At 67.1% G+C, this 113,230-nt stretch carries 112 protein-coding genes, 1 other RNA gene and 1 riboswitch (2 of these 114 running past the window's edge); of the genes, 44 read left to right on the forward strand and 69 right to left on the reverse strand.

Features of this window, described 5'->3' with window-relative positions; genetic code table 11:
- Positions 1-672: the 5' portion of a phytoene/squalene synthase family protein gene (locus DQG17_RS08800; protein WP_116132319.1), read on the reverse strand. 351 nt of this gene lie to the left of the window's left edge; the window shows 672 of its 1,023 coding nt (coding positions 1-672); its start codon is at positions 670-672; the stop codon falls past the left edge of the window.
- Positions 669-2,228 (reverse strand): phytoene desaturase, encoded by a 1,560-nt coding sequence (locus tag DQG17_RS08805; protein ID WP_116132320.1) that lies wholly within the window; start codon positions 2,226-2,228, stop codon positions 669-671. The genes DQG17_RS08800 and DQG17_RS08805 overlap by 4 nt, the downstream gene beginning before the upstream one ends.
- A gap of 90 nt (positions 2,229-2,318) precedes the next feature.
- Here DQG17_RS08805 and crtA point away from each other — a divergent pair, with 90 nt between their 5' ends.
- The 6 genes from crtA to DQG17_RS08835 all read left to right on the forward strand — a co-directional run bounded on the left by crtA (position 2,319) and on the right by DQG17_RS08835 (position 7,896).
- Positions 2,319-3,035, forward strand: a complete 717-nt coding sequence (crtA, locus tag DQG17_RS08810) for a spheroidene monooxygenase (RefSeq protein ID WP_116132321.1) — start codon at positions 2,319-2,321, stop codon at positions 3,033-3,035.
- 4 nt (positions 3,036-3,039) lie between these two features.
- A complete protein-coding gene (bchI, locus tag DQG17_RS08815; RefSeq protein ID WP_116132322.1) occupies positions 3,040-4,047 on the forward strand; it encodes a magnesium chelatase ATPase subunit I in 1,008 nt (335 codons plus the stop codon).
- The gene (locus DQG17_RS08820) at positions 4,044-5,768 is read left to right on the forward strand and encodes a magnesium chelatase subunit D (protein ID WP_116132323.1); all 1,725 of its coding nucleotides are present in this window, start codon (positions 4,044-4,046) and stop codon (positions 5,766-5,768) included. Before bchI ends, DQG17_RS08820 begins: the two co-directional genes overlap by 4 nt.
- A complete protein-coding gene (gene bchO / locus DQG17_RS08825; RefSeq protein WP_116132324.1) occupies positions 5,768-6,649 on the forward strand; it encodes an alpha/beta fold hydrolase BchO in 882 nt (293 codons plus the stop codon). Before DQG17_RS08820 ends, bchO begins: the two co-directional genes overlap by 1 nt.
- Before the next feature lie 246 nt (positions 6,650-6,895).
- A complete protein-coding gene (locus DQG17_RS08830) occupies positions 6,896-7,102 on the forward strand; it encodes a cold-shock protein (RefSeq protein WP_116132325.1) in 207 nt (68 codons plus the stop codon).
- A 194-nt stretch (positions 7,103-7,296) separates the two neighbouring features.
- Positions 7,297-7,896 carry a L,D-transpeptidase gene (locus DQG17_RS08835; RefSeq protein ID WP_116132326.1) on the forward strand — a complete coding sequence of 200 codons (600 nt, stop codon included), beginning with the start codon at positions 7,297-7,299 and terminating at the stop codon, positions 7,894-7,896.
- 132 nt (positions 7,897-8,028) lie between these two features.
- On the opposite strand, the gene DQG17_RS08840 is transcribed toward DQG17_RS08835, so the two are convergent.
- Positions 8,029-8,454, reverse strand: coding sequence for an OsmC family protein (locus tag DQG17_RS08840; protein WP_116132327.1), 426 nt, complete (start codon positions 8,452-8,454; stop codon positions 8,029-8,031).
- A 531-nt stretch (positions 8,455-8,985) separates the two neighbouring features.
- Positions 8,986-9,624 carry a ParA family partition ATPase gene (parA, locus tag DQG17_RS08845; RefSeq protein WP_116132328.1) on the reverse strand — a complete coding sequence of 213 codons (639 nt, stop codon included), beginning with the start codon at positions 9,622-9,624 and terminating at the stop codon, positions 8,986-8,988.
- Positions 9,625-9,946: 322 nt separating this feature from the next.
- On the opposite strand from parA, the gene DQG17_RS08850 reads away from it, so the two are divergent.
- Complete coding sequence (locus tag DQG17_RS08850) at positions 9,947-11,752, forward strand: autotransporter assembly complex family protein (protein ID WP_116132329.1); 1,806 nt, start codon at positions 9,947-9,949, stop codon at positions 11,750-11,752.
- Positions 11,752-16,314 (forward strand): translocation/assembly module TamB domain-containing protein, encoded by a 4,563-nt coding sequence (locus DQG17_RS08855; protein ID WP_116132330.1) that lies wholly within the window; start codon positions 11,752-11,754, stop codon positions 16,312-16,314. Before DQG17_RS08850 ends, DQG17_RS08855 begins: the two co-directional genes overlap by 1 nt.
- Positions 16,315-16,388: 74 nt before the next feature.
- On the opposite strand, the gene uraH is transcribed toward DQG17_RS08855, so the two are convergent.
- Positions 16,389-16,742, reverse strand: coding sequence for a hydroxyisourate hydrolase (gene uraH / locus DQG17_RS08860; RefSeq protein WP_116132331.1), 354 nt, complete (start codon positions 16,740-16,742; stop codon positions 16,389-16,391).
- A gap of 77 nt (positions 16,743-16,819) precedes the next feature.
- Between uraH and puuE the strand changes: the two genes are divergently transcribed.
- From puuE to DQG17_RS08885, 5 genes are all read left to right on the forward strand, one after another.
- Positions 16,820-18,235 (forward strand): allantoinase PuuE, encoded by a 1,416-nt coding sequence (gene puuE / locus DQG17_RS08865; protein WP_116132332.1) that lies wholly within the window; start codon positions 16,820-16,822, stop codon positions 18,233-18,235.
- Positions 18,232-18,747, forward strand: coding sequence for an ureidoglycolate lyase (locus tag DQG17_RS08870; protein ID WP_116132333.1), 516 nt, complete (start codon positions 18,232-18,234; stop codon positions 18,745-18,747). The genes puuE and DQG17_RS08870 overlap by 4 nt, the downstream gene beginning before the upstream one ends.
- A 631-nt stretch (positions 18,748-19,378) precedes the next feature.
- Positions 19,379-21,112: a hypothetical protein gene (locus DQG17_RS08875; protein ID WP_157973556.1), complete on the forward strand. Its 1,734-nt coding sequence runs from the start codon at positions 19,379-19,381 to the stop codon at positions 21,110-21,112.
- Entirely contained in the window at positions 21,105-22,127 is a 1,023-nt protein-coding gene (locus DQG17_RS08880) for a phosphatase PAP2 family protein (protein ID WP_116132335.1), read from the forward strand. Before DQG17_RS08875 ends, DQG17_RS08880 begins: the two co-directional genes overlap by 8 nt.
- A gap of 3 nt (positions 22,128-22,130) precedes the next feature.
- The gene (locus DQG17_RS08885) at positions 22,131-23,765 is read left to right on the forward strand and encodes a S8 family serine peptidase (RefSeq protein ID WP_116132336.1); all 1,635 of its coding nucleotides are present in this window, start codon (positions 22,131-22,133) and stop codon (positions 23,763-23,765) included.
- 54 nt (positions 23,766-23,819) lie between these two features.
- On the opposite strand, the gene urtE is transcribed toward DQG17_RS08885, so the two are convergent.
- The 19 genes from urtE to DQG17_RS08980 form a co-directional block, all read right to left on the reverse strand.
- A complete protein-coding gene (gene urtE / locus DQG17_RS08890; RefSeq protein ID WP_116132337.1) occupies positions 23,820-24,515 on the reverse strand; it encodes an urea ABC transporter ATP-binding subunit UrtE in 696 nt (231 codons plus the stop codon).
- Between the two features lie 3 nt (positions 24,516-24,518).
- On the reverse strand, positions 24,519-25,262 hold the full coding sequence (gene urtD, locus DQG17_RS08895; RefSeq protein ID WP_116132338.1) for an urea ABC transporter ATP-binding protein UrtD: 744 nt from the start codon (positions 25,260-25,262) through the stop codon (positions 24,519-24,521).
- Positions 25,259-26,491: an urea ABC transporter permease subunit UrtC gene (gene urtC, locus DQG17_RS08900; protein ID WP_116132339.1), complete on the reverse strand. Its 1,233-nt coding sequence runs from the start codon at positions 26,489-26,491 to the stop codon at positions 25,259-25,261. The genes urtD and urtC overlap by 4 nt, the downstream gene beginning before the upstream one ends.
- 97 nt (positions 26,492-26,588) lie before the next feature.
- Positions 26,589-28,550 carry an urea ABC transporter permease subunit UrtB gene (urtB, locus tag DQG17_RS08905; protein WP_116132340.1) on the reverse strand — a complete coding sequence of 654 codons (1,962 nt, stop codon included), beginning with the start codon at positions 28,548-28,550 and terminating at the stop codon, positions 26,589-26,591.
- A gap of 61 nt (positions 28,551-28,611) precedes the next feature.
- On the reverse strand, positions 28,612-29,880 hold the full coding sequence (urtA, locus tag DQG17_RS08910) for an urea ABC transporter substrate-binding protein (protein WP_369908004.1): 1,269 nt from the start codon (positions 29,878-29,880) through the stop codon (positions 28,612-28,614).
- 422 nt (positions 29,881-30,302) lie between these two features.
- The gene (locus DQG17_RS08915; RefSeq protein WP_116132341.1) at positions 30,303-30,776 is read right to left on the reverse strand and encodes a phage holin family protein; all 474 of its coding nucleotides are present in this window, start codon (positions 30,774-30,776) and stop codon (positions 30,303-30,305) included.
- Positions 30,777-30,786: 10 nt separating this feature from the next.
- Positions 30,787-31,074: a hypothetical protein gene (locus DQG17_RS08920; RefSeq protein WP_116132342.1), complete on the reverse strand. Its 288-nt coding sequence runs from the start codon at positions 31,072-31,074 to the stop codon at positions 30,787-30,789.
- A gap of 3 nt (positions 31,075-31,077) precedes the next feature.
- A complete protein-coding gene (locus DQG17_RS08925; RefSeq protein ID WP_116132343.1) occupies positions 31,078-32,217 on the reverse strand; it encodes an AI-2E family transporter in 1,140 nt (379 codons plus the stop codon).
- A 602-nt stretch (positions 32,218-32,819) separates the two neighbouring features.
- Positions 32,820-33,557, reverse strand: coding sequence for an ABC transporter permease (locus DQG17_RS08930; protein ID WP_116132344.1), 738 nt, complete (start codon positions 33,555-33,557; stop codon positions 32,820-32,822).
- A complete protein-coding gene (locus tag DQG17_RS08935; RefSeq protein WP_116132345.1) occupies positions 33,557-34,282 on the reverse strand; it encodes an ABC transporter ATP-binding protein in 726 nt (241 codons plus the stop codon). Before DQG17_RS08935 ends, DQG17_RS08930 begins: the two co-directional genes overlap by 1 nt.
- 3 nt (positions 34,283-34,285) lie before the next feature.
- Positions 34,286-34,972: a thiaminase II gene (gene tenA / locus DQG17_RS08940; protein WP_116132346.1), complete on the reverse strand. Its 687-nt coding sequence runs from the start codon at positions 34,970-34,972 to the stop codon at positions 34,286-34,288.
- Between the two features lie 8 nt (positions 34,973-34,980).
- Entirely contained in the window at positions 34,981-35,916 is a 936-nt protein-coding gene (locus tag DQG17_RS08945) for an ABC transporter substrate-binding protein (RefSeq protein WP_116132347.1), read from the reverse strand.
- Positions 35,917-35,943: 27 nt separating this feature from the next.
- Positions 35,944-36,750, reverse strand: coding sequence for a bifunctional hydroxymethylpyrimidine kinase/phosphomethylpyrimidine kinase (gene thiD, locus DQG17_RS08950; protein ID WP_116132348.1), 807 nt, complete (start codon positions 36,748-36,750; stop codon positions 35,944-35,946).
- Positions 36,747-37,412 carry a thiamine phosphate synthase gene (gene thiE / locus DQG17_RS08955; RefSeq protein ID WP_116132349.1) on the reverse strand — a complete coding sequence of 222 codons (666 nt, stop codon included), beginning with the start codon at positions 37,410-37,412 and terminating at the stop codon, positions 36,747-36,749. The genes thiD and thiE overlap by 4 nt, the downstream gene beginning before the upstream one ends.
- On the reverse strand, positions 37,409-38,218 hold the full coding sequence (thiM, locus tag DQG17_RS08960; protein WP_116132350.1) for a hydroxyethylthiazole kinase: 810 nt from the start codon (positions 38,216-38,218) through the stop codon (positions 37,409-37,411). Before thiM ends, thiE begins: the two co-directional genes overlap by 4 nt.
- A 41-nt stretch (positions 38,219-38,259) precedes the next feature.
- Positions 38,260-38,354: riboswitch (TPP riboswitch) on the reverse strand.
- Positions 38,355-38,503: 149 nt separating this feature from the next.
- Positions 38,504-39,157, reverse strand: a complete 654-nt coding sequence (locus DQG17_RS08965; protein ID WP_116132351.1) for a 3-oxoacid CoA-transferase subunit B — start codon at positions 39,155-39,157, stop codon at positions 38,504-38,506.
- Between the two features lies 1 nt (position 39,158).
- Entirely contained in the window at positions 39,159-39,812 is a 654-nt protein-coding gene (locus DQG17_RS08970) for a CoA transferase subunit A (RefSeq protein ID WP_116132352.1), read from the reverse strand.
- 229 nt (positions 39,813-40,041) lie between these two features.
- Positions 40,042-41,358 (reverse strand): hypothetical protein, encoded by a 1,317-nt coding sequence (locus tag DQG17_RS08975; protein ID WP_157973557.1) that lies wholly within the window; start codon positions 41,356-41,358, stop codon positions 40,042-40,044.
- Positions 41,359-41,431: 73 nt separating this feature from the next.
- The gene (locus DQG17_RS08980) at positions 41,432-42,946 is read right to left on the reverse strand and encodes a malonyl-CoA synthase (protein ID WP_116132354.1); all 1,515 of its coding nucleotides are present in this window, start codon (positions 42,944-42,946) and stop codon (positions 41,432-41,434) included.
- Between the two features lie 702 nt (positions 42,947-43,648).
- Here DQG17_RS08980 and DQG17_RS08985 point away from each other — a divergent pair.
- From DQG17_RS08985 to DQG17_RS08995, 3 genes are all read left to right on the forward strand, one after another.
- Positions 43,649-44,545, forward strand: a complete 897-nt coding sequence (locus tag DQG17_RS08985; protein WP_116132355.1) for a 2-dehydro-3-deoxygalactonokinase — start codon at positions 43,649-43,651, stop codon at positions 44,543-44,545.
- A 114-nt stretch (positions 44,546-44,659) separates the two neighbouring features.
- The gene (locus tag DQG17_RS08990; protein WP_116132356.1) at positions 44,660-45,658 is read left to right on the forward strand and encodes an aldose epimerase family protein; all 999 of its coding nucleotides are present in this window, start codon (positions 44,660-44,662) and stop codon (positions 45,656-45,658) included.
- Between the two features lie 246 nt (positions 45,659-45,904).
- On the forward strand, positions 45,905-46,714 hold the full coding sequence (locus tag DQG17_RS08995) for an alpha/beta hydrolase (protein ID WP_116132357.1): 810 nt from the start codon (positions 45,905-45,907) through the stop codon (positions 46,712-46,714).
- 9 nt (positions 46,715-46,723) lie between these two features.
- Here the strand turns inward: DQG17_RS08995 and DQG17_RS09000 are convergent, their stop codons facing one another.
- Genes DQG17_RS09000 through DQG17_RS09010 form a run of 3 tightly spaced genes read right to left on the reverse strand, consistent with a single transcriptional unit; the run spans position 46,724 to position 49,105 of the window.
- Positions 46,724-47,287: a hypothetical protein gene (locus DQG17_RS09000; protein ID WP_116132358.1), complete on the reverse strand. Its 564-nt coding sequence runs from the start codon at positions 47,285-47,287 to the stop codon at positions 46,724-46,726.
- A gap of 59 nt (positions 47,288-47,346) precedes the next feature.
- Positions 47,347-48,348, reverse strand: coding sequence for a P1 family peptidase (locus DQG17_RS09005; protein WP_116132359.1), 1,002 nt, complete (start codon positions 48,346-48,348; stop codon positions 47,347-47,349).
- A gap of 16 nt (positions 48,349-48,364) precedes the next feature.
- A complete protein-coding gene (locus DQG17_RS09010; protein ID WP_116132360.1) occupies positions 48,365-49,105 on the reverse strand; it encodes an SDR family oxidoreductase in 741 nt (246 codons plus the stop codon).
- Positions 49,106-49,166: 61 nt separating this feature from the next.
- On the opposite strand from DQG17_RS09010, the gene DQG17_RS09015 reads away from it, so the two are divergent.
- The gene (locus DQG17_RS09015) at positions 49,167-50,153 is read left to right on the forward strand and encodes an aldo/keto reductase (protein WP_116132361.1); all 987 of its coding nucleotides are present in this window, start codon (positions 49,167-49,169) and stop codon (positions 50,151-50,153) included.
- An 87-nt stretch (positions 50,154-50,240) separates the two neighbouring features.
- On the opposite strand, the gene DQG17_RS09020 is transcribed toward DQG17_RS09015, so the two are convergent.
- From DQG17_RS09020 to DQG17_RS09040, 5 genes are all read right to left on the reverse strand, one after another.
- On the reverse strand, positions 50,241-50,717 hold the full coding sequence (locus tag DQG17_RS09020; protein ID WP_116132362.1) for an Hsp20 family protein: 477 nt from the start codon (positions 50,715-50,717) through the stop codon (positions 50,241-50,243).
- A 139-nt stretch (positions 50,718-50,856) separates the two neighbouring features.
- Positions 50,857-51,594 (reverse strand): serine protease, encoded by a 738-nt coding sequence (locus DQG17_RS09025; RefSeq protein WP_116132363.1) that lies wholly within the window; start codon positions 51,592-51,594, stop codon positions 50,857-50,859.
- A gap of 43 nt (positions 51,595-51,637) precedes the next feature.
- Positions 51,638-52,939 (reverse strand): glycolate oxidase subunit GlcF, encoded by a 1,302-nt coding sequence (glcF, locus tag DQG17_RS09030; RefSeq protein WP_116132364.1) that lies wholly within the window; start codon positions 52,937-52,939, stop codon positions 51,638-51,640.
- 1 nt (position 52,940) lies between these two features.
- Positions 52,941-54,065, reverse strand: coding sequence for an FAD-binding protein (locus DQG17_RS09035; protein ID WP_116132661.1), 1,125 nt, complete (start codon positions 54,063-54,065; stop codon positions 52,941-52,943).
- Positions 54,066-54,150: 85 nt separating this feature from the next.
- Entirely contained in the window at positions 54,151-55,587 is a 1,437-nt protein-coding gene (locus DQG17_RS09040) for an FAD-linked oxidase C-terminal domain-containing protein (RefSeq protein WP_116132365.1), read from the reverse strand.
- Between the two features lie 82 nt (positions 55,588-55,669).
- Here DQG17_RS09040 and DQG17_RS09045 point away from each other — a divergent pair, with 82 nt between their 5' ends.
- On the forward strand, positions 55,670-56,368 hold the full coding sequence (locus DQG17_RS09045; protein ID WP_116132366.1) for a DUF599 domain-containing protein: 699 nt from the start codon (positions 55,670-55,672) through the stop codon (positions 56,366-56,368).
- Between the two features lie 136 nt (positions 56,369-56,504).
- Here DQG17_RS09045 and DQG17_RS09050 read toward each other — a convergent pair whose 3' ends face one another.
- From DQG17_RS09050 to DQG17_RS09070, 5 genes are all read right to left on the reverse strand, one after another.
- The gene (locus tag DQG17_RS09050) at positions 56,505-57,095 is read right to left on the reverse strand and encodes a lectin-like protein (RefSeq protein ID WP_116132367.1); all 591 of its coding nucleotides are present in this window, start codon (positions 57,093-57,095) and stop codon (positions 56,505-56,507) included.
- A 129-nt stretch (positions 57,096-57,224) separates the two neighbouring features.
- A complete protein-coding gene (locus DQG17_RS09055; protein WP_116132368.1) occupies positions 57,225-59,306 on the reverse strand; it encodes a hypothetical protein in 2,082 nt (693 codons plus the stop codon).
- Positions 59,303-62,077: a DUF4159 domain-containing protein gene (locus DQG17_RS09060; RefSeq protein ID WP_116132369.1), complete on the reverse strand. Its 2,775-nt coding sequence runs from the start codon at positions 62,075-62,077 to the stop codon at positions 59,303-59,305. Before DQG17_RS09060 ends, DQG17_RS09055 begins: the two co-directional genes overlap by 4 nt.
- Positions 62,077-62,955, reverse strand: a complete 879-nt coding sequence (locus DQG17_RS09065) for a DUF58 domain-containing protein (protein WP_116132370.1) — start codon at positions 62,953-62,955, stop codon at positions 62,077-62,079. The genes DQG17_RS09060 and DQG17_RS09065 overlap by 1 nt, the downstream gene beginning before the upstream one ends.
- Positions 62,952-63,959, reverse strand: coding sequence for a MoxR family ATPase (locus DQG17_RS09070; protein ID WP_116132371.1), 1,008 nt, complete (start codon positions 63,957-63,959; stop codon positions 62,952-62,954). Before DQG17_RS09070 ends, DQG17_RS09065 begins: the two co-directional genes overlap by 4 nt.
- An 82-nt stretch (positions 63,960-64,041) precedes the next feature.
- Between DQG17_RS09070 and DQG17_RS09075 the strand changes: the two genes are divergently transcribed.
- Positions 64,042-64,620, forward strand: a complete 579-nt coding sequence (locus DQG17_RS09075) for a DUF1285 domain-containing protein (RefSeq protein ID WP_369908006.1) — start codon at positions 64,042-64,044, stop codon at positions 64,618-64,620.
- Between the two features lie 21 nt (positions 64,621-64,641).
- On the opposite strand, the gene DQG17_RS09080 is transcribed toward DQG17_RS09075, so the two are convergent.
- The 4 genes from DQG17_RS09080 to DQG17_RS09095 all read right to left on the reverse strand — a co-directional run bounded on the left by DQG17_RS09080 (position 64,642) and on the right by DQG17_RS09095 (position 69,883).
- The gene (locus DQG17_RS09080; RefSeq protein WP_116132373.1) at positions 64,642-65,445 is read right to left on the reverse strand and encodes a crotonase/enoyl-CoA hydratase family protein; all 804 of its coding nucleotides are present in this window, start codon (positions 65,443-65,445) and stop codon (positions 64,642-64,644) included.
- A gap of 101 nt (positions 65,446-65,546) precedes the next feature.
- Positions 65,547-66,515, reverse strand: coding sequence for a cation diffusion facilitator family transporter (locus DQG17_RS09085; protein WP_116132374.1), 969 nt, complete (start codon positions 66,513-66,515; stop codon positions 65,547-65,549).
- Positions 66,516-66,659: 144 nt separating this feature from the next.
- Positions 66,660-69,455 carry a DNA polymerase I gene (gene polA / locus DQG17_RS09090; protein ID WP_116132375.1) on the reverse strand — a complete coding sequence of 932 codons (2,796 nt, stop codon included), beginning with the start codon at positions 69,453-69,455 and terminating at the stop codon, positions 66,660-66,662.
- A 227-nt stretch (positions 69,456-69,682) separates the two neighbouring features.
- Positions 69,683-69,883: a zinc-finger domain-containing protein gene (locus DQG17_RS09095; protein WP_116132376.1), complete on the reverse strand. Its 201-nt coding sequence runs from the start codon at positions 69,881-69,883 to the stop codon at positions 69,683-69,685.
- A 122-nt stretch (positions 69,884-70,005) separates the two neighbouring features.
- On the opposite strand from DQG17_RS09095, the gene DQG17_RS09100 reads away from it, so the two are divergent.
- Entirely contained in the window at positions 70,006-70,959 is a 954-nt protein-coding gene (locus tag DQG17_RS09100; protein ID WP_116132377.1) for an ABC transporter ATP-binding protein, read from the forward strand.
- A complete protein-coding gene (locus DQG17_RS09105; RefSeq protein ID WP_116132378.1) occupies positions 70,960-72,009 on the forward strand; it encodes a hypothetical protein in 1,050 nt (349 codons plus the stop codon).
- 111 nt (positions 72,010-72,120) lie between these two features.
- On the opposite strand, the gene DQG17_RS09110 is transcribed toward DQG17_RS09105, so the two are convergent.
- The 4 genes from DQG17_RS09110 to nth all read right to left on the reverse strand — a co-directional run bounded on the left by DQG17_RS09110 (position 72,121) and on the right by nth (position 74,728).
- Positions 72,121-72,504: an HIT domain-containing protein gene (locus DQG17_RS09110; protein ID WP_116132379.1), complete on the reverse strand. Its 384-nt coding sequence runs from the start codon at positions 72,502-72,504 to the stop codon at positions 72,121-72,123.
- A gap of 171 nt (positions 72,505-72,675) precedes the next feature.
- Positions 72,676-73,005 (reverse strand): helix-turn-helix domain-containing protein, encoded by a 330-nt coding sequence (locus DQG17_RS09115; protein ID WP_116132380.1) that lies wholly within the window; start codon positions 73,003-73,005, stop codon positions 72,676-72,678.
- Positions 73,006-73,097: 92 nt separating this feature from the next.
- On the reverse strand, positions 73,098-74,090 hold the full coding sequence (locus tag DQG17_RS09120; protein WP_116132381.1) for an adenosine kinase: 993 nt from the start codon (positions 74,088-74,090) through the stop codon (positions 73,098-73,100).
- Positions 74,087-74,728, reverse strand: coding sequence for an endonuclease III (gene nth, locus DQG17_RS09125; RefSeq protein ID WP_116132382.1), 642 nt, complete (start codon positions 74,726-74,728; stop codon positions 74,087-74,089). The genes DQG17_RS09120 and nth overlap by 4 nt, the downstream gene beginning before the upstream one ends.
- 217 nt (positions 74,729-74,945) lie before the next feature.
- Between nth and DQG17_RS09130 the strand changes: the two genes are divergently transcribed.
- The 3 genes from DQG17_RS09130 to DQG17_RS09140 all read left to right on the forward strand — a co-directional run bounded on the left by DQG17_RS09130 (position 74,946) and on the right by DQG17_RS09140 (position 77,408).
- Positions 74,946-75,794 carry a bifunctional helix-turn-helix domain-containing protein/methylated-DNA--[protein]-cysteine S-methyltransferase gene (locus DQG17_RS09130; RefSeq protein WP_116132383.1) on the forward strand — a complete coding sequence of 283 codons (849 nt, stop codon included), beginning with the start codon at positions 74,946-74,948 and terminating at the stop codon, positions 75,792-75,794.
- 99 nt (positions 75,795-75,893) lie between these two features.
- Positions 75,894-76,544, forward strand: coding sequence for an OmpA family protein (locus tag DQG17_RS09135; protein WP_116132384.1), 651 nt, complete (start codon positions 75,894-75,896; stop codon positions 76,542-76,544).
- A gap of 96 nt (positions 76,545-76,640) precedes the next feature.
- Positions 76,641-77,408, forward strand: coding sequence for an FCD domain-containing protein (locus DQG17_RS09140; RefSeq protein WP_116132385.1), 768 nt, complete (start codon positions 76,641-76,643; stop codon positions 77,406-77,408).
- Between the two features lie 127 nt (positions 77,409-77,535).
- On the opposite strand, the gene DQG17_RS09145 is transcribed toward DQG17_RS09140, so the two are convergent.
- From DQG17_RS09145 to DQG17_RS09170, 6 genes are all read right to left on the reverse strand, one after another.
- Complete coding sequence (locus DQG17_RS09145; RefSeq protein WP_116132662.1) at positions 77,536-78,096, reverse strand: F0F1 ATP synthase subunit B; 561 nt, start codon at positions 78,094-78,096, stop codon at positions 77,536-77,538.
- Positions 78,096-78,653: a F0F1 ATP synthase subunit B' gene (locus tag DQG17_RS09150; protein WP_116132386.1), complete on the reverse strand. Its 558-nt coding sequence runs from the start codon at positions 78,651-78,653 to the stop codon at positions 78,096-78,098. The genes DQG17_RS09145 and DQG17_RS09150 overlap by 1 nt, the downstream gene beginning before the upstream one ends.
- 86 nt (positions 78,654-78,739) lie before the next feature.
- Entirely contained in the window at positions 78,740-78,976 is a 237-nt protein-coding gene (locus DQG17_RS09155; RefSeq protein ID WP_089230816.1) for a F0F1 ATP synthase subunit C, read from the reverse strand.
- 71 nt (positions 78,977-79,047) lie between these two features.
- Positions 79,048-79,803, reverse strand: coding sequence for a F0F1 ATP synthase subunit A (locus DQG17_RS09160; protein ID WP_232829367.1), 756 nt, complete (start codon positions 79,801-79,803; stop codon positions 79,048-79,050).
- A 96-nt stretch (positions 79,804-79,899) separates the two neighbouring features.
- A complete protein-coding gene (locus DQG17_RS09165; protein WP_232829368.1) occupies positions 79,900-80,241 on the reverse strand; it encodes an AtpZ/AtpI family protein in 342 nt (113 codons plus the stop codon).
- A gap of 159 nt (positions 80,242-80,400) precedes the next feature.
- Positions 80,401-81,324 carry a DMT family transporter gene (locus DQG17_RS09170; protein ID WP_116132388.1) on the reverse strand — a complete coding sequence of 308 codons (924 nt, stop codon included), beginning with the start codon at positions 81,322-81,324 and terminating at the stop codon, positions 80,401-80,403.
- Positions 81,325-81,729: 405 nt separating this feature from the next.
- Here DQG17_RS09170 and DQG17_RS09175 point away from each other — a divergent pair, with 405 nt between their 5' ends.
- The gene (locus DQG17_RS09175; protein WP_157973558.1) at positions 81,730-82,821 is read left to right on the forward strand and encodes a collagen-binding domain-containing protein; all 1,092 of its coding nucleotides are present in this window, start codon (positions 81,730-81,732) and stop codon (positions 82,819-82,821) included.
- On the forward strand, positions 82,785-83,135 hold the full coding sequence (locus tag DQG17_RS09180; RefSeq protein ID WP_116132390.1) for a metalloregulator ArsR/SmtB family transcription factor: 351 nt from the start codon (positions 82,785-82,787) through the stop codon (positions 83,133-83,135). The genes DQG17_RS09175 and DQG17_RS09180 overlap by 37 nt, the downstream gene beginning before the upstream one ends.
- 6 nt (positions 83,136-83,141) lie before the next feature.
- Here DQG17_RS09180 and DQG17_RS09185 read toward each other — a convergent pair whose 3' ends face one another.
- A complete protein-coding gene (locus DQG17_RS09185; RefSeq protein WP_116132391.1) occupies positions 83,142-84,038 on the reverse strand; it encodes a LysR family transcriptional regulator in 897 nt (298 codons plus the stop codon).
- A gap of 227 nt (positions 84,039-84,265) precedes the next feature.
- On the opposite strand from DQG17_RS09185, the gene DQG17_RS09190 reads away from it, so the two are divergent.
- The 12 genes from DQG17_RS09190 to trmD all read left to right on the forward strand — a co-directional run bounded on the left by DQG17_RS09190 (position 84,266) and on the right by trmD (position 93,460).
- On the forward strand, positions 84,266-85,321 hold the full coding sequence (locus DQG17_RS09190) for an EF-hand domain-containing protein (RefSeq protein WP_157973559.1): 1,056 nt from the start codon (positions 84,266-84,268) through the stop codon (positions 85,319-85,321).
- Between the two features lie 394 nt (positions 85,322-85,715).
- A complete protein-coding gene (locus DQG17_RS09195) occupies positions 85,716-86,306 on the forward strand; it encodes an FMN-dependent NADH-azoreductase (protein WP_116132393.1) in 591 nt (196 codons plus the stop codon).
- A 537-nt stretch (positions 86,307-86,843) separates the two neighbouring features.
- Complete coding sequence (gene ffh, locus DQG17_RS09200) at positions 86,844-88,361, forward strand: signal recognition particle protein (RefSeq protein ID WP_116132394.1); 1,518 nt, start codon at positions 86,844-86,846, stop codon at positions 88,359-88,361.
- Position 88,362: 1 nt separating this feature from the next.
- Positions 88,363-88,902, forward strand: coding sequence for a GNAT family N-acetyltransferase (locus DQG17_RS09205; protein WP_116132395.1), 540 nt, complete (start codon positions 88,363-88,365; stop codon positions 88,900-88,902).
- Between the two features lie 17 nt (positions 88,903-88,919).
- Complete coding sequence (locus DQG17_RS09210) at positions 88,920-89,495, forward strand: GNAT family N-acetyltransferase (protein WP_232829369.1); 576 nt, start codon at positions 88,920-88,922, stop codon at positions 89,493-89,495.
- The gene (locus tag DQG17_RS09215; RefSeq protein ID WP_116132396.1) at positions 89,492-90,043 is read left to right on the forward strand and encodes a GNAT family N-acetyltransferase; all 552 of its coding nucleotides are present in this window, start codon (positions 89,492-89,494) and stop codon (positions 90,041-90,043) included. Before DQG17_RS09210 ends, DQG17_RS09215 begins: the two co-directional genes overlap by 4 nt.
- Complete coding sequence (locus tag DQG17_RS09220; RefSeq protein ID WP_157973560.1) at positions 90,040-90,276, forward strand: hypothetical protein; 237 nt, start codon at positions 90,040-90,042, stop codon at positions 90,274-90,276. Before DQG17_RS09215 ends, DQG17_RS09220 begins: the two co-directional genes overlap by 4 nt.
- A gap of 44 nt (positions 90,277-90,320) precedes the next feature.
- The gene (locus tag DQG17_RS09225) at positions 90,321-90,644 is read left to right on the forward strand and encodes a chorismate mutase (protein ID WP_116132665.1); all 324 of its coding nucleotides are present in this window, start codon (positions 90,321-90,323) and stop codon (positions 90,642-90,644) included.
- A gap of 46 nt (positions 90,645-90,690) precedes the next feature.
- Complete coding sequence (gene rpsP, locus DQG17_RS09230; RefSeq protein ID WP_116132398.1) at positions 90,691-91,101, forward strand: 30S ribosomal protein S16; 411 nt, start codon at positions 90,691-90,693, stop codon at positions 91,099-91,101.
- 73 nt (positions 91,102-91,174) lie between these two features.
- Entirely contained in the window at positions 91,175-91,684 is a 510-nt protein-coding gene (gene rimM, locus DQG17_RS09235; RefSeq protein ID WP_116132399.1) for a ribosome maturation factor RimM, read from the forward strand.
- The gene (locus DQG17_RS09240; RefSeq protein ID WP_116132400.1) at positions 91,681-92,613 is read left to right on the forward strand and encodes a hypothetical protein; all 933 of its coding nucleotides are present in this window, start codon (positions 91,681-91,683) and stop codon (positions 92,611-92,613) included. Before rimM ends, DQG17_RS09240 begins: the two co-directional genes overlap by 4 nt.
- Positions 92,606-93,460: a tRNA (guanosine(37)-N1)-methyltransferase TrmD gene (gene trmD, locus DQG17_RS09245; RefSeq protein ID WP_116132401.1), complete on the forward strand. Its 855-nt coding sequence runs from the start codon at positions 92,606-92,608 to the stop codon at positions 93,458-93,460. The genes DQG17_RS09240 and trmD overlap by 8 nt, the downstream gene beginning before the upstream one ends.
- Positions 93,461-93,512: 52 nt before the next feature.
- On the opposite strand, the gene DQG17_RS09250 is transcribed toward trmD, so the two are convergent.
- Entirely contained in the window at positions 93,513-93,947 is a 435-nt protein-coding gene (locus DQG17_RS09250; RefSeq protein ID WP_116132402.1) for an ArsC/Spx/MgsR family protein, read from the reverse strand.
- Between the two features lie 187 nt (positions 93,948-94,134).
- On the opposite strand from DQG17_RS09250, the gene pdeM reads away from it, so the two are divergent.
- Positions 94,135-94,812, forward strand: coding sequence for a ligase-associated DNA damage response endonuclease PdeM (gene pdeM, locus DQG17_RS09255; protein WP_116132403.1), 678 nt, complete (start codon positions 94,135-94,137; stop codon positions 94,810-94,812).
- 75 nt (positions 94,813-94,887) lie between these two features.
- On the forward strand, positions 94,888-95,310 hold the full coding sequence (locus DQG17_RS09260) for a PaaI family thioesterase (protein WP_116132404.1): 423 nt from the start codon (positions 94,888-94,890) through the stop codon (positions 95,308-95,310).
- Positions 95,311-95,346: 36 nt separating this feature from the next.
- On the opposite strand, the gene DQG17_RS09265 is transcribed toward DQG17_RS09260, so the two are convergent.
- The 16 genes from DQG17_RS09265 to ruvC form a co-directional block, all read right to left on the reverse strand.
- Positions 95,347-96,249: a bifunctional methylenetetrahydrofolate dehydrogenase/methenyltetrahydrofolate cyclohydrolase gene (locus DQG17_RS09265; protein ID WP_116132405.1), complete on the reverse strand. Its 903-nt coding sequence runs from the start codon at positions 96,247-96,249 to the stop codon at positions 95,347-95,349.
- A gap of 31 nt (positions 96,250-96,280) precedes the next feature.
- The gene (locus tag DQG17_RS09270; RefSeq protein ID WP_116132406.1) at positions 96,281-96,613 is read right to left on the reverse strand and encodes a chorismate mutase; all 333 of its coding nucleotides are present in this window, start codon (positions 96,611-96,613) and stop codon (positions 96,281-96,283) included.
- A gap of 330 nt (positions 96,614-96,943) precedes the next feature.
- Positions 96,944-98,875, reverse strand: a complete 1,932-nt coding sequence (ftsH, locus tag DQG17_RS09280) for an ATP-dependent zinc metalloprotease FtsH (RefSeq protein ID WP_116132407.1) — start codon at positions 98,873-98,875, stop codon at positions 96,944-96,946.
- Between the two features lie 77 nt (positions 98,876-98,952).
- Complete coding sequence (tilS, locus tag DQG17_RS09285; RefSeq protein WP_232829371.1) at positions 98,953-100,275, reverse strand: tRNA lysidine(34) synthetase TilS; 1,323 nt, start codon at positions 100,273-100,275, stop codon at positions 98,953-98,955.
- Positions 100,276-100,288: 13 nt separating this feature from the next.
- Complete coding sequence (gene ybgF / locus DQG17_RS09290) at positions 100,289-101,146, reverse strand: tol-pal system protein YbgF (RefSeq protein ID WP_116132408.1); 858 nt, start codon at positions 101,144-101,146, stop codon at positions 100,289-100,291.
- A 10-nt stretch (positions 101,147-101,156) separates the two neighbouring features.
- Entirely contained in the window at positions 101,157-101,663 is a 507-nt protein-coding gene (pal, locus tag DQG17_RS09295; protein ID WP_116132409.1) for a peptidoglycan-associated lipoprotein Pal, read from the reverse strand.
- An 81-nt stretch (positions 101,664-101,744) separates the two neighbouring features.
- Positions 101,745-103,082: a Tol-Pal system beta propeller repeat protein TolB gene (tolB, locus tag DQG17_RS09300; RefSeq protein ID WP_116132410.1), complete on the reverse strand. Its 1,338-nt coding sequence runs from the start codon at positions 103,080-103,082 to the stop codon at positions 101,745-101,747.
- Complete coding sequence (locus tag DQG17_RS09305) at positions 103,079-104,293, reverse strand: hypothetical protein (RefSeq protein WP_157973561.1); 1,215 nt, start codon at positions 104,291-104,293, stop codon at positions 103,079-103,081. Before DQG17_RS09305 ends, tolB begins: the two co-directional genes overlap by 4 nt.
- A complete protein-coding gene (tolR, locus tag DQG17_RS09310; protein WP_116132412.1) occupies positions 104,286-104,759 on the reverse strand; it encodes a protein TolR in 474 nt (157 codons plus the stop codon). Before tolR ends, DQG17_RS09305 begins: the two co-directional genes overlap by 8 nt.
- Positions 104,760-104,762: 3 nt before the next feature.
- Positions 104,763-105,458, reverse strand: coding sequence for a protein TolQ (gene tolQ / locus DQG17_RS09315; RefSeq protein WP_116132413.1), 696 nt, complete (start codon positions 105,456-105,458; stop codon positions 104,763-104,765).
- A 230-nt stretch (positions 105,459-105,688) separates the two neighbouring features.
- Positions 105,689-106,081 (reverse strand): tol-pal system-associated acyl-CoA thioesterase, encoded by a 393-nt coding sequence (gene ybgC, locus DQG17_RS09320; RefSeq protein WP_116132414.1) that lies wholly within the window; start codon positions 106,079-106,081, stop codon positions 105,689-105,691.
- Between the two features lie 55 nt (positions 106,082-106,136).
- Positions 106,137-107,888 carry a hypothetical protein gene (locus DQG17_RS09325; RefSeq protein WP_116132415.1) on the reverse strand — a complete coding sequence of 584 codons (1,752 nt, stop codon included), beginning with the start codon at positions 107,886-107,888 and terminating at the stop codon, positions 106,137-106,139.
- A 55-nt stretch (positions 107,889-107,943) separates the two neighbouring features.
- Positions 107,944-108,564, reverse strand: a complete 621-nt coding sequence (locus tag DQG17_RS09330; protein WP_116132416.1) for a hypothetical protein — start codon at positions 108,562-108,564, stop codon at positions 107,944-107,946.
- A 146-nt stretch (positions 108,565-108,710) separates the two neighbouring features.
- On the reverse strand, positions 108,711-109,742 hold the full coding sequence (gene ruvB, locus DQG17_RS09335; RefSeq protein WP_116132417.1) for a Holliday junction branch migration DNA helicase RuvB: 1,032 nt from the start codon (positions 109,740-109,742) through the stop codon (positions 108,711-108,713).
- Between the two features lie 115 nt (positions 109,743-109,857).
- A complete protein-coding gene (gene ruvA, locus DQG17_RS09340; RefSeq protein WP_116132418.1) occupies positions 109,858-110,529 on the reverse strand; it encodes a Holliday junction branch migration protein RuvA in 672 nt (223 codons plus the stop codon).
- Positions 110,526-111,029, reverse strand: a complete 504-nt coding sequence (gene ruvC / locus DQG17_RS09345; protein ID WP_116132419.1) for a crossover junction endodeoxyribonuclease RuvC — start codon at positions 111,027-111,029, stop codon at positions 110,526-110,528. Before ruvC ends, ruvA begins: the two co-directional genes overlap by 4 nt.
- 341 nt (positions 111,030-111,370) lie before the next feature.
- Between ruvC and DQG17_RS09350 the strand changes: the two genes are divergently transcribed.
- The 4 genes from DQG17_RS09350 to DQG17_RS09365 all read left to right on the forward strand — a co-directional run.
- On the forward strand, positions 111,371-111,574 hold the full coding sequence (locus DQG17_RS09350) for a DUF1127 domain-containing protein (RefSeq protein WP_157973562.1): 204 nt from the start codon (positions 111,371-111,373) through the stop codon (positions 111,572-111,574).
- A gap of 108 nt (positions 111,575-111,682) precedes the next feature.
- Positions 111,683-111,781: signal recognition particle sRNA small type (gene ffs, locus DQG17_RS09355), an RNA gene on the forward strand.
- 155 nt (positions 111,782-111,936) lie between these two features.
- Positions 111,937-112,971: a ribosome small subunit-dependent GTPase A gene (gene rsgA / locus DQG17_RS09360; protein WP_116132421.1), complete on the forward strand. Its 1,035-nt coding sequence runs from the start codon at positions 111,937-111,939 to the stop codon at positions 112,969-112,971.
- Between the two features lie 153 nt (positions 112,972-113,124).
- Positions 113,125-113,230 carry the 5' end (the start) of a DNA polymerase III subunit gamma/tau gene (locus DQG17_RS09365; RefSeq protein ID WP_116132422.1) on the forward strand. 1,685 nt of this gene lie beyond the right edge of the window, so only the first 106 of its 1,791 coding nucleotides appear in the window; its start codon is at positions 113,125-113,127; the stop codon falls past the right edge of the window.

The raw sequence follows: 113,230 nt of genomic DNA on the forward strand, positions 1-113,230 counted from the left end.
AACCCCGGCTTCCGAGCGGAGATAGAGGCGCTGCGCCTCGTTCAGCAGACGTTTCACGCAGCGACGGAGCCCCGGCGACGGCGCGGGCGCGGTCAGAAACGCTGCCACATCGATCCCCTCTTCGGCCAGCCAGTCGCAGGGCAGGTAGAGCCGCCCGGCCTCGGCGTCCTCACCGATGTCGCGAGCGATGTTGGTCAGCTGCATCGCAACGCCAAGATCGCAGGCGCGCGCCAGCACATCCCTGTCTCGCACCCCCATCGCCACGCACATCATCGCCCCGACCGTCGAGGCAACGCGGACACAATAGCCGTGCAGCTCATCGAGGGTCTGATAGCGACGCTCCAGCGCGTCCCAGGCAAACCCCTCCAGCAGCGCCTCGGGCAATGCGCGCGGCATGTCGACCTCGGCCACAAGCGCGGCAAAGGCGCGATCGGCCGGGCCATCCTTCGGGGTGCCGGCATAGGCCAGATCCAGACGGTCGTGCAGCGACAGCACGGCCGCGGACTTGGCATCGCTCAGGTCGACCGCGTCATCGGCAAGCCGGCAAAAGGCATAGAGCACCAGCGCACGATCCCGCACATCCCGCGGCAAGAGCTTCGAGGCCGCGTGGAACGAAAGCGACCCGGTCCGGATCGCCTCGCGACAATGGTCCAGATCGCCCGGGTCGATCATGCGGCGGCCCTCGATGCCCGAACGTCCGGCACCAGTTTGCCCAGCACCTCGGCCGAGGAAACCACTCCCGGCAGACCGGCGCCGGGATGCGTGCCCGCCCCGACAAGATAGAGGCCCGGGACCTCCTCGACCACATTGTGCGGCCGGAACCACGCACTTTGCAGGATGCGCGGCTCGATCGAGAAACCGGATCCCAGCGGGCTGAGATAGCGATTCCGGAAATGCACCGGCGTCATCATGTGGCTGGCACTCAGGTGCTGACCCAGACCGGGAAGCAAATGTTCTTCCAGAACTGCCTGAACACGCTGGCGGTACGGTTCTGCCATCTCGGCCCAGTCCACGGGATTTTCATGGCCAAGGTGCGGCACCGGCGAAAGCGCATAGAAGGTGTCGTCGCCCTCGGGCGCGACGGTCGGATCGATCACACTGGGACGGTGGACATAAAGGCTCATGTCCTCTGCCAGCTTGCCATTGGTGAAGATGTCCCGCACCAGCCCTTCATAGCGCGGGCCACTTACAATCGTGTGCTGCCCGGCCTTGGGCCACATGGCCCTGGTTCCCCTGGTGCCAAAGTACCAGACGAACAGCCCCATCGACCAGCGCGCGCGCTTGAGGCGCGCCGGCGTCCAGCGGCGCGACGGCACGTTGCGCAGCAGCCGCTCATAGGTATGCCCGGCATCGGCATTCGATACCACCAGCCCGGCCTTCAGCACCTCGCCGTCGCCAAGCCTGACACCGGCCACCTTGCCATTCTCTGTCAGGATCTCGTCCACGTCGGTGTGATAGCGCATCTCGCCGCCCTGCGCGGTCACGACATCGGCCATCGCCTGCGCCAGCGCGGCGCAACCGCCCATCGCATAATGCATGCCATAGGCCGACTCGAGATAGCTGACGAGCGCATAGATCGAGGTGACGTGGAACGGATCGCCGCCGATGAACAGCGGGTGGAACGACAGCGCCATGCGCAGGCGTTCATCGCGCACCCGCATCGCCACATGGGCCGCGACGGACCGGTCGGCGCGGTATCGCGCGAAGGTCGGCAGCGCCTTGACGGTCTGCCACAACTGGCTCATCGACCGGCGCCCGAGATCCTCGAACCCGAACTGATAGCGATTGCGGGCATCTTCCATGTACCGCTCATAGCCGTCGAGATCCGCCGGGGCGAACCGCTTGACCTCGGCGCGCATGGCTTCCTTGTCGGGACCGACCGAGAAATGCGAGCCATCGGGGAAACGGAAGGTATAGAACGGATCGAGCGCACGAAGGTCCACATCGTCGTGGAAATTCCGCCCGGTCGCCGCCCACAGCTCCTCAAGCGCCTGAGGCACCGTCACGATGGTCGGGCCGAGATCGAATCTGTGCCCGTTCTTGTGGATTGCCGTCGCGCGGCCGCCCGGGGTCTCGAGGCGATCCACCACGATACAGCGATAGCCCTTGGCCCCGAGCCGCATCGCAGCGGCGAGACCACCGAAGCCGGCGCCGATGACGATGGCAACCGGCTGACTTTGCGTGTCTTCGAGGGGAATCGACCCGTCGGAATGTGCGTTCGTAATCATGATGCGACACTAGCAGTGTAAACCTAGGTTGACAATCGCCGTAACGCCGCATTTACTTGCGCCACACACTGCCGATGAGGCCTGCAAACAATGGGCGAGACACAGCAGACCGTCAGCCTGAGCCTGTTTCGTTTCGACAAGCCCTCTGCGCGGATCTGGCCCTTTTTCCAAATGGCGCTTGCAAGGCGCCCGCTGTCCCGCCTTCGCGGGCTGAGGTTTGTCAAGCTGTGCGGCACCGGCAGCGGCGAGGGGTTCACGCCGGTGCCCAACACCGCGGTCTACACGATCCTCTGCGTCTGGGACTCGGCCAACATCGCTCACGAGACAGTGGCCACCGCCCCGGTCTTCGTCAATTACCGCGCCCATGCAGATGCAAGCTGCACCCTGTTCCTGCAGGTCGCCTCGGCGCGCGGGCAATGGTCGCACCAAGCGCCCTTCACCCCGGTGGTGGATCTGCCCGACGGCCCGATTGCCGCGCTGACCCGCGCCACGGTGCGCCCGCACGCGATGCTGCAGTTCTGGAAACGGGCGGGGCCGATCAGCGACGTGGTCGGCGACAACCAGGACGTCGTGTTCAAGATCGGCATGGGCGAGGTGCCCTGGGTGCAACAGGTCACCTTTTCGATCTGGCCCGACACGACGACCATGGCCGCCTTTGCCCGGGCAGACGGCCCCCACGCCCGCGCCATCAAGGCGGTACGCGACGGCAAATGGTTCCGCGAAGAACTCTATGCGCGGTTCCGCATTCTGGACCGGCTCGGCGACTGGCCCGGGCTTTCGACCTTCCCCGAGACAGCCGAGAGGTAACCACATGCAGCCCTATCCCTTCTCTGCCATCGTCGGACAAGCCGAGATGAAGGAGGCTCTGGTTCTGACCGCCATCGACCCGTCCATTGGCGGCGTGCTGGTGTTTGGCGACCGGGGCACCGGCAAATCCACCGCCGTGCGCGCGCTTGCGGCGCTGTTGCCGGCGATCTCGGCCGTTGTTGGATGCCCCTACAACCGCACCGCGGACGACCATCACGGTTGTACCTGCGAGACGGAAACCCCTAAAAAGGAAGAGATGCGCCCGACCCCCGTCGTCGATCTGCCGCTCGGGGCCACCGAGGACCGGCTGGTCGGCGCGCTCGATATCGAACGCGCCCTGACCCGCGGCGAGAAAGCCTTTGAACCCGGGCTTCTGGCACGCGCCAACCGCGGCTATCTCTATATCGACGAGGTCAACCTGCTGGAGGACCATCTGGTCGACTTGCTGCTCGACGTCGCCGCATCGGGTGAAAACATCGTCGAACGCGAGGGGTTGTCGTTCCGGCACCCGGCGAAGTTCGTGATCGTGGGTTCCGGCAACCCGGAAGAGGGAGAATTGCGCCCGCAGCTTCTGGACCGCTTCGGCCTGTCGGTCGAGGTGACCTCGCCGCGCGAGATCTCGGAACGGGTCGAGGTGATCCGGCGCCGCAACGCCTATGAGATGGACACCAGGGCCTTCCTGAAGCGCTGGCGCGCGACCGACACACGCCTTCGCAACACCATTCTCGACGCCCGCAGCCGGCTGGCCGACACCGCCGCAGCAGACGAGGTGCTGGAAGATTGCGCGCGGCTTTGCATCGCGCTCGGCTCGGACGGGTTGCGCGGCGAACTGACCCTGCTGCGCGCCGCGCGCGCGCTTGCCGCCTATGACGGTGCGCCGGCAGTCGGTCGCGAGCATATCATCCGGGTCGCGCCAATGGCCCTGCGTCACCGCCTGCGGCGCGATCCGCTGGACGAGGCCGGATCGACCCTGCGCGTGCGCAGGATCCTCGACGAGGCCTTTGCTGCATGACAAAGACCGGCGTCGACCCATTCGATCTGGCCAACCCCTGGCATCGGGCGGTCGCCGCGCGGGATATTCTGGCCGTCGATTCGCTGGCCCTCGGTGGCCTGCTGCTGCGCGCCCGGCACGGACCGGTGCGCACCCGGTGGCTTGACGGGCTTGGCGACGCGCTGCTGCCCCTGCCCCTGCGCCGGCTGCATCCGCAGACCCCGGACGAGGCGCTTTACGGGGCGATCGACGTCGCCGCGACCCTGCAGGCCGGGCAGACGGTGCGCTGTTCCGGGGTACTGACCGGGCCGCCAACGGCGGTGGTCGTTCCAATGGCCGACACGGCCGAACATGGCTTTGCCGCCCGTCTCAGCCAGTGGCTCGATGCCCGCGGCGGGGTCGCCATCGCGCTTGACGAAGGCAACGACCCGGACGAACGCGCCCCGGCCTCCCTGATGGAACGGCTGGCCTTCCACATCAGCCTCGACAACATCGCGCTGCGCGACATCGGTTTCACCGGCGCCACGCCCGACCAGATCGCGGCAGCCCGCGCGGCGCTCGCCAAGGTTCAGGATCTGGACCGCGTCTGCGAGCAATTCGTCAATATCGCGGCAGCGCTCGGCATCAACAGCCTGCGCCCCCCCGCCATGGCCGGACGCGCGGCAGTGGCCGCCGCCGCACTGGCGGGCCTGCCGGCACCGGAAGAACCCGAAATCGCGCTGGCGACCGCGCTGGTGCTTGCGCCGCGCCTGCAACGGTTGCCCGAGGCACCGCCCGATGCGGACAGCGAGGCGCCGGACGAACCGCCAGCGCCGAAGGAAGACAGCGGAACCAGCGATCCCGGGGCCTTCGATCCCAAGGACGCCCCGGACGAGGTCAGCGTCGAGGCCGCAATGGCGCAGCTTCCACCCGGCCTTCTGGAGGAAATCGCGCGTGCGCTGTCCTCCGGCAAGAAGGGTGGCCGCAGCCGGGTGGTCGCCACCAAGGCCGCCGCCCGCGGGCGCTTTGCCCCTTCCCGTCCCGGACAGATCACCGCCGGGGCGCGGATCGACCTGCTGGCCACGATGCGCCGCGCCGCGCCATGGCAACCGATCCGCCGCCGCACGAGCCCGGACTCGACGGCACCGATCCTGATCCGCCCGGAAGACATCGCCATTTCGCGCCGCCGTGGCCGCGCCGAACGCGTGGCGATCTTTGCCGTCGATGCCTCTGGCTCGACCGCGATGGGCCGGTTGGCCGAATGCAAGGGCGCGATCGAACTTCTGCTGGCCGAGGCCTATCAGCGGCGCGATCATGTGGCGATGATCATCTTTCGCGGTCTGAAGGCCGAGGTCCTGCTGCCCCCGACGCGGTCCCTCGTACAGACCAAGCGGCGGCTGGCTTCGGTCCCGGGCGGCGGCCCGACGCCGCTCGCCTCCGGCCTGGAACAGGCCCTGCTGCTGGCCGAGGCAAGCCGCCACCGCGGCATGGACCCTTCGATTGTCCTGATGACCGACGGACGGGGCAACATTGCGCTCGACGGTTCGGCCGACCGGGAGGCCGCACTGGCCGACCTGCAGGATATCGCCGACGCGGTCCGCCGCCGCGGCGTGCCTGCGATGCTGATCGACATCGCCCGCCTGCCGCGCCCGGCGGCCTCGGCGCTGGCCGAACGACTGGCGGCCAGCTACCTGCCGCTGCCGGTGGTCAATGCAAGATCCTTGTCGGAGGCCGTGCAGAGCCAATGGGATACCACGCATTGATGCCCGACGGGGTTCCGCCAGACTGGCCGCATGTGGAGCTGAGCCGGATCGTTATCAGTCCGCCGCATTGCTGGCATCTGCAGATGACCGGCAGCGGCCCGGATCTGTTGCTGATCCACGGTGCCGGAGGCTCCGCGCATTCCTGGCGCGACCTGATCGCGCCGCTTTCCCGGAGCCACCGTGTGCTGGCAATCGACCTGCCGGGGCAGGGTTTCACCCGCCTCGGCGCCCGCACCCGCTGCGGGCTCAACCCGATGAGCGCCGATATTGCCCGCCTTCTGGACACGCTGAACCTGCACCCCCGGGCCATCGTCGGGCATTCTGCCGGCGCCGCCATCGCCCTGCGCCTTGCCCAGATTCTCGATCCGGCGCCTGCGACCATCATCGGGATCAATGCCGCGCTTGAGAACTTTCCCGGCGTCGCGGGGATGGTGTTTCCGCTTATCGCCAAGGCGCTGGCGCTCAATCCGCTGACCGGGCGGGTGGTTGCGGCCACGATCACCTACCGCGCGACCGAACGGCTGATTTCCGGCACCGGCAGCCATCTGACGCCGGAAGGAATCGAACTTTACCACCGGCTGCTGCGCAACAAGTCCCACGTCGCCGGAACCCTGAGCATGATGGAGCAGTGGTCCCTGGACGATCTGTTGAAAGACCTGCCCGAGATCCGTCAACGGGTCTGCTTCATGACCGGCGCAGAGGATCTGGCCGTGTCGCCACGCACCTCGGAGAAGGCCGCAGAGAGGATGCCGAATGCCGTCTTCCGCAAATTCCCGGATGGCGGCCACCTGCTGCACGAGGAATGGCCGGATCTCGTTTCGGCAGAAATCCTGAAAATTCTCGACCCGACCGACCCGCCTTCGGCATTGCCAGGCGTCTGATCGGGCGCCTGGTCGGCGGGCCGGAAGGACCGCGTTATCGTCGGCAACACCCAGACCCACAGCACGCGCGGCGCAGGAAACGAATTTCTCTTGCGCGACTCACGGACCGCTATCATACAATTTGCCTGCGATCATTACTGCATTTCGACCGACTGTCTCCGTTTCCGGCGCTGTCTCGACTGCCAAGACTGACGCCGACGTTGCCGCAATTCAGCGGGCATCGAACCCAGTACAGGAGACTTGCGGATGGCAACTGGCACCGTGAAATGGTTCAACACTACCAAAGGCTACGGCTTCATTGCGCCCGAAGGCGGCAGCCGTGACGTGTTCGTGCACATCTCGGCCGTGGAACGTTCGGGCCTGACCGGCCTGCAGGACGGCCAAAAGGTTTCGTTCGACATCACCCCGGGCCGCGACGGCCGGGAATCGGCGACCAACCTCGAAACGCTCTGAGGCGCTTCACGGCGGCGGGATGGCCCGGCCACGGGCCTTCCAATTAAACCTGCGGCCCCGATCTGTGACGGAATTTCCGTTCGTTCGCGGCACATCGGTGCACTATTTCGTGTTGACGAACCGCAGAGCGTTGATTCTGGCGGCCAGTTTTGGTTCTTCTTGGAACAAACGACGCATAGGCCGGTTGAAATTAAATGTTGAACAGACGCTCTTTCCTCGCCGCGGCGCTTGCCTCGGCCGCAGCAGCCCCCGCCATCGCCCAAACGACCGCCCCCGCCACCTCGCAGGCGCCTGCGAGCAATCAGGGGTTTCAGCTCGACCCGCGGTTCCAGCCGCAGATCGTCGGCATCAAGGCCAATTTTCTGCCCGGCCAGTTGCTGATCCTGCCGCGCAGCCATTACCTTTATTACGTGGTCGAGCCCGGCAAGGCGATCCGCTACGGGGTCGGCGTCGGCAAGGCGGGGCTGGAGTTCACCGGCACCGCGACCATCGACGTCAAGAAGGAATGGCCGACCTGGCGTCCGACCGACGAGATGATTCAGCGCAACCCCTCCGCCTATTCGAAATTCGCCGGCTCGGATTATGTCATGCCGGGCGGGCCGGGCAATCCCCTGGGCGCGCGCGCGCTCTATCTGTTCCAGGATGGGCATGACACCTATTTCCGGATCCATGGCACGACCGAGCCAGAGTCGATCGGCAAGTCGGTGTCGAACGGCTGCATCCGGATGCTGAACAGCCATGTCATCGATCTGTACAACCGGGTGCCGATCGGGACGGTCGTCACGGTGCTCTGACCGCCGAGACGCGCCGGGCCATTGCATGGCTGGCGGCCCGGATCTGCCGAAGTGTTCCACCTGAAAACAATCGGGGCGCCACAGGGCGCCCCTTGTCGTTTCGCAGGCTCGTGCCACCGGCCGGTGGCGTATTCAGACCTCGACGGTCAGGTCGAGCGTGACCTCGACATTCAGAACTTTCGACACCGGACAGCCGGCCTTGGCGATCTCGGCGATTTCCTCGACCTTGGCGGCGCTGGCGCCGGGCACTTTTGCCGTTGTGGTCAGAAGGCTTTTGGTCATCTCGAACCCGCCGCCGACCATCTCGAGCGTGATCGTGCATTTCGTCGCGACTTCCTCGGGCGTCATCCCGGCCTTGGCGAGTTCGTTCGAGAAGGCCATCGAGAAGCAGCCGGCATGGGCCGCGGCGATCAGTTCTTCCGGGTTGGTTCCCGCCTCGTCGCCGAAGCGGGTGTTGAAGGAAAATCGCAGATCCCGGAAGGCCCCCGAGTCGCTGCTCATACGTCCCTTGCCCTCGCGCAGGTCACCGTTCCAGACGGCGGATGCGTGGCGTTTCATGGCGTTTCCTCTCCCTGTCGGCCTGTCCTGGCCATTTCGTGTTCGCTCGCCGGGGCGTCGTCGCTCGGCGCGCCGGCGGGTTCATCCTAACGCGCCCGACGGCACCGACAAGGGTCGAGATCGCGGCGTCCCTGGCCACGGCAGCCTCATGCAGGCCCGCGAACGGACCTGCGCATATTGGATAGACGGCACCGGAGCCGCAGGTATCCTTGGCCACACCGAAAGACCCGAGACTTTCCTTTTCCCTTTGGTCCGTGCGGGCGGTCCGCCGGTGATTGATCGGCGGGCCGTTTTGCAGATCCGGCATCGCCAGTTCCGGCCACCAATCGACACCACAAGGCGCCGCTGGCCACTTCCAACCACCACCCCAGAGCGTGAACGGCCACCACCGGCCGATCACGGCATCGCTCAGGGGGCCAAAGGCTCTGGATCACGACGGCAGATATTTGGGTTTCGATGCGTGGGATGGATCCGGACCACGAGACCTGGCGCTGCCGCGACGGCGCCGACCACCCCGGCCGTGCAGGAAGTTCAGCAGCCGAGGATCTTGCAGATCTCGTCGCCAAGCGCCGCAATTTCCTTCGCCGCGGCACCCGAGCGCTCCCATTCGGTGACGCCGAAACCCTCGCCCAGAGCCTCGGCAAAGACCACCCGATTGCCAAGGACGGCCTCGGCCACCGGCGCCTGAAGCTCGCGCATCTGGCGGGTCACCTCGGCGCCAAGTCGGGTATGGGCGCGCGCCCGGTTCAGCACCGTCAGCGCCGGCTTGCGGGTACGATCGACAAGTTCCAGCACCGCCTCGGTCGCCCAGAGATCGAGTTGCGAGGCCGCAACCGGCACCACCACAAGATCGGCCTCGCGCAGTGCCGGGCGCAGATCGCCGTCGGCCTTGGGCGGCGTGTCGATGATGACAAATGTCGCCGACTTGCGCAATTTGCCGGCCTCATAGCCGACGCCCCAGGCCGAAGCGGTCGAGAACTCCATCCCGGGCTGGCCTTCGGTCGCGTCATTCCGGGTCATGAACCAGCGCCCGAGCGACCCCTGCGGGTCGGTGTCGAGCACCGCAACGGTATGACCCTGCGACAGCAGATAGACGGCCAGATTGGCCGCAACGGTGGTCTTGCCGGACCCGCCCTTCTGTTGCGCTATGGTGATCGTATATGCCGCCATCTGCCACCCCCCGAACCCTCTGCCCGTTCACAAGGTATCGTGTACGAACCGGCGTATCTCCACAACAATAAGTGACGTGGCCGCTGTGGTTTCGCCCGCCTCAGGCGCCCGGCCGCGCACACGGACGGTCCGGACCCGGCCCGTTGCCACCTGTACCTCGCCATCGCAGCGGATGAGGAACGCCGGAACCGTCCGGGCGCTCCGACGTCCCGGGTTCGCCCCTGTTGTAGTCGTGTAACAAGACCGCACAAGCCTTGGGCAGGCTGTTGCGGCCGGTAGCGATTCGATTCGGTTGCCGCTACGCATGGGAGCAATGCGAATTATGGCTCATCCCTTGTTGCGCGCTGGCGTGACCGCTCTGTTTGCTGCAGCCACGTTTCCGGCAGCGGCGCTCGACAGCATTGTCGTCCTGGCCCCCGGAGCCGACGCGGGACTGACCCGCTCGCTCGAGGGCGCCTCGCTGCTGAAGCGCGCCAAGCAGGAGGAGCGGACAGACCCGGCTGAACTGCTGGCCACTGCGCGCGCCGAATACCGGCGGATGATCTCGGTGCTTTATGGCGCGGGCTATTACAGCGGCACGATCAGCGTGCGGATCGACGGGCGCGAGGCGGCGGATATTCCGCCGCTGAACCCGCCTGCCAGAATCCGGCAGATCGAGGTCATCGTGACCCCCGGACCCCAGTTCACCTTTTCGCAGGCGACGGTGAAGCCGCTGGCGCCCGGAACCGAACTGCCCGACGGCTATGCCGTGGGCCAGATTGCCCGCTCGGGTGCGATCGGCCAGGCAGCGAAGTCCGCCGCCAGCGCCTGGCGCGACGTGGGTCACGCCAAGGTCGATCTGGTAAACGAGGACATCGCGGCCAATCACGCCACCAACAAACTCGCCTCGAACCTGACGCTTGACCCGGGGCCAAGGCTGCGGTTCGGGCCGCTGGTGGTGCAAGGCAACAAAAGGGTGCGGACAGACCGGATCAAGGCGATTGCCGGACTGCCGACCGGCGAGGTCTATAACCCGCAGGACGTGACGGACGCAGCCGAGCGGCTGCGCCGGTCGGGCGCCTTCCGCTCGGTCGCCTTGCGCGAGGCCGACACCATCGGCCCGGGCGACGAGCTTGCCATCAACGCCGATCTGGTCGAGGAGCGGCGGCGCAGGCTCGGGTTCGGTGTCGAGTTCACCAGCCAGGAGGGGACCAGTTTCAACGCCTACTGGATGCACCGCAACCTGCTTGGCGGCGCCGAGAACCTGCGGTTCGACCTGACGATCGATAACATCGGCACGACCGAGCCCGACAATGGCACCGATTACTACCTGACCGGGGTGTTCACCCGTCCGGCAACGTTTACCCCCGACACCGACCTCTTTTTCAACGCCGGGATCTCCCATCAGCACGATCCGGGCTATACCTCGGACTCGATCCAGTTCGGCACCGGGCTGAACTGGCGGATCTCCAAGCGCCTGACCGCCTCGGGCGGCATCGGCTTTCGCGCGAGCGACGTCGATGACGCCTTCGGCAGCCGCACGTACAAGTTGATCAACTTCCCGCTCAACCTGACCTGGGACACACGCGACAACGAATTCGATCCGACCAAAGGGGTTTATCTCTCGACGGGTCTCATCCCCTTTGTCGGCATCTCCGACATGCCGAACGGCGCGCAGACGCTCATCGATGCCCGCAGCTATCTCGGGTTTGGCGAAAGGCGGAACACGGTGCTGGCAGGGCGGGTCCAACTGGGCAGCCTCTACGGCCCGTCGATCCCCGAAGCGCCCGAGGATTACCTGTTCTTCGCCGGCGGCGGCGGGTCTGTCCGCGGCCAGCCCTACCAATCGCTCGGGGCGGGCACATTCAACGGCCAGATCTTTGGCGGGCGGTCCTATGTGGCGCTGTCGGGCGAGGTTCGCAGCTATGTGCGCGGCAACATCGGCCTCGTCGGGTTCTATGACATGGGATATGTCGGCGCCGAAGAATTCTATAACGGCTCGGGCAATTGGATGAGCGGCGCCGGGATTGGCGTTCGCTACAAGACAGGCTTCGGCCCGATCCGGGCCGACATCGCCACGCCGGTTTCCGGTGGACCGTCGGACGCCGACTCGGTGCAGCTATATATCGGTATCGGACAGGCGTTCTGATGATCCCTGCACGCACCCTTTCCCGACCCCTCGCCCGTACCGCCCTTGTTCTGGTGATCGTGCTGCCCATCGCCTCGGCCCAGGCCCAGAACGACGATGGCAGCTTTCTGCAACGGTTCCTGCAGAGCCGGCTGTCGAGTGCCGGTCGCGAGGTCCGGATCAGCGGCTTCCAGGGGCTGCTCGCTGGCAAGGCACAACTGGCCGAGATGACCATCGCCGACGACGAGGGCGTCTGGCTGACGCTGCGCAACGCGACGCTCGACTGGAACCGGGCGGCATTGCTGCGCGGGCGGCTGACGGTCAATGAACTGACAGCGGGCGAGTTGATCGTGGTGCGCCGACCGGTTCCCGCGCCGACCGATACGACCGAGGTCAAACCGCCCAAGGCCGAGGCCTCGGGCTTTTCGTTGCCGGAACTGCCGGTGGCCGTCCGGATCGACAAGCTCGGGATCGCCCGGGTGGAACTCGGCGAGGCGGTGATCGGTCAGGCGGCGGCGCTGACCCTCGATGGAACGCTGGCGCTTGCCGGCGGCGACGGCAATGTCGACATCCGCGCGGCACGAGTCGACGGGCGCGACGATCACCTGACGCTTCAGGGCAGTTTTTCAAACGATACCCGGGTGCTGGCGATGAACGTCGCGCTGCAGGAAGCGCCGGGCGGGCTTGCCTCGATTGCGCTGAAACTGCCGGGCGCACCCTCGATCGACCTGTCGCTGACGGGTCAGGGACCGCTTGACAATTTCGCAGCCGACCTGGGGCTTGCCACCGATGGGCAGGACCGGGTCACGGGTCAGGTCGCGCTGATCGGCGACGGCAGCGGTGGCACCGACTTTACCGCCGATCTCGGCGGCGATGTCACGCCGCTGATCCCGGCCGACCTGCACGAATTCTTCGGAACCGACGTGCAGTTTGCCACCCGCGGCAATCTTGGCGGCGACGGAGCCTTGGTTCTGCAGGAAGTTTCGATGCGCTCGCAAAGCCTCGATCTGCACGGATCCGCGCAGATCGACGCCGACGGCTTGCCGACCGCCTTCAACCTGCAGGGCAATATTTCCGACAGAGATGGCGGCGGGGTGCTGCTGCCAATCTCGGGGACGCCGACGACCATCGATCAGGCGCAGATCGAGGCCGATTTCAACGCCGCCGAAGATGACCGCTGGGACATGTCGATGCTGGTCGATGGCGTCGACCGCGAAGGAACCCGGATCGATCTGGCCTCGCTGACGGGCTTCGGGACCATCCGGCCCAGCGATCCGCGCTCGGTCACAGCGGAAATCTCGTATCTGATCGACGGCATCACGCTGGCCGAGCCCGCGCTGGCGCAGGCGGTTGGAACCTCGATCAAGGGCGCTCTGACCGGCGAATGGGCCGATGGCAAGCCGCTGACGCTGAGCGCGTTCCGGCTCGACGGGGCCGATTACGGGCTGACCGCCTCGGGCGACTTGGGCTTCGCCAACCGCAGTGTGCAGATCGCGGGGCAGACCGCGGTCAGGGCCGACGAGCTGTCGCGGTTCTCGGGCCTTGCAGGGCGCCCGCTGACGGGGGCCGTGACCGCCAATCTGTCGGGCAACGGCGATCCGCTGGGCGGGCTGTTCGATCTGACCCTCGATCTGCAAGGCCAGGGTCTGTCGATCGGACAGGAAGCGGTCGACAATCTGCTGACCGAACCCGTGACGCTGTCGATGGCGGCGCGGCGCGACACCGAAGGCACCGAACTCGACCGCTTTGAATTGCGCAGCCGGGCCGTGACGGCCGATGCCTCGGGCAAGGTCGGCGGCGGCGCCTCGGACATGACATTCAAGGTGGCGTTGAGCGACGTCGGGCTGGTTCTGCCCGGCCGCGAAGGCGCGCTGGCACTCGCGGGAACCGGGCGCGAGTCCGCGCCGGGCGACTGGCAGGTCGGGCTCGACCTCGAAGGGCCCTATGAGTTGACCGGGCGCGTCGACGGAAGGGTAAATCCGGGCAAGAGCGATATCACGCTCGACCTCTCGCTGCCCGACATCGCGCCGCTGGTGCCGGGCCACAGCGGACCCGTGAAGATCGCCGGCACCGCAGCCGAGGCCGGCGCGGCCGGTCGCTGGCAGGTCGATCTGAACGCCGATGGCCCCTATGACCTGACCGCCGCGATCGACGGGATCGCCTCCACCAACGGCAACAGCGATCTGGCGCTGAAACTTCGGCTTCCCGATGTGGCGCCGCTGGCACCGGGCTTCACCGGCGCGGTCGACCTCGATGCCACCGCGGCGCAAACCGCGACCGGCGGATGGGAGTTCCGCGCCGATGGCAGCGGGCCCTACCAGGCCGCGCTGGCGCTCGACGGCAATGTCGGCGACGGGCCGAGTGCTGTCCATCTGACGGCTGGCCTGCCCGATCTGGCACCGCTCGTGCCGGGCTTCGGTGGCCCGGTGCAAGCGGAGGGCACGGCAAACGACAATGGCGACGGCCGCTGGAACATAGATTTCGGCGTGACCGGACCACAGCAGAGTCGCGCCAAGGTCGATGGCGTTGTTGGAGGCGGGACCAGCGCGCTTGCGCTCGATGTCGCCCTCGCCGACCTTTCGGTCTTCGTGCCGCAGCTTCCGGGGCCGCTGACGGCACGCGGCACCGCGGCCGAAAACGGCGACGGCCGCTGGAAGGTCGATCTGACCGCCGACGGCCCGTTCCGCAGCAGCGCCAGCGCGCGCGGTCTGGTGGGCGCCGCGGGCAGCGATCTGACCGCGGCACTGGCGGTGCCCGATGTCTCGCCGCTTGCCCCCAGTCTGCGCGGTGCGGTGAATGCCAACATGACCGCGGCGCAGACCGACGCCGGCGCCTGGCAGATCGGGGTCGATGCCACCGGCCCCTATCGCAGCACCCTGCGCGCCAATGGCCAGGTCGGCGGCGGTCCGATCCGGGTGACATTCGACGCCGGACTGCCCGATGTCGGCCCGCTCGCCCCCAGCATCTCGGGTCCGGTCACGATGAACGGCTCGGCCGACCAGACGACCAACGGCGCCTGGGCCGTCAATTTCGACGCAGGCGGCCCCTATCGCAGCACCGCCCGCGTGAACGGCACATTCGGCGCGGCCGGAAGCTCGGCCGATATCACGGTATCCATCCCCACGATCTCGCCCTTCGCCCCGGGCATTGCCGGCGGACTGGATGCGCGCGGCAACGTCTCGCAGGATACCAGCGGCATCAGGGTCAACCTGACAAGCACGGGACCGCAGGGCGCATCGACTGCCATCGCGGGCACCCTCGCCCCCGATTTCTCGACCATGGCGATGACGGCGCGCGGGTCGGCGCCGCTGGGGCTGGCCAACGGGTTCATTGACCCGACCGCGATAGACGGCACGGTGCAGTTCGATCTGGCCGTGAACGGCGCGCCGGCACTGCAGTCGGTGTCGGGAACAATCGGCGTCAACGGGGCGCGGGTGACCATACCCACGGCCGAGATGAGCTTTACCGACATCGGCTTCAACGCGCGGATTGCCAATTCGGCGGTGCAGATCGACGCCAGTGCGCGCAACCCCGAGGGCGGCTCTGTCTCGGCACGTGGGTCGGTTGGGCTGACCGGCGCGATGATCGCGGACCTTCAGGCCAACCTGAACAATCTGGTCCTATCGGACCCCAATCTTTTCAAGACGTCGCTTGGCGGACGGGTGACGATGGCTGGGCCAATCCTTGGCAATGCCTCGATCAGCGGCCGGATCGACGTCGGCCGGACCGAGATCCGGGTGCCCGATGGCGGGCTCGGATTTGGCGGCTCGATCCCCGAGATTTCCCACCTGAACGAACCGGCGGCGGTGTTCCAGACCCGCAAGCGCGCCGGGCTGGTCGTGGTCGAGGATACCGGCAACGGCCGCAACCGTTCCGGCAGTGGCACGGTCTACAACCTCGACGTGCGGATCAACGTGCCCGATCAGGTCTTCATCCGCGGTCGCGGGCTCGACACCGAAATGGGCGGCAGCGTCCGGATCACCGGCACCACCGCAAATGTGCTTCCTGTGGGCGAAATCAGTGTGATCCGCGGCCGGCTCGACATTCTCGGGCGGCGGCTGACAGTGGATCAGGGCACGATTTCGCTCGCCGGAGGGCTGCAGCCCTATATCGACCTGAGCGCGACGTCCAAGCGGGATGATTTCGAGTTCACGGTGCGGATCTACGGGCCGGTGGACGACCCCCAGTTTGAGCTCTCCTCGACGCCAAGCCTGCCCGAGGACGAGGTTCTGGCGCGGTTCCTGTTCGGCAAGGGGATCGACGATCTGTCGCCCTTGCAGGCGGTGCAACTGGCAAACGCGCTGGCACAGCTGACCGGGCGCGGCGGGATCGACCTGTTCGGCGGGCTGCGCGAGGGCCTCGGGCTCGACGATCTCGACCTGCAGACCACGGAAAACGGCGACACCGAACTGCGCGCCGGCATGTACCTGAGCGACAACGTCTATACCGAGTTCGTCGCAGACAGTCAGGGCGAGACCGAGATCGACGTGAACATCGACATCAGCCACAACCTGACGCTCCGCGGCAGGGCAGCGTCGGACGGCGACAGCGCGATCGGACTTTTCTGGGAGCGGGATTACTAGGAGGCTCTGGCCCCGCGCCCGGCGCGCCGCCAGATCACTCCGCCCGATCCTTGATCGGTCCCGCCGGCGTCAGGTCAGCTTCCGCGATAGGTGGCGTAGCCATAGGGCGAGAGCAGCAGCGGCACGTGATAGTGATCGGCCGCAGCCATACCGAACCGCAGTGGCACCTGATCGAGAAACAGCGGCTCTGCGCCCGCCTGACCGGTCCGTCGCAGATAATCGCCGGTGGAAAACACCAGTTCGTAGGTGCCGGGTTCGAACCTGTCCTCGGGCAGGATCGGTTGATCGGTCCGCCCGTCGGCATTGGTCACCGCCTCGGCAATCTTGCGATGCGAATTGCCGGTGACGCGGTAAAGCGCGATGGAAATACCCTCGGCCGGGCAGCCCCTTGCCGTGTCCAGAACATGGGTTGTCAGATATCCCGCCATGAAACGCTCCGTCTTGCCTATCCCGCATCAAGGCCCGAAACTGCCCCGACCGCAAGCCTCAGCCGACAGGAGCAGACATGGATCGCTACCCGCGCGACATGCATGGACATGGCCCGAACCCGCCCTCCGCCAACTGGCCCGGTGACGCAAAGATCGCCGTCCAGTTCGTTCTGAACTACGAGGAAGGCGGCGAGAATTCGATCCTGCACGGCGACGCCGCTTCCGAGGCCTTCCTGTCCGATATCGCCGGCGCCGCCCAATGGCCGGGCCAGCGCCACTGGAACATGGAATCGATCTATGACTACGGGGCGCGCGCCGGATTCTGGCGCCTGCACCGGCTGTTCACCGGCGCCGCCATCCCGGTCACGATCTATGGCGTCGCGACCGCCCTCGCCCGCAGCCCGGGCCAGGTCCGCGCGATGCAGGACGCCGGGTGGGAGATCGCCAGCCACGGGCTGAAATGGGTCGAACACAAGGACATGCCCGAGGACGAGGAACGCGCGGCAATCGCCGAGGCGATCCGGCTGCACACCGAGGTCACGGGCGCCCCGCCACGCGGCTGGTACACCGGGCGCTGCAGCGCCAATACCGTGCGGCTGGTCGCCGAAACCGGCCAGTTCGACTATGTCTCGGACACCTATGACGACGACCTGCCCTATTGGCTCGAACTCGAAGGGCGCGACCAGCTGATCATCCCCTACACGCTCGAGGCCAACGACATGCGCTTTGCCACGGCGCCGGGATATATCACCGGGGTGCAGTTCTTCGAATACCTGCGCGACGCCTTCGACGTGCTCTATGCCGAGGGCGCGGCTGGCTCGCCCAAGATGATGAGCATCGGGCTGCATTGCCGGCTGATCGGCCGGCCCGGCAAGATCGCGGGGCTGCAACGCTTCATCGACCATATCAGGGGCAAGGAAGGCGTCTGGTGCCCGCGCCGAATCGACATTGCCGAACACTGGGCCAAGACCCACCCCCACAGCCGGCACGAACGGCCAAGCCGGATGGACCGCGCGACGTTCGTCGCCCGCTATGGCGGGATCTTCGAGCATTCGGACTGGATCGCGCAGCGCGCCTTCGAGCTGGAGCTCGGCCCGGCACATGACACGGCCGTGGGCCTGCATTCCGCACTCGCCCGGATGTTTCGCAGCGCCAGTGCCGAGAAACGTCTGGGTGTGCTGACAGCCCACCCCGACCTTGCCGGCAAGCTTGCCGCAGCAAAGCGGCTGACGCCCGACAGCACCGCCGAACAGGCGGGCGCGGGGCTCGATGCGCTGACCGATGCCGAACGCAAGCAGTTCAGCGACCTCAATGCCGCCTATGTCGCAAAGAACGGCTTCCCCTTCATCATCGCGGTACGCGACCACGACAAGGCCAGCATTCTTGCAGCCTTCCTGCGGCGGCTGGAGAACGACCGCGATACCGAATTCGCCGAGGCCTGCCGTCAGGTCGAACGGATCGCCGAATTGCGGCTGCAGGCGTTGCTGCCATGAATGCGCCTGAGCGCGAGCTGATCCCGGCGCCCCTGACGGCCGCATCCTTTGCACCCTACGGCGATGTGCTCGAGGCCAGCGGCGTACCCGACCGCCTGATCAACGCAGGCTTTTGCGGCAGGTTTCACGACCGCGCCCGGCTGGAGTTCAGCGGCGGTCAGGCCGGGATCAGCCTGTTTCAGGCCGTGCCGCGGACGCTGCCGCATAGCTTCGATCTGGTCGAACGCCATCCCGACGGCAGCCAGGCCTTCATACCGATGTCGATGGACCCTTTTCTGGTGATCGTCGCGCCCGATCGGGGCGACCGGCCGGGCGATCCGCTGGCTTTTGTCACCGCCCCCGGGCAGGGGCTGAATTTTCATCGCGGCACCTGGCACGGGGTGCTGACCCCGCTGTATCCCCCGGGGCTCTTTGCCGTGGTCGACCGAATCGGTCCGGGCGCCAACCTGCAGGAATTCGTCTATCCGGCGGAATGGCGCGTCTTGCCGCCGCCGGACTGGCCTGCCGCGTGACCCCACACCCGGGACACTGCCGCGACGGGCGCCGCGGCAGATCACAGACTCTCAGCGCCCGGATTTTCCGAACAGCCGCCCCAGCCAGCCTTTGCGCGCCGTGCTTGCAAACATGACCGGTGGCAAACCTCGGCGTTGTCCGATCAACAGATGATATCCAACGGTGGGGTGCATGCTATTCCTCCTGAAAAAATTTGAACGATGCCCGAGAATACATCTGTACGCTCAGAAATGATACTTAAAATATAACTTTCGTTCCATAATGATCGTTCGTTGCGTTTGAAATGATACAGCTGAACAGACCCGATCTCGTCACGGCGGCATCGGCCGTGCGGCCACCGATCTGACCGAACTGCGCAGCGGCTCGCGCCGGACGCCCATAATTTGCGGCGACGGGCCCAACATATTTGCCGTTTCGCCCGAATTTTACCCGACCTGCGCCGCCGGCGACTTGGCACAAAGGATTACGGAATCCTGTGGCGAATTCTGTGCTATATACGGTCACGCCGCGGGGAGAGGTCGCACCGAACCCCGGACCGGGAGGACGGCACGGCAAGGTGGGAAAACCGACACCGCGACGGGGGTCAGCGATGGAGCGCCAAATCGACAGGGATGCGGCCGGAGGCGCCGTGTGAGCGACGCGCCGAGGTTTCGTTTGCAATTGATGGGCACGCTCGGGCTGATCGCACCGTCCGGGCGCGACGTCACGCCGAAAATGGCAAAAACCCGCGGAATTCTGGCCTATCTGGCGCTGTCAGAGGAAAAACCGATCTCGCGTGCGACGCTGCAGGATCTGTTCTGGAGCGACCGGATGCCGAGGCAAGGCCGCGACAGCCTGAAGAAGGCGCTCAGCGAGTTGCGGCGCTGCTTCGACGAGGCCGCGGCCCCGCCGCTGGAAAGCACCGGCGGCCCGGTGGTCCTGCGCCAGGGCGAGCTTGAGATCGACCTGTTCGATGGCAGCTGGCAAGCCGCCGCCGCGGCGCTGCACCGGCCATTGTTCCTCGATGGGCTCAACATCGTCGATCCCGCTTTCGTCTGCTGGCGTGACGAGGTGCGCCAACGGCTCGATGCGCAGCGCAAGACGACCATGCCGCCCGTCGTCGCCGGACCCTTGCCGCCGGCGACCCAGCCGCCTGCCCGCGAACTCGCTCCCACTGAACTTCCCGCATCCGGGCCGCCCGAACAGCGGCGACGGGCGCCATTTTCGGTCGGGGTGCTGCCGCCGGCGTGCCTTGCCAACGACCTCGCGGCAGTCCACTTCTCGAATGCGATGCTCGATGCCCTGCAGCGGGCGCTGATCCACAGCGGCATGTTCGAGGTACAGGATTTCCGCCCGATCCCGCTGAACGGCGCGCTTGGAAACCGCTCGGCCGACTTGCTGCTGACGTGCCGGGGAACCACGGATGGCGACGTGGTGTCGATCTCGATGCAGCTCGGCAGCCTGGCCGGAAACCACGTGGTCTGGACCCGTGAGGTCAGCCTTGCCGCGCGGTTGACCAACGGAGCCGAACTGGCCATGCACGCCAGCGCAGCGGTGGACCAGATCAGCGAGAAAGTGGGGCGGTTCGACGGGCTGTCACGGCCCGAACATGTCGCCGCGCGCAATGTGCTGACCGCGATCGATCACATCTATCGGTTGACCGAGTCGGATCTGGAGGCCGCCGACGCCGCCCTTGGCGAGGCGATCAGCCATGTCCAGACCTCGCCCTTCTATGCCTGGCGGGCCTTTCTGGCGGCCTTCCAGGTCGAGAAATTCGGCCGCACCGGCTCGGGCGAGATCCTCGACCGGGCGGAGTTCTATTCCGAGCGTGCGCTGGAGCTTGACCGCCACAATCCGCTGGCGCTGGCGCTGGTCGCACATGTTCAAAGCTTTGTTTTCCGCGACACCGACCGCGCGCAGGAACTGGTATCATCGGTGCGCGACCTCGCCTCGCAGAACGTGATGCTGGCCGACACGTTTTCGATGCTGCATTTCTATACCGGCGACTACGATAGCGCCCGCCGCCACGCCGAAACCGCCTGCCGGCTCGCGCGCAGCAACCCGTTTCGCTATACCTTCACAACCTCGCTGGCGATGTCGCAGCTTATGCTCGGAAATCATCGCGACGCTGCAACAAGCGCGCGTCAGGCGCTGGCCCAGCATCCGGTGCGCAACGGATTCAAATATGAGCCGACCCTGCGGACGCTGGCCGCCGCCTGCAGCTGGTCGGGCGATCTTGACGCGGGGCGCGCGGCGCTACTGCAACTCGACGGGCAGAGTGGGCGTCGCACCCTCGACCGGCTTGCCAATGCCGAGGACGCCCCCTTCCCCAATTCCGAAGTTCTGGGACTGGTACGACGCGGACTGGAGGTACTGAATGGATAGGGCGATCACATTGCCGGAATACCGGATCACGCGATACGGCGAGATCTTTCTGGGCCAAACGCTGTCCGATCTGGGCGGGATCGCTGCGGCAGCGCTGCGCCGGGATCTGGGGGAATCGGGCGACACCGGCCTGACCGAGGCTCAGATCGACGCGACGACGAAGGCTGCCGAACAGGCATTCGCGGCGGCGGCCGAGGCGACCGGGATCGCCGCAGGGATGCGCAACGCCTCGATCCGGGCCAGCGTCGGGGGCGCCGGCGCCTTCTCGAAATCGAAATCCAAGTCGAAATCCAAGTCGAAGTCGAAATCGAAGAGCAAGTCGATCGTCCGCCCGCTTGGCAGCAGCGACGCGACCGTGGTGTCGAATGCGGTCTGGGCCGAGCTGCGCGAACTGACCCTGATCCGGTTCCCCTTTGCCCGCCGCACAGCCCTGCCATGGGAGAACCTGCCGGTCCCTGCCCCGCCCGGCCCCGATCACACCGAAGCCGAGCTGAGCGATCTGCTGGCCAAGGAGATCGAGTTGCACGGCAACGCGCCGCGCCGGGCCGAGATCCTCGATCAGGTCTCCTCGGCCGAGATTACCGAGGTGCTGCGACCACTGGCGATCTCGGACCCCAGCGAGGCGCCCGCGACCGTGGCGCTGATCGAGACCGTGCTCGATGTCGTCGAGCGTGTCGGCTATGTCTACAAGTCCAAGTTCAACCGCGCCCGGCCGAACCAGGTGGCCCATCACCTGCGCCCCTTCCTCGACAACCCCGCGCACCAGTCCTATCCCTCGAACCACAGCTTTCAGATGTTCTCGGTGGCCGAGGTGCTGACCCGGCTGATGCCCGAGAACCCCGCCACCAGCGAGCTGTTCTTCGTCGCCCAGCGGGTCGCCGAGAACCGCGAATATGCCGGCATCCACTATGCCTCGGACAGCTTTGCCGGGCGGGAACTGGCCCGGATGTTCGCCCCCTATCTTGTCATCGCCTGTCGCCACACGATGCGCGACGCCCTGCAGGAGTGGAATTGAGCCATGTCCGATCCGCAAACCCCCGGCGCCGAAAAGGACCTGTTCTACCTCTGGCATCTGCAGCACATCGGCCTGATTGACCGCGACGGCCCGCATTGGCGCGCGCCGCTGTGGTACGAGGCCCGAAACAAGGCCGCGGTGACCGTGGCCATCATCGACACCGGCATCGACACCGGCCACCCGAACCTCTGCGGCGCGCTCGACGGCGTGCGGCAGATCGATTTCGGCCCCCGGGCAACCGGCGTCGTCTATGACCCGCCCCGTGCCGCGGTCGAGGCATTGGGACGCGCCCTGCGCGACGACACGGCGACGCCCGCGCAGCTTCAGGCGCTTTTGCTGAGCGCGCTCGACGACGGCAAGCTCTGGGCCGGGTCCGTTGGCCCCGACATCGAGGATTTGCGGGCGTTGATCGAGACCGCGCTTGCCCCCGGCAGCGACGTGGCGACGATCCGCGCCGTGGTGGCCGAAGTGCTCTCCCTTGTCGGGCCGGTCGCGCCCGCGCCCGAGGTCCTGCCGCCTTTCGACAAGGCTGCAGCGCTTGCCATGGTTGCGACGCTGGGGCTGGCGTCAGCCGATCTCGATGCAACACGGGCGCTGGTCGAAGGCATGGCCGATGCGGGGCTCGAACGGTTGCGGATCGAAGATCCCTCGCGCTATTTCGGCGCCCACGGGACCGCCTGCGCCGGCCTGATCGCCGGCCGGCCCGTCGACCCCGACGCCACGGCGCAAGACTTCCACGCCGCGATCCCGTACTATGGCGCCAATCCCTATGCCCGCATCCTGCCGATCGCGACCCCCTACAGCCACGAGATCCTGCCGACCCTCAACGCCCTGATCCATGCCTTTGTCGCGGGCGCCGAGGTCATCCTGATCCCGCGCGGCCTGCCCGACCATGCCGAGCGTGCACGGATCCCCGCCAGCCCGCTGCGCACGACCCGGATCGAGTCCGATGGCGACGAGACGCTGGTCGAGGCGGATCAGGCACGGCGCAGCACCCTGATCGCCCACGCCGATCTGTTCGAGGCGGTGCTGAAGGCGATCTCGAAACAGCGCTATGTGGTGCTGTCCGCCGGCAACGACGCCCGCGCCAGCACCGTTTCCTATCCTGCCGCGGCGGTGCTGCGCGAACCCGGGCACGACCGCTCGGGCGGCGCAGTGGTGGTGGGCGCGGTCAACCGCAATGGCGCCCCCTCGGCCTATACCAATGGCCGGGCGCTGGCGTCAGAGCTGCTGTTCATGGTGTCTGACGATAGCACGGCCTTCGATCTGGAACGGTTCAGCCGCGATCCGGGAAGTCGGGCCGCGGGCGATTTCGACCCCGCTCCGCATTTGCCCGCCGGCACCGAAAGCAGCTTTTCGCCCTGGGCGCCGCTGACGCTCGATGTGCGCGGCAGCTTCGGCTATGCCGCCTCGATGGAGGCCGATCCACCGGAAGAGGACGATGGCATCGACAGGGCCTCGATCTATACCCTGTTCAGCGGCACCTCGGCCGCCTCGTCGCTGGCCGCGGGCGTGATCGCGTTGCTGGTTCAGGCGGGTCGGCTGGCCAAGACGCCACCCGCGACGCTGGAGGCGGTAAAGCGGGCGATGAAGGAGGCAGGGCTCGACTGGCCGGGCAGCGGGTTCGATCCGGGCTGAGGTAGGCAGTCGCCCCCCCCACGGAGGACCGCGGCGCCAGGGCTGCGATGGCCCTCAGACAGACACCGATTTCTTGACGTCCTCATAGGACAATTCGGCTTTGCTGCCCGCCATCGACACTGCCCCGCGCTTCATCACCACAAAGCGGTCGGCAAGGCCGTAGGCGAATTCGAAATATTGTTCGACCAGCACGATTGCCATCGTGCCCTGATCGCGCAGGTATTCGATCACCCGGCCGATCTGCTGGATGATATTGGGCTGGATACCCTCGGTCGGCTCGTCGAGCAGCAGCAACTTCGGCTTGGTCAGCATCGCGCGCGCGATGGCAAGCTGCTGCTGCTGGCCGCCCGACAGATCGCCGCCGCGCCGGCCCAGGAATTCCTTCAGGATCGGGAACAGCTCATAGATCTCGTCGGGCACCACATGTTCGGACTTCGGCAGGCAGGCATAGGCGGTTTCGAGGTTCTCCTGCACCGTCAGCAGCGGAAAGATCATCCGCCCCTGTGGCACATAGCCGACGCCCTTGTGGGCCAGAACATGCGCCGGCAGTTTGCCAAGGCTCTCGCCGTCGAGCGTCACCGACCCGCCGGCGCGCGGATGGGTGCCCGAGATTGCCTTCAGGAGGCTGGTCTTGCCGACCCCGTTGGTGCCCATGACGCAGGTCACCTCGCCGGCGGCGGCCTCCAGATCGACCCCGTGCAGGATTTGCGACCCGCCGTAATAGAGTGTCAGCCCCTCGACTTTCAGCATGGTTCAGCGCCCCAGATAGACGTCGATGACGTCCTGATTTTTCGTGACGTGATCGAGGCTGCCCTCGGCCAGCACGGACCCCTCGTGCAGCACCGTCACCTTGCAATCGAGCCGGCGCACGAATTCCATGTCGTGTTCGACCACGACGACGGCGCGGGTCCTGGCCGCCTGCTTCAGCAGGTCTGTCGTGTGTTCGCGTTCCGCAAGCGTCATGCCGGCCGCCGGTTCATCGACCAGAAGGAGTTTCGGCTCCTGCGCCAGCAACATGCCGATCTCGAGCCATTGCTTCTGGCCGTGGCTCAACTCGCCCGACTTGCGGTGAAGCTGATCGGACAGGCCGATCTCGGCCGCCAGTTCCTCGATCCGCTGCCGGTCCGCGGCGACCGGCCGGAACGCCAGCACCTTCCAGGGGCTGCGGTCCTTCTTCAGCGCCATCATCAGGTTGTCATAGACGCTCTGATCCTCGAACACGGTCGGGCGCTGGAACTTGCGGCCGACGCCCGCCTGGGCGATCCGGCTTTCGCTCATCTTCAGCAGCGACTGGCTGAGATCGCCCCAGATCACCCGGCCCTCGTCAGGCCGGGTCTTGCCGGTGACGATATCCATGAAGGTGGTCTTGCCGGCCCCGTTCGGCCCGATGATCGCCCGCAGTTCGGCCGGGCCGATCGAGAAGCTGAGGTTGTTGATCGCCCGGAACCCGTCGAAGGTGACCGAGACGCCCGAGACTTCCAGAAGCGTGCCACTCATTCCTCGGCCTCCTTCTCGCGGAAGCTGCCCTTGTCGGGACCAAGGTCGGCGCCGTGGCGATCCGGGCTGCGGCGTCCGCCGATCAGATCGAACAGCCCGCCGATGCCCTTGGGGGCAAACAGGGTGACCAGCACGAAGCTGAGCCCCAGCAGCACCTGCCACCAGTCGACCCAGTCGATGGTGTAGAAGCCGAGCGGGATGCTCGGCACCTGCCCGCCGGTGAACATGGTCGAGAGCAGCGAGACGACGGCGGCCCCGATCACGGCACCGTAAAGCCGCCCGCGGCCGCCGATGGCAACCCAGACCGCGAGGTAGACCGAGGCGATCGGCGCCATCTCGGCCGGGTTGATGATGCCGGCCTGGGGATAGTAGAGCGCCCCCGCGATGCCCGCGATCACCGCGGTCAGGGTGAAGACGAACAGCTTGTAGCCCTCGACCGAGTAGCCGAGGAAACGGACCCGCGCCTCGTCGTCGCGGATGCCGCGAATGACCGAGCCGAACTTGCCCGACACCACCCAGGCGCAGAGCAGATAGCCAAGCGCCAGCGCCGCCGCTGAGCCCCAGAAGAACCACAGCGACAGATCGGCCTGCGGCACGCCCGAAAGGCCGGGGATGTTCTGCAGCCCCGAAAGCCCGTTGTTGCCGCGCAGCCCGCTGTCGTTCTGGAACAGGTAAAGCGACAGCGCCAGCGTCATCGCCTGGGTCAGGATCGAGAGATAGACCCCGGCGACCCGGCTGCGGAACGCAAGCCAGCCGAAGACCAGCGCCAGAACGCCCGGGACCAGCACAACGAGGACAAGCTGCGCCGGCAGGCTGTGGGCAAAGCTCCAGACCGGGGGAAACTGGCTTGACCCCACCACGCCGAAGATCTGGTTGCCGATCGCATCGACCACCTCCTGCGGGGTCGGCGGGATCGGAGCATTGGCAAGCGAGGCGACGACGATCATCTCGGTGCGGGCATACATCAGCCACATGCCGATCATGTAGCCGCCGAGCCCGAAGAACGCCATGTGGCCAAGGCTGAGGATGCCGGTGTAGCCCCAGACCAGATCCATCGCGAGCGCCACGAGGCAGAGGCAGAGCGTCTTGCCGAGCGTCTTGACAAAGGAGGTCGAGAGCACGCCCGAGCCCGCGCTTTCGCTCATGAAGGTCACGGCGAGGGTGAAGAGCGCAAGGGCTGCGAGGAAGTAGAGCACCGAGGGGTTGCGGGTCAGGAAGGAACGGCTCATGCGCGGCCTCCGTCGACGTCGCGGGGGGCCAGCCCCCCGCACCCCCCGGGATATTTGCAAACAGAAGAAGACGCAGGTCTTTGCACCGGGGTCATGGTCAGTCTCCCGCGGCCCGGCCCTTGAGGGCGATGATGCCTCTGGGGCGGAACTGGATGAAGATGATGATGAAGATGATCATGTAGGTCTGGGCGGCGAGCGTGTTGCTGGGGTTGAACCATTCGATGCCCTTCTGCAGGAAGCCGATCATCGCGGCGCCGAGAAGCGTGCCCCAGATGTTGCCGACGCCGCCCACGACCACGGTCATGAAGCTTTGCACGATATAGTCCTGGCCGAGTTCCGAGGTGACCTTGGCATAGAGCCCGATGGCCACGCCCGCGATGCCGGCGATCCCCGAGCCGAGCCCGAAGGTCAGCATGTTGATGCGGTCCGGGTTGATGCCCATCGAACCGGCCATCTTCGGGTTCTGGGTCACGGCACGCACCTCGAGCCCGAGCCGGGTGCGTTTCATGATGAACAGGAACAGCGCGAGGAAGATCATCGCCAGCACGAAGATGGCGATGCGGATGTAGGAGATCGAGACCACATCGTTCAGGGTAAGCGCACCATCGAGCCAGGAGGGCGAGGTCAGCGGCCGGGCCTGGGTGCCGAAGATGTTCTTGGCGAGCTGCTGGAGCGCGATCGAGATCCCGAAGGTCGCGAGCAGGGTTTCGAGCGGACGGTTGTAGAGCCAGCGGATCACCAGCCGTTCCATCGCGACGCCTGCCGCGAAAGTGACGGCAAAGGCAAGCGGCAGGGCTATGAGGATCGAGACCGTGTAGTTCGGCACGATCTGCTGGACGACATAGCCGGTATAGGCGCCCATCATGATGAACTCGCCATGGGCCATGTTGATCACCCCCATCACCCCGAAGGTGATGGCAAGTCCGATGGCGGCAAGGAAATAGATCGAGGCCAGCGACAGCGCGTCGAGCGACAGGTCGATCGCCTGCATCAGCCCGACCCGTGTGTTGACGCTGTGCAGCGTCGCCGTGGCCGCATCGGTCAGCGCCACCGAGGTCTCGTTGTAGCGGTCGTAGAAGGCGTGCGAGGCGATGGCCTGCTCGACCTCGGCCGCAGTTGCGGTCGGCGGGACCAGTGCTGCCTCGGCCAGCGTGGCATAGGCGCGGTCGCGGGCATTGTCGTCGTTCAGCTCGCTCACCGGCACGCCGCCGACACGGCCGTCGACGATATGGGATTGCAGGGCTGCCAGGATATCGCCGCGGGTCAGCCTGGCCTCGGCCAGCCCCTGGGCGACCAGCAGCCGATAGGCGTCGTCTTCCGAGAAACCGTCCTGGCCCGGGGTCAGCGTGTTGCGGATGTTCAGACCTGCGGGCGGAGTCGTTCCCGGGGCCGCCTCGCGCGTCGTTTCGAGAAGCGGGTTCAGCGCGCCGCGCACATCGACACCGAGATCGCCCTTGAAGCTTGCGATTGCATCGACCCGTTCGGCCTCGTCGGCGCCATAGGAGATCGACAGCAATCGCTCCAGCCGCACCTTGCGGGTCTTGATCTCAGGATCGGTCTCGTCCTCGATCGCGGCACGCAGCGCCACCAGGTGTTCGGGGGCGGGGTCGCGCTGGATCGCGTCGAGTGCCGCACTGCGCCGCTCTGCGTTTTCGTCCATGAGCTGGAACTGCACCAGCGCCGCGCCGATCATCGCGCGCACGCCGCTGTTGGGCTTCAGCTGGTCGATGTCGCGCTTGCCGGCCTCGCCCGCGGGCTGGCCTGTCGCGATGTCGGTCAGCTGGTAGCCGTCACCCGCCTTCTTGGCATAGAAGAACAACCCGTCGGACTTGCGCTGCCACAATTCCTTGCCCTGCCAGGCTTCGAGCACCGCCTGCGCCTCGGGCAGACCGCTGTCGCGCAGCGCGTCGATGGCCGGGGCGATGGTCTGGCGCGAGCTTTGTTCGATCAGCGCGCGGTTCTGCTGCAACAGCGTCTGGATGGCACTGTCGTCCTGTGCAGAGGCCACGCCGACGCACAGCATCAGGCCGGTCAGAAGTGCCAATAGTCGTGGTATCATTGCCTGCCTGCGCCCAATGGGGTCGGGAGGGCGCGGAACGCCCTCCCTTTTTCAATTCGGATCAGTAGTTCGACTTGATCTGCACGCAGGTCTTGGTCTCGGTGTTGTACATGCCGCAGCCGAGGTCGGCCCAGTCGGACACAAGCACCGCCGATTCCGGAAGGAAGTCGGTCCAGGCGTCGCCCGGCACCGGCTCGGTCTGGCTGATGATGTCGAACTGGCCGTCATCCTCGATCTCGCCGATCAGCACCGGCTTGGTCAGATGGTGGTTCGGCAGCATGGTCGCGGTCGAGCCGGTCAGGTTCGGGAATTCCTGGCCGATCATCTCGGCAGAGACCGCATCGACATCGGTGGTGCCCGCCGCCTCGACCGCGTTCACCCACATGTTGAAGCCGATATAGGTGGCTTCCATCGGGTCGTTGGTCACGCGGCTGTCGTCGCCGATGAACTTGTGCCAGCCTTCGATGAAGGCGGCGTTCTCGGGCGTGTCTGCGGACATGAAATAGTTCCAGGCCGCCAGGTGTCCGACGAGGTTGGTGGTGTCGAGGCCCGACAGTTCCTCTTCGCCGACCGAGAAGGCGACGACGGGGATGTCATCGGCCGACACGCCCTGGGCTGCCAGTTCCTTGTAAAAGCCGATGTTGGCGTCGCCGTTGATCGTCGAGATCACGCCGACCTTCTTGCCATCGGCCCCGAGCGCCACCACGTCCGAGACGATCTTGGACCAGTCGGAATGGCCGAACGGTGTATAGTTGACGAAGATGTCGGACTCGGGGATGCCCTTCGATTTCAGATAGGCCGCGAGGATATTGTTCGTGGTCCGCGGATAGACATAGTCGGTGCCGAGCAGCGCGAACTTCTCGATCCCGAGTTCGTCAAGAAAGTAGTCCGTCGCCGGGATCGCCTGCTGGTTCGGGGCGGCACCGGTATAGAACACGTTCTTCGAGCTTTCCTCGCCCTCGTACTGGACCGGATAGAACAGCAGGCCGTTCAGTTCCTCGATCACCGGCAGAACCGATTTCCGGCTGACCGAGGTCCAGCAGCCGAAGATCACGTCGACATCCTCGACGGTCAGCAACTCGCGCGCCTTTTCGGCGAACAGCGGCCAGTCCGAAGCCGGGTCGACCACCACCGCCTCAAGCTGCTTGCCGAGCACCCCGCCCTTGGCGTTCTGCTCGTCGATCAGCATCAGGACGGTATCCTTCAGCGTGGTTTCGGAAATCGCCATGGTGCCCGACAACGAGTGCAGAACGCCGATCTTGATCGTGTCGTCGGCGGCAAGCCCGGTCGTTGCATAGACCGCAAGCGCTCCGACCAGAGCGGAAGTCATCCGAATGTTCATCTGTCGCAAATATCCCTGTTGAAAGGCACCCCTGGGAACTGGCCGCTCCTCCGATCGCCCCGCATTTCCCCGGGGCGCCATCCGACCGTTCCGGCCCATGGGTACCGGTTTTTATCGATTTGCGGCGGGCTCGGTCCTGTTCGTCTTCGGCCGCCGCGCCGAGGGCCGGATCTCGACCCTCTCGCGCTGCATCAAAGGAAAAGCGCGCCAAGCGGGCAAATGCTGGGCAACGAACGGACGATTGCGCATACAGATTTGTGAACGGCGCACGAAAGCTATGCGAAATTAGTGCAATTCGCTGATATTCACGGCTGTTGTTGAAGATTGCGGCAGGGCGCATCGGCAAGGATTCGCGCGCCTGAGACGGCAACGGCCCGGGCAAGCCTGCGCATGCCCGGGCCGTCTGCTGGTTACTGCTTGTCGCTGCGCAGAACCTGCAGCACGATCGCGACCAGCGGCCCGATCACACTCATGCTGATTGCGCCCAAGGGATCCCGCGCGATCCGGCGCAGGCCGAGGACAATGTCGTTCACTTCTTCGACGGCGCTCTCGGCGTCGCCTTGCAGATCGGCGATGGCCATGTCGCGCATCTGGGTAATCTCGGCCAGGTCGGCCTCGGCCGAAAGCCCGCCGGCCCAGACCAGCAGCAACCCGGTCAGAACCAGATTAACCGCAGCAACGATCAGCGCCGCCAGCGCCGGGCCAAGCGAACTCCAGAGCGAGTAGAACGCCGCGATGTTGAGCATCACAAGACCGACCGCGCCGAGGATCAACGCGGCCCCCGCGATGATGGTCTGACGTCGCACCACGGCCATGTGGCGTCGCGCGATCATGCGTTCGGATTTGACGATGACGGCGATGTTGCGCCCGATGCGGCTGCTCATCTGTGTTCTCCTAGCGTGTGCGACCGAGGATGTAGCCCACCACGAGGGCCCCGAAAGCGGTGGTCAAAAGCGGGTTTCGCTGGTGCATGTCCTTGGCCTCGGAAACGAAACGTCGGAACAGGGCCTCGAGTTCGGTTCGGTCGATCTGCCCGAGAGCCCAGTCGAGCCGCCCGCCCTCGGCCGCGGCATCGCCGTCGTCCGGGGCATCCGCCGCGTCCGTACGGACCGCGGCCTGCGCCTCGGCCAGCAGCCGTTTGAGTTCTTCAAGCTCGGCCTCGAGTTCTGCCTTGGTCGCCATCGTTCAGTCTCCCTGTACCACTTCCGTCGAAATCGGCATCCCGCCAGTCTCCTCGGGACCATCGGAGGGCAAGGCGCTGCCGCCGTCCTCTGCCCCCAACGCGCCGTCGCCCGACATCAGTACGGCCAACCACCGGGTCTGCGGAATGTTCCCCAGCACGATCATCAGGCAGGCGGTGATCGGCACGCTCAGCAACGTTCCGACGATGCCCCAGACCGCCCCCCAGAAGGTCAGACCAAGGATGATGACCAGTGGCGACATGTTCAGCGAGCGCCCGGCAATCGCCGGTTCCAGCACATTTCCGATCACGAACTGCACCGCCCCGCAGCCGAGCGCAATGACAAGGAACGGCGACATCGAGTCGAATTGGATCAGCGCCACGATGGAGGGGAAGACCACGCCGAGGATCGAACCGACCGAGGGGATGTAGTTCAGCGCAAATGCCAGCAGCGCCCAGGTCTCGGCGAATTGCAGTCCCATGGGCTTCATCACCGCATAGCTGAAGACGCCGGTCAACAGGCTGGCGAAGGTCTTGACCTTGACATAGGTCTGCAGCCCGACAGTGATCGAATGCACGAGGTGGCGCACCTTGCGCCCCGACGCCTCGTCTGGGGCGGCAATCGCGATCTTGCTGGTCATCGGCCCGCGTTCGAGCAGCATGAACGGCAGATAAAGCCCGACGACGAAGACAAAGGTCATGAAACTGCTCGCAGGCCCGATTGCCTGCCGTGCCAGCCGCGGCATGCTGATCTTGTCGAGCGACTCGCGCATCGACTGCGCACTCTCATCGCCCAGCACGGCCGCGACGCGGGTCACCATATCCTCGATCTGATCGCGGTATTCGGGGATCGCCGAGGCAACCGAACTGGCCTGACTGACCAGGATCAACACCATCAGGGCCAGTCCCGACAACACCAGCGCGAGTCCCAGCACATGGGCCAGCCAGCCCGGAACCCGACGCCCCATCACCTGAAACCCTGCGATCTGGTCGATCACCGCGGTCAGCAGCACAAAGACAAGGATCGCGAATGTCAGCGGCAGCAGGAAGCCCGCGCCATAGACCAGCCCGATCACCCCGAGCGTCAGGATCAGCAGCAGGTCGCGCCAGAAGGACAAGGTCCCAAGGGAATTGGTGCCGTTCATGCCGTGGCCCCCTTTTGGATCGGTCCCGGCACCGACGCCCCGACCGCCGGACCGTGGCGCCCGGTGGTGGGATCGTTGTGTCTAGAACACCGGCTCATGGGAAATTCCGACCCCGCATGCGGCCTGCCTGTCTGGTTGCCGAAAAAAAGAGGCTACCCTTCAAGAGCTACCATGCAGGCACGGGATTCCAAGTGGAAAGCGGCGCGGAAGCGGTGCGCCGCGGAGGTGGCCGGCCCCATAACGGCCCTTGTCCACCGTCGCGCCGCGCCTGTGCAGAACTTTCCCTCCGCCCCGGGCTGCGACGCCCGGTCGCGCTGCCATCGCTGTATCAACCGCCGGGCGGCGTGACACCGGTGCGACAGTATCGTGACAGGATGGTGACGGCTTTGTCCCGCTGGCGTCGTGCAATCGCTTCTTTCTGCAGCAAAATTCAGCATGTCGGGGATGGTATGGCGCGTGCCACCAGATCTCGGCGCCTCCTGCAATCAGGCCACCCCACCGCCGGGCACTGGCGCAGAGACGCCGCGCCCGGCTGAAACAACCCTTTGCCATGTGCAGCCTGTGGAAAACCCGGTGGATGAACCCGGGAAATCGCCGCGACCTCAGTCGAGCCGTGCCTCCAACCGGTCACAGAGCCAGCCGACCCCCCGGTGCAGCGCCAGCGTCAGCAAGGCCAGTACCAGCAGGGCCGCGAACATCAGGTCGATTTTCACGCGCCCGTTGGCAAGAAGCATGAGATAGCCAAGCCCCCCGGCCGCGCCGACCCATTCGCCGACGACCGCCCCGATCGGGGCATAGACCGCCGCCAGCCGCAGACCCGAGGCAAGGGCCGGGATCGCCGCCGGCACCCGGATCCGCCACAGCAGCCGCGTCGGGCTCGCCCCCATGGTCCGCCCCAGATCGAGCCAGCCGGGCGGCGTGCGCATCAGCCCGTCGAAAAAGGCCGAGGCGACCGGGAAATAGATGATCAGCACCGCCATCAGGACCTTGGACCAGATGCCATAGCCGAGCCACAGCGTCAGCAGCGGTGCCAGCGCAAAGACCGGCAGCGCCTGGGTCGCAACCAGCGCCGGGCGGATCAGATAGCGCGCCGCGGACGACACCGCCAGCAACAGCGCCGTCGCGACCCCCAGAGCGGCCCCCAGCACCATCCCGATCAGGACCTCGGTCAGGGTGATCCCGGCGTGGTGTGCGATCAGCCGCCAGTTCGCGACCAGCGCCTCGGCGACGCGCAAGGGTCCGGGCAGGATATAGGGCGGCAGATGGCCGAAACTGACCAGCGCCTGCCAGAGGCCCAGAAACAGCGCCGTCACCAGCGCTCCGCGCAGCAATCCCGCCATCAGCCCGCCTCCCGCAGCGCGGTCAGCAGGCGGGCCTGAAATGCCAGCATCGCCGCATCGTCCACCGCCCGCACCGGCAATGTCGCGGGCGGCGGCGATTCGACCAGCCCATTGCGGTCGAGCAGACAGACCCGATGGCCGAGCCGCGCCGCCTCGCCCGGATCGTGGGTGACCAGCAGCACGGTGCGCCCGGCCAGCGTCTCGGCCGCGAGTTCCTGCATGTCGGCGCGGGTGCGGGCATCGAGCGCCGAGAACGGCTCGTCGAGCAGCACCACAGGCCGGTCCTCCATCAGCGTGCGGGCCAGCGCCACCCGCTGTCTTTGCCCGCCCGACAGTTGCGCGGGGCGCTTGTGGGCGTGTTCGGACAGCCCCAGCCGGTCGACCAGCGCCATTGCGGCGGCAAGGTCGGGCGTCTCGGCCCTCAGCCGGGCCCCCAGCGTGACATTGCCGAGGACATCGAGCCAGGGCAGCAGCAGATCGGTCTGCGCCATATAGGCGACGCGCGGCGCCACCGGCCGGCCATCGCTTGCCGTGATCGTGCCGTCGAAATCGACCCCGGTCTCAAGCCCCGCGATCAGCCGCAGGATCGTCGACTTGCCGCTGCCCGATGGTCCCAGGAGGCAGGACCAGGCGCCTGCGTCGATCCGCAACGTCAGCGGCGCAAACAGCGGCACCGCGCCAAAGCGCGCCGTCCCCTGCAGCTCTATCCCCGGCGCCTCTGCCATCGCTCAGCCCTGCTCCAGTCCCATCTGCCAGAACCCGACCTCAAGCCGGGTCGCCATCGCGAACCGCCCGCTCAGCCGGTCCCAGCGCGGCGACGCGGCAAAATCGGCCCCGATCCGCCGTTCCAGCGCGCCGTCGATCAGCGCCCCGACATCGCGGCAGAGCTGCTGGTAGCCTTCATCCGCGTAGCTGTCGATCCATGGACGATAGGCCGTGTCGGCCGCCGCCGTCTCAGCCAGCCGCGCGCCGATCTCGCCATAGCCCATGACGCAGGGCGCCAGCGCTGCCACCAGATCGGCGAAATCCCCCGAATGCCCGGCATCGAGCACATAACGGGTATAGGCGAGGTTCGCCGGGCTCTCGACCGCCGAAAACAGCGCTGCCTCGGGGATCCCGGCCTCGGCGCAGACCGTGACATGCAGCGCCATCTCGTGGTTGATCAGCCCGTCCACCGTGGCGGCGGCAGCGCGCATTTCCTCCGCCGTCTCTGCCTTGACGACGCCAAGCGCCCAGGCGCGGGCGAAATGGACGAGGAAGACATAGTCCTGCACCAGATAATGCAGGAATGCCGCGCGCGGCAGGCTTCCGTCGCCCATCCCCTCGACAAAGGGATGGGTGACATAGGCGGTCCAGTCCGCCTCGGCCGCCGCGCGCCACATCGCAAAGGCCCGGCCATAGTCGGGGTGGGTCATTGCCACATTCATTGCGCGCCGAGATCTATCGCCAGATTACTCACCGGCTGCGCCGTCTCGATCAGCCCGACCTCGGCCAGAAACGCCTCGAAATCGGCATAGCGCCCGGCGTCGAGCCCCGCGGGGCTGAGCGCGAACCGCGGCCAGGTATCGTCCCACGCCTTCGCGTTCAACTCGTCCTGCAACTCGGGCGCGGTGGCGGAAAAGATCTGCCATGCCTCGGCCGGATGGTTGACGATGTATTCCGTCGCCTTCTCGGTCGCCTTCAGGAAACGCCGCAGTTTGGGCGCATCCATCAGCTCGGGGTTGGCGACATAGATCAGTTCGTCATAGGTCGGCAGGCCTTCTTCCTCGACATAAAAGCAATGCCCCGGCACGCCGTCGATCTGCATCTGGTTCAGCTCGATGTTGCGATAGGCGCCGATCACCGCATCGACCTGCCCCGCCATCAGCGCCGGCGACAGCGACCAGTTGACGTTGACCAGCGTCACGTCTTCGAGGCTCAGCCCGGCATTGGCAAGGATCCGGCCGAGCAGCGCCTCTTCGACGCCCGCCACCGAATAGCCGACCTTGCGGCCCTTCAGATCCGCGATCTGCTTGACCGGGCCATCCTCCAGCACCATCAGGCAGTTGAGCGGCGTGGCGATCAGCGTGCCCACCCGTTTCAGCGGCAGCCCCTCGGCCACCTGCAGGTGCAGTTGCGGCTGATAGCTGACCGCGATGTCGGCCTTTCCCACCGCCGCCAGCTTCGGCGGATCCGACGGGTCCGAGGGCGCGATGATCTCGACCTCCAGATCCGCGTCGGCGAAATAGCCCATTTCCTGTGCCACGATGATCGGCCCGTGGTCGGGGTTCACGTACCAGTCCAGAACCACGGTCATCTTGTCGGCGGCAAGGGCCGGGGTGGCGGCGGCGAGTGCCAGAAGGATTGCCGGAATGCGCATGTCGCGTCTCCTGTCGTTGAGGGGTGCTCAGGCCTCGGGCCAGAGCGAATGAAAATGATGCACCGGGCCGTGGCCCTGGCCGATATCCAGACCGTCGGCCGCGGCGATGGCATCGTTCAGCCAGGCCCGCGCGGCCGCGACCGCGTCGGGCAGTGCCGCCCCCTTGGCGAGTTCGGCGGCAACCGCCGAGGACAGGGTGCAGCCGGTGCCATGGGTGTTGCGCGTCGCGATCCGCGGGCCGTCGATCCAGCTCGCCCCGCCCTCCCAGACCAGCAGATCGGGGCTGTCGGGCCCGTCGAGATGCCCACCTTTCAGCAGCACCGCGGCGGGACCCAGCGCCAGCAGGGCCGTCGCCTGCCGCTCCATCGCCGGTCGGGTTTCGGCTGTCGGCACGCCCAGGAGTGCGGCCGCCTCGGGCAGGTTCGGGGTCAGCAGCGTGGCACGCGGCAACAGCCGGGCACGCAATTCGGCAACCGCGTCCTCGGGCAACAGCGGGTGCCCGCCCTTTGCAACCATCACCGGGTCGAGCACCACGGGGCCGTCATAACCCGCCAGCGCCGCCGCAACCGCCGCGGCGATCTCGGCGCTGGCGATCATGCCGATCTTGACCGCGTCGACGCGGATATCGTCCAGCACCATGGCAATCTGGTCTGACACGAACGCCGGCGGCACCCTGTGCACGCCGCTGACACCGCGGGTATTCTGCGCCGTCAGCGCGGTCAGCGCCGCCATGCCATAGACCCCGAGCGCCGAAAACGTCTTCAGATCCGCCTGGATACCCGCCCCGCCCGATGGGTCCGACCCCGCGATGGACAGCGCCGTTGCGACGCTCATGTCCGCTGCTCCAGCGCCCGCTGTGCCCGCGCCCGCCGCACCGCCCAGACCAGATCGCGCGCGGCCTCTGCCGGATCGGGCGTGCCGCAGATCGCCGAGACGACGGCAAGCCCCACGGCGCCGGCGCCAATCGCGGCCTCGGCCTCGGCGGGACCGACCCCGCCGATTGCGACTGCGGGCACCTTGCAGACCGCCAGCATCCGCCGCAGCCCGTCGATCCCGACCGGCGGGGCATGGCCGGGCTTGGTGGCGGTGGCGAAGACCGGGCCGGCCCCGACATGATCGACAACCGCCGGGTCGACACCCCGCGCCTGCGCCTCGGTCTCGACCGACAGACCCAGCACCATGTCAGGCCCGATCGCCGCACGTGCCGCGGGCGCCGCCATATCGCCCTGCCCGATGTGCAGCCCGTCGGCCTCCAGTTCCACGGCGGCCGCCACATCGTCGTTGATCACGAGTTTTGCCGCCGTCCCCGCCAGCGCCACCTGCAGCTCCCGGCCAATCGCCACCATCTCGACGGTCGTCGCGGTCTTGTGGCGCAGTTGCACGACACGGACGCCGCCCAGGACAGCCGCCCGCGCGGTCTCGACCATCCCGGCCGGGCCGCCACAAAGCCCGGGGTCGAGCACCAGATAGGCCGACAGGTCCCAGCCCGGTTTCATGCCGCGACCACGCGCATGGCATCGATGCTGGCAGGGCTGACGGATGCCAGCGCATCGAGGAAAGCCATGGCAAAGCTGCCCGGACCCTGCGCCGACAGTTCCGCCGCCTCGCCCGCGGCGGCGAAATGGCTGAGCGCGCCGACGGTCGCGGCGAACGGGTCGGGGACCGCGGCGGCATAGGCGCCGACGAGGCAGGTCAACGCACAGCCCGTCGCCGTCACCTGCGGCATCAAGGCCGAGCCACCGGCAATCCGCACCCCCCGCGTCCCGTCGGTCACGAAATCGACCGCGCCGGTCACCGCAACGACGCCACCGGTCTGCGCCGCAAGGGCCCGCGCCGCCTGTTCCGCCGCCGCCACGCTGTCACCGGCGTCGACGCCCTTTCCGGCACTGGCCTGCCCGGCAAGCGCCAGGATCTCGGAGGCATTGCCGCGCACCACATCGGGGCAGAGCGCGATCAGCCGGGCGACGGTCTCGCGCCGGAAACGTGTCGCGAAACAGGCCACCGGATCCAGCACCCAGGGCACGCCCGCTTCGCGCGCCGCATTGGCCGCCGCCATCATGCCCTCGACCCAGCGCGGGCCGATGGTGCCGATGTTCACCGTCACCGCCCCGGCAATCCCCGCGAATTCGCCCGATTCCTCGGGGTCATGCACCATTGCCGGAGCAGCCCCCGCCGCCAGCAGAACGTTGGCGGCAAAGTTCATCGCGACATAATTGGTGATGCACTGAACGAGTGGCGTTGCCGCCCGCATTGCAGACAGCGCTTCGGCCGGGGTTCGGGACAGGGTGTCGGGACGGGTCATTGCGTGCCTCCTTGGCAGAGGCCGGTCGGAAACGGGATGGTCTGCCCCGGTTCCCGACTCCCTCCGCCAGCATGATCTGGTTCAGGTTCAAAGGGTGCTTCTCAGCCCGGATAAACGGACGCCCCTGTCGATGACGCTCAGACAAACAGATCGCCCCGGCAATGTCACGGGGCAATCGCAAAGAAATCGGGCCGCCCCGTGCACGGGACGACCCTTAAGTCAGCTTCGGTCAAATTGCTCCGGCTCAGGGCGCGCCGCGCGGGCGGCGCCCCCCGGCAGATAGTGTCAGACCAGTTCCATGGCCGGGATCTGTTCGGGGATGATCAGACTTGCCGAGGTCGCGGCACGCACATCCTCGACACTTGCTCCCGGCCCGAGTTCGCGCAGAACCAGACCTGCCTCGGTCGGCTCGATCACCGCAAGCTCGGTCACGATCAGACTGACCCGCCGCGCCGCGGTCAGGGGCAGCGTGCACTCGGGCACGATCTTGGGCTTGCCCTTGGCGCTGTGCACCATGGCAACGATCACCCGCTTGGCGCCGGCCACCAGATCCATCGCGCCGCCCATGCCCGGCACCATCTTGCCCGGCACCATCCAGTTGGCGAGAAATCCGCGCTCGTCGACCTGCAGCCCGCCGAGAACGGTCATGTCCAGATGCCCGCCGCGGATCAGTCCGAAGGACATCGCCGAATCGATCGAGGCAGCCCCCGGCACCGCCGTCACAAAGCTGCCGCCCGCGTCGGTCAGATCGGGATCTTCCATACCCTCGGGCGGTCGCGAGCCAAGGCCGATCACCCCGTTCTCGGCCTGGAAGAACACATCCACATCGGCCGGCAGAAAATTGGCGACGAGGCTCGGCAACCCGATCCCGAGGTTGACCAGCATGTCGGTCTTGACCTCGCGCGCGACACGGCGGGCAATGATTTCCTTTGCGTCCATCTCAGTGCTCCCGTTCCAGAAGGTGATCGACCAGAACGCCCGGCGTCTTCACGGCATCGGGCGGGATCGCGCCGACCGGCAGGATCGAATGCGGCTCGGCAATCACCGTGTCGGCGGCCATCGCCATGATCGGGTTGAAGTTGTGGGCGGTCAGCGAATATTCCAGATTGCCCTTGTAGTCGGCCGACTTCGCCGCGATCAGCGCGAAATCGCCCCGGATCGGCTTTTCCAGCAAGAACCGCTTGCCGTCGATCTCCATCACCTGCTTGCCGTCCTCGACCGGCGTGCCAAGACCCGTGGCCGTCAGAACGCCCCCGAGTCCCACACCGCCCGCGCGGATCCGCTCGACCAGCGTGCCTTGGGGCACCAGTTCGACCTCGATCTCGCCCGCGATCAACTTGGCCTGGGTCTCGGGGTTCAGCCCGATGTGGCTGGCAATCAGTTTCGTCACCAGCCCGGCCGTCACCAGCTTGCCGATGCCGCACCCCGGCATCGCGGTATCATTTGCGACCACCGTGAACCCGCCGACCCCGCGCGCCACCAGCGCGTCGATCAGACGATGGGGCGATCCGACCCCCATGAACCCGCCGATCAGCAGCACGGACCCTTCCGGGATCAATGCCGCCGCCTCGTCCGCTTTCTTGGCTGTCTTCATCTGTCGCACCTCTACTGGACTGACGCGTTCCATCGCCCATGGTCGGGGATAATCTGCCGATACGACAGGGAAGTGTCGGGGGCAGCATGTCGCAGGGCGCTACTCGCAACCGCGCCATGACGGCAGGACCGAAAACGTCATCCCGCCCCTCGGGTCGCACGTCGGGGAGACCGCGCGACGACCCGGTTCCGGCGTTCGGCTGCGGACCGTCATGGCTCGGCGCGAAATGTCAGCCCCGGCGCAAGCGCCGCCGCAGGCGCCGCCGCGATACCGCGAGCATCAGGAAACCCGACGACAACAACGGCAGACCGGCCGGCACCGGGACCGCCAATGGCGTCAGGAGAAATGCGTGGTTCGCGCCCGAGGCGGTCTTTCCGATGGCGAGGATCTGTCCCTTGTCGTTGACGTCATAGGCATTGACCAAGCTCACGCCCAGCAGTGCGTCGATCTCGCCGTTCAGGTCCACCATCTTGCCGTTCTTCCAGACGAAGGCATGGACCCCGGCCTCGGAACCGCTGCGGCCCACGATCTGACCCGATGCGTTGATCGCCATGGCCTGGCTGTAGTTCAATCCCCCCGGAAGATCGCCGAGGTTTGTCAGCACCCCGTCCTCCCACAGGAATGCACGGGGCCCGGTGCTGGAGGAGGTATAGCCGACAACCGCCCCGCTGTCGTTGACGCCATAGGCAAAGGCGCTGCCATGGCCACCCGGCAGATTGCCGATCTCAATCATCTCGCCGTCTTTCCACAATGCGGCGCTGTTCACAGTGCCGTCATTGAAGTAGCCGACGATCGCGCTTCCGTCATCGCTGATCCCGAGCGCGAAGGTGTCATCGGTTCCGCCATAGGCTGCGCCGATATCCGTCATCACGCCATCGCTCCACACGAAGCCACGGGAACTGTCATCGGCCGAGCTGAACCCCACGATCTGGCCGGCGTTATTGATGGCCGTCGCATAGCTGCCGACGGTGCCCCCCGGCAGATTGCCGAGGTCGCTGATCGCGCCGCTTTCCCACAGAATGGCGTGATTGACGCCGTCGCGGGTGCTGTAGCCCACGATCTGACCGGCGTCGTTGATGCCAAGAGCATAGCTTTCGCTGCCCCCCGCCACGACACCGAGGTCGGTCAGAACACCACTGTCCCAAAGAAATGCGTGATACCCGGTCGCGGTCGCGCCATATCCCACGACCTGCCCCAGTTCGTTGAGGCCCCGGGCATAGGTTGCGTCCGCTCCGCCGGGCAGGTCGCCGATATCGACCATGCTATAGCTGAGCGCCGATACCGCCGAAGCGCCGCTCAGGATGCAAAATGAGACAATGGCACTCAAAGGGAGTACGCTGGTCGGAAAAGCTAGGCGCATGGCCATCCTCATGTAATTTCGTATTGTCATGCCCGCATCCGGTTTCCCGCGCAGCACCAGTTCAGGCAGAAGATGTCTTCTTTGCCACAACCCCTCTTTTGAGCAATACAACCATAAGGGCAAATATGACGCTGCGTAAATACAACCATAACGCGATGCCGCGCTGCGGAGACGCAACAGCGACACACCCCATCTGACGTCAAAACTCGTATTGTTACAATATTTTCAATTACTTAAGAAAATATGGATTGACTTGGGCTCAGGTTTCAAAAATGCCTCGATATTGCTCTCGCAGCAGCTTTTTCTGGACCTTGCCCATGGAGTTTCGCGGCAGTTCCTCAAGGATCACATAGTGCCGCGGCTGTTTGAACCGGGCCAGCCTTGTGCCGATCTCGGCCTCGATCGTCGCAATGTCGAGCATCGCGCCCGGCTCGGGCACCAGCACCGCAACCACGCTTTCGCCGAAATCGGGATGGGGCGCGCCGATCACCGCGCTTTCCAGCACGCCCGACTCGGCATCGAGAACCTCCTCGACTTCCTTGGGATAGATGTTGAACCCGCCCGAGATGATCAGGTCCTTGCCACGGCCGACGATGGTCACATAGCCATCCTCGGCCAGCGTCCCGAGATCGCCGGTGATGAAGAACCCGTCGGGCCGGAGCTCCTCGGCGGTCTTCTCGGGCATCCGCCAATAGCCCCTGAAGACGTTGGGGCCGCGCACCTCGATCATCCCCACCTCGCCCACGGGCACCTCGTGGCCGCTGTCGGGGTCGGTAACGCGGATCTCCACCCCCGGCAGGGCGGGTCCCACGGTGCCGGCCCGGCGGTCGCCGTCATAGGGGTTCGAGGTGTTCATGTTGGTCTCGGTCATGCCATAGCGTTCCAGGATCCGACTGCCGGTCCGCGCCTCGAAGGCGCGGTGGGTTTCGGCCAGCAGCGGTGCCGAGCCGGAGATGAACAGGCGCATGCCGGTAACCAGTTCGCGCGTGAAGCCGGGTTCGTCGAGCAGCCGCGTGTAGAATGTCGGCACCCCCATCATCGCGGTCGCGTGCGGCAGTGCCTCCATCACGCTGTTCAATTCGAACCGCGGCAGGAACACCATCGACCCGCCGGCCAGCAGCATCACGTTGCAGGCCACGAACAACCCGTGGGAGTGAAAGATCGGCAGCGCGTGGATCAACACGTCGCGGTCGGTGAAACGCCAAGTCTCGGTCAGCACACGGGCGTTCGACAACAGGTTGCGATGGCTCAGCATCGCTCCCTTCGACAGCCCCGTCGTGCCCGAGGTGTAGAGCAGCGCCGCCAGGTCATCCTCGCCCCGGTCGACCGGGACAAAGCTCTCCGGAAGCTCGGCGGCAAGATCCGGAAAGCTGCCGGTGCCATCGGCTTCGAGCGTCTCGAACCTCGCGTCAAGCGCGGTGCAGGTCGGCTGAAGGGCCGCGCGGGCCTGCGGCCGTCCCAGCACCAGACGGGCACCCGAGTTCGAGATGAAGTATTCGACCTCGTGCGGGGTATAGCCCGTGTTCAGCGGCAGAAAGACCACCCCCGACATGACGCAGGCGGCATAGACCGCCAGCGCCTCGGGCGACTTGTCGACCTGCACCGCCAACCGGTCACCGCGCTGCAGGCCAAGCTCTGTCAGAAGGTTGGCAAAGCGCGCGGCCAGGCGCAGGAACTCGTCATGGCTCCAGGTTCTTTCGCCGGGGCAGACGAGAAACGGCGTGTCAGCCCCCAGATGGCGGGCGAAAAGGGCGTCAAAAAGAGGATTTGGCATCGGGTGGCCTCGCTGCTGTCCGTCCGTTCCTACCCCCGGGTCCGCAGAGAGGGCAAGATACCCTGCTGCCGCTGCCGGGGACGTGCCGCGGCTTGTCGCGTGTTGCCGTTGGGTCAGTATCCGAGCTTGCGTTCACCCGTTCGTATCAAGTGATATTTTCTGCTTGCGCAAAGCTTCCTGTGGATAACATTTCATCCCCATCAACCTTTGATTAACCATCCCTGACGCCATTTCTGACCTTTCGTAACGCGATGGGCGACGGCGACGGCGTCCGCTTCAAGATGTAAAAATAATGCATTGTTATTGCTTCATAAATCGGAAAACAGACTGCCAGTGCCGTGACCCGACAATGGAAAATTCCTGCCGCCCGCGGGACAGAGTCGCAGGAAAACACCGGCAAATCTGTGGATAAGTCAGTGGAGAGATCGTCAACGACCGCGGGAAAACCCTAACAGCCGCACCGCGTTGCAGCATTCTCAAGCTGGAGGTCTCTGGCCCTCGCCAAAGGGCTCGGCGCGGCTTGCCTCGGGGCTCCTGCAAGGCGAAATTGGGACGGCAATCGCAACGTCCGGAATCCGGGCGCCCCCGCCTGACGGAGCCTCAGATGACCCAACCGATGTGCCCTCCCAACGAAAATCGCGGCCATTTCCGACAAATCGCGCCCCGGCACGCCATCGCCGCCAGCCATCGTCAGCCGGCGCCATGACCGATCCGTCCCGCATTGCGGCCTGGCAACAGGAAGACCGCATTACCGCCTGGGGGATCGACGGAGATGGCCGCGTGCTGTGGCAGCAAAGCCTGCCGCTTGCCGAAAGCGCCTCCGCCGAAGCCGCCATCGTCGCGCTGGGGCAGATCGCCACTGCCCGGGGACAGACGGACGCCGAGGCGGTTGTCTGCGGGCTGATCCCGCCGGGACCTCGCGCCGCCGACTGGCTGCGTGCGGTGCCCTGCCCGCCGCTGCCGGGCAGCCTGCCTGCGCCGAACGAACGTGCCATGGGGCTGCGGGTGGTGGCGGTTCCGGGGCTGAGCCAGACCAACCCGCCCGATCTGCTCTGCGGCGGCGAAACAGCGGTCGCGGGCTATCTGGCGCTGCACTCGGATTTCGATGGCGTGCTTTGCCTGACCGGCGCGAACAGCGCCTGGATCCACGTCAGCGCCGGCGAGGTCGTCAGTTTCCGCAGCTTTCTGACCGGAGACTTGCTGCGGGCTCTGGCAGATTCAGTGGACGCGGCCGCCAAGGTCGAACCCGGCAGCCCCGAAGCCCAGGCGCTGCGGCAGGCCGCCGGGGACAGCCTCGCCCACCCCGAGCGGCTGGCAGCGCGGCTGGCGCAGATCCGGGCCGAGCTGCGCGTGACCGGGCTCCACCCTGACATCGCCGCTGCGCGCCGCGCCGGGCTGCTGATCGGGGCAGAGCTTGCCGCAGCCCGGCCCTGGTGGCTGGGACAGGCGGTGACGGTGATCGGCACCGATCCCTCGCGCGGCCAGTATCTCGAGGCGCTGGCAGGGCTTGGTGTCACAGCGACATTGGCCGAACTTCCTGCGATGATCGTTGCCGGTCTGGGCGTTGCCCGGGCGCGAACCGCAACCGACGCTGCATGACACCGGCGCCGCGCAGGTTCGCGGATCGGACAGAAGCCCTGTCGACAGAGCAGTCCTGCATGAAGATGCCCGCACGCGCCGCCGATGCCACACCCGAAACCAACGAGGTCACTCATGCGCAAGGAAAGCTTCGGAACCACCCGGGATGCCCGGACGGTGGAGCGTATCACACTCGACAACGGCACCCTGAGCATCGGCCTGCTGACCCTTGGCGCCACCTTGCAGGAGCTGCGGCTGGCCGGCTGCGACCGCTCGCTGACGCTCGGCAGCGCGGATGTGGCCGAATATGATACCGATGGCGGATTGTACTATTTCGGCGCAATCGTCGGGCCGGTCGCCAACCGCATCCTCAATGCAACAACGTCGCTCGACGGTCGCACGCTGACGCTTCAGGCCAACGGCCCCGGCGGGCATTGCCTGCATGGCGGTCTGAACGGCCTGCACCAGAAGGTATGGGAGATCGTGGACGCGACAGACACTGAGGTGACGCTCGCCACGACGGCCGCCGATGGCGAGGGTGGCTTCCCCGGCAACCGGCGGTTCGAGGCGCGATTCACGCTCGACGGCGCCAGTCTGGTCCTGACCCTGCGGGCCGAGACCGACGCCCCGACCCTGGTGAACCTTGCCAACCACAGCTACTGGAACCTCGGGCCGGGGCCGGATTTCCACGACCACAGCCTGCAGGTCTCGGCCGACAGAATGCTGGTCGTCGATGACGTCGCCATGGTGACGGGCGAGATCCTGCCCGTCGCGGGCACGGCGTTCGACTTCCGCGAGCCGCGGCAATTGACGCCTGAGGACGACATCGACAACAACTTCTGTCTCGCCGAGGCGCGGGGGCCACTGCGGCCGGGTTGCGTGCTGACCGGCCCCGACGGTCTGCGCATGGAGGTTGCGACCACCGAACCGGGGCTGCAGATCTATGACGCGCGCCACATGCCGGCCGCGGGGGTCCCCGGACACGACGGCCACCGCTATGGCCCGCGCTCCGGCGTGGCGATCGAGGCGCAGTTCTGGCCCGACTCCCCGAACCACCCCGAATTCCCCTCGATCCGGCTCGATCCGGGCCAGCCCTGGGAACAGGTGACACGGTTCACCTTCAGCCGCGGCTGAGCGCGATCCGCGGGGTCCGGTTCGGCCAGCCGCCGCGGGCGGGAGCGATCCTCGCCCGCCGCCATCTTGTCCGGCGTCGCGAACGCCCGGAATCGCCTGACGGTATCATGCCTGTTTGGTGAAATCCCGGGTCCCGACGCCGTGCAGGCCGCCTTGCCGCGCCGGGCGGGGGCCGCGAGCCGGGTTGGATTCGCGCGCCGTCCGTGGTCTTGTAGCTGCACGTCCAGCACCAGCATCGGCTCTGACATGATCGACCCGACCGCCTATGACAACGCCGATTTCATCCCCGAGGGGCATGGGTATTTCGACCGCTGGGTGAAGCAGGCAGCGGCCTTTCGCGCCGCCCACCCGGCGACGTTGCAACGACTCGATCTTGCCTATGGCCCGCATCCGCGCGAGGCATACGACCTGTTTCTGCCCCAGTCCGGGGCGCCCGTCGGGCTTGTGATCTTCGTTCATGGCGGGTTCTGGCAACTCGGCGGGCGCAAGGACTGGTCGCACCTGGCCGCTGGTGCGCTTGGCCATGGCTGGGCGGTAGCGCTGCCGTCCTATCCGCTCGCCCCCGAGGCGCGCATCGCCAAGATCTCGCGCGCGGTCGTGCGGGCCGTCGAGGCGGCGGCCGAGACCACGCAAGGCCCCATCCTTCTGTCCGGCCATTCGGCTGGCGGGCATCTGGCGCTGCGCACTGTCTGCCCCGGTGCGGCGCTTTCGGCAGATGTGCGGGCGCGGATCGCTGGCGTGCTCGCAATCTCGCCGATTGTCGATCTGAACCCCTTGCTGCTGCTGCCGATGAACGAATTCTTGCTGATCGACGCCGACGAGGCCGAAAGCGAAAGCCCGATGCTCTATCCCCAGCCCGACTGCCCGGTGCAGATCGAGATCGGCGCGATGGAGCGGCCGGCCTTTATCGATCAGGCGCTGCGACTTGCCGATGCCTGGCCTGCGGCCGAGCTGACAGTGACCGAAGGCCGGCACCATTTCGACGTTCCTGCGCCGCTGTCCGACCCAGAAAGCCGTCTGGTCACGGCAATGCTGTCAATGGCGGAAGATCGCTGAACCCTCCGCTCAGCGGCCGAACTGCGCCAGCCCGGCAAAGTCGATCCGCTCCAGCACCGGCCGCATCGCCTCGACCGAGGCTCCGACCGCCTGCACGATGATCCGGCCGTCGACCAGCCCGGTCAACTCGCCGCTCTGTTCCAGAAACGGCTGCGTGCCGATCATGATCTTGTCGCCGACGGACACCGAGTCGATATCGCCAAGCAGGCCGGCCAGTGCCTGTACCACCGCATTGTCGGCCATCAGCGTCACCCCGAACTGGGCATCGCCGCTGGAATAGACCGCGCTTGCCCCGACGCCACCGCCAAAGATCGAGCGGCCGGTCATCGATTCGTTCGACAGCGCGCGGGTCCAGCCCGACGGCGGCCCGGGCAGAAACGCCGACAGCCCGGCGGTATTCATCTCGCGCACCAGTTGCTGGGCATTGCTGAGTTCTTCCAGCGTCTGCTGCATGTCGCCGCCCTGATACGCGCTGCGGGCCGCGTCGATTGCATCGAGAACCCCGTCGGCCATGGCGGCGGGCGCAGTGCCCGCCAGCAGAAGGACAATCGACACGCGGCAGAAAAAAGCCATGGGGGACCTCGGGCCTGGGGATCGGACAGACGCCATGCTAACGGCGCGAACCACAAGGCTCAATCGTCAACGGCGGGTTGGCCAAACCTGTCGCGCCAGCAGGGCACCGGGTCGCCGGGCGCTGCGGTCGCGTGGAACACGCCGCGGGCAATGGCACGGGCAAGGCAGCACGCCGCGGCATGTCCCAGCGCCATCGCGTCCAGCACCGGATCGGCCAGCACCCGCGCCCCGGTCGCCGCAGCAAAGACCAGATCGCCGTCAAAGGGCGTGTGCGAGGGGACGATGGCGCGGGCCATGCCGTCATGGGCCGCGGTCGCCGTCCGCTGTGCCTGCGCTTGGGTCAGTGCCGCATCTGTCGCGACGATGGCGATGGTTGTCGCCTGACCCTGCTTCAACCCCGGCTCGGCGCCGGGATCATGGGCGGCGACAGTCCCGAGCCCGCCGAACTCCTCCCCGAATTCCCAAGGCGCTGCCCAGAACTGCGGCCCCGCCCTGCCCGTCACATCGCCAAGCGCATTCACGGCAACGAGCGCGCCCACGGTCACGCCACAGTCAAGCACGAGCGAGGCCGAGCCGAGCCCGCCCTTGAGGCTGCGGGTGGTCGCACCGGTGCCCGCACCGACGCTGCCAAGGGCAAAATCGCGGCCCGCAGCGGCCAATGCTGCACGCCCCAGCGCCTTGTAGGGGTTTTCGTCCCAGCCCTTGTCGCCGCCATTCAGCAGATCGAACAGGATTGCGCCCGGCACGATCGGCACCCGCTGATCGCCGACCAGAAACCCGCGGCCCATGGCCCTGAGACCGTCGGCAACCCCCGAGGCCGCATCGAGCCCGAAGGCAGATCCACCCGACAGCACCAGCGCATCGACCTCCTGCACCAGCTTGTCGGGCGCCAGAAGGTCGGTTTCGCGGGTGCCGGGGGCGCCGCCCATCACATGGACGGCGGCGGTGAACGGCACATCGCCCAGCACCACACTGACCCCGGACTTGAGGCCCGGGAAGCTTGCATTGCCAACCCGGAGTCCCGGGACATCGGTGATCAGGTTCGTTGCCCCGGGGTGCATCGGTTTCTCCCTTGGTTCAGATACAGCGGCCGCCATCGACCTCGAGCGCGGCGCCGGTGATCATCGCCGCCTCGTCCGAGCACAGGAACACCGCCGCATTACCGATATCCTCGGGCGTCGAAAACCGGCCGATCGGGATCGTGGCCAGAAACTTCGCCCGCATCTCGGGCGTGTCCTCGCCCATGAAGCTTTTCAACAGCGGCGTGTCGCCGGCCACCGGGCAGATCGCGTTGACCCGGACCCCGGCTGGCGCCAGTTCCACGGCCATCGCCTTGGTCGCGGTGATCATCCAGCCCTTCGAGGCGTTGTACCAGTTCAGCAGCGGCCGCGGTGAAAGCCCGGCGGTCGAGGCCATGTTCAGGATCGCGCCCCCGCCCTTCGCCTTCATGTGCGGCACCAGATGCACCGCGGTGTGATAGACCGACTTGGCGTTGACCGCGAAGACCCTGTCGAAATCGTGCTCGGTCACCTCCTCCATCGGCTGCGGCTTGTGGGTGATGCCGGCGTTGTTGATCAGGATGTCGACCTTGCCGAAGGCCTTGATCGCCGCCTCGGCCATTTCCTTTACGCTGCCGGTAAAGGCGACATCGGTGAACTGCGCGATGCCGTCCACCTCGCTTGCCACCTTGCGCGCCGATTCGATGTTGATGTCGGCGATCATCACCCTCGCCCCCTCGGCGGTGAACTTGCGCGCGATGCCTGCGCCAAAACCTGACCCTCCGCCGGTGATGATGGCGGATTTCCCTTCCAGTCGCATGGTGCTCCTCCCTATGCTCGCCCCGACGCAAACGCCAACGGGCAAGCTCAGGAGACAGCGCATGACCCTAGATCTCAACACAAATCCGCGTTTGGGCATGGGATGCTGGGCGATTGGCGGGCCGTTCTGGGCCGGCGAGACGCCGCTTGGCTGGGGTGAGGTCGACGATGCCGAATCGATCCGCGCGATCAAGGCCGCGCTCGACGGCGGGATCCGCTATTTCGACACGGCGAACGTCTATGGCGCGGGTCATTCCGAACGGATCCTCGGCGCGGCGCTCGACGGGCGGCACGATGTGGCGATCTCGACCAAGATCGGCAATGTCTTTGACGAGAAGACGGCGCAGATGATCGGAGAGATCAGCAGCCGCGAGCAGGCCCGCGAGCAGATCGAGGCGAGCCTCAAACGGCTGGGGCGCGAGCGGATCGACCTTGTGTTCCTGCATCTGAACGACATGCCGCCCGACGAGGCAGCCCCGATCTTCGACGCGATGGAAGAGGCCCGCAAGGAGGGCAGGATCGGCGGCTATGGCTGGAGCACCGATTTCCCCGAATCGGTGGCGTCATTGCAGGAATGGCCGGGCTTCGTGGCGGTCCAGCACACGATGAACCTGTGGTTTCCGGCCAGCCGGATGATCGAAACGGTCGAACGCCACCAGTTTCTGTCGGTCAACCGGATGCCTCTGGGCATGGGGGTCTTCAGCGGAAAATACGATGCCGGCGCCCGCCTGCCAAAGGGCGATGTGCGCACGAACAGTTTCGGCTGGATGGATTATTTCCGCGACGGTGAGGCAACGCCCGAGGTGCTGGCAGCGCTCGACGCCGTGCGCGAGTTGCTGCAAAGCGGTGGGCGTACGCTGGCCCAGGGCGCCCTGGGCTGGATACTGGCGCGCAGCGGTGCGACCTGCCCGATCCCGGGCATCCGGACCGAGGCGCAGGCGGTCGAGAACGCGGCGGCGCTCGACTTCGGCCCCCTACCTCAGACAGTGATGGACGAGATCGAGGCGATCATCCCACGGCCCGACGAGGGCGAACCGCGCGCGCGATAGCCCGCAGCAACCCGACGCAGGGGCCAGACACGAAAAAGGGCGCGCAGCCCAGTGACTGCGCGCCCCCTGTTTCGGCAAGATCCGGGATCAGGCGTTCAGCGGCTCGGCCTCGGTCGCCGGAGCGGTCAATGCCGCCTCGCCCGTGCCGGCGATCTCGATCCGGCGCGGCTTCAGCGCTTCGGGGATCTCGCGCACCAGGTCGATGTGCAGCATGCCGTCGGCGTGGCTCGCGCCCGTCACACGTACGTGGTCGGCAAGCTGAAAGCGCCGTTCAAAGGCACGGGTGGCAATGCCGCGATGCAGGAAGACCTTGTCCTTCGGATCCTCGGCCTTGCGCGCAGACACGATCAGCGCGCCGTCCCTGACCTCGACGTTCAGGTCGGATTCGGCAAAACCCGCCACCGCGATCGAGATCCGATAGGCGTTTTCGGCGGTCTTTTCGATGTTGTAGGGCGGATAGCTCGGCTGCGAGACTTCGGCAGCGAGCACGCGGTCCATCAGGTCGGCAACGCGGTCGAAGCCGACGGTGGCGCGATAGAGCGGGGCAAAATCAAGTGTACGCATTGTGATCATCCTCTCCAGAGCGATGTGCTGTGCGGCGCCTTCCCTTGGGGACAGGCGCCCGTTTCACTGCCCGGGTCCAATTCTGGCCCCCGGACGCCCTTGATTTAGGCGCGGCCCGGCGGCTTTCAAGAGATGGCGATCAGGGAAATACGGCGGGCTGCGCCAGCGCCTGTTGCAGCCGCGCCAGCTCGTCCCCCAGTTCGCGGGCAAGAACCACAGGGCGTCCCTCCGCCTCGGCCATCGCCGAGATTACCGCCGCGACCCGCGGCACCCCGCCGTCGAGCCGGAAAGCCGGCGCCCCCGAGGATCCGAAATCGACGTCGCAGGCGAGGATCGCCACGCCGTCCTTGCGTTCGAGAACCTCGCAAAGCTGGCGCAGCGGCGCCACCTCGGCCCTGCCCTCGGCAAAAGACACGACGCCCGCCTGTCCGGCCTCGGGCAGTTCGGGCGCCGTGCCCATCGGCGCGATCTGCTGCTCGGGGATTGGCCGCGACAGCTCCAGCAATGCCAGATCCGCCGCCACCCGTCCGCGCCCCGGGGCAATGCCTGCAACCCGGTCGGGATGGGTGACAGCCCGGCGTACCAGCCGCGCGACCGCGGCGTGACCGTCATGCCATCCGGCCAGAAACAGTATTCGTTCGGGCGGGATCGGTCGCCCCGTCATAAGGTCGACCAGGCAATGCGCCGCGGTCAGCACCTGAGCCGGCGAAACCAGCGTCCCGGTGCAGAATTCGTCGCCGCCAAGGTCAAGCCGCCCGACCGCTGCCCAGCCGCCGGTCGGATCGCGCGTGCCCTCGGCCGCCGCGTCCCCGGCAAGGCAAGGAACGGCAAAAAACAATGCACTACAGCCGATCAGCAGGAAAAGGTCTCGGGGCATGGGACGGCACCAGCTGTTGCCCGGTCGCGGCCCTGCGCCCGGATCAATCGACCAGACCCGCCTGGACCAGCCGCCGCGGGGCTGGCCCGCCCGTGGCCCAGTCGAGCAGTTCCACGGTATGCACAACAGGCACCCTTGTGCCAGAGCCGATCTGCATCAGACAGCCGATGTTGCCGCCCGCAATCACATCGGGGGTCCGCGCCTGCAACGTCGCCACCTTGCGCGCCTTCAACTCGGCCGAAATCGCGGGCTGCAGCAGGTTGTAGGTGCCGGCAGACCCGCAGCACAGATGCGGGTCTGCCGGCTCCACCACCTCGAATCCTGCGCCCGTCAGCAGCGCCTTCGGGGCGATTTTGATCTTCTGGCCATGCTGCAACGAACAGGCGGCGTGATAGGCAACCCGCAGCGGACGGGGCGCGGTGGCCTTGGGGGCGAGGTCGGTCAGCACCTCGGTCACGTCGCGGGCGATTGCCGCAACCGCCGCCGCCTCGACAGCAAGCTCGGTGCCCGCGAACATGTGGCCATAATCCTTGACCGTGGTGCCGCAACCCGAGGCGTTGATGACAATGGCGTCAAGCCCCGCGCCCGCCATCTCCGCCGACCAGGCGCGGATGGTCCGGGCCGCCGTGGCATGGGCCGCCTCGGTCTTGCCCATGTGATGGGTCACCGCCCCGCAGCAGCCCTGCCCCCGCGCCACCGCCACCTCGCAGCCAAGCCGCGTCAGCAGCCGGATCGTGGCATCGTTGATGTCGGTATCGAGCGCGCGTTGCGCACACCCGGTCAGCAGTGCCACCCGCATCCGCCGCGGCCCGCGCGCCGCGAACACCTGCGGGTCGTCATTGCGGCTGACCGGCGGGATCTGCTTTGGCGCCATGTCGAGCATCGCGCGCAACCGTGCATCGGGGATCAGCCCCCGGAACGGACGGCCCAGCTTTGCCGCCGCCAGCGCCCAGCGGAACCGCATCGGATAGGGCAGGATCTGCGCCAGCAGCCAGCGCAGGGCACGGTCGCCAAAGGGCCGGCGATAGGTCGCCTCGACATGCGCCCGCGCCGTATCGAGCAGATGCATGTAATCGACGCCCGATGGACAGGTGGTCATGCAGGCAAGGCAGCCGAGACAGCGATCGAGGTGGCGCACGGTCTTTTCATCCGCCGGCCTCCCGGCCTCGAGCATGTCCTTGATCAGATAGATCCGGCCCCGCGGACTGTCGAGCTCGTCGCCCAGAACCTGATAGGACGGGCAGGTCGCGGTGCAGAACCCGCAATGGACGCAGGCCCGAAGAATTGCGTTTGCCTCGGCCAGGGCCGGATCGCGAAGCTGATCGGGGGAAAAACTGGTCTGCATCCTATCCGTCCATCAGCCCGGGGTTCAGGATCCCTCGCGGATCGAACCGTGCCCTCAACCCGGCCGACAGCGCCGCAACCGGCGCCGGTTCCGGCGGAACGGCCCGCAGCCGCGCCGCAGTGTCAGGCGCCGCCCGCACGAGGCTCGCATGTCCCGAAATCCCCGCCAGCGCCGCGCGCAGATCGCTGCCCGCCTCCGCCAGCACCCAGACCAGCCCGCCGCCCCAGTCATAGATCACCTCGGCCCCCTGCACCGCGGCCCCGACCCGCGGCCCGTCGGAGGGCCGGACCGAAACCCGCCAGACATCCCCCGGCCTGCCGGCAAAGGCCGCCACGTCGCGAAGCCCCGACCAGATCGCAGCCACCCTGCCCGGCTCGGTCTCGACCGCGATCTCGCCCCGATCCGCCAACAGCGCGCACAACCGTTCGCTGCGATAGGCAACCGACTCCGCAAAGCCCTCGACCCGGATCAGCGTCTCGGGCGTGCCCTCGGTCCCGCGCGGAGAATGCGCCGCACCGGTCACCTCGAAGGGCGAGCCAAGCGCGGCTGCCAGCGCAGCGACCGCCTCCACGTCCGACAGCCCTTGTATCCGCAGGCTCGCCGCCGCCTCGGGCCGCGGCAACACCTTCAGGCTCACCTCGCTCAGAACGCCCAGCGTCCCACGGCTGCCGGCAAGCAACCGAACGAGGTCATAGCCCGTCACGTTCTTCATCACCCGGCCGCCGGATTTCAGCACCTGCCCCATCCCGTCGACAAAGCGCAGCCCCAGCAGCGCGTCGCGGCAGGCCCCGGCCTGGATCCGGCGCGGCCCCGAGACATTGCCCGCAACCACCCCGCCAATCGTCGGCACCCCTTCGGTCCCCAGAAGCATCCGATGATCCATCGGCTCGAAGGCAAGCCGCTGCCCCTCGGCATCGAGCAGGGCCTCGATCTCGGCCATCGGCGTGCCTGCGCGCGCGACCAGCGTCAGCGCCTCGGGCTCATACAGCACGACACCCGAAATCCCGGCAACGCTCAGATCCTCGCCCGCCGCCACCCGCCCACGCGTACCGCCGCCACGCACCGCGAGCGGCCCCGCGGCTCCGGCGATGGCCTCCGCCAGTTCCGCCTCACTCCCCGGTGCGATCATCGGTCCCCCCCGGCTTCTTCTGTTCCAAAATATCCTCGGGGGGTGAATTGGCCGTCAGGCCAAGAGGGGGCGGAAGGCCCCCTCACGCCACTTCCCGCCGCCCGCGCGACGCCTCCAGCGGAAACACCTTGGCCGGGTTCAGCAGCCAGCCCGGGTCGAACACGTCTTTGACCGCCATCTGAATCTCCAGATCGGCGGCGGAAAACTGCACCCCCATCAGCTCGCGCTTTTCGACCCCGACACCGTGTTCGCCGGTCAGGCAGCCGCCCACCTCGACACAAAGCTTGAGGATCTCGGCCCCCACCGCCTCGCATTTCTCCAGATCCCCGGGCTTGTTGGCGTCGAACAGGATCAGCGGATGCATGTTGCCATCACCGGCGTGGAACACATTGCCGACGGCCAGCCCGGCGGCGGCGCTGATCTCTGCGATCCGGGTCAGCACATGCGGCAGCTGCGACACCGGGATCGTGCCGTCGAGACAGATGTAGTCGCCGATCCGCCCCATGGCGCCAAAGGCCGACTTGCGCCCCAGCCAGATCCGCGCCGATTCCTCGGCCGACGCGCTCTCCCGCAAAACGACCGGATCGTGGCGCCGCGCGATCTGGCAAATCAGCCCGAGCTGCGCGTCGATCTCCTCGGGTGCGCCCTCGACCTCGACGATCAGCAGCGCGGCACAATCGGGATAGCCGGCATGGGCGAAATCCTCGGTGGCGCGGATGCAGATCCGGTCCATGAACTCGATCGCGACCGGCAGCACACCGGCGCGGATGATGTCGGCGACACAGCGCCCGGCGGTCTCGACCGCGTCGAACCCCATCAGAACGGGGCGCGCGCCCTCGGGCTTGCGCAGGATGCGCAGCGTCGCCTCGGTCACCACGCCCAGCTGGCCTTCGGAGCCACAGACCAGCCCCAGCAGGTCATATCCCGCCGCATCGAGATGGCCGCCGCCAAGCTCGACCACCGTGCCGTCCATCAGCACCATGGTCACGCCCAGCAGGTTATTGGTGGTGACCCCGTATTTCAGGCAATGCGCGCCGCCCGAGTTCATCGCCACATTGCCGGCAATGGCGCAGGCAAGCTGGCTGGAGGGATCGGGCGCATAGAAGAAATCGCGCTCGGCCACGGCATCCGAGACAGACAGGTTGGTGCGCCCCGCCTCAACCCGGATGATCCGGTCCTCATAGTCGATCTCGAGCACGCGGGTCATCCGCGCGATCCCCAGCACCACGCAATCCGCCGTCGGCATCGCGCCCCCGGCGAGCGAAGTGCCGGCACCGCGCGGCACCACCGGCACGCCTTCCTCGTGGCAGACCTTCAGCACTGCGGCGACCTCGGCGGTCGATCCCGGCAGAACGACAGCCAGCGGCGGACAGCGATAGGCGGTCAGGGCATCGCATTCATAGGCGCGGGTCTCGGCCGGGTCGTGGATCACCGCCCGTCCGGGCAGGACCGACCCCAGCCGTTCCAGAATCCGCGCCTTTCGCGCAAGCACATCGGCCCGCGGCTCTGGCATCTGCATGAAAACCCCTCCCAAGATTGGTAAGAAAATATAACCAATTTTGCCAGATGGCAAGCCACGAAATCGCGGCTAGGGTCGCGCCATGAACATCGTCACCCAATTCGACCTGCTGTCACCGCTCGATCTGGCCGCGCTCGCGCTCCTGCTGATCTGCATCTTCGGCCTTGACCGCCTTGTCGAACATTCCCCGGCCCGCTTCCGGTCGGTATCCTACGTGATGCGCGGCTATCGCGCCGAATGGATGCGCCATATGGTGACGCGCCAGCCGCGGATCTTCGACAGCGCGATCCTCGGCACGCTGCGCCAGGGCACGACCTTCTTTGCCTCGAGTTCCATCATCGCGATCGGCGGCGCGCTGGCGCTGATGTCCAATCCGCAGACGTTGAACGACCTTGCCGGCGATCTGACCAAGAGCCAGGCGCCGGCGGTTCTGTGGGAGATCAAGATGCTGCTGATCGTGCTTTTGCTGATCAGCGCCTTCCTGCGCTTTGTCTGGGCGCATCGGCTGTTCGGCTATGCCGCTGTGCTAATGGCGGCGGTGCCGAACGACCCCGAGGATCCGCTTGCCTTTCCGCGGGCGGCGAAGGCCGGGGACCTCAGCTCGCTTGCCGGCCGCAGCTTCAACCGCGGCATGCGGTCGGTCTATTTCTCTCTCGGGGCAACGGGTTGGCTGATCGGGGCAGCGCCGCTGATGCTGACCACGCTTGCCATCACCGCAATGATCCTGCGGCGCGAATTCGGCTCGAACACCCGGGTCGTGCTGATGCGCCCGGAAGACTAGGACAGCGAAAGGGCGCCGCGGCTGTGGCCAGAAAACGCTGGCGCCGCCGATTGGCTGATCCGGAACTAACAAGGCGCCACCCGAGGGCAGCGCCTTTGCAACGATCACGTCATGGATGGTGCCAGCAGCGCCCTGCTCAGGCGGCGCGGCGACGGCGGCGCATCAGGCGTTCGGCCACAAAGGCCACACCGAGCCCGCCGAACATCAGCATCCCCGTGGCAGGCAGCGGAACCGCCGGCATATCGTTTGTACTGTATTCGATGACATAGGTCGCGCCATAGGTGCTGTCTCCGGAAAACCACCCCGATGACCTGTCCATCAGTGCGTAGTTTGCCCCCGGCCAGGACGCAAGGCCCCGCCTGCTCCAGTTGGTATAGCTCAGGTTTTCACCTTCCTCGGGACCGGCCTGCCAGGACCAGTTGCCTTCGGAGGCACTGTCGCTTGCGGCAATATAGACCGTCGGGGAACTTCCATAAAACTTGGCAATGCCTCGCACGAAGGCGTTTTCTTCTGCCGAGGTTATCGTGACCAGATACCCGGACATTCCATCGTATTCCGAAGCTGCAGCAGCATTCAGCGCAGTGGAATAGGATCCCCAACTGGGCACGAAGTCGTACCAGTGGCCATTTCCACCCTCTTCAACCGTCCACTGCACAGGAATCGCCGAAACTGAGGATCCCGCCAACACAGCTGCTGCGAGGATCGAGCCAACAAGCGCAATCTTCATTTCTTAACCCACCAAATTATTCGTTGCATCTGCCACATAATACTATCGTTGCAGAAATCAAGGATTCCTTGCCCGCAAAAACAACAAAATACGAAAAAATCTCTTAAATACCCCGGTAAGGGAGGGACCTCATTTCCGGCCTTCGCTCAGCCATGCCCCAAGGCTGAGCCCAAGCGCCAGAAGGACGAACAGAAGCGGAGCCACCAGGGGGGTAATGGTGACGTCGGTCGTGACATAGGCCTGTCGCGGCGTGATCCCGATCCAGCCGCGCCCGGCGGCGGCCCGGCCCTCGCGCACCTGACGAATCGTCGGCAGGCCCTCTTCGATCCGCGCGATGCCGCCCCGGCCGCGATCGACAGCGGGCGCCAGCGCCGCGCCGTCCGCGACAGTTTCCTCGAATTCCTTCGGCGCCGCCGGTCCCAGCGCCACGACGCCCGAAAGATCGCCTTCGACCAGACGGTACAGCCCGGCCTCGGCGCCCTGAAAGCGGCCGGAAAAGCGGCCGGGGGCTGCCTCGGTCAGCGGCACGAGGGTCACGGTCCCGTCGGGCGCGGTAACCTCGACTTGTTCGGGATCGTCGCCAAGCGTGCGGCGGGTGATCGTTACGTCAAGCCCATCGGCCGTCGCGGTCAGCGCCTCTTCCTCCAGATCGGGTTCCTTCATGGTCCAGTGCGCCAGCCGGCGCAGCAGTTCCAGCTGCGGCCCGCCGCCCTCGAACCCGCGCGACCAGAGCCAGGCGTGATCGGACGCCAGCAGCGCGACGCGTCCCTCGCCGACCCGGTCGAGCACCAGAAGCGGCCGGTCGCCCGGCCCGCCCATCACCACCTCGCCCCTGTCGGGCTCAAGCTCGATCAACCGGAACCAGCGGCCCCAGCCCGGCCCTTCGCGCCCCTCGGGGGCCGGCGGCGCCATGGCGTCGAGTCCTTCGGTGACGGGATGTTTCTGGCCCAGATCGGTGATCTTCGGAACAAAGCCTTCCTCGATCACCCGGGCGGTCGGGGCGGCCGGCAGGATCTCGGACAAAGGCGAGCGATAGAGACTGTCGGCACTGGCAAATTCCGGCCCCGCCGCCATCAGCACCGCGCCACCACGTTCGACATAGTCGCGAACGTTGTCGAGGTAGGCCATCGGCAGGATGCCCCGGCGCCGATACCGGTCGAAGACGATCAGATCGAACTCGTCGATCTTGTCCATGAACAGCTCGCGGGTCGGAAAGGCGATCAGCGACAGCTCGCTGACCGGCACGCCGTCCTGCTTTTCCGGCGGCCGCAGGATCGTGAAATGCACAAGATCGACCGAGCTGTCGGATTTCAACAGGTTGCGCCAGGTGCGTTCACCGGCATGCGGCTCGCCCGACACCAGCAGCACCCGCAGACGGTCGCGGACACCGTTGATCTGCACCACGGCGGCATTGTTGCGGTCCGTCAGCTCGCCATCGGCAACCGCGACCTGAAACCGGATCACGTTCATGCCGCCGTGCGGCAGGGTCAGCGGCAGGGTCAGGTCCTGCCCGACCGGCACCCGGACCGAGATCGGGTCCTCGGCGTCGATTGCCACGTCAAGCAGCACAGGCCCTGCGGCGTCCGCGGGCACCGCGCCGGTCTCGTCGATCCGCAGGGTCAGCGTGATTTCTTCGCCGACGATGGCAAAGGCCGGCGCATTGCGGATCACCAGCCGGCGGTCCCAGTCGGTTTCATGCCCGGTCAGCAGCAGGTGCAGCGGCGCCGGCAGATCGGGCATCCGGACGAGGTCGTGGAGGCGCCCGTCGCTGACAAGGATCGCACCGGCGACGCGCGCCCGCGGTTCCTCGGCCATCAGCTCGGCGAGGGCCGTCGCGGCAAGCGTGCCCTGATTGTCGGGGGCATCGCGGACGGTGGCCACGCGCAGCTCGGTGCCCGGCATCGCCTCGACCGCGCGGGTGACCCGTTCGACCGCCGCCTCGGTCTGGGCATCGCGATCCGACAGCTCCTGACTGGCGCTGCGATCGACCACCATCAGCACGATGTCCGAAAGCGGCGCCTGATCCTCGACCTGGTACGAGGGATTGGCAATTGCGGTCAGCAAGGCGGCCGCCGCCAGACCGCGCAGCCACCAGCCCCTGAGCCCGCGCCAGAGCGCGTAGCCGACAAGGACGACAGCCAGCGCCGCAACCACCCAGATCAGCGTCCAGGGCAGCAGCGGGTCGAACAGGATGTTGGCCGCCGCGCTCATTGGCCGAGCCTGTCGAGCAGCGCAGGCACATGGACCTGGTCGGATTTGTAGTTGCCGGTCAGCACATGCATGATCAGGTTGACGCCAAACCGCATCGCAAGCTCGCGCTGCCGATCACCGCCAAAACCGCGGCCGACCGGGAACATCGGGTTGCCACGGTCATCCACGGCCCAGGCCGCGGCCCAGTCGTTGCCGCCGATCACCACCGGGGTCACGCCGTCGTTGAGGTTGCGAAACGGCATGCCCTCGACCTGTTCGGCGTCGGGGGGGGCGGCCTCGACCCAGATGTCGTGGCTGGCATAGCGGCCGGGAAAATCCTGCAGCAGATAAAAGGTGCGGGTCAGCACGTGGTCGGGGGGAAGCTGCTCCAGGGGAGGAATATCGAGCGGGGCGGCCAGTTGCTGCAGCTTGCGGCCCTCGGGGGTGCTGGCGCCCGAAACCCCCAGATCGGCATCCCTGGTGTCGAACAGGATCATCCCGCCCGACCGCAGATAGGCATTGAGCCGGCTATAGGCCTCGTCCGACGGGATCGGCTGATCGAGCGTCACCGGCCAGTAGAGAAAGGGATAGAACGCGAGTTCATCGGTTTCGAGATCGACCCCGATCGGCGCCCCCGGTTCGACCGAGGTACGGTCCGTCAACGCCTGACTGAGGCCGCGCATCCCGGCCGCGGCGATCTGATCCTCGCGACTGTCGCCGGTGACCACGTGGGCCAGCACGACCTCGCTGGTCGCGGCGATGGCCAGCGGATCGTTCGGCGGCAGCGGTTCGGCCCCGGCGGGCGGCGGAGCCAGCACGACCCCCGCCAGCAGCACCGCGGCGGCGGCGCTGCGCATCCCGCGCAGCCGGCCCGAAAGCCAGAGCGAGGCGAGAAGATCGACCAGCAGCAACAGCAGACCGAAGGCCAGTGCATGCCCCGTCAAAGGGGTTTCGGCGGCGGTCTCGATCCCCTCGACGGCCACTCCGGCGGGCCAGCGCATCGCAACCAGCTGTGCCTCGGCATCGAGGACGTTGAGCGCAATCTGGCGTTCGTCCGAACCATAGAGGCCCGGCGGCATCGCGGCGCCAAAGTCGCGGGCGGCGATCTGCTCGCCCGGCACACCCGGCAGGGTGCCCGCATCCTGCAACCGGCCAAAGCCGTCCAGAACCTGATCGGCGCTCCATGTCGTGCCGGCAAGATCCTTGGCATCCGGTGCCGCGGGCCGGGTCGAAACCGCCAGCCGTTCGAGCATCTGCACGAACAGGCCCGACAGCGGCAGCGTCGACCATTCGGCATTTGCGGTGACGTGGAACAGCACGACCTGCCCGGCCCCGATCCGCTTACGGGTGACCAGCGGGGTTCCGTCCGACAGGGCGGCAATCGAGCGTGCGGCAAGCTCGGGATCGGGCTGGGCCATGACCTGCGAGCTGACAGTCACGTCACCCGGGATCTCGAGTCCGAAGAAAGGCGAGCCTTCGGCGAAGGGGCGAAGGGTCTTCGGCTCGCCCCAGCTCATTGCGCCACCGAGGTTGCGCCCGCCCTCGCGCAGGCGGACCGGCATCAGCGGGTCTTCCTCGGCCCGGCTGACATCCGACGCGGCCAGCCGCGGTCCGGCAAAGCGCACCAGCAGCCCGCCCTCGTCCACCCAAGCCTCGAGCGCCGCGGACTCGGCCGGAGCAAGGCGGGCGACGTCGGCAAGGATCACCACATCGGGGTTTGCCGCAATCAGGTCCGCAGGTTCGCCCTCGATCAGATCGGCGGTCGGTTCCAGTGCCTGGCGCAGAAAATGCAGCGGCGACAGCAGCGACAGCCCCTCGCGCTCGTCGCGCCCGGCGACCAGCGCCACCTCGCGCCGCTTCAGGCTGTCGTCGGTCAGGCTGACCGCGGCGGCCGAATGGCGCGACGGGATCTCGAACCGGCGGATGCGGTTGCGCAATTCGGCAGGCAGCGACAGCTCGACGCTCGCCTCGCGCGCGCCCGCGGCAAAATCGGCAGTGGCCGAGGCCAGCATGCGTTCCGAGCCGACGGGATCGAGCCCGATGGACGCGATCTCGACCGCTTGTTCGGGGCCGGTGTCACGGCGGATCGCGGTCAGCCGGATCAGCCCGTCGGCATAATCCGCGGGCTTCAGGCCCAGAACCGGAGCCGGGCTTTCGACGATGCGCACCGCACCGTGGGACTGCAGCGCGGCCAGCAGATCGGTGCGCCCGTCGCGCGCCATCCCGTCCGAAAGCCAGACCGTGTCGAAGGACTGATCCCCAAGCCCGTCGGCCCAGGCCGCAACCGCCGCCGGATCCGGTTGCCAGGGTCTGGGCGACAGCCCGGCAAGCCGCGAGGCCCAACGGTCGGCCGACAGAAACTCGGGCGGCCCCGACGACAGGTCGGTCAGTTGCACCACAGCGACCGGCCGCCCCGACCGGCCGGCATCGTCGATCAGCGTCGCCAGCTTGTCGGACCGCGCCGTCCAGTCGCCGGCATCGGCCCAGGTGCCGTCGATCAGCACCATCAACGGCCCCGATCCGCCGTCGCGGACCTGCGGGTTCAGCACCGGACCGGCAAAGCCCACGATCACCGCGGCCGCCGCCAGCATCCGCAGCAGCAGCAGCCACCAGGGCGTGCGATCGGCCTGATTTTCATCGTCGCTCAGCCCCAGAAGCAGGGCGACGCCGGGAAACCGCCGCCGGATCGGCGCCGGCGGCACCGCCCGCAGGATCAGCCACAGGATCGGCAGCACCGCCAGACCGAGCAGGATCAGCGGCGCCGTGAACCCCAGAGGACCGATCATCCACATCAGCGGGTACGCTCCAGCGCCGCATAGAGCCACAGCAGCGCCGACTGGGCGGTCAGATCCGTATGGTGACAGTCATAGAGCCACCCCGAAACCCGCGAAAGATGATCGAGCCTGTCCTTTCGCTCGGCCAGCCGCTCAAGGTAGCGGCCGCGCAGATCGCCCGCCTTCAGCGTCTCGTGGCGCAGGCTGCCGCCCATGCTTTCAAAGATTGTCCGCCCTTCGAAGGGAAAGCTCTCCTCGACCGGATCGAGGATCTGCAACAGCACGCCGCGCACGCCGCGGTCGCTGGCCTTGGCAAGTGCTGCCTCGACCCCTGCCATCGGCCCCAGAAAATCCGACACGAACAGCGCCCGCGCGTGGGCCGGAAGCCCCGGGGTCTCGGGAATGCCATAGTCGGCATCCGAAAGCTCGCCCGTCAGCGCATCGGCCAGCCGCACCAGTTGCAACTGCCCCGCCCGCGCCGCGGTGCCGAGATTCGACAGCCCCACACGTTCGCCGGCACGGATCAGCAACACCGACAGCGCCAGCGCCAGCAGCCGCGCCCGGTCGGACTTGGCCGGCCGCTCGCGGTCGCCGGTGAACTCCATCGACTGCGAACCATCGACCCAGATCACCACGCTTTGCGCCGCCTGCCATTCCTTCTGGCGCACGAAATGCGCGTCCGACCGGGCCGAGCGGCGCCAGTCGATCTCGCGTGCCTCGTCGCCGTGGGTGGCGGGGCGGTATTGCCAGAATTCGTCCCCCATGCCCGCCCTGCGCCGCCCGTGCGCGCCAAGCAGCACGGTTGCCGCCAGATGCTCGGCCTGAGCCAGCAGCGGCGGCAGGGCTGCCGCCAGCCCCTCGGCCCGGGTGCGAAGGTGCGGGCCGGCCTGGCTCACGCCGCGGCCTCGATCCGGCTTACCTCTGCGCTCACGTCACGGATCAGATCGCCAAGGCTTTCCCCCCGCGCCCGCGCGGCAAAACTCAGCGCCATGCGATGCAACAGCACCGGTTCGGCCATCGTCAGCACATCTTCGGGCGAAGGCGCCAGTCGGCCGTCGAGCAATGCCCGCGCCCGCACCGTCAGCATCAGCGCCTGCGCCGCCCGCGGCCCCGGTCCCCAGCTGACGTTGCGCCGCACCGCGTCGGGCGCATCGGGTTCGCCGGGGCGGAAGGTGCGCACCAGATCGAGGATCAGTTCCACCACCTTCTCGCCCACGGGCATCCGGCGCAGGACCTTCTGCGCGGCCAGCAACGCCTCGGGCGTGAAAACCTCGTGCGCCTCGTCCTCCTCGGTGCCGGTGGTTGCCAGCAGGATATCGCGCTCGGTCGCACGGTCGGGATAGGGCACCTCGATCTGCACGAGAAAGCGGTCGAGTTGCGCCTCGGGCAAGGGATAGGTGCCTTCCTGTTCGATCGGGTTCTGGGTCGCCAGCACATGGAACGGCGCGCCAAGCCGCCGGTGGGCGCCCGCGATCGTCACTTCCTTTTCCTGCATCGCCTGCAACAGCGCCGACTGGGTCCGCGGGCTGGCGCGGTTGATCTCGTCGGCCATCAGAAGCTGGCAGAAGACCGGCCCCTCGACAAAGCGGAAATCGCGCCGTCCGCCTTCGCCGGTATCGAGCACTTCGGAGCCGAGGATGTCGGCCGGCATCAGGTCGGGGGTGAACTGGATACGGTTCGTGTGCAGCCCCATCACCGTCCCGAGGGTCTCGACCAGCCGGGTCTTGCCCAGGCCCGGCAGGCCGATCAGCAGCCCGTGGCCGCCGCACAGCAACGCCGAGAGAACCAGATCGACCACCCGTTCCTGACCGATGAACCGGCGGGTGATGGAGCCGCGCGCCTCGGCAAGCATCTCACCCAGCGCTTCGATTTCGGCGACAAGTTCGGTAGGCTGAGACATGACGGGGTTCCTCGCAGGATGATCGTTGCAAGTAAGGCAGAACTGCGACTGCGAACAAATGACAAATACGGGAAGGACGCAAATGAGCGGCACGACGAATGCCGAAAGCCTCGCCACCGCCGCGCGGAGTGCCCAGAAAAGCGGCGGCCCGCCGCCGGTGCATCTGTGGAATCCGCCGTTCTGTGGAGATATCGACATGGAGATCCGGCGCGACGGAACCTGGTTCTATCAGGGCACGCCGATCGGTCGGGCGCCGCTGGTGCGGCTGTTTTCCACCATCCTGCGCAAGGACGGCGACGAGTACTTTCTGGTCACCCCGGTCGAGAAGGTGCGGATCCGGGTCGAGGATGCCCCCTTCATCGCCGTCGATGCCGAGGTCACCGGGGTCGGAGAAAACCAGGTTCTGGAATTCGCGACCCAGGTCGAGGACCGGGTTGTGGCGGGGCCGGATCACCCGATCCGGGTACGCTTCGATCCCGAGACCGGCGAACCCTCGCCCTATGTTCACATCCGTGCGAATCTCGAGGCTCTGATCGACCGTAAAACCTTCTATCGGCTCGTCGATCTCGGCAAACGCCATCGCCACGAGGGGGCCGAATGGTTCGGCATCTGGTCGGGAGGCATGTTCTTTCCGCTGATCCGGGCCGAGGACCTGGGCTGAGCGCCCAGACAGCGCCGTCGCTCAGCAATAGCGCGGCATCCGGCCCTCGGCCGCCGCCGACACCGCCTCGATCTGGTTCGGGGTGCCGATCAGGGCTGCCTGCAATTCCGCCTCGAGCCGCAGTTCGGTGATGGCATTGCCGGAATAGATCGTCTCGACCAGCCGTTTGCCGGCGCGGATCGCCTCGGGCGAACGCCCGGCCAGAGCCTCTGCAAAGCGCAACGCTTCCTCGACCGGCGCATCCGACAGCCTTGTGATCAGACCCAGTTGCTGCGCCTCGGTGCTGCGCAGGACCCGCGCGGTCAGGATCAGTTCCATCGCCCGATCCGCCGACAAAAGCCGCGGCAGGCTTTGCGAGATCCCCATGTCGGGGATCAGGCCCCACTTGCCTTCCATGATCGAGATCAGGGCATCGGGATGCGCGATGCGAAAGTCGGCGCCAAGCGCGATCTGCGCCCCGCCGCCAAAGCAGACGCCCTCGAGCGCCGCGATCACCGGCACCGGCAAGGTTTGCCAGATCGTCGCCGGCAACTGGAAGCGGTTGGCGCCGCTCGGATCCGCCGGCGTCAGCATGTCCCCTTTTACCCGGTCGAGGTCGCCGGCAAGGCTTTCCAGCACGCCGGTGTCGAGCCCGGAACAGAAATCGCCGCCTTCGCCGGCCAGCACGATCGCCCGCAATCCGGGCTGCTTCGCCAGCGCCCGGCCGGCCGCCACAAGGTCGTCCAGCATTTCCAGTGTCAGGGCGTTCTTCTTGTCAGGCCGGTTCAACCAGACCTGCGCGACCGGCCCCTCGGGCGATACCACCCGCACCAGTGCTGCACTCATGTAAGCCTCCCTGAAGCGTCCGGAATTTCAACTGCACTCAAACGGGACTATTTGCAAGGTGTCAATCTTGACCAAGGGTCCGCCAGAGACTGCAGAAACAATCAGCAGGTCAAGGCATTACCATGTCCAACGCGCGGGGCATCCCGGCATTGATCCCGCGGCCCCTCGAATTCCAGACTGGTGTGGGACAAATCGAACCGCGCGCCCAGCAGCGCCTTCAACGCCGATTTCACCGCCACGGGATCGGCCGACTGGGCCAGCACCACATGCGCCTCGAGCGAATTCTCGTACTCGCCCATCTGCCAAAGGTGCAGATGATGCACGTCGGCGACACCAGGCACCGCCTCCATCGCCTCCAGCACCTCCTCGACCGCCAGACCATCGGGGCGCGCCAGCATCAGGATCCGGATCACCGGGCGCAACTCGCGCAGCGTGTGCCACAGGATATAGACCGAGATACCGAGCGTCACGATCGGGTCCACCAGCCGCCAGTCGTAGATCAGGATCAGCACGCCCGCGACGATCACCGCGACCGAGCCCATCGCATCGGCAATATTGTGCAGGAAGGCGGCGCGCATGTTGACGCTGTTCTTCGACATGCGAAAGATCAGCACCGCAGTCACGGTATCGACGACCAGCGCCACGCCCGCGACGACAACGACGGTCCAGCCCTCCACGTCCTGCGGATCGAACAGACGGTTGATGCCTTCGGCGAACAGATAGAACGCGATCACGACCAGCGTGGTATAATTGACCAGCGCCGCCACAACCTCGGCGCGGCCATAGCCGAAGGTCATGTCGGCATCGGCCGGCCGGCGGGCAATCCGCCGGGCAACAATCGCCACGACCAGCGACAGCGCATCGCTGAGATTGTGGATCGCATCGGCAATCAGCGCCAGCGAGCCTGACAGCACCCCCGCCACGATCTGAACGACCGTCAGTCCCAGATTGACGGCAACCGCCCCCAGCACCCGCCTGTCGCCACTGGCAGGGTCGATATGGTGATGGTGGTGGTGGTGGTCGTGATGACTGCGGCTGTCGCCATTGTCAGGATCGTGATCGTGGGGCATCGCCCGGCTCCTCGCCGCTATCCGTCCCTTGGAGCAAATCGCCGCCGCGAAGGCAAGCCGGTCGCCCCCCATGGCACGCCGCCCGGCTTCTTCTGTTCGAAAATATCCCCGCCGGAGGCATGCCCGGCCCTGCCGGCAATCGGGTCAATGCGCCTCGGCCCAGTTCGCCCCCTGCCCGGCATCGACCACCAGCGGCACGTCAAGCTTCACCGCAGGCTCGGCCGCGCCTTCCATGACCGCGCGAACCCGGGCGATGGTGTCCTCGACCGCCCCCTCGTCGACCTCGAAAATCAACTCGTCATGGACCTGCAACAGCATCCGGGCCGGCAGCCCGGCAATCGCGTCCTCCATCCGGATCATCGCCCGTCGGATGATGTCGGCGGCAGCGCCCTGGATCGGGGCATTGATGGCGGCCCGCTTTGCGAACCCCGCATGTGGCCCCTTGGCGTTGATCTCGGGGGTGTGGATCCGGCGGCCGAACAGGGTCTCGACCCGCTCGTGTTGCTTTGCAAACGCGATGGTCGCGTCCATATAGTCCCGGATGCCCGGGAAGCGTTCGAAGTACCGGTCGATAAAGGCCTGGGCCTCGCCCCGCGGTATCCGCAGGTTGCGCGCGAGGCCAAAGCCCGAGATGCCATAGATCACCCCGAAATTGATCGCCTTGGCGCGGCGCCGGATCTCGGGCGTCATCTGGTCCATGGGCACGTCGAACATCTCGGAGGCGGTCATGGCATGGATGTCCTGCCCGTCGCGGAACGCCTGCTTCAGCGCGTCGATATTGGCGACATGGGCGAGGATCCGAAGTTCGATCTGGGAATAATCGAGGCTGACCAGAACCTTGCCCTGCTCGGCCACGAAGGCCTCGCGGATGCGGCGGCCTTCCTCGGTGCGGACCGGGATGTTCTGCAGGTTCGGGTCGGTCGAGGCGAGCCGGCCGGTACTGGCCCCGGTCTGCAGGTACGAGGTATGCACCCGGCCGGTCTCGGGGTTGATATGGTCCTGCAGCGCATCGGTATAGGTCGATTTCAGCTTGGACAGCTGGCGCCAGTCCAGCACCCGCGCCGGCAGGTCGTGTTCGGTCGCCAGATCCTCCAGCACGTCGGCGGGGGTGGACCAGGCGCCGGTCTTGCCCTTCTTGCCGCCCGGCAGGCTCATCTTGTCGAACAGGATCTCGCCCAGCTGCTTGGGGCTGCCGACGTTGAAGCTTTCGCCGGCCAGCTCCTGGATCTCGGCCTCGAGCCCGGCCATCTTCTGGGCAAAGGCATTCGACATCCGGCTCAGCGTGTCGCGGTCGACCTTGATGCCCGCCATTTCCATCCGCGCCAGCACCGGTGCCAGCGGGCGTTCCAGTGTCTCGTAGACCGTCGTCACCTTGTTGCGGTGCAGTTGCGGCTTGAACGCCTGCCAGAGGCGGAAGGTCACGTCGGCATCTTCGGCGGCGTATTTCGCCGCCGTGTCGATCGGTACCCGGTCAAAGGTGATCTGGCTCTTGCCCGAGCCGATCAGCTCCTTGATCGGGATCGGCTGATGGCCGAGATAACGCTCCGACAGCGCATCCATGCCGTGGTTGTGCAGCCCCGAATAGAGCGCATAGGACATCAGCATCGTGTCATCGAACGGCGCAACCTCGATGCCGTGGCGGGCGAGGATCTTGGCGTCGTATTTCATGTTCTGGCCGATCTTGAGGACGGCCGGGTCCTCCAGCACCGGCTTCAACAGCGCCAGCGCCTCGTCCATCGGCATCTGCCCCTCGGCCAGCGCGCCGGTGTCGAACAACCCCTCGCCGCCCTCGGCGCGGTGCGCCAGCGGCACATAGCAGGCCTGCCCGGGGCCGACCGCCAGACAGATGCCGACAAGCCCGGCCACCATCTCGTCGAGCCCCGTCGTTTCGGTATCGAGTGCCACGATGCCGGTCGCATTGATCCGCTCGATCCAGCCGCGCAGCGCGTCGGCATCGCGCAGGGTCTCATAGGCGTCGCGATCGATCGGCGGTGCCGCGGGGTCGCCATCCGTCTCGGCCGCTGCGGGCGGAGCGACGATTGTCGGCGCCTCGAGCCCGAGCTGGTCGGCGATCCGCTTGCCAAGGGTGCGGAACTCCATCTCGCTCAGGAAATCGAGCAGCACTGTCGGGTCGGGTTCCCTGACCTCGAGATCGTCGAGGCCGAAATCGAGCGGCGTCGCGCAGTCGAGTTCCACCAGCCGCCGCGACAGCCGGATCTGGTCGGCCTTGTCGGTCAGAACCTCGCGACGTTTGGGTTGCTTGATCCGGTCGGTCGACGCGAGCAGGGTCTCGAGATCGCCGAATTCGTTGATCAGCTGCGCCGCAGTCTTGATGCCGATGCCCGGCGCGCCCGGCACATTGTCGACCGCATCGCCTGCCAGCGCCTGCACATCGACCACCCGGTCGGGGCCGACACCGAATTTCTCCGCCACCTCGTCGGGCCCGATGCGCTTGTTCTTCATCGCGTCGAGCATCTCGACCCCGTCGCCGACCAGCTGCATCAGGTCCTTGTCCGAACTGATGATGGTCACCCGCCCCCCGGCGTCGCGCGCCTGGCAGGACAGCGTGGCGATGATGTCGTCGGCCTCATAGCCCTCGATCTCGTGGCAGGCGACGTTGAAGGCGCGCGTTGCCAGGCGGGTCAGCGGGAACTGCGGCACCAGATCCTCGGGCGCAGGCGGGCGGTTGGCCTTGTAGTCGGGATAGATCTCGTTGCGGAAGGTCTTGCCGGAATAGTCGAAGATCACGGCGGCATGGGTCGGGGCGTCGGGACCGGTGTTGGCCTCGATATACTTGTGCAGCATGTTGCAGAACCCGGCGACCGCGCCGATCGGCAGTCCGTCGGACTTGCGCGTCAGCGGCGGCAGGGCGTGATAGGCGCGGAAGATGAACGCCGACCCGTCGATCAGGTGCAGATGGCAGCCCTTGCCGAATGTCATGTTCGTCCTCCCGCGCGGTTCCGCGCCCAGAGGTAGCCTGCAGCGCGGCCGGGGTCCATGGGCTGCGGACCGGCTGCGGGCTATTCGCGGACGCCGGCCGTGACGCCTGGGTCGTTGCCGTGGGGGCGCTGCCCCCGTCGCGGCAGGCCGCGACTCCCCCGAGGTATTTCGGCCAAGAAGACGCCGGGGGTGAGGTCAACCGCCGGAGCGTGGGGTCTTCGGGCGGCTCAGCCCGCCTTTTTCAGCGCCTCGGCGGCGGCCCTTTCGGGCGTGACGAAGCGTTTGTCGCAATAGGGGCATTCGACCGCGCCATCCTCGCCGAGGGTCAGCCAGACGCGGGGGTGCCCCAGCGCGCTGCCGCCGCCGTCGCAGGCAACGCGCGAGGCAGTCACCACCTGGGTCTCGGGAGGTTCGGGAATCAAGGTCATCAACTGGCTCCAGCGTGCTGTCGGGTCGCCGTTCGGGTCACCTTGTGGTGGTGCCCGGCTCGGCTTAGGTTCCCGGCATCATAGGAAACCGCCCGCCGCGGGCAAGTGCCGGAGCGCCGCATATGACCCAAGTTGCGATCGAGATCGAGGGTCTCGCCAAGACCTATGCCTCTCGCCGGGGCGAAACCGGGATGCAGGCCCTGAAGGGGATCGACCTGAAGGTGCCTGCCGGCAGCATCTTCGGTCTGCTCGGGCCCAATGGTGCGGGAAAGTCGACGCTGATCAATATCCTTGCCGGTCTGGTGCGGAAAAGCGCCGGCAGCGTGCGGATCTGGGGATTCGATCAGGACGTGAACCCGCGCCAGTCCCGCGCCGCCATCGGGGTCATGCCGCAGGAGCTGAACATCGACCCGTTCTTCACCCCGCGTGCCGCGCTCGACGTGCAGGCGGGGCTTTACGGGGTGCCGCGGTCGCGGCGGCAGACCGACGAGATCCTTGCCATGATCGGGCTGACCGACAAGGCCGATTCCTATTCGCGCACGCTGAGCGGCGGGATGCGGCGGCGGCTGCTTCTGGGCAAGGCGCTGGTGCATGCGCCGCATGTGCTGGTGCTGGACGAGCCGACGGCGGGCGTCGACATCGAACTGCGCCAGATGCTGTGGACCAATGTGCGGCGGCTGAATGTCGAGCGCGGGATGACCATCATCCTGACCACCCATTATCTGGAGGAAGCCGAGGAGATGTGCGACGAGATCGCCATCATCCATCGCGGCGAGAAGATCGCCCATGACCGAACCGGGGCGCTGATCGGCAGGCTCGATGCCAAGACGCTGGTGATCCGGCCCGAGGCGCCGGTGACCGCGCCCTTTGCCCTGCCCGAGGGGGTGGCGCTGAGCTTCCGGCGCGACGGCGCGCTGGCGCTGTCCTATCGCCGCAGCGTGACCCCGGCCGAAGCGGTGTTCGACGCGGTCCGCGCCGCGGGCATCCGCATCCGCGATGTCGCGGTCGAGGAGCCGACGCTCGAGGATGTGTTCCTGTCGCTGACGTCGTCGGCCCCGGCACCGCAGGCGGCCTGAGTGGGGCTTGTGCTCTGCCCGCCCTCGCCCGACCTGCTGGCGCGATCTGCGCCAGGCCTGCGCTTGCTGGCCGAGGCCGCAGCCGCGCTTGGCGGACAGCTGGAGCTTGAGGCCGAACACGGGCGGGTCGGCCGTTATACCGCGCCCGACGGCCGGGTGCGCATGCTCATGGGCAAGGCGCTGGGGCTCAATTCGGACGCTGCGGCGGCACTTGCCGCGGACAAGGACTATACCGCGCGGCTGCTTGCGGCCGAAGGGCTGCCGACCCCGCCCGGGGTGATCGTGGTCTCGCCGGGGTTTCGGGCCAAGATGCGGCTGTCGAACCGGGCGGTGGCCGAGGGGCTGCCGGGCCCCGAGGTGGCGCAGGATTTTGCCGCAGGCGCAGGGTTTCCGGTGATCGTGAAGCCGAACTTCGGCAACATGGGACGCGGGGTTCGGCGCGCAGGCTCGGCCGCCGAGCTGGCCTGCGATCTCGAGGACGGGTTTCGCGCCGATGACCGGCTGCGGGTCGAGGCGCTGATACCGGGGCGCGATTATCGTCTGATGGTCCTGCGGGATGAGGTCGTTGTCGCCTATGAGCGTCGGCCCTTGGCGGTCACGGGCGACGGGCGCCAAAGCGTCGGTGCGTTGCTGGAGGCGCGGCTGCGGCGGCTGACCGAACGCTATCACGGGCCGAAACTGGCGCTCGACGATCCCCGTCTTGCCCGCGCCATTGCCGGAGCCGGGCTGACGGCGGCGACGGTTCTGCCCGCGGGGCGGCGGGTGGTGCTTCTGGCCAATGCCAACCTTTCGACCGGGGGCGAGCTTGTCGACCTTACGGGGAAGGTGCCCGCCGCGGCCGAGGCGCTGGCGATCCGCGCAGCCGCGGCGATCGGGCTGCAGGTGGCGGGCATCGACATCCTGGCGCCGGACCTTGCCGCGGGCACGGAGGGCGCCTGCATCCTCGAGGTCAACGCGGCACCGGGGATGGATTACTACGCGAGCGAAGGCCCCGTGCAATGGGCACGGGCGGTGGCGTTTCACGCGCGCGCGCTGTCGGACGCGGACTGAGTCCGATCGGGCAGTACGGCGCCGGCACGCTGCGGAGTTCATGCCTCCGGCGGAGGTATTTTTGCCAAGAAGACGCCGGGTGTGGGGAAGAGGCCGGGACCGGCGCGGCGGTCAAACGGCCGGTTCGAGCATCCGGCCGAGCCCCCGGCCGCCCAGCACGTGGACATGCAGATGCGGCACTTCCTGCACGCCGTGCGGCCCGGCGTTCGAGATCAGCCGGAAGCCATCGCCGCTGCCGTCGATCTGCACACCGCTCATCCGGCAGACCTCGCCCACGGTACGGGTGAAATCGAGGATCTCGGCGTCGCTGGCCGCCTGGGCGAAGTGGTCATAGCTGACATAGGGCCCCTTCGGGATCACCAGCACATGGACCGGGGCCTGGGGGCGGATGTCGCGAAAGGCAAGGCTGTGCGGCGTCTCGAGGACGGTGTCGTTCGGGATCTCGCCCCGCAGGATCTTTGCGAATATGTTCTGGTCGTCATAGGCATAGGCCATGGGCTTGGTCCCCTCGATAGGCTCACGGGCAGATCACGGGCGCGACGGATCGCGCCACCGCATGCGATATAGTCGGAATTCGCCCTGGAACGACAGGATTCTGCAGGGACGAGGCGCTTTGCCCTAGCCCACGCCTTCGCGGTGGCCAAAGGGTGCGCAGATCGGGGCGGCTCAGGCCCGCTCTGCAGCGTCCTCGGGAGGCTCGGGATCCGTGGCAAGATCCGCCGCGCCGCTGTCCTTGCCGGGCTTGGCCGCCTTGACACCTTTCGGGTCCCTGACCCGCAACAGGACCGTCAGGCAATAGCCGCCCTCGACCTCCTGCCAGCTGGCGCCGGCCTTGCCGAGCGCGCGTTCAAGGGCGCGCACTGTGGAATAACCGGCCCCTGCCCCGCCTTCGAGCCGCTTCAGGGTCTGCACATGGACGCCGGCCGCCTCGGCCAGTTCCTTCTGCTTCAGCCCTGCCGCCCGTCGTGCACGGGATATGACCTCGCCGATATTCATGGCTGCGGAATGGCACCCGGCAACGCAGAAATCAATCCCGGAGTCGTCGAATGGCACCCTGATGTAGCATTGCCGTCCGCCCTGCGGCCGGATCAGAGCAGCCCGGCCTGACGGAACAGATCCCTGGTATCGGTCTGTGGCCGCGGACCCAAGTGCGAAATGACCTCGCCGGCGCAGACCACGCCCATCCGCCCGCAGGTTGCAAGATCCCGCCCGGTGGCAAGGCCATAGAGGAACCCGGCCGCAAACTGATCGCCCGCACCCGTGGCATCGACCGGTGTCACCCGGTGCACCGGCACCTCGACCCGCTCGCCCTCGGCGATCAGCACGACATCCTCGCCCGAGCGGGTGCAGACCACGACCCGGCATTCCTGCGTTGCGCGTGCCAGTGCCGCCTCGGTGTCGGTGGTCTGATAGAGCGCCTCCCACTCGTGGGTGTTGCCGATGACGAAATCCATCTCCTCGGCCACGAGCTTGCGGAAATCCTCCCGGTGGCGGTCGACGCAGAAGGGATCGGACAGCGCGATGCCGGCGCGGCCGCCAGCGGCGGTGCAAAGCCGCGCTGCCTTCAGGAAGGCCTGCTTGCCGGCGGGCTTGTCGAACAGATAGCCTTCGAGAAACAGCAGATCGGTGCCGGAAACGGCCGCGTCATCGACATCGCCCGGCCCGAGATCGGCCGAGATCCCGAGGTAGGTGTTCATCGACCGTTCGCCATCGGGCGAGACGAAGATCATCGACCGCGAGGTCGGCAGGCCGCCGTCGGGCGCCGGCGGATTGACATAGCGTGTGCCGCCGGTCTCCATCGCCTCGACATAATAGCGCCCCAGCGCATCGTCGCGCACCCGGCCCAGAAACGCGGTCTTCAGCCCCAGATGGCCGAGCCCCGAGAGCGTGTTCGCCACCGACCCGCCCGGCGCCTGGCGGCGGTCGTCCATCGCGGCATAAAGCAGTTCGGCCCGCTCGCGCTCGACCAGTTGCATGATCCCTTTCGAGATCCCCATGATGTCGAGGAAGCTGTCGTCGGAATGGGACAACACGTCGACAATGGCATTGCCGATACCGACGACCTGAAACTGCGAACTCATTCAACACCCTCCTTCGGGCAAAGATCCTCGATGATGCAGCGGGCGCAGGCGGGTTTGCGCGCAGTGCAGATATAGCGGCCGTGCAGGATCAGCCAGTGATGGGCGTGACGCTGGAATTCGGCCGGCACGTTGTCTTCGATGGCGCGTTCGACGGCCACCACATCCTTGCCGGGCGCGATCCCGGTGCGGTTTGCAACGCGGAAAATATGCGTGTCGACCGCCTGCGCCGGCAACCCCCACCACATGTTCAGCACCACATTGGCGGTCTTTCGTCCGACGCCCGGCAGGGCCTGCAGCGCGGCGCGCGAGCTTGGCACCTCGCCGTCGTAGTCCTCGACCAGGATCCGGGACAGCTTCATGACGTTCTTCGCCTTGTTGCGATAGAGCCCGATGGTCCTGATATGCTCGACGAGGGCCTCTTCGCCGAGATCGAGCATGTCCTGCGGGGTCGAGACCCTTTCGAACAGCGCCCGCGTCGCCCGGTTCACGCCCCTGTCGGTCGCCTGCGCCGACAGCGCCACCGCGACCAGCAGGGTAAAGGCATTGGTATGCTCAAGCTCGCCCTTCGGCTCGGGCTCGGACGCACGAAAGCGCGTGAAGATCTCGCGCATCGCGCGATAGGGCTGCTGGCGAACCATTCCCGCGCCTCCTGTTGCGACCATGTCCGCGAGATGGCTTAAAGCGGTCGCGGCCGGAAGGGAACACTTGTCGCGACCCGGGGCAGCACCCGCGCTGGCCGCGGACGTGCCAAAGGAGCTCAAGGCGCAACTGACAGCCCCGCGCGCTTGCGCAGGAACCGGGTCGCGGGCGGGCAGCGGCTCGGCTAGATTTGGCAAAAATCAGGACCCGCCCAGAATGACCGCAGAAAGCCAGAGCTATCATTTCCACGTCATGCGCCGCGCGCTGGACGAGATCGACGCCGCCGCCCTTGCCGGCACGCCCCTGACGCTCGACGATCTTGCCCGGCGGATGCAGATGAGCCCGGCGCATTTCCAGCGGCTGTTCAGCCAGTGGGTCGGGGTCTCGCCCAAGCGGTATCAGCAGTATCTGGCGCTGGAACAAGCCAAGGTGCTGCTGCGCGAGCGGTTCACGACGCTGGCGGCCGCCGATGCCGTCGGGCTGTCGGGGTCGAGCCGGCTGCACGACATGTTCCTGACCTGGGAGGCGATGACCCCAGGCAGCTATGCCAGGGGCGGCGCGGGGATGGAGATCTTCTGGGGCTGGTTCGAAAGCCCGTTTGGACCGGCGCTGGTGATGGCGACCGAAAAGGGCATCTGCGGCATCGGATTCGCCGCCGAGGCCGGGGCCGAGGCGACAATGGCCGACCTGCTGGCGCGCTGGCCAAAGGCACAGTTCACCGAAGATCCGACAGCGCTGCGCCCCTGGGTGCAGGCCGCGCTTGGCGAGGCGCCGGGCGAGACGCGGCTCTACCTGATCGGCGCGCCGTTCCAGATCAAGGTCTGGGAGGCGTTGCTGACGATCCCGACAGGCCATGTCACCACCTATTCCGAGATTGCCGGGGCGGTCGGCCATCCCCGCGCCATGCGGGCCGTCGGCACCGCGGTCGGGCGCAACCCGATCAGCTGGCTGATCCCCTGCCATCGGGCGATCCGCAAATCGGGCGGGCTTGGCGGCTATCACTGGGGCTTGCCGGTGAAACGCGCGCTCCTTGCCTGGGAATCGGCCCGCGCCGAGGCGGGCTGATCGGCGCGAATGCGATCATCACGGCAAATTTGCCTGCCATCGTGGCACGACGCAGCCTAAAAGGGTCGGTAAACTAAATCACCAACCGAGGTATCGCGCATGTTCCTGCGTCCGTCCGTTGCTATCGCCCTTTGCGGGGCCATCGGCCTAACCGCCTGCACGTCCCCCAACAACCTTGGCTCGAACAACAGGAATACCGCCAGCGGAGCCGTCATCGGCGGACTGACCGGCGCGGTCGCAGGGCTTGCGGCCACCGGGGGCGAGGCCCGCGGGGCGGCACTTGGCGCCACGCTCGGGGCCGGGGTCGGCGGGATCATCGGCAGCCAGATGGATCGCCAGGCGGCGGCACTGCGCCAGTCGGTCGGCGACAGCCGCATCACCATCGAGCGGCAGGGCGACGTGCTGCTGGTGCGGATGCCGCAGGACATCCTGTTCAGTTCCAGCAGCTACAGCGTCAACCCGGCAATCCAGGCCGATCTGGCAGCCCTTGCCGCAAACCTCAACCAATACCCCAACACCACCGCCGTGGTTACAGGCCACACCGACAACACCGGCTCGGCCACCTCCAACCAGCAGCTTTCGTTGCGGCGCGCCCAATCTGTGGTGGAAATCCTCGTCAGCAACGGCGTGGCACGCAGCCGTCTGACCGCCACCGGCCGCGGCGAGGATGCGCCGATCGCCTCGAATCTGACCCCTGAAGGCCGGGCACTAAACCGCCGCGTCGATATCGTGATCCGGCCGAACGGCTGATCCCTCAGCCCTTGCAGGGGCGCACCCACCGTGGCGCGCCCTTGATCTGTGCCCCGCTTGGTGGTCAGGTGTTCTGACCAATTTCGCAGGTCCCGGATGCCCTTCACCCCCGTCGATGCCGAAAGGCTCAGCCGCGCCGTCGTCAACCAGATCGAGTTGCTGATCCTGCGTGGCGTGCTGGCCCCCGGCGAACGGCTGCCGGCCGAACGCGACCTGGCCGAGCGGCTTGGGGTATCGCGGCCGTCGCTGCGCGAGGCGCTGGTCGAGCTTGAAGCCCGCGGCCTGATCCAGCGCCGCGCCGGGGCGGGGATCTTTGTTGCCGACCTGCTTGGCCCCGCCTTCTCGGACCCACTGATCCGGTTGTTCGCAACCCACGACGAAGCGGTGCTCGATTATGTCGCCTTCCGGCGCGATATCGAGGGGCTGGCGGCCGAACGCGCCGCCCGGCTCGGCTCGGACACCGACCAGGCGGTGATCGCCGAGATCTTCGGCCGGATGGAGGCCGCCCACGAGGCGCGCAGCGGCGAGGCCGAGGCGCGGCTCGACGCCGAATTCCACATGGCCATCCTCGAGGCGAGCCACAACCTGATCCTGCTGCACATGATGCGCTCGATGTACCAGTTGCTGCGCGAGGGTGTGTTCCTGAACCGCCGGGCGCTGTTTCGCCAGCGCACCACCCGCGCCGCCCTGCTGGCCCAGCACCGCGCCATCCTGACCGCGATCCTCGCCCGCGATCCGGCAGCGGCACGCACCGCGGCCGAGGCCCATCTCGACTATGTCGAACAGACAATCCTCGACCTGCGCCGCGCCGAGCACAACGAGACTGTGGCGCGCCAGCGGCTGGAGCACGCAAGGGGGAACTAGCCGCAACGATCAAGGCGGAAACGACCCGCAACAACCGCATCAATCGCGACACGACAAGGCCCGGAAACGCGAAAGGCCCCCGACATGCGGGGGCCTTCGAACCTGTCGGTGTGCGTGACCCAACGGGTCAGTGCATCTTGGCCTCAACGACCTTGATGCTGTCTTCGATCAGGGCCGCGGCATCGGCTTCGCTCAGCCCCTTGCGCACCACTTCGGCGGCAGCCGCGATCGCAACGCTGATTGCCCTGTCGCGCACGTCGCGGACGGCAGCGGCCTCGGCCGAGGCGATCTGGTCTTCGGCCGCCTGCAGCCGGCGGGCGATGGATTTCTCCAGCTCCACCTTGGCCAGCTTGGCGGCGTCCTCGGCGTCGGTCCGGGCCTGAGTCACGATCAGTTCGGCCTGCTCGGCGACGTCCTTCTGCTTGCGCTCGAATTCGGCCAGAATGGTCTGGGCCTCTTCGCGCAGCGCCCGCGCCTCGTCCAGTTCCCGGCGGATGGTATGGGCGCGTTCGTCCAGCATCTTGCCCAGCAAGCCCGGAACCTTGAAGTAGACCAGGATCCCGATGAAAACGAGGAAGGCGAGGAGCACCACGAAGTTGGTGTTGTGAAGGCTGAAGAACGGACCCGATGCGGCAAAGGCCGGGCCGGCGGCGCCGGCAAGGACGGCGCCGAGGATTAGCTTGCGCATCATGCCTCTCCCCTCATCTGTGTTTCGACCGCGGCGGCGACGTCACCGTCATCGACCGGACGGCCAAGCGCACGCACGATCTCGCCCGCGGCATCCTTGGCCACCGCCTCGACCGAAATCAGCGCGTTGTCGCGGATTTCGCCGATATGGGCGGCGGATTCGGCGCTCTTTTCAGCGATCTGGGTATCGGCACGGGCAATCGCCGCGTCGAGTTCTTCCTTGATCTCCGCCCGGGTCTCGGCCGCGATCTTCTGGGCCTGGGCACGAGCCTCGGCCAGCGCCTTCTGATAGGCCTGTTCGGCCTCGACCGCCTTGAGCTTCAGCTCTTCGGCGGTGGCGATATCATTGGTGATGGTGCCGTTACGTTCGGCCAGCACGCTGGCGATACGCGGCAGCGCGATCTTGGTCAGGATGTAATAGATCGCGAGGATCGCCAGGACCAGCCAGAAGATCTGGTTCGGAAAGGTCGCGAAATCCAGCTGCGGCATGCCGACGGCTTCAGCCGCATGCGCGGCATCCGGCGCGTGTTCGATAGGTGCGGTAGTCTCGCCCGCCATGCTCGTCCCCTCTGATCTGAAAATTCACCGCGGGGGCCGGGCACATCGGCCCGTCCCCCCCGGCGGCAAGGATCGAAGGTCGTCGCTTAGACGGCGAACATCAGCAGAAGCGCGACGAGGAACGAGAAGATCCCCAGCGCTTCGGCGAATGCGATACCGATGAAGAGAGTGGCGGTCTGACCGGCAGCGGCGGTCGGATTGCGCAGCGCACCGGCCAGGAAGTTGCCGGCAACGTGGCCCACACCGATGGCTGCCGCGCCCGAGCCAATGCCCGCGAGGCCAGCGCCGATGAATTGACCCATGCTTGCGATATCGCCTTCCATTGTCGTATCTCCTTGCGATTGGAAGTGAATGTTTCAGGTATTTCCGGGGGTACCCGGCAGCCGAGCCAGGCTCAGTGCCCCGGGTGCAGCGCGTCCTTGAGGTAGACGCACGTCAGAATTGTAAAGACATAGGCCTGCACGAAGGCCACCAGCAGCTCGAGCCCGTACATCGCGGTGATGGCAAGGATCGAGAACGGGGCGACAGCGGCAATGGCGGCAAAGCCCGCAAAGACCTTGATCACGGCGTGGCCGGCCATCAGGTTGCCAGCAAGACGAATGGAGTGGCTGACCGGCCGCACGAAGTACGAGATCAGCTCGATAATCGCCAGAACCGGCCGCAGTGGCAGCGGCGCCGAGTTGACCCAGAACAGGCCAAGGAACTTGGTGCCGTTCTTGACGAAGCCGACGATGGTGACGGTCAGGAACACCGCAAGCGCCAGAACCGCCGTCACCGCGACATGCGAGGTGGTGGTGAAGGACATCGGCACGAGGCCGAGCATGTTGGCGAAGACGATGAACATGAACAGCGTCATGATGTAGGGGAAGAACTGCAGCGCGTCCTTGCCGGCCACATCCTCGACCATCTTGTAGACGAAACCATAGGCAAGCTCGGCAATCGACTGCAGCCGCGAGGGGATGATCGCCCGGCCGCGGGTGCCGACGACCAGCAGCAGGACCACGCAGAGAACCGCGATCGCCATCCACAGGGTCGCGTTGGTGACCGTCAGCATGCCCACATGATCGCCGGGCTGGCCGAACAGCGGCTTGACCACGAACTGATGCATCGGATCGATGTGAATGCCGCCGCCTTGCGCTTCGTCTGCCACGTCTCAGTCCCTCTCGTCCCCGGCGGCCTCGGCCGCCTGCCTAATCCTCTGCGGCCTCGGCCGCCTGCCTAATCCCCTGCGGCCGCGGCCGCCTGTCTAATCCTCTGCGACCTCGGCCGCCTGCTTTTCCTCGGCGGCCTTCGCGGCCTGCTTGACCTGCACCTCGGTCGCGGTGCGCATCATCGTCTTCACGCCCGCGATGAACCCCAGGATGATGAACACAATCATCAGGAAGGGCTTGGTCCCGAACAGCCAGTCGAGCCCCATTCCGATCCCGAGGCCCAGAAACAGCCCCGCCACCAGTTCCGTCACCATCCGCCAGGCAACGTTTGCCTGGGTGTACTTGTTGTCTTCGGGGGGCGGCGCGTCCTTGCCCTTGGCCCTGGCAATCTTTTGTTCCAGCTGGCGCAGACGCTCGCTCTCGCTTCCCTCAGCCACCGGACGCAGTCCCCCGTTGTTGCGGCGGACACTAGGGTGTTTGGAGGCCCTGAGTCAATCGACTACGCGCGCCGAGGAATCAACTGCAATACACTGATATATAACAGAAAATATGCGATGCGTCAGAACGCGCAGTCGGCCGGCATGCGCGCCCGATATTCAACCGAAAGGTTTAGAATGGGCTGCGTCCACCCGGCGGCGCCGCCGGATCAGCCTCCAAATCCGGCCGTCGATTGCCAGCAGACCGACAAAGATCAGCACCATTCCCGCAAGCTGTTCGATGCGCACCGCCTCGCCCAGCATTGCCCTCCCGAGCACCACCGCCGAGACCGGCGCGATAAAGGTGACGGTCGAGGCATTGGTTGCCCCGACCAGCGGGACCAACCAGTAGAAGACGATGAAGAACAGACCGGTCAGGACCGGCCCGATCATCGCCAGCGCCATCCAGCTTTCGGGGCGCGTCAGCTGCGGCACCCCTTCAATGGCCAGCATTGCAGGCGCAATCGCCAGCGCCCCGGCGCTCAGTGCCAATGCCGCGATCACCGCGGCGTCGATCCCCTTGAGCCGGCGCAGCCAGTTCAACGCCACGCCATAGCAAAGCGGCGCCAGAAGGGCTGCGAGGATCGCCCACAGCTCGGTCCGCCCTGCCCCGCCCCGCAGCCCCGGCGCCATCAGGATCACGATCCCGGCAAAGCCGAAGCCGATGCCGAGCGACTTGGTCCGGCTCGCCTTCTCGCCGCCCGGCCAGAAATGGGACACGATTACCACCATGATCGGCGTCATCGCGTTGACGATCCCCGCGACACCGCTGGTGATATGACGCTGCGCCAGCGGATAGATCGCAAAGGGGATGGCATAGTTCAGCACCCCCAGCACCAGGACGCTGCCCAGAAGCCGCCAGCCCCAGGGCACCCTCCGTCCCTTCGCCAAGACATAGACCCAGCACGTCACGGCCCCCAGCGCCATCCGCAGAAACGCAACCGAGAGCGGCCCGACCTCGGCCAGCAGCATGGCATTGAAGATGAACGATCCGCCCCAGCCGATGCCGAGGATCGCAACCAGAATCCAGTACCGCGCCGTCATTTGCCGAGCCCCCGATTGAAACGCTGTTAGCGCTCCATTGCACGGTGCGCCGCTCGGGTGCGACCCGATTCCTGCGCCTAGCCGCCGCGATAGCGCCGGGAAGATGCCCCTGCGGCACGTCTTGCCTGCCCTGTCGCGGGCCCTGTCGCGGTCCGGTCCCAGGGGGCGTGTTTGGTCGGACGACCTGCCCAAAACACAACTTTGGGTAGATTTACGCGCGGTCACTCGCGCAAAGGTTGTTGACTCAACGCCCCCCTCATGGTGTCGCTGAATCGAGAAAACTCAATATAAAACGTGACCTTAACCAGAATGAACGTTGCTTTTGCAAGGTACGCCGACCCGATCCCTGGCGGCACCAACGATGCAAACGACCGGTCGGCCTGTGAACCGCGGAAGGGACATTTGATGCGGCTCGCCAGAACCGCCGCGACGCTTTTTGTCATCGTGCCCGCGCTTTTCGCTCCCCTTGATATTCATGCCGCCAGCCTGAACGTCTCAGCCGGCTTCGGCTCCATCATTGTTGCGGATCTGACCGCCTCGGGCTGCGAGACCGAAGCTCGGCTTGCCGTCGGTGGCACGGCTCGCGCGAACGCCAGCGACTCGGTCGGTGGCTGTATCTTTCCCGACCGTGCCGGGCGGGTCGTACCCGCCTCCCTGCAACTTGGATCGTATGAAGCAGGCGCGGATCCGATGTACGACGACGCGACGGCCCGGCCGGCCACGCCCGCCAGCGATGCGGACGGGGATATCAGCAACACCCTCCGCGACACTGCAGGCAAGGTTTCGGCATTGCTCGATTTCCTGTCTGCCGGCGTCACGCTGTATCGGGACTCCGCCAATCGTTCCTGGCTCATCGTCGATGCGGAACGGATCGAGAGCTTCGCGACTGAAGAGAACTGGCAGATCGCCATAAGCTTCACCGATGCAGACCTGAACATCTTCACCCTTTCGCCCGCGCATCTTGGCTCGGCCAGCTATGCCATGGCTCGGGTCATCGGCTTTCTCGGGGACTCACTGGCGCTGTACAACGTCCCGGGCGGCGCGCCCCGCCCCCTCACCGGGACAATGAAATTCGGTGGCGCCGACTGCCATTACAGCCAGACCAGCCTGACCTGCCTTGAAATGTCCGCCCGTGGGCCCAAGGCGTTGGTCCGGTATTATCAGGCCACCACTGTCACCCTGTCCTCGTTCGAATACCACGGCGTGGCGATGGCCCCATACTGGACGCTGACCGTCGAAGGCGGCACAATAGATCCCCCGACCATCCGGGCGGCGTTAGCCAAGTCGAAATGGGTTCGCATAGGGCTCAAGCCGCCACACTGGAAGAATCCCTGGCTCAGCCGTCTGCTTGCGGCGATGCCGAAACCCCAGAAACCCGCCAGGCCGGTGCCCGCTGTCACCATGCTGAGCAAACGGCCGACCCAGTTCCCTTTCCGTTTTCCCGGGCGTACCGTCAAAACATGGAACCCTCGCTCGATCTCGTCTTCGCTGCCCTAGCCGATCCGACCCGGCGCCAGATCCTGGCGATGCTGCTCGAGGACGACATGGCCGTGACCGACGTCGCCTATCCGTTCGAAATGTCGCTGGCCGCGATCTCGAAACACCTCGTCATCCTGACCCGCGCCGGACTGATCAGCCAGGAGAAACGCGGCCGGGTGAAATGGTGCAAGCTCGAGCCTGATGCGCTGCGCGACGCCTCGGTCTGGATGCAGGGCTTCGGCCAGTTCGAGCCGGTCAACCTCGAGGCCTTCGAACGCTTCCTCGCCTGCGAGCTCGGCGCCCCGAACCTCGGCGATCCCGATCCGGCCTGAGCCGTTTCAGTCCACGGCAGGTCCCGCAGAAAAATCCCCGGCCCGCGCCTTCAGGAAGGCGACCAGGGTCTGCACCTTGGCGGTGCGGTGCAGATCGACATGGGTCACCAGCCAGAGCGGGCTGCTCCATTCCGGCAGCGGCGGCGCCATCTCGACCAGATCGGGCAGGCTCTTTGCCTCGGCCGGTGACAGAAAGCCGATGCCTGCGCCGGCCTTTACGGCATCTTCCGCCGAGCGGTGGTCCGAGGCGAGGAACACCAGTTGTTCGGCAGGGATCGTCTCGACCATCCAGCGGAAGATCGGCGCGCGCAGGTCAGGCCCGTCGATCGAGACAAAGCGGTGCCCCGACCAGTCGCCCCATTCCAGCATGCCATAATGATCGACATAGCCGCGGGTGGCATAAAGCGCCTGCGCCTCGTCGGTGAAATGCTGCACCACGTTGTCGGGTTGATCGGGTTTGGCGCCGGCACGGATCGCCACATGCGCCTCGCCATATTCCAGCCGGAACAGCCGCGGGTCGGTCAGGAACCGCACCCGGATCTCGATGTGCTCCTGCATGAAATCGGCGAGGACCGTCGTCAGCCGGGGCGACAGCGAAGGCAGCGATGTCACGATCAGCTCGCCCGAGACCTGGGCGCCGCGACCGCGGATCCGGCCGACCAGCTGGGAGAACTGGTCCTCGGTGGTCGCCGCGACCGTCAGCAGGTCACGCCCGGCCTCGGTCGGGGTATAGCCGCGGGCATGGCGCTGAAACAGTTTGGTGCCAAGCCGCGCCTCGAGCGCGTCCACATGCCGGATCACCGTTGCGTGATGCACCCCCAGCGCTTCGGCTGCCCCCGACACGGTGCCAAGTCGGGCGACGTGAAAAGCGGTGCGGATCTCGTCCCAGGTGTCGACCGTCATGCCCTGCTCCTGCGGTTCATACGTGCGATCCTGAACGCTTTGGCCCGGCGACGAAAGCCCTTTCGCTTCCCCGCGCAATGGAAGCCTCGATGGCCCTATTGGGGATCCACCGCCACGGCACCGGCCGGTCCGCCGTATCCGGCCCGGCGGAGGGCCCGCGACGGAAACCCCGCCGCCCCTCGTATCAACCGCATCAACGGCGAACCCAAAGACAAAGGTCCAAGACCATGAAACACTCCATCCTCTCCGCCCTTCTTCTGACGGCTGCCTCTGCTGGCGCCGCGATGGCACAGCAAGCCGGGGCCGGGGTAACCCCGGGCGAGAACTTCATCGCAATCTGGGATGCCGACGGCGACGGGCGGGTGACGCTTGAAGAGGTTCAGCTCCGTCGCGACGATCTGTTCGCCAGCTTCGACGCCGACGAGAACGGCGCTCTGTCCGTCGATGAACTTTCAGCGCTGACCGACATGCGCGATGGCATGATGCCGCGTCCGGCCGGGCGCGCCGCGAACGGAAGTGGATTCGACACCACGATGATCGCCCGCATGCTCGACGCCGATGGCGACGGCAACGTCAGCCGCGACGAATACGTCGGCATGGCCGGACGGCTGTTCGGGCGGATGGACCGGAACGGTGACGGCGCTGTCGCCGCCGACGATTTTGCCCAGGCCTTGCCCCGCCCGCAGATTAATCTGGCGGGCAACCAGCCCGCAGGCCCGATGCAGCCCGGCCCGATCCCGGGACCGGGACAGGGCCAGTTTCAAGGTAACGGCCAGGGCATGATGGCACAGGGTGGCAAGGGCATGGCCCAGGGCCGCTTCGTCGGCCCGCAGCAAGGACGCGGCGGGCAGCGCGACTGTGACCGCAGTCAGACCCGGATGATGCAGGGTCAAGGCGGCGGTTTTGGCGGCGGCTTCGCCCAGGGACGTGGCCATGGCATGCAAGGCGGCCAGTTTCAGAACGGCCCGCAGGGCAACATGGCTGGTGGCCGGTGGAACGACGGCGACGACTGGCGCGGCCAGGGTGGCCGTGGTGCCGGCGGCATGGCCCAAGGTGGCATGATGGGTCAGGGCGGCATGGGTCAGGGCAACATGGGTCCGCGCGGCATGATGGGCCAGGGCGGCATGGGGCAGGGACCGGCGGCCATTCAGGCCTTTGCAACAGGCGACGGCGCCTTGTGGCTGGTCGACGGACGCACCGGCGAGGTGATGCTTTGCCGCGCGACCCCGACCGACGATGCGGCAGCAGGGCCGAAGCCGGTCTGCGTGACCGCCACGAAGTAGTCGCAGCAACGACGACGGCCGGGAGCAGGTATCGGCAAGACATCCCGAAGGCGCTCCGTCCGGCAGGAACGCAAGGGGCGGGCCAGGGCCCGCCCTTTGGCGTCGGGAACACCCGCCGGGCACCGCGGGCCATTCGCGACGGCAGCCCCCGGCCCGTCCCCCGGCCCGTCGTGGCACAGCGGGCATCGGCGCCGACATCGGTGTCAGCATCCGCGACGTCCAGCGCCCCAGTCACCGTCGACTTTTGGGGCACCCGGCGCTCCATCCGAGGGGTCCGCCCCCGACTATGTGCGTCACCGCACAGACAGCATGACATAATTCGGAATTATCTTCACCGCCTCACACCCCCATACTCTCTGCAATGCAGCAACAACCGCACCCCGGAGACACCACCATGACCGCCACCACCATCCTTCGCATCGACGCGTCCGCCCGCAAGGTCGGCTCGATTTCCCGCCAGCTCACGGACGAGATCGTCGCCCGCTTTGACGGCGCCAAGGTGATCACCCGCGACCTCGCCGATACCCCGCTCCCGCAGGTGAACGAGAGCTTTGTCACCGTCACCAAGGGCAGCGCCGAGGCCGAGATGAGCGAAGCCCAACGCAAGATCGTCGGCCTGTCCGACCATCTTGTCACCGAACTTCAGGCCGCCGACGTGATCGTGATCGGCCTTCCCGTCTATAACTTCGGCGTGCCCTCGGCGCTGAAGGCCTGGATCGACCTGGTCGCCCGCGCCGGCGTCACCTTTCATTACACCGAGAATGGCCCCGTGGGTCTGCTGACCGGCAAGCGCGTCATCGTTGCCATGGCGTCGGGCGGCACCGAGCTCGACTCGCCGATGGATTTCGCCACGCCCTACCTGCGTCACGTGCTGGGCTTCATGGGCCTGACCGAGGTTGAAGTCGTGCATGCCGACCGTCTGGCCTTTGATGCCGAAGGCACGCTGAAGTCGGCCAAGGACCAGATCGCCAGCCTCGCGGCTTGAGCGAAACACACCAATACCAGTGACCTGTTTCCAGTAGCCCGTTGTTCATCAGTCAGTAATCAGTTGTACATTCGCCAGTAATCAGTTTTTGAGACCCAAAAGGGCCGGGAGCGTATCCCGGCCCTTTTTGTGTCGTCGCGCCGGCGTTCGGCCACATGGCGACTTTTCGCCGACGTGGAATTCCTTGCGCAGGCCTCGCGCAGATTTTGCGGAACTTTTGCGTCGGCAGTTCTTCTTGACACGACCCTTAGGCGGCTTTAAAGGCGGTCCACCACCCGGAAGTTCGATCTTCCGGTCCCCCCGTCGTGGGGGATCGCCGTCCGTCAGCGCGTTGCGCCCACGGGCGCCGTTGTGTTTTTTGGTCGCGCCTCGTGGCGCGCAGAGTTTCAGGATCGCGCCTGCGGGCGCGAATGTGGTCGGATCGCCCTGCGCGGTCGTCGGAACGTCAGGGCAGTGCCCGCGGGCATTTGCAAGGCGCAGGCCGGCTTCCTATCTGGGGACCACAGAGCAGCAACAGGGCCTGAGGAGGGCCGGGGCATGTTTGAAAGTCTTTCCGAGCGCCTCTCAGGCGTGTTCGAGCGACTAACAAAGCAGGGCGCGCTGTCGGAAGACGACGTCGCGACCGCGCTCCGCGAAGTCCGTGTCGCCCTGCTCGAGGCCGACGTATCGCTTCCCGTGGCACGCGACTTCGTGAAGGCTGTTCAGGCCAAGGCCACGGGCCAGGCGGTGATGAAATCGGTCACGCCGGGCCAGCAGGTCGTCAAGATCGTCCACGACGAGCTGGTGCATTTTCTGGCCGGCGACACCGAGGCCAGGGGCGAGCTGAAGATCGACAATCCGCCGGCGCCGATCCTGATGGTCGGCCTGCAGGGGTCGGGCAAGACCACGACGACCGGCAAGCTTGCCAAGCGTCTGACCGAGAAGAACGGCAAGCGGGTGCTGATGGCCTCGCTCGACGTCAACCGCCCGGCGGCGATGGAGCAGCTCGAGATCCTCGGCCGCCAGATCGGCGTCGATACCCTGCCGATCGTCAAGGGGCAGAAACCAGTCGATATCGCCAAGCGCGCAAAGCAGCAGGCGACCTTCGGCGGCTATGACGTTGTGATGCTCGACACCGCCGGACGGCTGTCGATCGACGATGAACTGATGGCCGAGGTCGAGGCGGTGCGCGATGCCGTAAACCCGCGCGAGACGCTGCTGGTGGTCGATGGCCTGACCGGTCAGGACGCGGTGCACACGGCGGAGAATTTCGACAGCCGGATCGGTATTTCCGGCGTGATCCTGACCCGGATGGACGGCGACGGCCGCGGCGGTGCGGCGCTATCGATGCGCTTTGTCACCGGCAAGCCGATCCGCTTCGTCGGTCTTGGCGAGAAGATGGACGCGCTGGAGGAGTTCCACCCCGAACGCGTCGCCGGCCGCATTCTCGGCATGGGCGACATCGTTTCGCTGGTGGAAAAGGCCCAGGCCACGCTCGAGGTCGAGCAGGCGGAGCGCATGATGAAGCGCTTCCAGAAGGGCCAGTTCAACATGAACGACATGAAGGCGCAGCTTGATCAGATGCTGCGCATGGGCGGCATGGAAGGCATCATGGGCATGATGCCCGGCATGGGCAAGATGAAGGCCCAGGCGGCCGAAGCGGGCTTTGACGACAAGGTGCTGCGCCGCCAGATCGCTATGATCAATTCGATGACGAAAAAGGAACGTGCCGCCCCGCAGATCCTGCAGGCAAGCCGCAAGAAGCGGATCGCCTCGGGCGCCGGGCTGGAGGTATCCGAGCTCAACCGTCTTCTCAAGATGCACCGGCAAATGTCGGACATGATGAAGAAAATGGGCAAGACGGGCATGCTGAAACAAGCCATGTCCGGGATGTTTGGCAAGGGCGGCGGCGGCCTGCCAAAGGATCTGGCGGGAATTGACCCTGCAGATATGGAAAAGGCCGCAAAGGCGCTTGGCAAAATGCCGGGCGGCGGTGGCATGGGCGGTTTGCCCGGCCTGGGCGGGGGCGGACTTTCTCTGCCCCCGGGTCTCTCTGGTTTTGGAAAGAAGAAATAATATGCGCACTCCTGTTCTCGAAACTGATCGTCTGTTCCTTCGTCGTCCGAACCAATCGGACATCGGCACCGTGCTGGCGCGTCTGCGTCTTGGCGTTCGCCACGTCGCGACTGCGCCGCTTTCGGGCGCGCGCGCCCTTGAACAAACCGTGCCGATCGTCTGCCAATGGGATCTGCGCGGCTATGGCATGTTCGCCGTGGTGCCGCGCGAATGCGACGACCCGATCGGGCTTGCCGGCCCCTGGCAGCCCCGTGGCTGGGCCGAGCCGGAACTTGGCTTCCTGTTCCTCGACACGCCGGACACCGACAGCCTTGGTCCCGAGGCGCTGCGCTGCGCGCGCCGCTTTGCCGAAAAGGGCGTCGGCTGGGTCGACATCGTCTCGCATATCGTGCCCGACGACCGTCGCGCCGCGATGCTGCTGCGCGCGGCTGGCGCCATTGCCGACCCGTTCGTCGATCCCTTCGTCCTGGGCACCTCGGAATCGCTGAGCTTCCGCCACCCCGTGCGCCGCACCCGCACCCAGTCGAGGCGCATCGCGTGACCGTCGGGATCTTCCCCTTGCCGCAGACAGAAGGCGGCCTGCCGCCCGCGGCCCGGGCGGAGGTCCCTGGGACCGGTGTGGCCCCGACGCTGGTCACGGCGCGGCTGATCCTGCGCGCGCAGCGGGTGGAGGATTTCGACGCCTTCGCCGCCACACTTGCCACGCCCCGGTCCCGTTTCATGGGCGGTCCGCTGACGCGCCGCGAGGCCTGGCTGTGGTTTGCCGCAGACACTGGCGGCTGGGCGCTGTCGGGTGCCGGCGGCTGGACACTCGAGCGCCGCGACGACGGCGCCGTCGTCGGACAGGTCGCCGTCGCCAAACCCGATTACTTCCCCGAGGTCGAACTCGGCTGGTTGCTGCACGACGGCTTCGAGGGTCAGGGCTATGCCGCCGAGGCGGGCCGTGCGGCGCGCGACTGGGCCTTTGGCCCGCGCGGGCTTGCGACGCTTGTCAGCTATATCTCGGCCGGCAACGCCGCCTCGATCCGGGTGGCCGAACGGCTTGGCGCCACGCGCGACGACAACGCCCCCCGGCCCGAGCCCGAGGATCTGGTCTATCGCCACACTGCCGGAGCGTCCGGAGCAAACGCATGAGTTCGATACCTCTCGATATCGCACCGCTGGTCACCGACCGGCTGGTCCTTCGCGCCCCGGTGGCCGCGGATTATCCGGCGTTCCGCGACTTCTATGCCTCGGACCGCTCGCAATTCACCGGCGGCCCGCTTGACGAGCGCCTGGCCTGGCGGGGGTTTTCAGCACTTCTGGGCCATTGGCTGATCCATGGCTTCGGCCTGCGGACCGTCACCGAAAAGGGATCGGACACGCCGCTTGGTTATGTCGGGGTCTGGTATCCCGGCACCTGGCCCGAACCCGAAATCGGCTGGACGCTCTATCCCGCCGCCGAAGGCCGTGGCCTCGGCCACGAGGCCGCCTCGGCTGTCCGTGATCACGTCTTTGCCACGCTCGGCTGGGCGACGGTGGTCAGCTATATCCTGCCGCAGAACGCCCGTTCGATTGCACTTGCCGAACGGCTGGGTGCCCTGCGCGACGATGCCGCCACCCGGCCACCGCATGCGCCCGATTGCCTTGTCTATCGCCACCCGCACCCCGCAGGCGACGGCGGGATGGAGGCCTACGCGTGACCATGACCTTTGCCACCCCGGTGCTCGAAACCGACCGCCTGATCCTGCGCGCGCCGCGGATCGAGGATTTCGTCACCTGCGAGGCGTTCCTGACGTCGGACCGCGCGCAGGTTTTTGGCGGCTCGCTGGCCAGACAATTGGGCGCCGTGATCGACCCGGAGGCAGCCCTGCCCGTGGGCGACGATCCGGCGAAACCGCGCGTCTGGCGCCATCGCAAGGGGGCCGATTCATGAGCCGCACCAGCACGCCCGCAACCGGCCGTCAGCCGTCGCCCGTCCTGCCCGATGCACCGCGGTCCGACGCACATGCCGACGCCGCCGCCCGCGCTGCCGCCCTGCTGAAGGAGCACCGCACCAGCATCGACAGGCTCGACGCGATCCTCGTCTATACCCTGGGCGAGCGGTTCAAGCACACCCAGGCGGTCGGCAAGCTCAAGGCCGAACACGACCTTCCCCCGTCCGATCCCGCCCGCGAGGCGCAACAGATCGCACGGCTTGAAGACCTGGCGACGCAGGCCGACCTGGACCCTGAGTTCGCCAAGGCATTCCTGAATTTCATCATTCAGGAAGTCATCCGACATCACCGCAAACACCAGGAATGACCGCCGGCACGCCGGCATCACCCGCCATTCGAAGGAGAATATCACGATGGCCATGAAAATCCGCCTTTCCCGCGGCGGCTCTAAAAAGCGCCCCTACTACTCGATCGTTGCCGCCGACAGCCGCATGCCCCGCGACGGCCGCTTCATCGAGAAGATCGGCACCTACAACCCGCTGCTGGCCAAGGACAGCGAAGAGCGGGTGACGATGGACGTCGAGCGCGTCAAGTACTGGCTCGACCAGGGCGCCCTGCCGACCGACCGCGTCAGCCGCTTCCTCGAAGCCGCGGGCGTCGTCGCCGCGACCGCGCGCCAGAACCCCAAGAAGGCCGCCCCGGGCAAGAAGGCCCTCGAACGCGCCGCCGAGAAGGCCGCAAAGATCGAGAAAGCCGCCGAGGCTGCTGCCGCCGCCGCTGCCGCGCCGGCCGAAGCGCCTGCCGAAGAAGCCACCGCAGAGTGAGCTTTTTCTCGCCAATTCCGGGGCCTTGCGCCCCGGAATTCGCATCTTGACCAATCCGCAGGAGATCGCGCCAATGTCCCCGACACGTGTTTGCGTCGGCGCAATTTCCGGGGCCTTCGGGGTCCGGGGTGAGGTGCGGCTGAAGAGCTTTTGCGCCACGCCCGAGGACATCGCCGCCTATGGACCGCTGTTTTCCGAAGACGGAACAGCAAGCTACACCGTGAAGCTTACAGCCCAGGTTAAGAACGGCTTTGCCGCGGAGATCGAGGGTATCACCAGCAAGGAGGCCGCCGATGCCCTGCGCGGCCTGCGGCTTTATGCCGACCGCGACCGCATGCCGGCGCTGAGCGATGACGAGTACTATCACGCCGACCTGATCGGAATCGAGGTGCGCGACACAGGCGGCACCCTGCTCGGTCATGTCAAGGCGGTGCAGGATTATGGCGCAGGCGACATGCTCGAGGTGACGCCTGCCGCTGGCGGCGCGACGATCCTGCTGCCCTTTACGCACGAGGCCGTCCCGACGGTCGACATCGGCGCCGGGCGCATCGTTGCCGATCCGCCCGAGGGGCTGTTTGGATGAAACGCTTCGGCCTCTGGCTTGCCGGCGGCCTGTTTCTGGTGGCCCCGCTCGGGGCCGGGCTGACCGGCGCCGGCTATTTCGCGGTCATCCCGTTCACGGCGCTCTTCACGCTCTGGGTCCTGATCATGCGCACCACGCCCTTCGCCGATGGTCCCGCTTTCTTCCTGCCCGCAGTGATGATCCATGCCGCAATCGCCTCGACGCTGCTCGGGCTTGGTCTGATGCTGCGGGCGTTGAGCGGGGCCAGCGCGACCCTGCCGCTGACCGCCTGGCTCGCGCTCGGCCTCGTTGCGCTGGCGCTTGGCCGGCTGCTCTGGCGGCCCGACAAGACCGTCGAGATCGAGGCCTATCTCGAAGCCGCGCTGAAGCGGCTGAACGACGGTGCGAACGACCCCGAGGACGTCCCGGCTCCTGCCCTCGATCTGACGCTGTCGCACCCGACCGAGGCCGAGGCGACGGCGCTTGCCGCCGCCTATGCCATGCTCGATGCCCTGCCCGCCGAGGCCCCGGGCGAGGCGGCGCTGCGGGCGATCCTCGATCCGCTCGACGGCGATGTGCGCAGCCACATCCTGTTGCCCGCGCTTTTGCACCGCGCCGCCCGCACCGCCACCGGCCGCGACCGCTTTGCGGCCCTGATCGCGGCAGCCGACGGTGGCCACGCCTGGCGGCAGATTGACGAGGCCCGCATGGCCGAGGCCTTCGAGCTGATCGTCACGAGTGCCGACACGGCGACGCTGGCGCAGTTCCTGCGGCTCGGCAACGTGCTGCTCGACGATTTCCCGACCACCGCCGCGGGGTTTCCGCCGGTGCCGCGGCTGCTTGACATCGCCCGCCAGATCGCGCCGGGCCATCCCGATCTTTCCGACGGACTGGTGGCGCTGGCCAGCCGGCTTGAAGACCTGAACGAGACCTTGATCCATCATGACTGACGACGCCGCCTCCCCCCCGAAACGACTGGCAAAGTCCCACGGCCGGCTGGCGATTGGGCCAAGCCTGATCCCGCGCAGCCTGATGGACGGCCCGCCGCGCCTGCAAGGCGCCTGGACGGCGCGGGTGATCACGCTGTTTCCCAACGCCTTCCCCGGCGTTCTGGGCGAATCCCTGACCGGCAAGGCGTTGCAGCAGGGGCTTTGGGCGCTCGAGCCCATCGACCTCAGGATCTTTGGCACCGGACGGCACCGCAATGTCGACGACACCCCCGCGGGCGGCGGCGCCGGTATGGTGCTGCGCCCCGACGTGGTATCCCGCGCGCTGAACGAGGCCGGGCGCGGCATCCCCGACGACCGCTCGCGCTGGCCGGTGATCTATCTGTCGCCGCGCGGCCGCAGGTTCGATCAGGCGATGGCGCATCGGTTTGCCGGCATGGCGGGGATGACCCTGCTCTGCGGCCGGTTCGAAGGCGTCGACGAGCGCGTGATCGAGGCGCATAGGATCGAGGAGGTCAGCCTAGGCGATTTCGTCCTGACCGGGGGCGAGATCGCGGCGCAGGCGCTGCTTGACGCCACGGTGCGGCTGATCCCCGGGGTTCTCGGCAATCAGGCCTCGACCGAGGAGGAGAGCTTTTCCGAAGGGCTGCTCGAACATCCGCAGTACACCCGCCCCGCCGAGTGGAAGGGCCTTGCGATCCCCGAGGTGCTGATGTCGGGCCATCACGGCAACATCGCGACCTGGCGCCACGCGCAGGCGGTGGCCTTGACCCGCGCCCGCCGGCCCGACCTCTGGGCGGCCCATTGCGCGGCCCATGGGATCGACCCCGACAGCGGCGAGGCGATCTGACCCCTGCGGTCGGTCGAGGCCCTTGGGGCAGGACAGGCCGCGGCGTGGAACGTCACCCGGCGGGCCGGTCCCCCTCACGCGCCTCCGCCGCGGTGTCGCTGCGCGGGCAGGCATCGGTCACCGGCGCCTCGGTCGGGGCCAGACCGATCCACGCCGCGACCAGTGCCTGATCGAACCCCGCCTCGCGCCGCGTGCCGACCTGCATCAGCGGACGGCGGATCAGCAAGGGTTCCGCCAGCATCAGCGCCAGTGCCTCGGCCTCGCTCAGCACCTCGGGCCGGACCTCGCCCGACTTGATACGCGGCGCACTGGCATTGAACCACTCCGCGACCGGCCTTGTGCCGAAATAGGGGCGCAGCCGCTCGGCCGTCCAGGGTTCGGTCAACAGATTGCGGACATCGAGCCTGTGGCCCGAACGGACCAGCAGCGCCTTCTGCCGGGCGTTGCCGATGCAGCCGGGTTTTTCGTGAAAGATCACCGTCGCCATTTTTTCGGTCCCCTGCACTTTGCCCCGGCAACGCGCCTTGGCGCCTTGCCCGCAAGCCTACAGCGCCCGGCGCCCTCCGCAACCACCGCCCTGCCCGTGCCAACCGGCCGCGGAGGGACGCTTGCATGACGGCCCAGATGCGCATCGCCCCTTGCAACCGTTCCACAGCCGGGCGAAAGAACGCAGCATGAACACCCACAGCTTCCGGTTCAACGGCGAGACGCTGCATGCCCTGCCCTCCGGCGCGCTTTACTGGCCGGCGCAGGGGCTGCTCTGCGTCTCCGACCTGCACTTTGGAAAATCGGGCCGCCTCGCCCGTCGGGGCGCGCCGCTGCTGCCGCCCTTCGATGCGCTCGACACCCTTGCCCGGCTCGAGGCGGCGGTTCAGGCGACCGAGCCTACGCAGGTGATCTGCCTTGGCGACAGCTTCGACGATCTCGAGGCCGCCGCGGATCTGGCCCCGGAACTTCGCCTGCGGCTGGACCGGGCGATGGCAGGGCGCCGCTGGAGCTGGATCGAGGGCAACCACGACCCCGCCCCGACCGACCTGCCGGGGCAGCACCTGAGCGAGCTTGTGCTCGGCCCGCTCAGCTTTCGCCATATCGCCCGGCCCGACGCGGCACCCGGAGAGGTCTCGGGTCACTATCACCCCAAGGCCGGGCTTGGCGCGCGTGGCGGCGGTATCCGCAGGCCGTGCTTTCTGACCGATGGCATCCGGCTGATCCTGCCCGCCTTCGGGACCTATACCGGCGGGCTCGACTGCCGCACCCCGGCGCTGCGGGCGTTGTTCGGCCCCGGCGCGGTCGCGATCCTGACCGGCCCGACCGCCGCCTGCATCCCGCTGCGGACCGCCGATGCGGGCTGAGCGCCCGCGCCGCCACGTCGCGATTGCCGAGGCCGCAACCGCCATGGCAGGCTCGCCCAAGCCAGGAGGAGCCCGATGTCCGCAGACCCCGCCTTTGACGCCACCCGGATCCGCGACAGCTTTGCCGCGCAGTCGCTGATGCAGACCTTCGGCGCCAGCCTGACCCGGATCGCGCCCGGACTTGTCGAGATCGAGGCCCCGATCCTGCCCTGCGCACGCCAGCAGCACGGCTATGGCCACGCCGGGCTGACCTTCGCGCTTGGCGATACCGCCGCCGGCTATGCAGCACTCAGCCTGATGCCGCCCGAGGCCGAGGTGCTCAGCGTCGAGCTGAAGATCAACCTGCTCGCCCCGGCAATCGGCGAGCGGCTGGTTGCCACCGGCAGGGTGGTCAAGCCCGGCCGCCGCCTTGTCGTGGTCAGCGCCGAGGTCGAGGCCATTCGCGACGGCAGCCGAAAGCTGATCGCGCTGCTGCAAGGCACGATGATCCCGGCCTGAAGGGGGCGGGAGCGCCCGGCAGGCTGACGGGTCGACTTAAGCGGAAAGCCCCTCGGGCTCCGGCAATCCATTGGCGCGGCAGCAGGCCGTGACCGTGTTGGCCAGCAGACAGGCGATGGTCATCGGCCCGACCCCGCCCGGCACCGGCGTGATCGCGCCCGCAACCTCGACCGCGCTGGCAAAATCGACATCGCCCACCAGCCTTGTCTTGCCCGCGCCCTTTTCGGGCGCCGGAATCCGGTTGATCCCGACGTCGATCACCGTCGCGCCGGGTTTGATCCATCCGCCCGGGATCATCTGCGGCCGGCCCACGGCCGCGACCACGATATCAGCGCGCCCGACCACCCCGGCCAGATCGCGGGTCCGCGAATGGGCCACCGTCACCGTGCAGCTTTCCCCCAGCAGCAGTTGCGCCATCGGTTTTCCGACGATGTTCGAACGCCCGACCACCACGGCGTCGCGCCCCGACAGGGTCCCGAGTTCGGCCCGCAGCATCAGCAGGCAGCCAAGCGGCGTGCAGGGCACCATCGCCTTCTGCCCGGTCGCCAGCCGCCCCACGTTCGCGATCGTGAACCCGTCCACATCCTTGGCCGGGTCGATGGCCTCGATCACCAGGTCGCTGCGGATATGACCGGGCAGCGGCAGTTGCACCAGAATCCCGTGGATCCGCGCATCGGCGTTCAGCTCGGCGATCAGCGCCAGCAGCGCCGCCTCGCTGGTGTCCGCCGGCAGCTTGTGCTCGACCGACAGCATCCCCGCCTCGCGGGTCTGCCGGCCCTTGTTGCGGACATAGACCTCGCTTGCCGGATCCTCGCCCACCAGAACCACCGCCAGTCCCGGCACCAGCCCGTGATCGGCCGCCAGACGCGCCACGTGATCTGCCACCCTGCCCCGCAGCCCCTCGGCAAAGGCCTTTCCGTCGATAATACGCGCAGCCATCGCTATCCCCTCGCTTGCCTGAAATCCAATCTCAGCCGGCCGCCCCGGTGCCGCCGCCCTCGACGGCCTCGCCCAGCAATCGTGCCTCGCGCGCAATCGACCATTCGATCATCGCGCGCCACAGACCCTCGGCCAGGTCGGCGTCGAGACCGGTCTCGGCGGCCTTGCCGCGGACATGCGCCACCACTTCCTCGACCCGCGCCTCGATCCGTGCCGGCAGGCCGGCGCCCGCCTTGATCTGCGCCGCCCGGTCGATATGGCGCGCCCGCTCGGCCAAAAGCGTCACCAGCACCTCGTCCAGCGCGTCGATCTGGGCACGCAGTTCGGCCATGGTCTCGCAGCTTTCGGGCGGGCGTCTGGTCATCGGGCACTCCGGCAAATTCGGTCGCGGAAACCCATATACTTCTGGCCGGCCGCGGCAACCCCCGGACCATCCCCTCTGCCTTGGGGGTCAAAGACTGTCGACAGAGGCGCGCCGCCTCAATCCCGTTGCAGCGTGAAGAACAGCCGCCTGCGTCCGGGAACCCGCGCCGCAAGCGGCGGCGCAAGCGCGCCCGTCCCGCACCCAGATCGACGCTGTCGCCGCCGGGAAGCCCGGGGATCGCGCCAAGCAGATCGAGCGCCGGGCGCAAACGAAAACCCCGAAACCTGAGGTAGGCTTCGGGGTTCCAATCGCTTGCAGTCGACGTGCCGCTCAGACCGTCGGATCCGGTTCGAGTCCGGCATCTGCCGGCTCGCCCTTGGCGGGCTTGGTCTTGGTCTTCGGGATCGCGGTCAGCGAGGGACGCCCGCCGCCGCTGTCGGGCGTGTCGTTGTCACTGTCGCCACGGCCAAGCGGCTCACCGTTGATCACCCGGGTGATCTCGGCTCCGGTCAGGGTCTCGTATTCCAGCAGACCCTCGGCCAGCCGCCGCAGATCCTCGTTCTTTTCGGTCAGGATGCGCTTGGCGGTCTCGTAACCCTCATCGACCAGCCGCCGCACTTCCTCGTCGATCCGCTCCTGCGTCTCGGGCGAGGCATTGGTGGGGTTGTTGTAGGCCCCGAGATAGCTTTGCTGCTCGTTGGCATAGTCGATATAGCCAAGCTCGTCCGACATGCCGAACTGGGTCACCATCGCACGGGCGATCTTGCTGACCTGCTGGATGTCCGACGCGGCGCCGCTGGTCACGTTTTCCTTGCCGAAGATCAGTTCCTCGGCAACCCGGCCGCCCATCGCCATGGCGATTTTCGACTTGTACTTGGTGTAGGTCACCGACAACTGGTCGCGTTCGGGCAGCGACATGACAAGGCCCAAAGCCCGGCCGCGCGGAATGATCGTCGCCTTGTGGATCGGATCATGCTGCGGCACGTTCAGCCCGACGACGGCATGGCCGGCCTCGTGATAGGCGGTCAGCTTCTTTTCGTCCTCGGTCATGACCATCGACCGGCGCTCGGCGCCCATCATGACCTTGTCCTTGGCGTTCTCGAAATCTTCCATGGTCACGAACCGCCGGCCGACGCGCGCCGCCGTCAGCGCCGCCTCGTTCACCAGGTTCGCAAGGTCCGCACCCGAAAAGCCGGGCGTACCGCGCGCGATGATGCGCAGATCGACATCGGGACCCAGCGGCACCTTGCGGGCATGAACCGACAGGATCTTTTCGCGGCCCTTGATGTCGGGGTTCGGCACCTGGATCTGGCGGTCGAACCGGCCCGGGCGCAGCAGCGCGGGATCGAGCACATCGGGGCGGTTGGTGGCCGCGATGATGATGATGCCCTCGTTGGCCTCGAAGCCGTCCATCTCGACCAGAAGCTGGTTCAAGGTCTGTTCGCGTTCGTCGTTGCCGCCGCCGTAACCGACACCGCGCGAGCGGCCGACGGCGTCGATTTCGTCGATGAACACGATGCAGGGCGCGTTCTTCTTGGCCTGCTCGAACATGTCGCGCACACGGGACGCGCCGACGCCGACGAACATCTCGACGAAGTCGGATCCCGAAATCGTGAAGAACGGAACCCCCGCCTCGCCCGCAATCGCGCGCGCCAGCAGCGTCTTGCCGGTACCCGGAGGGCCAACCAGCAGCGCGCCCTTGGGGATCTTGCCGCCGAGACGGCTGAATTTCTGCGGGTTCCTCAGGAACTCGACGATTTCCTCGAGTTCTTCCTTGGCCTCGTCGATGCCGGCGACATCGTCGAAGGTTACCCTGCCCTGCTTTTCGGTCAAGAGCTTGGCCTTCGATTTGCCAAAGCCCATGGCGCCACCGCGGCCACCGCCCTGCATCCGGTTCATCAGGAAGATCCAGATCCCGATCAGGATGACGAAGGGCAGAAGCGTGCCGATATAGGCGATCAACCCGTTCTGTTGCTGGGCCTCGGCGGTGACCGAGACATCCTTGGCGATCAGACGGTCGGTGATGTCGACGCCTGCCGGAAGGACGGTTGAATACATCGTGCCGTCGCTGCCGCGGATCTTGACCCGTTCGCCATCGATCGTGACTGACGAGATTTCACCGGCATCAACCTGGTTCAGAAACTCGGAATAGCTCACCGTTCGGCTGGCCATCGTGTTCTGCCCGCCGCTGAACAGGTTGAATAGGGCAAGGATCAGCAAAAACAGCACGACCCAGAAGGCGATGTTACGGGCATTTCCCACGGGGGTAAGACTCCTCAGTCGGGTCGGCGACAGGCGCCGACCGGGTTCTCTCTAAAATAGAGTATCGTGCCCGGTGTTCAATGCGATAACATCACGAGTGTCAAAGAGTCGGGAAATCCGCCGAGCGGCGGGGCCAGTGTGATCGTGCAGGGCGGCCCCCAGATCCCCGGCAACGCGACCAGCCGCGCCCCGTGAAAGATCGCCGGATATCCCGCAAGACGCCGTCGGCGCGGCGCGGTCGCAGGCCAGTCGTCCATGTCGGCAATCGTCTCGGGCATCACGGCGCCAATTTCCATTTCCGCGAAGCCGTCGCTGTCGAGCCGCCAGCGCCGGTCCCAGATCGCGCCGCGGTCTGCCCGGGTGCGCAGCGACGCAACCGCCTTCGGTTCCCGCGCAATCCGGATCCCGGCCGCTTCGGGGGCGATGGTACAGCCATGCAACGTGCCGGCGCGGCCATCGAGCGCGTCCGCACTTACCTGCTCGAGCGGCGCGGTCCGCGGCCGGTGTTCGGCCGAGGCGACCCAGCGCAGAGCCTGCGCGATCAAGTGCAGCCGGGTCTCGGCATCAAGCGCCCTGAGGCCCGCGCGGTCGAACAGCACGTCGCCGCGTTCGACCCGTGACAGGCCCGGCGCCGCCTCGGCTGCCCGCCTGTCAAGCGCCTCGCGCGCCCGCGCCATGCGGCCCGCGGTGGCTGCCAGCCCCTCGACCGTCAGGCCAAGCGCGGCGCCGGTGGCCAGCGCCTGACGCGCGCGCACCCGGTCGAACCGCGGATCGTCGTTCGAGGGATCCTCGCACCAGTCGATGCCGCGCGCGCTTAGCCAGTCGCGCAGCGCGGCGCGGCGGATCCCCAGCAGCGGGCGAAACAGCCACGGGGCGTGCCAGGGCAAAGCGGCGGCGGGCGCCGTCGCGGGCGACGGTTGCGCCGCCGTCTCGGGGGGCGTCAGCCGGGACAGTTCGGCCATTCCCGACAGCCCGGCAACGCCGGACCCGCGGGCAAGGTTGCGCAGCACCGTCTCGGCCTGATCGTCCATGGTGTGACCCATCAGGATGTGGTCGACCTTGCCGAGGCTCCAGTCCCACAGCAGCTGTCGCCGGGCGCGTCGCGCGGCATCCTGCAGATTGCCGCGATGGTCCCAGCCCGTCCACCGCAAGACGGTGTGCGACAGCCCCAGCGCGTCCGCGGCGGCGGCAACACCGCGCGCTTCGGCAGCCGAGCCGGTGCGCAACCCGTGATCGACTGTGGCAATATGAAGCCGTACGCCGCGGTCCCGGGCCCATCCGGCCGCGAGATGCATGAGCGCCGTCGAATCGCCTCCGCCCGAGACGGCAACACCCAGAGAGGTGGGCGGATTGCCCGGGAGCGCCGCCATCCGGCCCGCGAAATGATCCTCGAGCGTCACCCCTCTTGCCCGCTCAGGGGCAGCCGAGCCTGGTGCGCGAGCTTTGTGCCTCGCCGGCGGCGGGCGTGCCGGGAAACCGGACACCGACCTCGTCGAGGGTCACGCAGGCTTCGTCGGTCTGACCCAGATCGCCCAGACTCTGGCCGAGCCTCAGCAGCGCCTTCGGCGCCTCGGGACCCTTCGGATCGGCCGAGAACGCGTGCAGATAGGCTTTCGCCGCATCCGGTGTCTCGCCAAGCCCGGCGAGAGCCTCGCCGCGCATCACATGCGCAGGCGCCGTCAGCGGGCCGGCCGGATAGGTCTCGGCAAAGGCCGCAAACTGATCCGCGGCGGCGCGAAAGCTGCCGGAATCGAGCGCCGCCTTCGCTCGATCGAAATCTGCCTGTTCGCCCACTGCCATCTGCACCTGCGGCTTCGTCGCCGGGCGCGCCGCCACCGGTGCCTGCGGCATCGTGCCGCCACCGAGCGTCGGAGTATCGCCCAGCTTGCCGACATCGCAGCCCGGTTCCAGCTCGCACAGCCGGAACTCCAGATCCCCGATCCGGTTGGTGCCGTCCTTGACCACCACCGAAACCCGGTTGCCCAGTTCCTCGGTCTTGGCGGTCAGCCGCTGCAGTTCGGCCTCGATCGCGTCGACCCGGTCGAGCACCGAGCGCGCCTCGACCGGCGCCGTCGGGCCGGAGGTAGTGGAAAGCTCATGCTTCAACCCCTGGATCTGGCCGTAAAGCACCGTCAGGTCCTGCCGGATATCGGCCAGCGTCTGCGGATCGGCCTGCGCCGCGGCCACCGACGGCAGCGCAAGGGCCAGCCCCAGACCGAAGCCCAGGCCAAGACCCAATCCACCGAAAACTCTGCTCCGAACTGCGCGCATCACGCTCTCCTCAGCTGCCCACCGCGCCCTGCAGCGCGGTCACGGCCCGGCGGTTCCTGGCATAGCAGGATTCCTCGGAACAGATCGCGATCGGACGTTCCTTGCCATAAGACACGGTGCTCAGCCGGTTGCCCGCAACGCCGCGCGAAATCAGGTACTCCTGAACCGCATTGGCGCGCCTTGCCCCCAGCGCGAGGTTGTATTCCCGCGTTCCCTGCTCGTCGGCGTGCCCCTCGATCCGGGCGCCGTAGCGGGTGTTCTGGTTCAGCCAGACCGCCTGTCCGTTCAGCGTGCTGCGCGCCGCCTCGGTCAGCGACGACTGATCGACCGGGAACAACACCGTTTCGCCCACCGTTGCGCGGAAATACTCGGGCGAGGCCGGGTTCGACGCTCCGCTTCCATAGCCTGCACCAGCGCCCGCACCAGCCCCGCCCGCGCCATAGCGGTTGGGATTGTTACAGGCCGAAAGTCCGAGGATGGCGACCATAAGAGCCGCCGTGACTGCCGTCTTTTTCATGCCCGATCTGCTCCTGTCGGTTTCTGGCGCTGTCCTAGCATTCTGCGGGCGACATGGAAACGCCCCGCAATCGCCGCCGCCTCAGGGCAACAGCGGCGACCAGGCCGGATCCGAGGCCGACCCCGGCGTCGGCACCTTGCGCAGGTTGCGCCCCGAGATGTCGACCGAATAGAGCGCGGGCTGCGCGCTCGCCCCGGCCCCTTGACGGGTGAACATGATCACCCGGCCGTTCGGCGCCCAGGTCGGCCCCTCGTCAAGGAACGAGGCGGTCAGCAACCGCTCCTCGGAGCCGTCGGTGCGCATCACCCCGATGTGGAACCGGCCCTCGTTCTGTTTGGTGAAGGCAATCATGTCGCCGCGCGGCGACCACACGGGGGTGCCATAGCGCCCGGCGCCAAAGCTGATCCGCTGCGCAGAACCGCCCGATGCCGGCATGATATAAAGCTGCTGGGTGCCGGAGCGGTCGGATTCGAACACGATCTGGCGGCCATCGGGCGAAAAGCTCGGCGCGGTTTCGATCGCGGGCGTATCGGTCAGCCGGACTGGCGAGGACCCCTGGCGCATCAGGTAGATGTCGGTATTTCCGCCGCGGCTGTCGGAAAACACGATCGACTGGCCGTCGGGCGAGAACCGCGGCGAGAAGGTCATGCTGCCCTGGCCCTGCGTCACCCTCTGGGGGCGCGGATCGTCAAGCCGCAACAGATAGATCTCGGGCACGCCGGTCGCATAGCTGGTGAACAGCACCCGGTCGCCGGTGGGCGAGAACCGCGGCGCCAGCACCAGCGAGGACGCATCGGTCAGATAGCGCAGGTTCGCCCCGTCGTAATCCATCACGGCGAGCCGCTTGGCGCGGGCATCCTTCGGCCCCTCTTCGTGGACAAAGACCACGCGGCTGTCGAAATAGCCGCCCTCGCCGGTGATCCGGGAATAGACCTGATCGGCCACCTTGTGGCCCAGCCGGCGCATGGATTTGGCAGAGCCCGACAATTGCAGCCCCTCGCCCATCTCGGCGCCCGAGAACACGTCATAGAGCCGGAACTTGACCACCAGCTTGCCGTCCCCGGCCGACCCGACCGCGCCGACGATCAGCGCCTGGGCGTTGATCGCCTTCCAGTCGGCAAAGCTGACCGGGCTGTCGAAACTCGTGACCCGCGCGATATGGGCCGAGGCCGGGATCTCGCGGAACAAACCGGTGCCAGTGAGATCGGCGGAGATCACCCGGGTAATCTCGGCCGCTGCCGATGCCGCACCTGCGTCGAGCGGCACGAAGGCCGGGATCGCGAACGGCAGCGGTTCGATGACGCCTTCGGTGATCTCGATCCTGAGCGGGCTCTGTGCCTGTGCCGCCGGCGCAGGCAACAGTCCCGCAAGGGCCAGGGCGGCGGCCGCGGCGAGCGCAAGGGGTCTGAAACTCATCATCTGATTCGCATCCTCTCGGGATTGAATACCATCTCGATCCGCTGCCACTGGCCAAACTTGTCCCGCGGCAACGGATACCCATCCTTCTGACAGCGCAGGATTGCCCGGCGGGCGGAATCGAACGCGGCGCGCACCGCGCCGTCGCTGCCCGGCGTCGCCTCGATCATGCGGATGCTGTTGCTTATCACCCGGCCGTCCTCCTGCATCTCCATCGCCACCGTAACGGTGACGGCGGCCGATTCCGACCCGACATCGACCACCCAGCAATTCTGCACCGCAAGCCGCAGCGCATCCTTCTCGCCCGCGGTCAGCGGCGGGCCGACCGGCGCGTCGGCGGCAGAGCCTGCGCCACTGGCCGCGGTGCCGTCCGCCATGGCGGCCGCGACTGCGGCGGCGATTGCATCGGCGGCCGGGTCGGCCGGCTTGGTGGACGGAGCCTCGGTCGCCGTGGACTGCGCGCGGGCGGGTTCGGTCGCAGGCGATGTCGGCTGCGGCGCCGGGGCCTGCGGCCGGGCAGGCTTGGCCGCCGGACGGGGCGAGCCGCTGGGGGCAAGGCCCAGTACCGTGCCGCCGGCCTCGCGCGTCGCCTCGGTGATGATCTCGGTCGTGGCCGCTTCGGGGGCCGTCGCCTCCTGCGGCTCGACCGGAGCGAGCGACGCGAGGCTTTCCTCGGGCCGCGCCGCCTGACGCAGCTCATCGGCGGTCACGGCCTCCGGGTCTGGCTGTTCGGCCGCACGCGGTGCGACACGCGGTGCCTGGCGCGGCGCGGGCGCGTTTTCGGGCGCCAGCACCGCCACCGTGCCATCGGGCACATCGGGGGCGGCCGGGGCGACGGGCGCGCGCGATTCGACCTCGGCCACCGGGGTCTGCGGCGCGGGCTCGACCTCGGGTCCCGCCTCGGGGGCGACGGCCGCCGCACTTTCGGGGCGAGGGCTTGCGGGCGGGGCGCGGTCGGGGGCGGGCAGCGCCGGGGTGTCGGCAACATCGGGCGCGGCAGGGGCTGCCAGCGCCTCGGAGATCTCGGGCACCTTGCCACCACCGCCCATGATCGCGGAAAGTTCGTCGCTGGTGACGAGCGTCACGTCCGCGACCTGCATCGGTTGCGAACGATCGAACGAAAACAACCCGCCGACCAGAAGCCACAGGATCAGGCCCAGATGGGCGGCACCGGAGATCTTGACCCCGGTGTTCATCTGAATCCCGCTAACCATCCCCGCCGTCGAGCGTGGGACCACCCGGATCGGTCACCAATCCGATGTTGTTGAACCCGCCCGCGTTCAGCGCGCCCATCACCTGCATGACGCGGGCATAGGGGATGGCGCCGTCGGCGCGCAGGAAGATCCGGTTGCCGTCACGCTCGGCCGCGACCGCGCGCAGCCGGCTGACCAGCTCGCCCTCGGGCACCTCGGTCGTCATGATCGCAACCCGCCCGTCGCCGGTCAGGGTGACGACCAGCGGCTCTTCCTGTTCGGTCGGCAGCGGTTGCGCGGCGGTCTCGGGCAGCTTCACCGGAACGCCCACGGTCATCAGCGGCGCCGCGACCATGAAGATGATCAGCAGCACCAGCATGACGTCCACCATCGGCGTGACGTTGATTTCGGACATTGCCGCAGGGCGCCGCCGGCGGCGGCCCCGCCGCGGCTCCCGCCCCTCGTGTCTGGCCCCGCCTCCGCCCATGGCTCAGCTGTCCAGTTGCCGCGACAGGATCGTGGCGAATTCGTCGGCAAAGCTCTCGTAGCCGCCGACGATTCGGTCGCTGTCCGCCGACAGCTTGTTATAGAAGATCACCGCCGGGATTGCCGCCAGCAGGCCGAGTGCGGTGGCAATCAGCGCCTCGGCGATGCCGGGCGCGACCACGGCAAGGTTGGTGTTCTGCGCGGCCGCGATCTGCTCGAAGGCATTCTTGATCCCCCAGACGGTGCCGAACAGCCCGATGAACGGCGCGGTCGACCCCACGGTCGCAAGAAATCCGATGCCGCGGTTCAGCTTGTCGGCCTGCTTGGCGATCGCCACGTCCATCGACCGGTCGATCCGCGCCGGTGCACCGGGGATCAGATCGCCGTCGTCGCGATGCGACCGGCGCCATTCGGTCATGCCGGCGGCAAAGATCCGTTCGGAGGCGCCCGACGGGTCCGGCCCGATCTGTTCGAACAGCTCGTCGAGCGGCTCTCCCGACCAGAAGGCGCGGTCGAAGGCCTCCGATTCAGCCCGCACCCGGCGGAAACCGATATGTTTCTGGATGATGATCGCCCAGGACCAGAACGAGGCCAGGATCAGCATGAACATCACCAGCTTCACGGTAATGGTCGCGCGGGCGAACAGCGCCAGCACGGAAAAGTCGACGTCCTGCGCCATGGGAAGGGATGCGGGGTCCATTAGCCTGCTCGGTGATGCTCGGGTTATGCGCTCTATCGGCGCCGCTGCATGGCTCAGACCGTACTCCGAGTGAAGGGCAAAGCCAACACGATGCCGTGACGGGGGAACAGGAAAGCGCACAGCCGCGATGGCGCCCTGCGCGGTTCTCCGCCGCCGTCGCACCTTCAGGCGGGCGGGGCTGCCGCGGACAGGGCTTCAGGCGTCGCGGCATCCGGGCTGGACGGCAGCACTCAGCCCGCGATCAGCGCCCGGATATCGGCCGGCACGCGCACCGCCCGGCCCTCGGCCGTCATCGTGACCAGCGTCACCTCGGCCTCGAACAGGGTCTGCGCGCCGCGCAGCACCTTTTGCGCCATCACGAAGCTCGCCCCGCGCAGATCGGTCAGAGCGGTCTCGACCGTCAGCAGGTCGTCGAGCCGGGCCGAGGCGAGGTATTCCGCCGTCACCCGCCGCACGGCAAAGACGATCCCGCGCTCGGCCTTCAGCGCCTGCTGGTGCAGGCCGCGCGCCCGCACCCATTCGGTCCGGCCACGTTCGATGAACTTCAGGTAGTTGGCGTAATAGACGATCCCCGCCATGTCGGTGTCCTCATAGTAGACGCGCAGGGTGTGAAGATGGGGCATGGCGTGTTCCTCGATCTGCCGCCGGGCTATGCCCAATGGCCAGCCCCCGCAACCCTCAGTCCGACTTGATCAGGCCCGAGAATCCGGCAACCGCCAGCAAGGACAGCGCCCAGCCGACGATGATCTGAACCCACAGGAAGGATCGCGCAAACGCGCCCCAGCCCCCGGCGCCCTCATCCGGGATCCAGAATTCCTGCATCTCGAGCGCGACGATCGGCAACAGCGTGTCGGCGGAATAGACCAGCGCATGGAACCTCGGATAGCGCAGCGCCTCCGGCCGCTCGAGGAAACAGTCGAGCTGGCTTTGCGGCCCGTCCGCCGTCGGCCGGGCCAGACCGGATCTCTGGCCCGCCCCGGCCAGCGGCACCAGAGTGCCCTCGGGCTGTCCGCACAGCACCCATTCCGGCGACCGCAAGACGACGGCACTATTCGGCTTGAACTGTCCAGCGTCCCAGGCCAACTGAAACACCACTATGCCGGCCAGCCAGAAGCCAAACAGCCAGAGAAAGGCCAGCAGCGGCCGATGCCCATAGCGAACCGTGATGTTCAGAACGAAATCCCGCAGCCTCAGCAGCGGTCCAAGGCTCCACCGCCAGCCGCGCAGCTGCCTTCGCGCCGCCTTACGCTGCAGCGTCTCCTTCGCGATCAGTACCTCGCGCGCGTCGTCGGCGTGGCCCATCTCGCGCAGCACCTTCGCGCATTGCTCCCAGGGCTGCGGCTTGAACTCGGTGGGCAGATCGACCGCGCGCTGGCGCTTCAGCCATTCTATGCGCGCCTCCGCATCGGTCCGCGTCCCGGTACCCAAAATGGCGCCATAGGTGAAGCGGTCGAGAACTAGACCGCCCTTCGGCCAAGAATCCAGATCATCGCAAAGTGCCCCAACCTGTGCCGCCGAAAGCGAGACATCCCCCATGATCCGGCAGGATTGGAGAACCAAGACGCCGGTTACCGAAATTCCGTCCGCGTAAAACGCCCTGCCGCTCCTCCCGGCCGAAATCCCTGCGCCGACACAGTTGAGGTTGCCGCCCAGTTTCACGCTTGGCAGGCGAACTTCCCCTAGCGCCATCAGATTGTCCAGAAAGACAGTTCCCGCAGCCGAGAGCCCATCTGCGGAAAACGCATAGCCGTTCTCTCCGGCCATCAGCACCGCGTTGGTGCAGGAAAGGTCACCGCCCAGTTTAACGCCCATAAGGCTTACTTCCCCGCTGGACTTCAGGTAGTTCAGGAACGCGTAGCCGCCCGCCGAAAGCCGGTCCGCGGATAGCGCAATGTCGGCCGTCAAAGCCGACAACTCCACGCCGATGAAGGAGAGGTCGCCGCCAAGTTTTGCGCCCGAAAGGCACACTTTCCCCTCGACCTTGCTGTAGTTCAGCACCGCGTTTCCGCCAAGCAATAAACGGTCTGCCAGAAGACCGGGCAGATAGCAGGCACCCAGACGCAGATTTCCCAAGCGGGCATCCCGGAGGATCGGGGCGGCGTCAAAATGGCAAGAAAGCAGCGTAAGGTTGCCCCCGGGATCGCAGCCTTCCAAATCCAACGTGCCGGTAATTCGCCCCCCGTATAGCGCTACCCCGTTTTCATGCACCGGCGCCGGCAGCCCCGCGCAGCCGCCGAGGAGGAGGTAGCGCAGGAAGCTGGCGCGCACCTGTACCGCCTCCCCGGCGTCGGGGCCGGGGCGGCCGTCGCTCACGACCACAACTTCGCCGCTGCCAATGCCGTCGCGCAGCAACACTTCGGCGCGGCTCAGGGCACCGAAGTCCGTCAGCTTGCGGGGCGGGGCCTTGGGGTGCGGAAACGGATCACTCATAACGGGTCACTCCTGACGGCAGGCTGGAGCGATTTCGCGCGCGGTGCAATGGCGCTCAGGTGACGAGGCGGGCGGCGAGGCGCAGCGCGTGGCTCGGGTCGCGGGCGACCGATGGCAGGGCGGGATCGTAGGCGGCGCGGATCACCCCGGCGATGTCGGGGTGCAGGATCGTGTGGCCCTCGGGCGTGCGGGCGAGCGTCGCGCGGCCGGCAAGGCCGGTGTCGGACCAGAGCAGGATGACCTGTGCCAACTGGCCGAGCGCCAGATCCTCGGCCGGTTGCGCCGAAAGTGCCGCATCCATCCGCAGCAGCACGATGGAGGCCCGGATCGAGCCATCGGGTTCGAACCGGAACGCCCGGTACTGGTTGGCCTGGGCAGAGCTCAGCCGCGCAACCAGCCCCGCCAGATCCGGCAGCAGCCGGTCGAGGTCGGGCACGCCGAGCAGCTCCTGCCAGTCGCGCAGGAAGAAGACCATCAGGTTGGCGCCAAGCTCGGGGTCGGTCTCGGCCATCGGGTGGCCCGCCAACGCCGCCACCGCCTCGCAGGCGCCTTTCACGATCCCCAGCGTCGCATCCTCGACCCCGAAGACCACCGGCACGATCGGCCGGCCCCAGCGGGCGCAGAGGTAGGACCCGTCCGATCGGGTGAACAAGGTTTCGATCTGCTCCGGCGTCATGGCCCCTCCGGTCGTTCAGCGCGATTTCGGGGGTCCCTGCACCACAGCGTGCCGGGCATGTCCAGAACCCTGGCGGCGATTCCTGCAATGAGATGCGTATCCGGCGGGCGCGGCCAGTGCGGAGAGTGGCGCAGTACGCGGAGCCGTCAGTCGAACAGCGCGCCCTGCCCCGGCCCGGCGGGCGGCGCGAGGCCAAGGTGGCTCCAGGCGCGGGCGGCCAGCATCCGGCCGCGCGGCGTGCGCTGGATCATCCCCTGCTGCAACAGAAACGGCTCGATCACCTCCTCGAGCGCATCGCGGCTTTCGGAGAGTGCGGCCGAGAGGGTTTCGACCCCCACCGGACCGCCGCCATAGCTTTCGGCGATCAGCCGCAGATAACGCCGGTCGGCGCCGTCGAGGCCAAGCCGGTCGACCCCGAGCCGGGTCAGAGCGCTGTCGGCCAGTTCGCGGGTCAGCCGGCCGTCGCCCTCGACCAGCGCGAAATCGACCACGCGGCGCAACAGCCGGCCGGCGATCCGCGGTGTGCCGCGGGCGCGGGCCGCAATCTCGCGCGCGCCGTCGGGCTCGCAGGGGATGCCGAGCAGGCGGGCATTGCGGGTGACGATCTCGTGGAGTTCGGCAAGCGTATAGAATTGCAGCCGGACCGGGATGCCGAAGCGGTCGCGCAGCGGTGTCGTCAGGAGGCCAAGCCGCGTGGTCGCGCCGACCAGCGTGAAGGGCTGCAGCTCGATCCGCACGGTGCGGGCGGCCGGCCCCTCGCCGATCACCAGATCGAGCTCGAAATCCTCGAGCGCGGGATAGAGAACCTCTTCGACCACCGGGTTCAGGCGGTGGATCTCGTCGATGAACAGCACGTCGCGCCGGTCGAGATTGGTCAGGATCGCGGCAAGATCGCCGGGACGCACCAGCACCGGCCCCGAGGTCATGCGGAAGTTCACCCCGAGTTCGCGGGCGATGATCTGGGCGAGCGTGGTCTTGCCAAGCCCCGGAGGGCCATGAAACAGCGTGTGGTCCATCGCTTCGCCACGCAGGCGGGCAGATTCGACGAAGACCGCCAGATTGGCGCGCGCCTCTGCCTGTCCGATGAACTCGTTGAGCACCTGGGGCCGCAGGGCGCGGTCTTCGCCGGCCTCGCCGGGCTGGGGATCGGGGCGCAGGATCGGGTCGGGATCGGTCATCGGTGCCCCCGGGCCGCGCGAGGCGGCGGGCGGCGGAGGGGGGCTGTCTGCCCCCCGCGCCCAAGGGCGCGCCCCCCGAGGATATTTTGGAACAGAAGAAGGTTGCGGGGCACGGTCATCCCTTCGGCGCGAGAAGCTTCAGGGCGGCGCGAATGAGGCCGGCAGTATCGGCCTCGGGCAAGTCGGCCTGGGCGCGGGCGACCGCACCGGCGGCCTCGCCCGGCTGATAGCCAAGGTTCGAGAGCGCGGACAAGGCCTCGGACTGGGCGGCCGCGGCGAAGGGCGGAGGGGTGACGTTCGCGCGGACAGGGGTGGCTGCGGCCGCGTCGCCCGTGGGCGCGGTCGGATCGGCGACCGGGCCGAAGGCACCGGCGAGCGCCATGGCCACCGGCGCCTTGTCCTTCAACTCCAGTGTCACCCGCTGGGCCAGTTTCGGGCCGACCCCCGGGGCTGCGCGGATCGCCGACCAGTCGCCGAGCGCGATGGCGCGGGCGACGCCCTCGGCCCCGAGCGCGCCGAGGATCGCCATGCTTGCCTTGGCACCGATCCCCTGAACCGAGGTCAGCAGGCGGTGCCATTCCTTCTCCTGCATCGAGGGGAAGCCGAACAGTTGCAGCAGATCCTCGCGCACCAGAAGTTCAGTGTAGAGGGCCGTGAACTCGCCCACCGGCGGCAGGGACATCAGGGTGCGGTCCGAGACATGGACGATATAGCCGACGCCGCCGACGTCGATCAGCACGTGGTCGGGGCCGCGGTGGGCCAGCCGTCCGGCAAGCCGCCCGATCATCGGCCCCTCGCAATCGCCTGTTGCAGCCGGCCCGCGGTCTGCTGGTGATGGGCGTGGCAGATCGCGATGGCGAGCGCATCGGCCGCATCGGGACCGGCAAGGGCCACGCCCGGGAAATGGATGCCGATCATGTGGGCGATCTGGTGCTTTTCGGCGTGCCCGACCCCGACGATCGCCTTCTTGACCGCGTTCGGGGCGTATTCCCCGACCGCCAGCCCGGCGCGCGCCGGCACCAGCATGGCAATGCCGCGGGCCTGGCCGAGCTTCAGCGTCCCTGCCCCGTCGCGGTTGACGAAGGTCTGTTCGACGGCGGCACTTTCGGGGCGAAAGCGGGTGACGACCTCGGTCAGTTGATCGAACAGCGACAGCAGCCGCCCCCCCAGGTCGTCGCCCTCGGACCGGCACAGGCCATTTGCAACGTGCGAGATCCGCGCGCCCTGCACATCGATCATGCCCCAGCCGGTGGTCCGAAGCCCGGGGTCGATCCCGATCACACGCATATTGCTGCCATTCTGCCGATAGGGTCGTTGCTGTCGTTGGCATTCCGGTTAGCACGAAAAGGGAACATCGGCCAGACAAAGCTTGGCCTGTCACAGAAAGCTTGGCCTGTCACAGGGGGTCGAGGTCGTGGAAACGCGGCGCCGTGGTCCAAGGCTGTGGCCGCAGCGCTTGCAGAGGCGGGAAAGCGACGAAAACGTGACGTTTTCGCACAGGAGAAATTGCTTTCCGCCCCGGATCATGCGGAAATTTGTCGGACAGACTCACTTGGGTGCCATTGTCGCGGGGCGCATTCGGCCGCCCGGCGACAATGGCCTCGCCCCGGGATGCGGACGGAGGAAAGATGGCACTCGATGACATGACCTATCCCGTCGCGGGCCGGTTTGCCCGGGCCATCGCCGCGATCACCACGGCCTACTGCGGCTGGCGCGACGGCTGCCGCAACCGGATCGCGCTGTCGCGGCTGAGCGATGCCGAACTGTCCGACATCGGGCTGAGCCGCGGCGAGCTGGAGTTGCGCGGCGACGACGGGCTGCGCGGCCGCTGATCGCCTGTCGGGTCGCCTTTCGGGCCCGTGGCGGGCTGAAATCCACTGTTGAAGGTCCATGCGTTGCGCCAACTTGCAATTGCCGCGCCGATCGACTACCTGAGGCATCGAGAGGTTGGCGCGGGCAGGCACCTCGCCAACCCGGTCAGGTCCGGAAGGAAGCAGCCGTAACGAGCCCCGCTTGGGTCGTTGTCCAGCCTCTCACCTTGAACCAGCCCTGAACGGAGGCCTTCGTGGCAGATACTGTCATCTCCCTCCGGGCGCAGGTCCTGTAAGACGCCGAACAGGCGCCGCCCTGCGACCCGAACATCCGCTTCACGGCCCTCGGGCCGTTTCCGAAGACATGTTCAGGGAACATAGACTTGACCCAATTCACTCTTGCCGACCTAGGATGGACGGCCCGTCTCGCCTCCTCTGCCGCGGCAGAACCCGGCGTACCTGCGCGGATCAACGCGGTCTCGCGCGACCGGCTTGAGGCGCTGACCGCAACTGGCCCCGCGACGCTGACCGTGCCCGGGCATTACAGCACCGGGGATTTCGCCGTTGGCGACTGGGTGCTGCACGACCCCGAGACCTCCCGGGTGCTGACGCTACTCGAACGGTCGACGCTGCTGCAGCGGCGCGCGGCCGGCAGCGGGGCGGCGCCGCAGCTGATCGCCGCCAATGTCGATACGCTGGGCATCGTCAGCTCGTGCAATGCCGATTTCAATCTGGCGCGGCTGGAACGTTATCTCGCGCTTGCCGCCACCGCCGGCTGCCTGCCGCTGGTAATTCTGACCAAGGCCGACGCCTGCGACGATCCCGACGATTTCCGCCACCGGGCCGAGGCGCTGTCGCCGCTGGTCGCCGCGATCACGCTCAATGCCCGCGACCCCGAGCAGATCGCCTTGCTGGACCCATGGTGCAAGGGCGGCCAGACGCTGGCACTGCTCGGCTCCTCGGGGGTGGGCAAGACGACGCTGGCGAACGCGCTGACCGGCCGCACCGATGCAACGCAGGACATCCGCGAGGATGACGCAAAGGGCCGCCACACCACCACCGCGCGGGCGATGTGGCGCACCCGCGCCGGCGGCTGGCTGATCGACACGCCCGGGATCCGCGAGTTGCAGCTGACCGACGCCGCAGACGGGATCGACTCGGTCTTTGCCGAACTTCTGGAGCTTGCGGCGCAGTGCCGCTTTGCCGATTGCAGCCACGATGGCGAACCCGGCTGCGCCATCGGCGCTGCGGTCGAAAGCGGCAAGCTCGACCCCGCCCGCATCGCCCGCTGGCAGAAGCTGCAGCGCGAGGACGCCCGCAACTCGGAAACACTTGCCGAATCCCGCGCCCGGAGCCGCAGCCTTGGAAAGCTGCATCGCACCGGAAAGGCACGGGGACGCGACAAGCGCGGGGTCTAGGCGCCCACACTTGGGCCGTGCGGGGAAACCCGTGCGGCCCGGCCCTCCCCGTACGGTCCATTCCGGGCGCAACAAGACACCGGGATGCATGGCAAAGGTGGACCTCTGCCGGCGCCGCCACTAGGTTGGCGTCGACAGGAAACGAAGGGCGACATGAGCGGGACAGGCGACAGCGGCTATCAGGTACTGGCGCGGAAGTACCGCCCGCAGACCTTTGACGACCTGGTGGGCCAGGCGACCATGGTGCGCACGCTGAAGA

The organism is Tropicimonas sp. IMCC34043 (assembly GCF_003390845.1).
In the GTDB taxonomy this organism is placed as follows: domain Bacteria; phylum Pseudomonadota; class Alphaproteobacteria; order Rhodobacterales; family Rhodobacteraceae; genus Tropicimonas.

Coding starts and splice junctions, on each gene's coding strand:
- DQG17_RS08805 (WP_116132320.1), bottom strand. CDS start 2,228: ATGATTACGAACGCACATTCCGACGGGTCGATTCCCCTCGAAGACACG.
- crtA (WP_116132321.1), top strand. CDS start 2,319: ATGGGCGAGACACAGCAGACCGTCAGCCTGAGCCTGTTTCGTTTCGAC.
- bchI (WP_116132322.1), top strand. CDS start 3,040: ATGCAGCCCTATCCCTTCTCTGCCATCGTCGGACAAGCCGAGATGAAG.
- DQG17_RS08820 (WP_116132323.1), top strand. CDS start 4,044: ATGACAAAGACCGGCGTCGACCCATTCGATCTGGCCAACCCCTGGCAT.
- bchO (WP_116132324.1), top strand. CDS start 5,768: ATGCCCGACGGGGTTCCGCCAGACTGGCCGCATGTGGAGCTGAGCCGG.
- DQG17_RS08830 (WP_116132325.1), top strand. CDS start 6,896: ATGGCAACTGGCACCGTGAAATGGTTCAACACTACCAAAGGCTACGGC.
- DQG17_RS08835 (WP_116132326.1), top strand. CDS start 7,297: ATGTTGAACAGACGCTCTTTCCTCGCCGCGGCGCTTGCCTCGGCCGCA.
- DQG17_RS08840 (WP_116132327.1), bottom strand. CDS start 8,454: ATGAAACGCCACGCATCCGCCGTCTGGAACGGTGACCTGCGCGAGGGC.
- parA (WP_116132328.1), bottom strand. CDS start 9,624: ATGGCGGCATATACGATCACCATAGCGCAACAGAAGGGCGGGTCCGGC.
- DQG17_RS08850 (WP_116132329.1), top strand. CDS start 9,947: ATGGCTCATCCCTTGTTGCGCGCTGGCGTGACCGCTCTGTTTGCTGCA.
- DQG17_RS08855 (WP_116132330.1), top strand. CDS start 11,752: ATGATCCCTGCACGCACCCTTTCCCGACCCCTCGCCCGTACCGCCCTT.
- uraH (WP_116132331.1), bottom strand. CDS start 16,742: ATGGCGGGATATCTGACAACCCATGTTCTGGACACGGCAAGGGGCTGC.
- puuE (WP_116132332.1), top strand. CDS start 16,820: ATGGATCGCTACCCGCGCGACATGCATGGACATGGCCCGAACCCGCCC.
- DQG17_RS08870 (WP_116132333.1), top strand. CDS start 18,232: ATGAATGCGCCTGAGCGCGAGCTGATCCCGGCGCCCCTGACGGCCGCA.
- DQG17_RS08880 (WP_116132335.1), top strand. CDS start 21,105: ATGGATAGGGCGATCACATTGCCGGAATACCGGATCACGCGATACGGC.
- DQG17_RS08885 (WP_116132336.1), top strand. CDS start 22,131: ATGTCCGATCCGCAAACCCCCGGCGCCGAAAAGGACCTGTTCTACCTC.
- urtE (WP_116132337.1), bottom strand. CDS start 24,515: ATGCTGAAAGTCGAGGGGCTGACACTCTATTACGGCGGGTCGCAAATC.
- urtD (WP_116132338.1), bottom strand. CDS start 25,262: ATGAGTGGCACGCTTCTGGAAGTCTCGGGCGTCTCGGTCACCTTCGAC.
- urtC (WP_116132339.1), bottom strand. CDS start 26,491: ATGAGCCGTTCCTTCCTGACCCGCAACCCCTCGGTGCTCTACTTCCTC.
- urtB (WP_116132340.1), bottom strand. CDS start 28,550: ATGATACCACGACTATTGGCACTTCTGACCGGCCTGATGCTGTGCGTC.
- urtA (WP_369908004.1), bottom strand. CDS start 29,880: ATGACTTCCGCTCTGGTCGGAGCGCTTGCGGTCTATGCAACGACCGGG.
- DQG17_RS08915 (WP_116132341.1), bottom strand. CDS start 30,776: ATGAGCAGCCGCATCGGGCGCAACATCGCCGTCATCGTCAAATCCGAA.
- DQG17_RS08920 (WP_116132342.1), bottom strand. CDS start 31,074: ATGGCGACCAAGGCAGAACTCGAGGCCGAGCTTGAAGAACTCAAACGG.
- DQG17_RS08925 (WP_116132343.1), bottom strand. CDS start 32,217: ATGAACGGCACCAATTCCCTTGGGACCTTGTCCTTCTGGCGCGACCTG.
- DQG17_RS08930 (WP_116132344.1), bottom strand. CDS start 33,557: ATGGCGGGATTGCTGCGCGGAGCGCTGGTGACGGCGCTGTTTCTGGGC.
- DQG17_RS08935 (WP_116132345.1), bottom strand. CDS start 34,282: ATGGCAGAGGCGCCGGGGATAGAGCTGCAGGGGACGGCGCGCTTTGGC.
- tenA (WP_116132346.1), bottom strand. CDS start 34,972: ATGACCCACCCCGACTATGGCCGGGCCTTTGCGATGTGGCGCGCGGCG.
- DQG17_RS08945 (WP_116132347.1), bottom strand. CDS start 35,916: ATGCGCATTCCGGCAATCCTTCTGGCACTCGCCGCCGCCACCCCGGCC.
- thiD (WP_116132348.1), bottom strand. CDS start 36,750: ATGAGCGTCGCAACGGCGCTGTCCATCGCGGGGTCGGACCCATCGGGC.
- thiE (WP_116132349.1), bottom strand. CDS start 37,412: ATGAAACCGGGCTGGGACCTGTCGGCCTATCTGGTGCTCGACCCCGGG.
- thiM (WP_116132350.1), bottom strand. CDS start 38,218: ATGACCCGTCCCGACACCCTGTCCCGAACCCCGGCCGAAGCGCTGTCT.
- DQG17_RS08965 (WP_116132351.1), bottom strand. CDS start 39,157: ATGGACGCAAAGGAAATCATTGCCCGCCGTGTCGCGCGCGAGGTCAAG.
- DQG17_RS08970 (WP_116132352.1), bottom strand. CDS start 39,812: ATGAAGACAGCCAAGAAAGCGGACGAGGCGGCGGCATTGATCCCGGAA.
- DQG17_RS08980 (WP_116132354.1), bottom strand. CDS start 42,946: ATGCCAAATCCTCTTTTTGACGCCCTTTTCGCCCGCCATCTGGGGGCT.
- DQG17_RS08985 (WP_116132355.1), top strand. CDS start 43,649: ATGACCGATCCGTCCCGCATTGCGGCCTGGCAACAGGAAGACCGCATT.
- DQG17_RS08990 (WP_116132356.1), top strand. CDS start 44,660: ATGCGCAAGGAAAGCTTCGGAACCACCCGGGATGCCCGGACGGTGGAG.
- DQG17_RS08995 (WP_116132357.1), top strand. CDS start 45,905: ATGATCGACCCGACCGCCTATGACAACGCCGATTTCATCCCCGAGGGG.
- DQG17_RS09000 (WP_116132358.1), bottom strand. CDS start 47,287: ATGGCTTTTTTCTGCCGCGTGTCGATTGTCCTTCTGCTGGCGGGCACT.
- DQG17_RS09005 (WP_116132359.1), bottom strand. CDS start 48,348: ATGCACCCCGGGGCAACGAACCTGATCACCGATGTCCCGGGACTCCGG.
- DQG17_RS09010 (WP_116132360.1), bottom strand. CDS start 49,105: ATGCGACTGGAAGGGAAATCCGCCATCATCACCGGCGGAGGGTCAGGT.
- DQG17_RS09015 (WP_116132361.1), top strand. CDS start 49,167: ATGACCCTAGATCTCAACACAAATCCGCGTTTGGGCATGGGATGCTGG.
- DQG17_RS09020 (WP_116132362.1), bottom strand. CDS start 50,717: ATGCGTACACTTGATTTTGCCCCGCTCTATCGCGCCACCGTCGGCTTC.
- DQG17_RS09025 (WP_116132363.1), bottom strand. CDS start 51,594: ATGCCCCGAGACCTTTTCCTGCTGATCGGCTGTAGTGCATTGTTTTTT.
- glcF (WP_116132364.1), bottom strand. CDS start 52,939: ATGCAGACCAGTTTTTCCCCCGATCAGCTTCGCGATCCGGCCCTGGCC.
- DQG17_RS09040 (WP_116132365.1), bottom strand. CDS start 55,587: ATGCAGATGCCAGAGCCGCGGGCCGATGTGCTTGCGCGAAAGGCGCGG.
- DQG17_RS09045 (WP_116132366.1), top strand. CDS start 55,670: ATGAACATCGTCACCCAATTCGACCTGCTGTCACCGCTCGATCTGGCC.
- DQG17_RS09050 (WP_116132367.1), bottom strand. CDS start 57,095: ATGAAGATTGCGCTTGTTGGCTCGATCCTCGCAGCAGCTGTGTTGGCG.
- DQG17_RS09055 (WP_116132368.1), bottom strand. CDS start 59,306: ATGAGCGCGGCGGCCAACATCCTGTTCGACCCGCTGCTGCCCTGGACG.
- DQG17_RS09060 (WP_116132369.1), bottom strand. CDS start 62,077: ATGTGGATGATCGGTCCTCTGGGGTTCACGGCGCCGCTGATCCTGCTC.
- DQG17_RS09070 (WP_116132371.1), bottom strand. CDS start 63,959: ATGTCTCAGCCTACCGAACTTGTCGCCGAAATCGAAGCGCTGGGTGAG.
- DQG17_RS09075 (WP_369908006.1), top strand. CDS start 64,042: ATGAGCGGCACGACGAATGCCGAAAGCCTCGCCACCGCCGCGCGGAGT.
- DQG17_RS09080 (WP_116132373.1), bottom strand. CDS start 65,445: ATGAGTGCAGCACTGGTGCGGGTGGTATCGCCCGAGGGGCCGGTCGCG.
- DQG17_RS09085 (WP_116132374.1), bottom strand. CDS start 66,515: ATGCCCCACGATCACGATCCTGACAATGGCGACAGCCGCAGTCATCAC.
- polA (WP_116132375.1), bottom strand. CDS start 69,455: ATGACATTCGGCAAGGGCTGCCATCTGCACCTGATCGACGGGTCGGCG.
- DQG17_RS09095 (WP_116132376.1), bottom strand. CDS start 69,883: ATGACCTTGATTCCCGAACCTCCCGAGACCCAGGTGGTGACTGCCTCG.
- DQG17_RS09100 (WP_116132377.1), top strand. CDS start 70,006: ATGACCCAAGTTGCGATCGAGATCGAGGGTCTCGCCAAGACCTATGCC.
- DQG17_RS09110 (WP_116132379.1), bottom strand. CDS start 72,504: ATGGCCTATGCCTATGACGACCAGAACATATTCGCAAAGATCCTGCGG.
- DQG17_RS09115 (WP_116132380.1), bottom strand. CDS start 73,005: ATGAATATCGGCGAGGTCATATCCCGTGCACGACGGGCGGCAGGGCTG.
- DQG17_RS09120 (WP_116132381.1), bottom strand. CDS start 74,090: ATGAGTTCGCAGTTTCAGGTCGTCGGTATCGGCAATGCCATTGTCGAC.
- nth (WP_116132382.1), bottom strand. CDS start 74,728: ATGGTTCGCCAGCAGCCCTATCGCGCGATGCGCGAGATCTTCACGCGC.
- DQG17_RS09130 (WP_116132383.1), top strand. CDS start 74,946: ATGACCGCAGAAAGCCAGAGCTATCATTTCCACGTCATGCGCCGCGCG.
- DQG17_RS09135 (WP_116132384.1), top strand. CDS start 75,894: ATGTTCCTGCGTCCGTCCGTTGCTATCGCCCTTTGCGGGGCCATCGGC.
- DQG17_RS09140 (WP_116132385.1), top strand. CDS start 76,641: ATGCCCTTCACCCCCGTCGATGCCGAAAGGCTCAGCCGCGCCGTCGTC.
- DQG17_RS09145 (WP_116132662.1), bottom strand. CDS start 78,096: ATGCGCAAGCTAATCCTCGGCGCCGTCCTTGCCGGCGCCGCCGGCCCG.
- DQG17_RS09150 (WP_116132386.1), bottom strand. CDS start 78,653: ATGGCGGGCGAGACTACCGCACCTATCGAACACGCGCCGGATGCCGCG.
- DQG17_RS09155 (WP_089230816.1), bottom strand. CDS start 78,976: ATGGAAGGCGATATCGCAAGCATGGGTCAATTCATCGGCGCTGGCCTC.
- DQG17_RS09170 (WP_116132388.1), bottom strand. CDS start 81,324: ATGACGGCGCGGTACTGGATTCTGGTTGCGATCCTCGGCATCGGCTGG.
- DQG17_RS09175 (WP_157973558.1), top strand. CDS start 81,730: ATGCGGCTCGCCAGAACCGCCGCGACGCTTTTTGTCATCGTGCCCGCG.
- DQG17_RS09180 (WP_116132390.1), top strand. CDS start 82,785: ATGGAACCCTCGCTCGATCTCGTCTTCGCTGCCCTAGCCGATCCGACC.
- DQG17_RS09185 (WP_116132391.1), bottom strand. CDS start 84,038: ATGACGGTCGACACCTGGGACGAGATCCGCACCGCTTTTCACGTCGCC.
- DQG17_RS09190 (WP_157973559.1), top strand. CDS start 84,266: ATGAAACACTCCATCCTCTCCGCCCTTCTTCTGACGGCTGCCTCTGCT.
- DQG17_RS09195 (WP_116132393.1), top strand. CDS start 85,716: ATGACCGCCACCACCATCCTTCGCATCGACGCGTCCGCCCGCAAGGTC.
- ffh (WP_116132394.1), top strand. CDS start 86,844: ATGTTTGAAAGTCTTTCCGAGCGCCTCTCAGGCGTGTTCGAGCGACTA.
- DQG17_RS09205 (WP_116132395.1), top strand. CDS start 88,363: ATGCGCACTCCTGTTCTCGAAACTGATCGTCTGTTCCTTCGTCGTCCG.
- DQG17_RS09215 (WP_116132396.1), top strand. CDS start 89,492: ATGAGTTCGATACCTCTCGATATCGCACCGCTGGTCACCGACCGGCTG.
- rpsP (WP_116132398.1), top strand. CDS start 90,691: ATGGCCATGAAAATCCGCCTTTCCCGCGGCGGCTCTAAAAAGCGCCCC.
- rimM (WP_116132399.1), top strand. CDS start 91,175: ATGTCCCCGACACGTGTTTGCGTCGGCGCAATTTCCGGGGCCTTCGGG.
- DQG17_RS09240 (WP_116132400.1), top strand. CDS start 91,681: ATGAAACGCTTCGGCCTCTGGCTTGCCGGCGGCCTGTTTCTGGTGGCC.
- trmD (WP_116132401.1), top strand. CDS start 92,606: ATGACTGACGACGCCGCCTCCCCCCCGAAACGACTGGCAAAGTCCCAC.
- DQG17_RS09250 (WP_116132402.1), bottom strand. CDS start 93,947: ATGGCGACGGTGATCTTTCACGAAAAACCCGGCTGCATCGGCAACGCC.
- pdeM (WP_116132403.1), top strand. CDS start 94,135: ATGAACACCCACAGCTTCCGGTTCAACGGCGAGACGCTGCATGCCCTG.
- DQG17_RS09260 (WP_116132404.1), top strand. CDS start 94,888: ATGTCCGCAGACCCCGCCTTTGACGCCACCCGGATCCGCGACAGCTTT.
- DQG17_RS09265 (WP_116132405.1), bottom strand. CDS start 96,249: ATGGCTGCGCGTATTATCGACGGAAAGGCCTTTGCCGAGGGGCTGCGG.
- DQG17_RS09270 (WP_116132406.1), bottom strand. CDS start 96,613: ATGACCAGACGCCCGCCCGAAAGCTGCGAGACCATGGCCGAACTGCGT.
- ybgF (WP_116132408.1), bottom strand. CDS start 101,146: ATGCGCGCAGTTCGGAGCAGAGTTTTCGGTGGATTGGGTCTTGGCCTG.
- pal (WP_116132409.1), bottom strand. CDS start 101,663: ATGAAAAAGACGGCAGTCACGGCGGCTCTTATGGTCGCCATCCTCGGA.
- tolB (WP_116132410.1), bottom strand. CDS start 103,082: ATGATGAGTTTCAGACCCCTTGCGCTCGCCGCGGCCGCCGCCCTGGCC.
- DQG17_RS09305 (WP_157973561.1), bottom strand. CDS start 104,293: ATGGTTAGCGGGATTCAGATGAACACCGGGGTCAAGATCTCCGGTGCC.
- tolR (WP_116132412.1), bottom strand. CDS start 104,759: ATGGGCGGAGGCGGGGCCAGACACGAGGGGCGGGAGCCGCGGCGGGGC.
- tolQ (WP_116132413.1), bottom strand. CDS start 105,458: ATGGACCCCGCATCCCTTCCCATGGCGCAGGACGTCGACTTTTCCGTG.
- ybgC (WP_116132414.1), bottom strand. CDS start 106,081: ATGCCCCATCTTCACACCCTGCGCGTCTACTATGAGGACACCGACATG.
- DQG17_RS09325 (WP_116132415.1), bottom strand. CDS start 107,888: ATGAGTGATCCGTTTCCGCACCCCAAGGCCCCGCCCCGCAAGCTGACG.
- DQG17_RS09330 (WP_116132416.1), bottom strand. CDS start 108,564: ATGACGCCGGAGCAGATCGAAACCTTGTTCACCCGATCGGACGGGTCC.
- ruvB (WP_116132417.1), bottom strand. CDS start 109,742: ATGACCGATCCCGACCCGATCCTGCGCCCCGATCCCCAGCCCGGCGAG.
- ruvA (WP_116132418.1), bottom strand. CDS start 110,529: ATGATCGGGCGGCTTGCCGGACGGCTGGCCCACCGCGGCCCCGACCAC.
- ruvC (WP_116132419.1), bottom strand. CDS start 111,029: ATGCGTGTGATCGGGATCGACCCCGGGCTTCGGACCACCGGCTGGGGC.
- DQG17_RS09350 (WP_157973562.1), top strand. CDS start 111,371: ATGGCACTCGATGACATGACCTATCCCGTCGCGGGCCGGTTTGCCCGG.